Raw genomic sequence first — 88926 nt, 5'->3', positions numbered from 1 at the left:
GGGGAAAGTCCCGCATCATGATCTGTAGAAATACGGGTCACGATGCGGGGCTTTTTCGCGTTGTGAATCGGATCGCTGTGCCTACAGCACGGGCTGAGGGTGCAGCTCGGCTTCGGCTGCCCGGACGAAGCGGACCTCGGCGTCGTCGAAACCGGTCACGGCGTCGAAGTACCGCTCGCTGAGCGCCGACGGGCGGAACGAGCGTGCTTGCAGCAGGGTTTCGAACTCGGCTTCACCCAAAGCGTCGGAAGGCAGCTCCCGCCGGGCGGTGCGGCATGCGCTCTGGGCGGCCATGAGCGCATCGGTGGGCTCGTCCCACTCGGCCAACTGCGAAGGGCGGACGGAGTGCGGGGCCGCGAGGCCCTCGTACAGCCGCCAGGCAGCGGCGCCGACGTCCGACGACGGATCGTCCAACAGTCCCCCGAGCTGGGCCTGTGCCCTCTCATACGTTGCCTGCTTCACCATGCAGGAGCTGATGGTCAGCAGGGCAGTGGTCATCCCCGCCGCCGGCGCGATGCCGGCCTTTCCCGCCCGGAGCCGGGCCTCCGGGAGCGGTTCCGCGTTGGCCTCCACGAACCGCTCGCCCAACTCCCGTACATGCTGTGCGGCCAGCAGGAAGGAGGCGTAGGCCTCTCGTCGGTGGGCTCGCCGCTGTTGTACATGTGTGGCGTTCGCCTGCGCGCGCACCGCGTCCAACGCCGCGCGGTAGGCCGCCTGGGCCTGAGGCTGCCCCGCCCGGGTGGTGGCGTCCGCCGTGCGCAGTGCGGCCTTCATCTGCCAGCGGCCGACCAGCACGGCCGCGGGAATACCGATGCCGGCAACGCTGGCCGCGGCCACGGCGCCTATCCCCTCAAGGTCCATGCGGATCATGGTGCCGCATCGGTGTTCGAGCAAAACAAAAGACCCCGACCTCAGCAACTTCGCTGACGGCGGGGTCTTTTCGGCACCTCGTACAAGGTGCCCCCGGCAGGATTCGAACCTGCGCACACGGCTCCGGAGGCCGTTGCTCTATCCCCTGAGCTACGGGGGCGTACGCCGTGTTTGGCGGCGACGGGTAGAACCCTACCAGCTCTCTCGGGGTGGCTGTGAACAGGTATTTCGGTCCCTGCGGCGGGCCGCGTCGCCCGGGCGGGGTGGAAGTGGGGAAAACCCGGACGCGGTGCCCTCCTCGGACCTAACCTCAAGGTGTGTCAGGCGTGTCGGGCCGGGTCCTTGTGGTGGACGACAACAAGGTCATCCGGCAGTTGATCAGGGTCAACCTCGAGCTGGAGGGCTTCGAGGTCGTGACCGCGGCCGATGGTGCCGAATGCCTGGAGGTCGTGCACCGGGTGAGCCCGGACGTGGTCACCCTCGACGTGATGATGCCCAGGCTCGACGGGCTGCGTACGGCCGCTCGGCTGCGTTCCGACCCGCGGACCAGCGCCCTGCCCCTCGCGATCATCAGCGCCTGCACCCAGTACGAGGTGGAGACCGGGCTGGCCGCCGGGGTCGACGCCTTTCTCGCGAAGCCGTTCGAGCCCGCCGAGCTGGTCAGGGTCGTGCGGCAGTTGCTGCACCGGGAGGCTCCGCCGTCTGCCGACGGCAGCAGGGAGCCCGGGCGGGCCGGCAGCAGCCGGGGCTGACCACCCCGTAGAAGCGCTCCCCGTCCGCCGTTCTGCCCGTATGGCGAAACCGGTTCGCGGAGAGACCCCCCCTCTCCCATACGCTTGTCCCGTGACCCCCGCAGAGCTCTCCCGTACCGTCGCGCACGTCGTGCGCGGCGCGGTCGACGAGGGTGCCCTGGGTCCGGTGGGCGACGTGGTGCCCGAGGCCGTCAAGGTCGAGCGGCCCCGGCCCGGCGGCGGTGGCGACTACGCCAGCGGGATCGCCCTCAAGCTGGCCGCCGCGGCCGGTCTGCCGCCCCGTGAGGTCGCCGAGGTGCTGCGCGGCCGGATCGCCGGCCGGCCCGGCATCGCCCTCGTCGAGATCAGCGGCCCCGGTTTCCTCAACATCACCCTTGAACGCGGTGCGCAGTTCGATGTCGTACGGCACGTGCTCGCGGCGCCCGCCACGTACGGGTACGGCGAGGCTCTCCTCGGACAGGTTCACGACTTCGTGCCCGTAGGCGACGAGCGTGGGCGGATCGTCACCGAGGTCGTCGTGCGGCTGCTCCGGAGCCAGGGGGCCGACGCACGGATCGTCGGGCAGGGTGAGCCGGGGCAGGTGCCGGCCGTCGTTCCCTGTCCCGCGCCGGGGCTCGCCGAGCTCGTCGGGGCCGATGCCGCCCGCTGGGCCATGCTCCGGGCCGCCCGCCACGACCGGCCCCGCACCGATGCCGGGGAGCTGCTCGCCCAGCGCGAGAGCAACTCCCTCTTCCGGGTGCGGTACGCGTACTCCCGCAGCCGTGCCCTCAGCCGCAATGCCCGTGAGCTCGGGTTCGCGGCCGTGCCCGGGGCCGTGCCCGAGGGGGAGCGGCTGCTCGGGCTGCTCCGCGACCACCCCGGTGTGCTCGAAGGCGCCGCCCGGCACCAAGCGCCCGACCGGCTCGCCCGGCACCTCGAAGCCGTGGCCGACGAACTGCTCCGCTTCCAGCACGTGGTGCTGCCGCTCGGTGACGAGAAACCCTCGGCCGCCCACCGCTCCCGGCTCGCCCTCGCCGAGGCCGCCGGGACGGTGCTGGCCGGCGGCCTGTCCCTGCTCGGCGTCGACGCCCCCGAGTTCCTGTGACATGCGCGGACGGACATCACCGTCGCCCGCCGTCGTGACCGCAGACGTGTAAGAGAAGAGACGTACAGAACATGAGCCGATCCGCGCACCCCGCCGGCCCCCGCCACGCCGACGTGCTTCCCGAGGGGCACTACTCCGCACCGCCCGCCGACCTCAACTCCCTTGACCCGAAGGTCTGGTCGAGCACGGTGCGGCGCAACGGGGACGGTGAGGTCACCGTCGCCGGGCTCGAAGTGACGCGCCTGGCCGAGGAGTTCGGGACGCCCGCCTACTTCCTCGACGAGGCCGACTTCCGGGAGCGGTGCCGGGCCTGGGCGGACGCCTTCGGACGGAACGCCGACGTGTTCTACGCCGGGAAGGCCTTCCTGTCGCGGGCCGTTGTGCGCTGGCTGCACGAGGAGGGCCTGAACCTCGACGTCTGCTCCGGCACCGAGCTCGTCACCGCGCTGGACGCGGGGATGCCCGCCGAGCGCATCGCCTTCCACGGCAACAACAAGAGCGAGGCCGAGATCCGGCGGGCCGTCGAGGCGGGGGTCGGGCGGATCGTGCTCGACTCCTTCCAGGAGATCGTGCGCGTCGCGCACATCGCCCAGGAGCTGGGCACGGTGCAGAAGGCCTTCATCCGGGTCACCGTCGGAGTCGAGGCCCACACCCACGAGTTCATCGCCACCGCGCACGAGGACCAGAAGTTCGGCATCGGTCTCGCCGACGGCCAGGCCGCCGAGGCCGTGCGCCGCGCCCTGAAGCTCGACGGGCTCGAACTGGTCGGCATCCACTCGCACATCGGGTCGCAGATCTTCGACATGGCGGGCTTCGAGGTGTCCGCGCGCCGCGTCGTCCAGCTGCTCGCCGAGGTGCGCGACGAGCACGGCGTCGAGCTGCCCGAGATCGACCTCGGCGGCGGCCTCGGCATCGCGTACACCTCCGACGACGACCCCCGCGAGCCGCACGAGATCGCGAAGGCGCTCAGCGAGATCGTCACGCGCGAGTGCGACGCCGCCGGGCTCCGCGTGCCCCGGATCTCCGTCGAGCCGGGCCGCGCGATCGTCGGTCCCACGGCGTTCACGCTGTACGAGGTCGGCACCATCAAGCCGCTCGAAGGACTGCGGACGTATGTGAGCGTGGACGGCGGCATGTCCGACAACATCCGCACCGCGCTGTACGACGCCGAGTACTCGGTCGCGCTCGTCTCGCGGACCTCCACCGCCGAGCCGATGCTGGTCAGGGTGGTGGGCAAGCACTGCGAGAGCGGTGACATCGTGGTGCGTGACGCATTCCTGCCCGCGGATCTGGCGCCGGGTGATCTGATTGCGGTGCCGGCCACCGGTGCGTACTGCCGCTCCATGGCCAGCAATTACAACCATGCTCTGCGCCCGCCCGTCGTCGCCGTGAGCGACGGTTCGGCGCGGGTGATCGTCCGGCGGGAGACGGAGGAAGATCTCCTGCGTCTCGACGTCGGGTAGATGAAATACTTGTCTCAGGATCCGGACCGGGGGCAGAAACCCCGGTCCGTTGAGTGAGACTGGTTCGGATTCCAGGTTTGAAGAGGAAACGAGGTCGGATGATGCGTACGCGTCCGCTGAAGGTGGCGCTGCTGGGCTGCGGAGTGGTCGGCTCAGAGGTGGCGCGCATCATGACGACGCACGCCGACGACCTCACGGCGCGCATCGGCGCGCCCGTGGAGCTCGCCGGAGTCGCCGTCCGCCGGCCCTCCAAGGTGCGTGAGGGCATCGACCCCGCCCTGGTCACCACCGATGCCACCGCCCTGGTCAAACGCGGGGACATCGACGTGGTCGTCGAGGTCATCGGCGGCATCGAGCCGGCCCGCGCCCTCATCACCACCGCGTTCGAGCACGGCGCGTCGGTGGTCTCCGCGAACAAGGCGCTGCTCGCCCAGGACGGCGCCGCGCTGCACGCGGCCGCCGTCGAGCACGGCCGGGACCTGTACTACGAGGCCGCCGTCGCCGGCGCGATCCCGCTGATCCGCCCGCTGCGCGAGTCCCTGGCCGGCGACAAGGTGAACCGGGTCCTCGGCATCGTCAACGGCACGACCAACTTCATCCTCGACAAGATGGACTCGACGGGCGCCGGCTATCAGGAGGCCCTCGACGAGGCCACCGCGCTCGGCTACGCCGAAGCCGACCCGACCGCGGACGTCGAGGGCTTCGACGCCGCCGCGAAGGCCGCGATCCTCGCCGGGATCGCCTTCCACACCCGGGTCCGCCTCGACGACGTGTACCGCGAGGGCATGACCGAGGTGACCTCCGCCGACTTCGCCTCCGCGCGTCAGATGGGCTGCACCATCAAGCTGCTCGCCATCTGCGAGCGGGCCGTCGACGGCGGCTCCGTGACCGCCCGGGTCCACCCGGCGATGATCCCGCTCGACCACCCGCTGGCCTCCGTGCGGGGCGCCTACAACGCGGTGTTCGTCGAGGCCGAGGCCGCCGGACAGCTGATGTTCTACGGGCCCGGCGCGGGCGGCGCCCCGACCGCGTCCGCCGTGCTCGGCGACCTGGTCGCGGTCTGCCGCAACAAGCTCGCCGGGTCGACCGGGCCCGGGGAGTCGGCGTACACGCAGCTGCCCGTGAGCCCCATGGGCGATGTCGTGACGCGGTACCACATCAGCCTCGACGTGGCCGACAAGCCGGGCGTGCTCGCCCAGGTGGCGACGGTCTTCGCCGAGCACGGGGTGTCCATCGACACCGTGCGGCAGTCAGGCAAGGACGGCGAGGCCTCCCTCGTCGTCGTCACCCACCGCGCGGCCGACGCGGCCCTCACCGGGACCGTGGACGCCCTGCGCAAGCTCGACACCGTGCGTGGTGTCGCCAGCATCATGCGTGTTGAAGGGGAGTAACCAGCAATGACCCACCAATGGCGCGGAATCATCGAGGAGTACCGGGACCGGCTCCCCGTCTCCGCCACGACCCCGGTCGTCACCCTCCGCGAGGGCGGCACGCCTCTCGTGCCCGCGCAGGTGCTCTCCGAGCGCACGGGCTGCGAGGTCCACCTCAAGGTCGAGGGCGCCAACCCGACCGGGTCCTTCAAGGACCGCGGCATGACGATGGCGATCACCCGCGCGAAGGAGGAGGGCGCCAAGGCGGTCATCTGCGCCTCCACCGGCAACACCTCGGCCTCGGCCGCCGCCTACGCGGTGCGGGCCGGGATGGTGTGCGCGGTCCTCGTGCCGCAGGGCAAGATCGCGCTGGGCAAGATGGGCCAGGCGCTCATCCACGGCGCCAAGATCCTCCAGGTCGACGGCAACTTCGACGACTGCCTCACGCTCGCGCGCTCGCTGTCCGACAACTACCCGGTGGCGCTGGTCAATTCGGTCAACCCGGTGCGCATCGAGGGCCAGAAGACCGCCGCGTTCGAGATCGTGGACGCGCTCGGCGACGCCCCCGACATCCACGTCCTGCCCGTGGGCAACGCCGGCAACATCACGGCGTACTGGAAGGGCTACAAGGAGTACGCCGGGGACAAGGTCTCGACGCGCACTCCGCGCATGTGGGGCTTCCAGGCATCCGGGTCGGCGCCCATCGTGCGCGGCGAGGTCGTCAAGGACCCCTCGACGATCGCCACCGCGATCCGCATCGGCAACCCGGCCTCCTGGCAGTTCGCGCTGGCCGCGCGGGACGAGTCCGGCGGCTTCATCGACGAGGTGACGGACCGTGAGATCCTGCGCGCCTACCGCCTGTTGGCCTCGCAGGAGGGCGTCTTCGTCGAGCCCGCCTCCGCGGCGTCGGTCGCCGGTCTGCTCAAGGCCGCCGAGCGCGGCCTCGTCGACCCGGGCCAGAAGATCGTGTGCACGGTGACCGGAAACGGCCTCAAGGACCCCGACTGGGCCGTCGCCGGAGCGCCTCAGCCGGTCACCGTCCCGGTGGACGCGGCGGCCGCGGCCGAGCGCCTCGGCCTCGCGTAGTTCCCCGACGCGTCGCCTCGCGTACGCGTCCTGCACCGCCAGGGCGCGTACGTAAAGCCGGACAAGCCCGTACGTAGGGGCACAGGGGGCTCGCGACACGCATCGTGCGCCTCCTGTGCGCCCTATGTCGCCACAGAACCTTCCTTCGATAGGCTGTACCCAACCCGCCCCGCCGCATATGCCGTGGTGCAGTTGCCCACGTGGCCCTCGGGTGTTCCGTACGTCTTCAAAATCTCGCAGCAGACACCAGCAGCAGCCTCACAAGGAGTCATCAGAGCGATGGCCGGTCCCGCATTCCGCGCCGCCGCCGTACGGGTGCGCGTCCCCGCCACCAGTGCCAACCTCGGCCCGGGCTTCGACTCCCTGGGCCTGTCACTGGGGCTGTACGACGACGTGGTCGTCCGCGTCGCCGACTCCGGCCTCGGCATCGACATCGCGGGCGAGGGCGCCGAGACGCTGCCCCGCGACGAGAGCCACCTCCTCGTACGGTCCCTGCGCACCGCGTTCGACCTGCTCGGCGGACAGCCGCGCGGCCTCGAAGTCGTCTGCGCCAACCGCATCCCGCACGGCCGCGGCCTCGGCTCCTCCTCCGCCGCCATCTGCGCAGGCATCGTCGCCGCGCGGGCCGTGACCATAGGCGGCGACGCACGGCTCGACGACGCGGCCCTGCTGGAGCTCGCGACCGAGATCGAGGGACACCCCGACAACGTGGCGGCCTGTCTGCTCGGCGGGTTCACGCTGTCCTGGATGGACGGCGGAGCTGCCCGCGCCATCAGGATGGACCCGGCCGATTCCATCGTTCCGGTGGTCTTCGTGCCGGGCAAGGCGGTCCTGACGGAGACGGCCCGCGGGCTGCTCCCGCGCACGGTCCCGCACGTTGACGCCGCGGCCAACGCCGGCCGGGCGGCCCTGCTCGTGGAGGCCCTGACCAGGCGTCCCGAGCTCCTGCTCGCCGCGACCGAGGACCGACTCCACCAGGAGTACCGCGCACCGGCCATGCCGGACAGCGTGGCACTGGTCAACCGACTGCGTGCGGACGGCGTCCCCGCGGTCATCTCCGGCGCGGGGCCCACGGTGCTCGCGCTGGTCGAGGACGGTGCGGCCGACAAGGTCGCACGCCTTGCGGGGGAGGGGTGGGCCGCCAACCGGCTCAATCTCGACGCCGCGGGTGCGAGCGTCCTGCCGCTCGGAGCGTAGGTACGGGCGCGGGAAGCACGGCTTGCCGGTGAACGAGAGGGGGAATGTTTGTTGGATCCGGTAGTGTTAACCTCAAGTCTGCATCGGTCGTCTTCGTGGCGCGGTGCTTCGTGTCCCCTTCAGGGACCGCCATTCTTCCGAGAGCCTCCCCAACTGCCTGCGCAGCCTGCCTGAGCAGTTTCGAGCACGCTCCGGAACCGGCACGACACCCCACGCTTTGACCCGGCAGGGGCCGAGTAGGGGGATCTCGGGCCGGAACCCACGCACTTTTGTCTCTCCGCCGTACGCGGCGGACCACCGCCCCGGCACGATCAGTGGTCGAGAAGATCACAGGCCGCAGCCGGACAGCACAACCGGTCGCCGAGCCAGACAGGCCGACGTCCGCTCCAGGGAAGGACCCTTCGTGAGCGACACCACCGATCTGATGGGCGTGACTGCCGACAGCTCTGTCGACACCTCCGCGCCCGCCGCAGGTGCTGCCTCTGGCACCACCTCACGGCGCCGCCGCTCCGGCACCGGCCTCGACGGCATGGTCCTGGCCGAGCTGCAGCAGGTCGCGTCCGGCCTCGGCATCAGGGGCACCGCGCGCATGCGCAAGAGCCAGCTGATCGAGGTCATCAAGGAGGCGCAGGCCGGAGGCGGTTCCTCGGCCCCGGCCAAGAGCGCCGACGCCGAGACCAAGCCGAAGCGCCGCGCCACCTCCAAGGCCCGTACGGGCGACGAGGCCGCAGCGCCCGCCGCCGAGAAGGCCGCGCAGCAGCAGATCGACATCCCCGGTCAGCCGGCCAGCGACGACCAGCCCGCGGGCGAGCGCCGTCGCCGCCGTGCCACCGCGCCTTCCGGCAGCCCCGAGTCCACCTCCGCCGTGGCCGAGACGGTCACCAAGACGGAGGCCAAGGCCGAGGTGCGGACCGAGGCGCAGCCCGAGGCGAAGGCCGCCGAGGCCGTCGACACCGCCGAGGGCCGCCGCGAGCGCCGTGACCGTGGCGAGCGGGGCGACCGCGGTGACCGCCGGGACCGCCAGCGCGGTGACCGTGGCGAGCGCGGAGAGCGTGGCGACCGCGGGGACCGTGGCGACCGTCGGGGCAAGGGCGAGGACCAGCAGGGCGGCCAGCGCAAGGAGCGCCAGGGCGGCCAGGGTGGCCAGCAGCAGGGCGGTCAGGGCCAGCAGCAGAACAACAACGGCCCGCAGGACGACTTCGACGACGACGGCAGCCGCCGTGGCAGGCGCGGACGCTACCGCGACCGCCGTGGCCGCCGTGGTGGCCGTGACGAGTTCGGCGCCGAGCCGCAGGTCGCCGACGACGACGTCCTGATCCCCGTCGCAGGCATCCTCGACATCCTCGACAACTACGCGTTCATCCGGACCTCCGGCTACCTGCCGGGCCCGAACGACGTGTACGTCTCGCTCGCCCAGGTCCGCAAGAACGGGCTGCGCAAGGGTGACCACGTCACCGGCGCGGTCCGCCAGCCCAAGGACGGCGAGCGGCGCGAGAAGTTCAACGCGCTGGTGCGCCTGGACTCCTCCAACGGCATGGCGGCCGACTCGGGCCGCGGCCGCCCGGAGTTCAACAAGCTGACCCCGCTGTACCCCCAGGACCGGCTCCGTCTGGAGACCGACCCGGGCGTGCTGACGACGCGGATCATCGACCTCGTGTCGCCGATCGGCAAGGGCCAGCGAGGCCTGATCGTGGCCCCGCCGAAGACCGGCAAGACCATGATCATGCAGGCGATCGCCAACGCGATCACCCACAACAACCCCGAGTGCCACCTGATGGTCGTCCTGGTCGACGAGCGTCCGGAAGAGGTCACCGACATGCAGCGGTCGGTGAAGGGCGAGGTCATCTCCTCGACCTTCGACCGTCCCGCCGAGGACCACACCACGGTCGCCGAGCTGGCCATCGAGCGCGCCAAGCGTCTCGTCGAGCTCGGTCACGACGTGGTCGTGCTGCTCGACTCGATCACCCGTCTGGGCCGTGCGTACAACCTGGCGGCCCCGGCCTCCGGCCGCATCCTGTCCGGTGGTGTCGACTCGACCGCGCTCTACCCGCCGAAGCGCTTCTTCGGTGCCGCGCGCAACATCGAGGACGGCGGCTCGCTGACCATCCTCGCCACCGCGCTCGTGGAGACCGGCTCGCGCATGGACGAGGTGATCTTCGAGGAGTTCAAGGGCACCGGCAACATGGAGCTCAAGCTCGACCGCAAGCTCGCCGACAAGCGCATCTTCCCGGCGGTGGACGTGGACGCGTCCGGCACCCGTAAGGAAGAGATCCTGCTCGGCAGCGACGAGCTCGCGGTCGTCTGGAAGCTGCGCCGGGTGCTGCACGCGCTCGACCAGCAGCAGGCCATCGAGCTGCTCCTGGACAAGATGAAGCAGACGAAGTCGAACGCCGAGTTCCTGCTCCAGATCCAGAAGACGACGCCGGGCCCGGGCAACGGCAACGACTAGCAACTCCGGTTCCAGCAGGGCCAGTTGAGAGCGCCTCCGACACTTCGGTGCCGGGGGCGCTCTCGCGTGCGGACACCCGCCGAGGGGCCCTGGCACGTGTCCGCCGAGTGCCCTGCGGGGGCTCGCGCCGACCGGGTACGCCACTGCCGTACCGGCTGAGGCGTTCGACACACGCCCCGAGGCCGCAACCGCCCGGGACGGGGTCGTGAGCCCTCGCGAAATCGCAGGTGGGAGGGGTGGGGCCGGATTCGGGTTGCGCGGCGGCCGGGATGCGTTCTTATGGCCTTCTTAGAACCCTGTGCAACCCTGCTTGGTGCTTCGACGTCTGACGAGTGTCGACAATCCGTGCCTGAAGGCCTGGGCAGGGGGTAATCGGAGGAGCACCGAGAACTGAGGAGACCATGACCGAGCAGGGCACACGCAGCAGCCGAATACGCGGGGCCGGCAAGCGCCGCAAGCGCCCCAGCACGCGCCGTCGCGCCGTGCGGATAGCCGCCTGGAGCGCGGCCGGCGTGGTGCTCGTCGGCGGGGGCGGACTCGGTTACGTGTACTTCAAGCTCAACGGCAACCTCAAGGGCGTGGACATCAACGCCCAGCTCGGCACCGAGCGCCCGCAGAACGTCGACAACGGCTCCGAGGACATCCTGGTCCTCGGCTCGGACTCGCGGGCCGGCGCCAACAAGGAGTACGGCGACGACGGGGGCGGCGCCCGGTCCGACACCGCGATGATCATCCACGTGTACCAGGGCCACAAGACCGCGAGCGTGGTCTCGATCCCGCGCGACGCCCTGGTCACCCGCCCCGCCTGCACCACGCAGGACGGCAAGAGCGACCCCGGCGCCAAGCGCCAGATGTTCAACACGGCGTACGAGGTCGGCGGTCCGGCCTGTGCCGTCAAGACCGTCGAGCAGATGTCCGGCATCCGCATGGACCACTACGTCGAGGTCGATTTCACCGGCTTCAAGAAGCTCATCGACCAGCTCGGCGGGGTGCCCGTCACCACGAACAAGCCGATCAAGGACGACAAGAGCCACCTCGACCTGCCGGCCGGCAAGCACACCCTCAACGGCGAGCAGGCGCTCGGCCTCGTACGGACCCGGCACGGCGTGGTCGGCGACGGCAGCGACCTCGGCCGCATCCAGCTCCAGCAGGCCTTCATCAAGGCCCTGATCGGCCAGATCAAGAGCGTCGGGGTGTTCAGCAACCCCGCCAAGCTCTACGGTCTCGCCGACGCGGCCACCAAGGCGATCACCACCGACTCGGACATCAGCTCGGTCAACTCGCTGATCGGCTTCGCCAACGGCCTCAAGGGCCTGGACGCCGCGAACGTCAAGATGATCACGCTGCCGGTGCAGTACGACAAGCTCGACCCCAACCGTGTCAGCCCGCTCCCCGAGCAGTCCAAGCAGGTCTGGGACGCCCTCGCCAAGGACCAGCCGATCCCGGCGTCCGCGACCGCCGACTCGGCGGGCGACAAGGGCACCGCGGGCGGTTACGTCGCCGGGCAGTAGCGGCCCGTACCGGTCACCGGGGGCCGCAGGCGGCATCGGGGCGGCCCGGGAATAGATGGGCGCCCACCCCGGTTTTGGGAGATGCGGCCAGTCCTGGCAGACTGGTACGTCGGCCCCGGTTCACGTATGCGCAATCCGCGCCTACGACCCGGCGCCCTCCCGAACCTAGGAGACACCTTGAAGCGCGACATCCACCCCGAGTACGTCGAGACCCAGGTCAGCTGCACCTGTGGCGCGGCTTTCACCACCCGTAGCACGATCGGCGGCGGCTCCATCCGCGCCGAAATCTGCTCCGAGTGCCACCCGTTCTACACGGGCAAGCAGAAGATCATGGACACCGGCGGCCGCGTGGCCCGCTTCGAGGCCCGCTTCGGCAAGGCCGCTGCCGGCTCCGCCCAGAAGTAGCGAGCCAACTGCGCCGGTCCGCGGCGCCTCCGTTCCGGGGGCGCCGCGACCGGCGCTTTGCCGTCAAGACCTACTTCTCCGTTTGAACCCCAGGAGCAACCGATGTTCGAAGCGGTCGAGGACCTGATCGGCGAGCACGCCGACCTTGAGACGAAGCTCGCCGACCCTTCGGTCCACGCCGATCAGGCCAACGCGCGCAAGCTCAACAAGCGCTACGCCGAGCTGACGCCGATCGTCGGGACCTACCGTGCCTGGAAGCAGACGGGTGAGGACATCGAGACGGCCCGCGAGCTCGCGGCCGACGACCCGGACTTCGCCGCCGAGGTCAAGGACCTGACCGCACAGCGCGAGCAGCTCACCGAGAAGCTCCGCCTGCTCCTGGTCCCGCGCGACCCCAGCGACGACAAGGACGTCCTCCTGGAGATCAAGGCGGGTGCGGGCGGCGACGAGTCGGCCCTGTTCGCCGGCGACCTCCTGCGCATGTACCTGCGCTACGCCGAGCGGGTCGGCTGGAAGACCGAGATCATCGACTCCACCGAGTCCGACCAGGGCGGCTACAAGGACGTCCAGGTGGCCGTGAAGACCAAGGGCGGCCAGGGCGCGACCGAGCCCGGCCAGGGCGTCTGGGCGCGGATGAAGTACGAGGGCGGCGTGCACCGCGTGCAGCGCGTGCCCGCGACCGAGTCGCAGGGCCGCATCCACACCTCCGCCGCCGGCGTGCTCGTCACGCCCGAGGCCGAGGAGGTCGACGTCGAGATCAACATGAACGACCTGCGCATCGACGTGTACCGCTCCTCGGGCCCCGGCGGCCAGTCCGTCAACACGACCGACTCCGCCGTCCGCATCACGCACGTCCCCACCGGCGTCGTCGCCTCCTGCCAGAACGAGAAGAGCCAGCTCCAGAACAAGGAGCAGGCCATGCGCATCCTGCGCTCCCGGCTGCTCGCCGCGGCGCAGGAGGCCGCCGAGCAGGAGGCCGCCGACGCCCGCCGCAGCCAGGTGCGCACGGTCGACCGCTCCGAGAAGATCCGGACGTACAACTTCCCGGAAAACCGCATCTCGGACCACCGGGTCGGCTTCAAGGCGTACAACTTGGACCAGGTGCTCGACGGCGACCTGGACGCGATGATCCAGGCCTGCGTCGACGCGGACTCCGCCGCCAAGCTCGCGGCCGCCCAGTAATCACACCCCCGTACGACTGCCGGAGGACCAGCGTGCAGCAAAACTCTGGGGGGCGACCCCCAGGCCCCCGAAGCGTGCTGCTTGCCGAGGTGGCCCAGGCCACCCAGCGGCTGGCCGACGCCGGCGTGCCCTCCCCGCGCTTCGACGCGGAGGAGCTCGCCGCGCACATCCACGGCGTCAAGCGGGGAGAGCTGCACAACGTCAAGGACGTCGACTTCGACGCCCGCTACTGGGAGGCGATCGCACGCCGCGAGGCCCGCGAACCGCTCCAGCACATCACCGGCCGCGCCTTCTTCCGTTACCTCGAACTCCAAGTCGGGCCAGGGGTGTTCGTGCCGCGACCGGAGACCGAGTCCGTGGTCGGCTGGGCCATAGACGCCGTCCGCGCGATGGACGTCGTCGAGCCGCTCATCGTCGACCTGTGCACCGGCTCGGGCGCCATCGCGCTCGCCATGGCGCAGGAGGTGCCGCGCTCGCGCGTGCACGCCGTCGAGCTGTCCGAGGACGCCCTCGAATGGACGCGGAAGAACGTCGAGGGGTCCCGCGTCGTTCTCCACCAGGGCGACGCGCTCACCGCGCTGCCCGAGCTCGACGGCCAGGTCGACCTGGTCATCTCCAACCCGCCGTACATCCCGCTCACGGAGTGGGAGTACGTCGCCCCCGAGGCGCGCGACCACGACCCCGAGCTCGCGCTGTTCTCCGGTGAGGACGGGCTCGACACCATCCGGGGCATCGAGCGGACCGCGCACCGCCTCCTGCGCCCCGGCGGGCTCGTCGTCATCGAGCACGCCGACACCCAGGGCGGCCAAGTGCCGTGGATCTTCAACGAGGAGGCCGGCTGGGCGGACGCGGCCGACCACCCCGACCTGAACAACCGCCCGCGCTTCGCCACGGCCCGCAAGGCCACCCCGTGATCCGCTCCCACCCCCAGACCGTGTATGTGTACGAGGAGGCCCGCTGATGGCTCGGCGATACGACTGCAACGACGCGACCGACCGCACGACCGGTCTGCGCGAAGCCGCGTCCGCCGTCCGCCGCGGTGAGCTCGTGGTGCTGCCGACGGACACCGTGTACGGGATCGGCGCCGACGCGTTCAGCGCGCAGGCCTGCGCTGACCTGCTCGACGCCAAGGGCCGCGGGCGCAACATGCCCACCCCTGTCCTCATCGGCTCGCCGAACACCCTGCACGGCCTGGTCACCGACTTCACCGAGCAGGCCTGGGAGCTCGTCGACGCGTTCTGGCCCGGCGCCCTGACCCTGGTCGCCCGCCACCAGCCGTCGCTGCAGTGGGACCTCGGCGACACCCGGGGCACCGTCGCCATCCGGATGCCGCTGCACCCGGTCGCCATCGAGCTGCTCACCGAGGTCGGCCCGATGGCCGTGTCCTCCGCCAACCTCACCGGTCACCCGGCGCCCGAGGACTGCGACGCCGCCCAGGGCATGCTCGGCGACTCCGTCTCCGTGTACCTGGACGGCGGCCCGACGCCGGGCATCGTCCCGTCCTCGATCGTCGACGTCACGGGCAAGGTCCCGGTACTGCTGCGCGCCGGCGCGCTCGACGCGGACGAGCTGCGCAAGGTGGTACCCGACCTCGAGGTGGCCAATTGACCGCCCCTGAGGGGCGTGGCATAGGCACGGTTCACCCCGCGGTGAACTCGTTCCGCATCCTCCACGTCAGCACCGGCAACGTCTGCCGCTCGCCCATCACCGAGCGGCTGACCCGCCATGCCCTGAGCGACCGGCTCGGCGACCCGTTCACGGGCGGCCTCATCGTGGAGAGCGCCGGCACCTGGGGGCACGAGGGCGCCCCGATGGAGGCCAACGCCGCCGCCGTCCTCGCCGACTTCGGTGCGGACGCGACCGGCTTCACCGGGCGCGAGCTCCTCGACGAGCACGTCATCACCGCGGACCTGGTCCTCACGGCCACCCGCGACCACCGGGCCCAAGTCATCTCGATGGGCCACTCCGCGGGTCTGCGCACCTTCACCCTGAAGGAGTTCACCCGGCTCGTGCGGGCCATAGACCCGGCCACGCTGCCCGACCCCCTCCAGGAGGGCATGGTGGAGCGGGCGAGGGCACTGGTGCGGGCCGCGGCGGCGCTGCGCGGCTGGCTGCTCGCGCCGAACGCCGAGGCCGACGAGGTCAACGACCCCTACGGCGCCCCCATCACCTTCTTCCGCTCCATCGGCGACGAGATCAACCAGGCCCTGGACCCGGTCGTCACCGCCCTCACGGGCGTCCCGACCCACCACTGACACCGCCCGGAGTACCGGCTCCCCGCACGCCGGGCGTCCCCGGCGGTTGCGGCCTACGCTGGGGTCATGCCGGTCATCTCCGTAGACAGCCGCACTGAACGCGCGGGGTTCGAGGCCGTACGGCGCCAGGACCCCGAACTGGCCGATGTGCTGCTCGGCGAGGCCGAGCGGCAGGCCACCTCGCTGCAGTTGATCGCCGCCGAGAACTTCACCTCGCCGGCCGTCCGCGCGGCCCTCGGCTCGGAACTCGGCAACAAGTACGCCGAGGGATACCCCGGCGCCCGCCACCACGGCGGCTGCGAAGTCGTCGACGTCGCCGAGCGCATCGCCGTCGACCGGGCGAAGGCCCTGTTCGGGGCCGCCCACGCCAACGTCCAGACGCATTCGGGGACTTCGGCGGTACTGGCGGCCTACGCGGCGCTCCTGAAGCCGGGAGACACCGTTCTGGCGATGGGCCTGCCCTACGGCGGACACCTCACGCACGGCTCGCCCGCCAACTTCTCGGGCCGCTGGTTCGACTTCGTCGGGTACGGCGTCGAACCGGACACCGGGCTCATCGACTACGGCGAGGTGTGGGACCTGGCGGTCGAGCACCGGCCCAAGGCGATCGTGTGCGGCTCGATCGCCTACCCACGGCACCCCGACTACCAGGCCTTCCGCGAGATCGCCGACGATGTGGGCGCCTACCTCATCGCGGACGCCGCGCACCCCATCGGCCTGGTCGCCGGGGGAGCGGCGCCCAGCCCGGTCCCGTACGCCGATGTCGTGTGTGCCACCACCCACAAGGTGCTGCGCGGCCCGCGCGGCGGTCTGATCCTGTGCGGCGCCGACCTCGCAGCCCGCATCGACCGCGCGGTCTTCCCCTTCACCCAGGGCGGCGCCCAGATGCACACGATCGCCGCCAAGGCCGTCGCCTTCGGCGAGGCGTCCACCCCCGCGTTCACGGGGTACGCCCATCAGGTGGTCGCCAACGCGCGCACCCTGGCCGAGGGACTGCTGGCCGAGGGGTTCGGGCTCGTGACCGGCGGCACCGACACCCACCTTGTGCTCGCCGACCCGGCGCCCTTCGGCGTCGACGGCCGCACCGCGCGCGGTCGGCTCGCGGGCGCGGGGCTCGTCCTCGACTCCTGCGCGCTGCCGCACGCGGAAGCCCGCGGCATCCGGCTCGGCACCGCGGCCGTCACCACCCAGGGAATGCGCGAGACGGAAATGGCCAGAATCGCGGTGCTGTTCGCGATGGCGATGCGGGAGGATCCGGGGACGCGGGCGGAAGTACGGGAACTGGCCCGGCGATTCCCGCCTCCTTGAGACCGGTCTCCCGCGACTCTCCGAGACCGATCCGGGCGTCCGTAAGAGGGGCCGGTTTTCGGCGTTCGGGGCTTTTCACAGGATTCACATAGGGGCAGAAATGCGGGCTTATCCCCGCTTCTGCGGGGTACCTGCAACCATCTGCCGGATACGCATGTCCTCAACCACATGCGCGCGAAGCTAGGGTGTGGGGCTGAGATGGCCAGCGATACCTCTGGGGCAGCCCGTGCGTGAATACCTGCTGACGCTGTGCGTCACGGCCGCGGTGACCTACCTGCTCACCGGGCCGGTGCGGAAGTTCGCCATCGCCGTCGGTGCGATGCCGGAAATCCGCGCGCGCGATGTGCACCGGGAACCGACGCCGAGACTCGGCGGCATCGCCATGTTCGGCGGTCTGTGCGCGGGACTTCTCGTCGCAGACCACCTCGACGGCCTCAACGCCGTCTTCCAGTCGAACGAACCCAGAGCCCTGCTCTCCGGTGCCGCGCTGATCTGGCTGATCGGCGTCCTGGACGACAAGTTCGAGATCGACGCCCTGATCAAGCTCGGTGGCCAGATGATCGCCGCGGGCGTCATGGTCATGCAGGGTCTGACGATTCTCTGGCTGCCCATCCCCGGCATCGGCTCGGTCTCGCTGACCTCCTGGCAGGGCACCCTGCTCACGGTCGCGCTCGTCGTGATCACCATCAACGCGGTGAACTTCGTCGACGGCCTCGACGGCCTCGCCGCCGGCATGGTGTGCATCGCCTCGGCGGCGTTCTTCATGTACGCCTACCGGCTCTGGTACGGGTACGGCATCGAGGCGGCCGCCCCCGCCACCCTGTTCGCCGCCGTCCTCATGGGCATGTGCCTGGGCTTCCTGCCGCACAACATGCACCCCGCCAGGATCTTCATGGGCGACTCCGGCTCGATGCTGATCGGCCTGGTGCTGGCGGCCGGCGCGATCTCGATCACGGGCCAGGTCGACCCGGACGCGATGAAGCTCAACTTCGGCGGCACCCGCGATGCCACGCACGCGATGCTGCCCGTCTTCATCCCGCTGCTCATGCCGCTGACGATCATCGCGATCCCGATGGCCGACCTGGTGCTCGCGATCGTCCGCAGGACCTGGAACGGCCAGTCGCCGTTCGCCGCGGACCGCGGACACCTGCACCACCGGCTTCTGGAGATCGGGCATTCGCACAGCCGGGCGGTCCTGATCATGTACTTCTGGTCGGCGCTCATCGCCTTCGGCGCGGTCGCCTACTCGGTGCACTCGGCGTCGATGTGGATCGTGCTGCTCATCGTCGCGCTGAGCGCGGTCGGGCTCGTCCTGTTGCTGCTGCCCCGGTTCGCCCCGCGGACCCCGCAGTGGGCCGAGCGGTTCGTGCCGCCGCGCTACCGGCACGGGCAGGGGGAGCCCGAGGCGGTGCACTCGATGGCCGACGAGGAGGACGACGAGGTGCGCGGCGAGCGCACTCCCGTCGTCACCGGAGTCTCCGGCGTCAACGGAGCGACAGCGATCGGCCCCCGTTCGCGTTTCCCCGACCGACGTAAGACCGGTGCATCACGCTGACGATTTGCCGCGTCGATGCCCAATACCAGACATCTCGCAGCCCGTTGTGCACAAACGCGCAGCATCACTCTCAAGTGTGCTGCCCATCACACTTCCATGGTAAAGACCTCATCAAATAGTTTGTGATACGGTTCACGAGACCCGGCGCCAGAGCCGAAGGACCGTAGTGCGACGGTCCGTTGGCCCGAGGGACCAACTCGGCCCGGGCTTACGCTCGTCCATGACGACACCACTTTGCCCCCACCAGCAAGCGGAGCTGCCGCCATGCCGTCCAACGACGCACGCACTCTTCTCCCGACCGCCCTACCCACCGCTGCCGCGGGCGCTGTTGCCGCCGTGATCAGCGGTGTGGTCGCGGGCGGCAAGGGGGCGGTGGGTGCCATCGTCGCGACGCTGGTCGTGATCCTCTTCATGGGCATCGGACTCGTCGTCCTGGAACGCACTGCCAAATCGCTTCCGCATCTGTTCCAGGCGATGGGACTGATGCTGTACACCGCGCAGTTGCTCCTGCTCTTCATCTTTGTCGCGGTCTTCAAGAACACGACGCTGTTCAACCCGAAATGCTTCGCCGCCACCCTCGTCGCGCTGACCCTCGTCTGGATCGGCGCGCAGGCGCGTGCGCACATGAAGGCGAAGATCCTTTACGTCGAACCGGATACCGCTGAGGGCAGCAAGCCCGAAAAGACGGGGCCGTCGTCGTGAACGGTAGGGCCGGAATAAATGCGAGTTCAGGACCCTGCTATCGTCCGGTGCCAACTGCGGCACTGCGGGCGCGGGCATCTGAGCTGACGCCTGCTCAATCGCGAGGCTTGATGCCCGACCGCCGCCCCATCATCCGTAACACCAGTCCAGTGCCGAACCGCGGCTGCGCGCCGCGCCGACACAACGAGGTTGCCGTACCTATGCGCCACGCTGAAGGAGCCCGCGGTGAGTGCTGACCCGACGCAGGTGCTCGCCTTCGATCCGAGCTGCCACATCTTCCAGTCGAACGGCTGTGGCTTCGAGGGTCCCGGCCTGCACTCGTTCCTCTTCGAGCCGCTCTGGGGCGACACCAACGGCCTGTACTTCAACAAGCCGATGCTGCTGGCCCTGCTGGGCTCGATCATCATCGTCGGCTTCTTCTGGGCGGCCTTCCGCAAGCCGAAGCTCGTCCCCGGCAAGTTCCAGATGGTCGCCGAGGCCGGCTACGACTTCGTACGCCGCGGCATCGTCTACGAGACGATCGGCAAGAAGGAGGGCGAGAAGTGGGTCCCCCTCATGGTCTCGATCTTCTTCTTCGTCTGGATGATGAACCTCTGGTCGATCGTCCCGGTCGCCCAGTTCCCGGTGACGTCGATCATCGCGTACCCGGCGGTGCTCGCCCTGGTCGTCTACGTGATCTGGATGAGCCTCACCTTCAAGCGGCACGGCTTCGTCGGTGGTTTCAAGAACCTCACCGGCTATGACAAGTCGCTGGGCGGCGTGCTGCCGCTGGTCATGACCATCGAGTTCTTCTCGAACGTGCTGGTCCGCCCCTTCACGCACGCGGTGCGACTCTTCGCGAACATGTTCGCCGGTCACACCCTGCTGCTGCTGTTCACGATCGCCAGCTGGTACATGCTCAACGGCATCGGCATCGCGTACTCCGGCGTCTCGTTCGTGATGGTCATCGTGATGACCGGCTTCGAGCTCTTCATCCAGGCCGTTCAGGCGTACGTGTTCGTGCTGCTGGCCTGCGTCTTCATCCAGGGCGCCGTCGCCGAGCACCACTGACCGCCCGCTCCCTCCATACCCCCAGTCGTCCGGTGGCCAACCCCCACCGGTCCGTGAAAGAGAAGGAAGAACTGGCATGTCCCAGATCCTCGCTGCCTCCGATGGCGTCACCGGCTCGCTCAGCTCCATCGGTTACGGCCTCGCCGCGATCGGCCCCGGCGTCGGCGTCGGCATCATCTTCGGTAACGGCACGCAGGCTCTCGCCCGTCAGCCCGAAGCGGCCGGCCTGATCCGCGCCAACCAGATCCTCGGTTTCGCGTTCTGTGAGGCGCTGGCCCTGATCGGCCTCGTCATGCCGTTCGTCTACTAAGACGAACGACGACTAGACCGATCCGACGAAAGGCACTGATGTGAACCTCACCATGGTTCAGCTGGCGGCCGAGGGCAAGGAAAACCCCCTCGTTCCGCCGTGGCCTGAGCTCGTCATCGGCCTCCTCGCCTTCGTCATCGTCTTCGGCTTCCTCGCCAAGAAGCTCCTCCCGAACATCAACAAGGTTCTGGACGAGCGCCGCGAGGCCATCGAAGGCGGTATCGAGAAGGCCGAGGCCGCTCAGACCGAGGCCCAGAGCGTCCTTGAGCAGTACAAGGCGCAGCTCGCCGAGGCCCGCCACGAGGCTGCCCGCCTGCGCCAGGAGGCGACCGAGCAGGGCACCGCGCTCATCCAGGAGATGAGGGCGGAAGGCCAGCGGCAGCGTGAGGAGATCATCGCTGCCGGCCACGCCCAGATCGAGGCCGACCGCAAGGCCGCCGCGCACTCGCTCCGTCAGGACGTGGGCAAGCTGGCGACCGACCTGGCCGGCAAGCTGGTCGGCGAGTCCCTTGAGGACCACGCCCGCCAGAGCCGCACCATCGACCGTTTCCTCGGCGAGCTCGAGGAGAAGGCCGAGGCCGTCCGATGAACGGCGCGAGCCGCGAGGCACTGGCCACCGCACGCGAGCGACTCGACGCGCTGATGGACAACACGTCCGTCGACGCGGCGAAGCTCGGCGACGAGCTGGCCGCCGTCACCACGCTGCTCGACCGCGAGGTCTCGCTGCGTCGGGTCCTGACCGACCCGGCGCAGGCCGGCGAGGCCAAGGCCGAGCTCGCCGGGCGTCTGCTCGGCGGCCAGGTGGGCGGCGAGACCGCCGACCTGGTGAGCGGCATGGTCCGCTCCCGCTGGTCGCAGTCCCGTGACCTGGTGGACTCGCTCGAGGAGCTGGCGAGCACCGCCGACCTCACCGCCGCGCAGCAGTCGGGCGCGCTGGACGACGTCGAGGACGAGCTGTTCCGGTTCGGCCGCATCGTCACCTCCAGCACCGAACTGCGCTCCGCGCTCACCAGCCGCACCGCCACGGTCGCGGCCAAGGGCGAGCTGCTGCGCAGCCTGCTCGGCGGCAGGGCGAACCCGGTCACCGAGCGCCTGGTCGCCCGTCTTGTGACCCGGCCGCGTGGACGTAGCCTGGAATCGGGACTTGAGTCCCTCTCCAAGCTCGCCGCGGGTCGCCGGGACCGGATGGTCGCCGTGGTCACCTCGGCGATCCCGCTGACCGACATCCAGAAGGCGCGTCTCGGCGCGGCTCTGGCGAAGATCTACGGCCGCCAGATGCACCTGAACCTCGACGTGGACCCCGAGGTCCTCGGCGGGATCTCGGTGCGCGTCGGCGACGAGGTCATCGAAGGCACCATCGCGGAGCGCCTCGAAGAGGCGAACCGGCGGCTGGCTCGCTGACCCCAGGGTCGGCACAGCAACTGAATTAGCAACACCTGCGGCCCGGTTGGGCCGTGCAGAAATTGCAGAAGATTCCTGGGGGTCGGCCCCCAGACCCCCTTAGAAACTTCGGGCCCAACAAGGAGAGCAGGGAACCCAGATGGCGGAGCTCACGATCCGGCCGGAGGAGATCCGGGACGCGCTGGAGACCTTTGTCCAGTCGTACCAGCCGGACGCGGCCTCGCGCGAGGAGGTCGGTACGGTCAGCGTTGCCGGCGACGGCATCGCGAAGGTCGAGGGTCTTCCCTCGGCCATGGCGAACGAGCTGCTGCGGTTCGAGGACGGAACCCTTGGTCTCGCCCTCAACCTCGAGGAGCGCGAGATCGGTGCGATCGTCCTCGGCGAGTTCAGCGGAATCGAAGAGGGCCAGCCGGTGCAGCGCACCGGTGAAGTGCTCTCGGTCGGCGTAGGCGAGGGTTACCTCGGCCGCGTCGTCGACCCGCTCGGCAACCCGATCGACGGCCTCGGCGAGATCGAGACCGACGGCCGCCGCGCCCTGGAGCTGCAGGCTCCGGGCGTCATGGTCCGTAAGTCGGTGCACGAGCCGATGGCGACCGGTTACAAGGCCGTCGACGCGATGGTGCCGATCGGCCGTGGCCAGCGTCAGCTGATCATTGGTGACCGTCAGACCGGCAAGACCGCTCTGGCCGTCGACACGATCATCAACCAGCGCGACAACTGGCGCTCGGGCGACCCGAAGAAGCAGGTCCGCTGCATCTACGTCGCCATCGGCCAGAAGGGCTCGACCATCGCCTCCGTGCGTGGCGCCCTGGAAGAGGCCGGCGCGCTCGAGTACACGACGATCGTCGCCGCGCCCGCGTCCGACCCGGCCGGCTTCAAGTACCTTGCGCCGTACACCGGTTCGGCCATCGGCCAGCACTGGATGTACGACGGCAAGCACGTCCTCATCATCTTCGACGACCTGTCGAAGCAGGCCGACGCCTACCGCGCCGTGTCCCTGCTGCTGCGCCGTCCGCCGGGCCGCGAGGCCTACCCGGGCGACGTCTTCTACCTGCACTCGCGTCTGCTCGAGCGCTGCGCGAAGCTGTCGGACGAGATGGGCGCCGGTTCGATGACGGGTCTGCCGATCGTCGAGACCAAGGCGAACGACGTGTCGGCGTTCATCCCGACCAACGTCATCTCCATCACCGACGGCCAGTGCTTCCTGGAGTCGGACCTGTTCAACGCCGGTCAGCGCCCCGCGCTGAACGTCGGTATCTCCGTCTCCCGAGTCGGTGGTTCCGCGCAGCACAAGGCCATGCGCCAGGTGTCCGGCCGACTGCGTGTCGACCTCGCCCAGTACCGCGAGCTGGAGGCGTTCGCCGCCTTCGGTTCCGACCTGGACGCCGCTTCCAAGGCCTCCCTGGAGCGCGGCAAGCGCATGGTCGAGCTGCTGAAGCAGCCGCAGTACTCGCCGTTCCCGGTCGAGGAGCAGGTCGTCTCCATCTGGGCCGGCACCACCGGCAAGATGGACGACGTCCCGGTCGAGGACATCCGCCGCTTCGAGGCCGAGCTGCTGGAGTACCTGCGCCGCGAGCGCAAGGAGCTCCTCACCTCGATCGCCGAGGGCGCCAAGATGTCGGACGACACGCTGCAGTCCGTGGCCGACGCCATCGCCGGCTTCAAGCGGCAGTTCGAGACCTCGGACGGCAAGCTCCTGGGCGACGACGCGCCGGTCAGCACCAGCAAGTGACGACGACGGAAGGGACCTGACTCATGGGAGCGCAGCTCCGGGTCTACAAGCGTCGCATCCGATCCGTCACCGCGACCAAGAAGATCACCAAGGCGATGGAGATGATCGCCGCCTCGCGCATCGTCAAGGCGCAGCGCCAGGTGGCGGCCTCCACGCCGTACGCGACCGAGCTCACCCGTGCGGTGACCGCGGTTGCGACCGGCTCCACCACCAAGCACCCGCTCACCACCGAGGCCGAGGCCCCGGTCCGCGCCGCGGTCCTGCTCATCACGAGCGACCGCGGTCTGGCCGGCGGCTACTCCTCCAACGCCATCAAGGCCGCGGAGAGGCTCTCGGAGCGGCTGCGCGGCGAGGGCAAGGAGGTCGACACGTACATCGTCGGCCGCAAGGGTGTCGCCTACTACGGCTTCCGTGAGCGCAAGGTCTCACAGTCGTGGACCGGCTTCACCGACAGCCCGACCTACGCGGACGCCAAGCAGGTGGCCGCACCGCTGATCGAGGCCATCCAGACGGAGACGGCCGAGGGCGGCGCGGACGAACTGCACATCGTCTTCACGGAGTTCGTGTCGATGATGACGCAGACGCCGGTCGACAACCGGATGCTGCCTTTGTCGCTGGAGAAGGCTCAGGAAGAGACGGGCACGAAGGACCAGATCCTTCCGCTCTTCGACTTCGAGCCGTCGGCGGAGGACGTCCTCGACGCCCTGCTGCCGCGCTACGTCGAAAGCCGCATCTACAACGCGCTGCTGCAGTCGGCTGCTTCCGAGCACGCCGCCCGCCGCCGCGCGATGAAGTCGGCCACCGACAACGCCGGAGAGCTCATCAAGAGCCTCTCCCGGCTTGCCAACGCGGCCCGCCAGGCCGAAATCACCCAGGAAATCAGCGAGATCGTCGGTGGCTCCAGTGCGCTGGCCGACGCGACCGCGGGGAGTGACAAGTAATGACGACCACTGTTGAGACGGCCGTTGCCACGGGCCGCGTCGCCCGGGTCATCGGCCCGGTCGTCGACGTGGAGTTCCCCGTCGACGCGATGCCGGAGATCTACAACGCGCTGCACGTCCAGGTGGCCGACCCGGCCGAGGACGGCAAGCTCAAGACGCTGACGCTCGAAGTCGCCCAGCACCTGGGTGACGGCATCGTCCGCGCGATCTCGATGCAGCCCACCGACGGTCTGGTCCGCCAGGCCCCGGTGACCGACACGGGCGACGGCATCACGGTGCCGGTCGGCGACTTCACCAAGGGCAAGGTGTTCAACACCCTCGGCGAGGTGCTGAACAAGCCCGAGGAGAACGCCAACATCGGCGAGCGCTGGCCTATCCACCGCAAGGCGCCCAACTTCGACCAGCTCGAGTCCAAGACCGAGATGTTCGAGACCGGCGTCAAGGTCATCGACCTTCTCACCCCGTACGTCAAGGGTGGAAAGATCGGCCTGTTCGGTGGTGCCGGTGTCGGCAAGACCGTCCTCATCCAGGAAATGATCTACCGCGTGGCCAACAACCACGACGGTGTGTCGGTGTTCGCCGGTGTCGGTGAGCGCACCCGTGAGGGCAACGACCTCATCGAGGAGATGCAGGACTCGGGCGTCATCGACAAGACCGCCCTGGTCTTCGGTCAGATGGACGAGCCGCCGGGCACGCGTCTGCGCGTCGCCCTGGCCGGTCTGACGATGGCGGAGTACTTCCGTGACGTCCAGAAGCAGGACGTCCTCTTCTTCATCGACAACATCTTCCGGTACACCCAGGCGGGTTCCGAGGTGTCGACCCTGCTCGGCCGTATGCCCTCCGCGGTGGGTTACCAGCCGAACCTGGCCGACGAGATGGGTCTCCTCCAGGAGCGCATCACCTCGACCCGTGGTCACTCGATCACCTCGATGCAGGCGATCTACGTCCCCGCGGACGACCTGACCGACCCGGCCCCGGCCACCACGTTCGCCCACCTCGACGCGACGACGGTTCTCTCCCGTCCGATCTCCGAGAAGGGCATCTACCCGGCCGTGGACCCGCTGGACTCCACGTCCCGCATCCTGGACCCGCGCTACATCGCGCAGGAGCACTACGACGCCGCCATGCGCGTCAAGACGATCCTGCAGAAGTACAAGGACCTCCAGGACATCATCGCCATCCTCGGCATCGACGAGCTCGGCGAAGAGGACAAGCTGGTCGTGCACCGCGCCCGCCGCGTGGAGCGCTTCCTGTCGCAGAACACGCACGTCGCCAAGCAGTTCACCGGCGTCGACGGTTCGGACGTCCCGCTGGAAGAGTCGATCGTCGCGTTCAACCAGATCTGCGACGGCGAGTACGACCACTTCCCCGAGCAGGCGTTCTTCATGTGCGGTGGCCTGGAAGACCTCAAGGCCAACGCCAAGGAGCTGGGCGTCTCCTGACGCGCCCGACCGCGCGAAGGGGCGGGTGCGTCCCGCCCCTTCGTGTACGCCTACTAGAATTCGACCCAACACCCGGCCGAACCGCCGGGTGGTGACCCGAGGAGCCAACCATGGCTACTGAGCTGCACGTCGAGCTCGTCGCCGCGGACCGCAGCGTGTGGTCCGGCGAGGCCACCCTGGTCGTCGCGCGCACCACGTCCGGCGACATCGGCGTCATGCCCGGTCACCAGCCGCTCCTTGGTGTGCTGGAGTCGGGCCCGGTGATGATCCGTACGAGCGAGGGCAGCACGGTCGTCGCGGCGGTGCACGGTGGATTCATCTCCTTCGCCGACAACAAGCTTTCGCTGCTCGCGGAGATCGCCGAGCTGGCGGACGAGATCGATGTCCAGCGTGCCGAGCGTGCGCTGGAGAGCGCGAAGTCGGAGTCGGACGCCGCCGCTGAGCGACGCGCCGACGTACGACTGCGCGCGGTGGCGGTGCGATAGCACCCCCGCCGGAGATTTCCCTCAGCCGCGGCTCGGTCCGGAATTTTCCGGAGCCGGTCGCGGCTGAGGCGATGCAGGCAGATTTTTCCGTTGCTGGATTACTGGTTGAGCGAGGAGGTCGGTGTAGATGACCCTCGCTCTGCTTGTGTGTGGTCTGGTTGTCGCGCTGGTACTGGTGGGACTCTTCGTCTTCGGTCTGCGCCGGCGGCTGATCCAGCGCTCGGGGGGCACGTTCGACTGCAGTCTGCGGTGGAACCTCCCGGAGGTGCCGGACACCAGCGGCAAGGGCTGGGTGTACGGGGTGGCCCGCTACAACGGTGACCGGATCGAGTGGTTCCGCGTCTTCTCGTACGCGCCCCGGCCACGCCGGGTTCTTGAGCGCTCCGCCATCGACGTGGTGTCCCGCCGGGTGCCCGAGGGCGAGGAGGAGCTGGCGTTGCTGTCCGACGCGATCATCCTCGGCTGTACGCATCGGGGTACGCGGCTCGAACTCGCGATGAGCGAGGACGCGCTGACCGGCTTCCTCGCCTGGCTGGAAGCGGCCCCGCCCGGCCAGCGGGTCAACGTGGCGTAGGCCCCGTGCCCCCTGGGGCTCCGCCCCAGACCTCGGGATCGCCACCACCCCGCCCCTTCCCTAGACCCTCCGGGGGTTGAAGTGACCCTGGGGGCTCCGCCCCCAGACCCCGTTCGCGCCTTTAAGGGCGCTCGTCCTCAATCTCCCCCAAGGCCTTAAGGGCCAGGGGGGACCCCCATGACGGGCTGAAATGCACCGCACCCGGTGCTTTCAGGGGCGCGGGGAACTGCGCGAACGGCCCCCACGGCCCGCAGACGAAAGCCTGACCCGGGGCGGGGGACGGGCCCGCTTTCCGGGTCAGGCAGGGTCGGGCAGATCGGCCGGGTTACTTGAGGCCGCTGTCGATCGCCGAGATCAACTCGCCGTTCGACGTGTCGCCGCTGAACTCCCAGAAGAACGCTCCCCTGAGACCCAGGTTCTTCACGTACGTCATCTTCCCGCCGATCGTCGCCGGCGTGTCATAGCTCCACCAGTTGGAACCGCAGTGCGCGTACGCCGTGCCCGCGATCGTGCCGGTCACGGGGCAGGCGGTCTTGAGGATCTTGTAGTCCTCGATGCCCTGCTCGTACGTGCCGGGCGCGGGTCCCGTCGCCGTGCCGCCGGGGGCGTCCTGAGTGACGCCGGTCCAGCCGCGGCCGTAGAAGCCGATGCCCAGGTTCAACTTGCTCGCGGGGACGCCCTTGCCGATGAACTTGCTGATCGCCGCGTCCGTGTTGAAGCCCGCGATCGGGATGCCGTTGTACGACGTGAGCGGGGAGTGCGGGGCGGTCGGCCCCTTGGCGTCCCACGCGCCGAAGAAGTCGTACGTCATCACGTTGTACCAGTCGACGTAGGCCGCCGCGCCCCCGTAGTCGGCCGCGTCCATCTTGCCGCCCGTGGAGCCGTCGGCGGTGACCGCCGCCGTGACGAGCGCCGAGCTGCCGAACTTGGTGCGCAGCGCCGAGAGCACGTTCTTCAGGGCCGCGGGACCACTGGTGTCGCAGGACAGGCCGCAGGCGTTGGGGTACTCCCAGTCGATGTCGATGCCGTCGAAGACATCGGCCCAGCGCGGGTCCTTGACCAGCGAGTAGCAGGAGTTCGCGAAGGCCGTCGGGTTGGCCGCAGCCGCGCCGAAGCCGCCGGACCAGGTCCAGCCGCCGAAGGACCAAAGGATCTTGATGTTCGGGTACTTCTTCTTCAGCTCGCGCAGCTGGTTGATGTTGCCCGCGACCGGCTGGTCCCAGGTGTCGGCGGTGCCGTCCACGCTGGAGGACGCGTCGTACGTCTTCTGGTAGTCGGCGTACGCGTCACCGATGGCGCACTGCCCGTTGGTGACGTTGCCGAAGGCGTAGTTGATGTGGGTCAGCTTGCTTGCCGAGCCCGAGGTGACGATGTTCTTCACCTGGTAGTTGCGCTGGTAGATGCCCCAGTCGGTGAAGTAGCCGAGCCGCACCTTGTCACCGCCGGGCTGGGGGTTGCCGCCCCCGCCGGTGGTCGTCACGGTGGCCGAGCCCGAGGAGGGGCCCGTCTGGTCGGCCGTGTCGCGCGCGGTCACGCTGTAGGTGTACGTCGTGCCCTTGGTCAGGCCCGAGTCGGCGTACGTCGTGCCGGTGACGGTCGCGATCTTCGCGGAGCCGCGGTAGACGTCGTAGTTCTTGATGCCCTTGTCGTCGGTCGCCGCCGACCAGGACAGCGTGACGCCGGTGTCGGTGATGTTGCTCGCGGTCGGGGTGCCGGGGGCCGAGGGCGGGGCGTCGCCGGGCGGCGTCGAACTCCCGTCACAGGAACCGCCGTTGAGCTTGCAGCCCGAGGGCGAGCCGGAGCCCGCGCCGTTGAAGCCGAAGGTCACGCTGGCGCCGGGGGCGATGGCACCGTTGTACGACTTGTTCTTGGCGGTCCAGTGGGTGCCGGAACTGGTGACGTCCGCGTCCCAGGCCGAGGTCACGGACGTACCCGAGGGGTAGTCCCACTCGACGGTCCAGGAGCTGAGTGCGGTGGTGCCGGTGTTCTTGATGGTCCAGCCGGCGCCGAACCCCGTGCCCCAGTCCGAGGACTTGGCGTAGGTGGCGGTCGCCGAGGTGGCGGCCTCGGCGGGGGAGGCCAGGCCGATGAGTGCGGCCAGGGGGAGGGCGAGTGCGGTCAGGGCCGCTGCGGCTCTTGATCTGAAGCGCTTGCGTGCGGATCTCAAGGCTGCTCCCGTGTGGTGCGACGGTGGTGGGGGTGGGACCCTGCTCCGTCCGGTGGGCGTGCCTCAGAGCGCCAGGGACGGCCTGCCCACCACAGCAGTGTGCGGTGAGCGTAGAAAGGTCTGGACCAACCGTCAAGAGGTCCAGACCTTCGGCGAGGTCCGACGGCTCAGATCCCCAACTCCTGTGCCAGCACGGCCGCTTGGAGCCTGCTGCGCAGCTCCAGCTTGCCGAGCAGCCTGCTGACGTGCGTCTTCACGGTGGCCTCCGCCATGTCGAGACAGGCCGCGATCTCCGCGTTGGACAGGCCCCGGCCCAGACAGGAAAGCACCTCGCCCTCGCGTCGGGTGAGGGAGTCGAGGGCGGCCGGGCGCCGCGGGGCCGCCGGGCGTGCGGAGGAGGCGAACTCGGCGATCAGACGCCGGGTGACGGCCGGGGCGATGAGCCCTTCGCCGCGCGCGACCGTCCGTACCGCCTCGATGAGGTCCTTGGCCTCCGTGTTCTTCAGCAGGAAGCCCGAGGCGCCTGCCCGCAGCGCACCGAAGACGTACTCGTCGAGGTCGAAGGTGGTCAGGACCAGGACGTCGGCGAGGCCCTCGCCGGTCACGGCCGCGGTCGCCGAGACGCCGTCCAGCTTCGGCATCTGCACATCCATCAGGACCAGGTCGGGGCGCAGTTCGCGGGCCAGCTCGACGGCCCGTTCGCCGTCCGCCGCCTCGCCGACGACCTCGATGTCCGGGGCGCTGGAGAGGATCAGGACGAGCCCCGCGCGTACCGCCGACTGGTCCTCGGCGACCAGTACCCGGATGGTCATGTGCTCAACACCCTTTCCTCTGCGGGCAGTCGGGCCCGCACCTGCCACACTTCGGTGCCGTCCGGCGTCTTCTCGGGGCCCGCGGCGAAGGTGCCGCCGAGCAGCTCGGTCCGCTCGCGCATCCCGATGAGCCCGGCCCCCGAGCCGGGCGCGCGCGGCCCGGCCCGGTCACCGTACGGGCTGGTGACGCACACCGTGAGCAGTCCGTCCGCGTGGGTGAGTACGACCCCGACGGCGCCGGGCGCCGCGTGCTTGAGCGCGTTGGTGAGGGACTCCTGCACGATCCGGTACGCGGCGAGCTCCACCGGCGCGGGCAGCGGGACCTCCTCGGCGCGCAGGTCGTCGAGGGCGAAGCCGAGCCCGCTGCCGGCTCCGTTGACACGGGCCTGGGCGACCAGCGCGTCAAGCCCGGCCAGGGTGGGCGCCGCGGCCGGCCCGTCGTGCCCGCCGGTGTCACGGAGCAGCCCGATGAGCCGGCGCATCTCGGCGAGCCCGTCCACGCTGTTCTCGCGGATCACGGTGAGGGCCTGCCGGGTGGTCGCCGGGTCGTCCAGGGAGAGCGCGGCCGTGGAGTGGATGGCGATCGCCGAGAGGTGGTTGGCGACCATGTCGTGCAGCTCACGGGCCATCCGGGCGCGCTCGGCGGCCACGGCCTGGCTGCGGTCCATCTCGGCGAGCAGCGCGGTCTGTTCGGCTCGGAGGCGGGCGCTCTCCGCGGCCTCGCGGTGGTTGCGCACCAGCACGCCGGTGGTGGCCGGCACGAACGAGACCAGGCCCGTCACCACGCCGATGAGCAGCGCCTCCGGCTTGTGGAACCAGGTGAGGAAGCCGATCGTCACGCCGACGGTGATGAGCCCGGTGGTGACCGGGATGCGGCGCGCGGCGGCCGGGGTGCCGTACACGACGGCCGCGTACACGAGGTCGGTGAACATCACGACCGTGGCCAGGCTGCCGAGCGTGAACTGGTCGAGCACCAGCAGGCAGGTGCCCAGCACCAGGCCGGCCTGCGGCCCGGTGCGGCGCAGCAGTTCGAGGACCGCCGTCCCCACGAGCGGCAGCAGCACCCACGCGCCGCCCAGCGGACGGCCGCCCTGGGTGTGCAGTCCGACGGCCCACAGCGCGAGCCCGCCGACGAGGCCGGCCACGGCAATGAGGACGTCGTCGCGGTGCGGTCGGAGAAACGGGGTCACGGTCCCATCCAACACGGCCGCGGCGGGGCGGGCCTCCCCTCACCAGGTGAAGTGCCGCTACATCGAAGGATGCAGTCGCCTTTCGTCACTGCCGACGACGATCGGCGGCCGCGCGCGGGCCAGCCTTGAAGGGTGCCCCGAGCCGTACGGGGTGCGGGGTGCGGGGTGCCCCGGGTGGGCACTACGAGAGGAGACCGCCGTGATCGTGACGCTGATCATCGCCTGTGAAGTCGGGTTCTGGGTCCTGCTGGCCACGGGCCTGGCGCTGCGCTACCTCGCCCACCTGCCCCGGGCGAGCGTGGCGGTGCTGCTGTGCGAGCCGCTCCTCGAAGTGGTGCTGCTCCTGGTGACCGCCGTCGACCTGAAGCACGGCGCACAGCCGGACTGGAAGCACGGCCTCGCCGCCGTCTACATCGGCTTCTCGGCCGGGATGGGCCACTATCTGGTGACCCGCGCCGACGCCTGGGTCGCCTACCGCTTCGCGGGCGGCCCGCGGCCGTCCAGGACGCCCGGGGGAGGCGTCGCGAGGATGGTGTACGAGTGGCGGACGGCGGGCCGCTTCACCGTGTCCGCGCTGCTCGCGATCGCGTTGCTCCAGGCCGCGATCTGGTACGTCGGCGGGGACGGCAGCACCGAGTCGCTGCGGATGTGGCAGGGCAGGATGCTGATCGTGATCGCCATCAACGTGGTCATCGCGTTGAGCTACACCCTGTTCCCGGGCAAGGACAAGGAGCCCAGGCCCTCGCTGCTCGACCGCCTCCTGAAGCCGCCGGCCGACCGTCCCCCGGAGCACACAGCCGAGGGCCACACAGCCGAGGGCCGTACGCTGACCCGTCGATAGCGGGACGAGCGGATGGAGTGGGGGAGCGCGGATGAGCGGACCCGACCGTGCCGGGGACGTCCTGGTGGTCGACGACGACGACGCGGTGCGCCGCTCGCTGGACCGCGGGCTCCGGCTCGACGGCTTCCGGGTGCGCACCGCCGACAGCGGCCGCGCCGCGCTCGCCGCGATCGGGCAGGGGCCGCCCGACGTGCTGGTCCTGGACGTGTCCATGCCCGGCATGAGCGGCATCGAGGTGTGCCGGACGCTGCGGGCCGCCGGGCACGACCTGCCCGTCCTGATGCTCTCCGCGCTCGACGAGACCGCCGACCGCATCGCCGGGCTCCAGGCCGGCGGCGACGACTACCTGGTCAAGCCCTTCGCGCTCCAGGAACTGGTGCTGCGCCTGCACGCCCTGCTCCGCCGCCGCCCGCCGGCCCCGCACGACGTGGTCAGCGCCTTCGGCCTGGTCATCGACCCGGCGGCCCGCACCGCCCACCGCGACGGACGGCCCCTCGACCTGACCCGGCGCGAGTACGCGCTCCTGGAGGTGCTCGCGCGCAACGCCGGGCTCGTCCTGAGCCGGGACCAACTGCTCGAACGGGTCTGGGGTTACGACTTCGACGTACGCACCGACGCCGTCGACACCTTCGTCAGCTATCTGCGCCGCAAGCTGGAGGCCGACGGCGCGCCCCGGCTCGTGCACACCGTGCGCGGCGTCGGCTTCGTCCTTCGCGAGCGTCCGTGACGCCCGCCGCCCTCGTACCGCGGGAGCGGCCGTGAAGCTCTCCACCCGGATCGCGCTCGTCGTCGGCGTCACCGTCCCGCTCCTCGTCCTGGCCTGCGGCTGGCTGCTGCTCACCCTCGTCGCGCGCGATCTGCACCGCGCGGAGGACAGCCATCTCAAGACCCGGGCCACCGCGATCGCGCAGGACGCCCGCACGCTCCTGCGGGCCGCCGCCGACGGACAGCCGACCGCCGAGGAGAACCGCCAACGCAGGCTGTTCAACGCCGCGTTGGACGTCGGCGTACGGCTCACCGGGCCGGACGGCACCTTCAGCGGCGGCCCCCAGCCCGGCCCCTCGGTGGCGCTGCCCGCACCGGGGCGGGGTCCGGTCACCGTGCGGGGCGGTGGCCGCAGCTGGCGGGCGTACGCACTGCCCGTCGGGGGAGCACAGGTCTCGGGCACCCTGTGGGTGTTCGCGCCGGACACCGCGAGCCGTACCGAGGTGGCCCTCGTCCGCAGGCGCGTGGTGACCACCGCGCTGCTCGCCGCCCCGCTGTCCGCGCTGCTCGCCTGGGCGGTCGCGAGCGCCGCGACCCGGCCGCTCGGGCGGCTGCGCAACGCGGCGGCGGGGCTCGATCCCCGGGCCACGTCGGTACGCCTGGAACACCGCCCGACGCGGATCGTCGAGGTCGACGACCTGGCCGCCACCCTGGCGACGGTCCTGGCCCGCTACGACGAGCAGGCCGCTCGCACGGCGCAGGCCCTCGACACCGCGCGCTCCTTCTCGGCGGCCGCCTCGCACGAACTGCGCAACCCGCTGATGAGCATGGGCACCAACCTCGACGTCCTCGCCCACCCGGGCCTGCCCGATGCCGAGCGGGCCGACGTCGTCGAGGATCTCCGACGCGAGCACGGGAGGCTGCTCGGGATGCTGGTGGCGCTGCGCGAGCTGGGACGCGGCGACCTCGTCGAGGCCGAGGCGTTCCGGGTGCTCGACGTGGCGGAGGTCGCGGACGCCGCCGTCGCCGAGGCGCGTCGGCGTGCCCCGGACGCCGTGCTCGCGCTGAACGCGGAGCCGGCGCCGCTGCGCGGCTGGGAGCCGGGGGTGCGCATCCTGCTCGACAACCTCATCGGCAACGCGCTTGCGCACGGCCGGGACGCGCGGGGGCGGGCCGAGATCGCGGTGGCCGTGGCCCTCGCGGACGGCCAGGTACTGATCACCGTCGACGACCGCGGCCCCGGCATCGCACCCGCCGACCGCGAGCAGGTGTTCCGCCGCTTCCACCGGGGGCCGGTCAGTACCGGCTCCGGCCTCGGCCTGACCCTCGTCGCCCAGCAGGCGGCGCTGCACGGGGGCAGGGCCGAACTCGGAGCGGGGCCCGGCGGCACGGGCACCCGGTGCACGGTCCGGCTGCCCGGCGCGGAGCCCGGAAGGGAAGGTGAACTCCCGCTCCGACGGGACTGGTTGACGGTCACCGCGGAGCGATCACAGAGTTCCCACAAAGAGCCTTCCTAGCCTCCGGGGCGTACCCGAAATCCGTACATCTTGGAGGCAGCAGTCATGCGCAACGCCAACTTTCGAGTCCGCCGGATCGCGGCGGCGGCGCTCGCCGCGACGGCGGTACTGACCGTCACGGCGCCCAGTGCCTTCGCGGACTCCGCTCCCGCCGCGGCCACCACGGCGAAGCCGCCCACGGGCGACGGCGCGAAGGGCATCTGCAAGCGCGAGTCCAAGGCCGAGAAGCACGTCGAGCGGGCCCTGGACCGGCTCGACGGGGGCGCCACGACCGTGGGCTCGGTGGCCCGTATGCAGCAGCGGGCGGACAACGCGAAGAAGGAGGGTCACACCGCGATCGCCACTCTCCTCGACCACAAGCTCACCTATCGCAAGGGTCTTGTGACGACCCTTCAGCAGCGTCAGAAGGACCTCAAGGACGTGGCGGCGTGGTGCTCGTCCAACAACGGCGGCAAGTGATGCGGGGCCGGGGGACGCGGCTCGCGGTGGTCGCCGCGGCGCTGCTGGTCGCGTGTGCCACGGGGTGTGGGCACGGGCAGGGGTCGGCGGGGTCGTCCTCGTCCGGGACGGAGCGGCAGATGGACGCGAAGGTCAGCGACGCGGAGTCGGCCGCCGCGGCAGCCGACGCGGACGCCTCCGCCAACCCCTGAGCCTGGCGCTGCCCCCCTCGGCCCCCCGCAGGGGGCTCCGCCCCCTGCCCCCCCCGTTCGCGGGCTGAAATGCCCGAACCGGGCCAGCACCGAGGCTTTTGGGGGCGCGGGGAACTGCGCGAGCAACCACGCACGGTGTGAGGGTGGCGGGGGTTTGGGGGCGCGGGGAGCTGCGCGATCGGCCACGCACGGTGTGAGGGTGACGGGGGGCGCGGGGAACTGCGCAGAGGGCCGGGGAATCACCCCCCGAACTGATACGACCCCCCGAGCCTCCCCCCCCCCGAGCCTCACCGCTCCCCACCCGGCACCCACAGCACATCCCCCACCGACTTGTTCGCCGTGCGGGCCAGGATGAACAGGAGGTCGGAAAGGCGGTTGAGGTACGTCGCCGTCAGGGGGTTCATGACGTCCGCGTGCACCTCAAGGGCCGCCCACGTCGAGCGCTCCGCCCGCCGCACCACCGTGCATGCCTGGTGCAGCAGCGCCGCGCCGGGCGTGCCGCCGGGCAGGATGAAGCTGCGGAGCTTCTCCAGGTCCTCCAGGAAGCGGTCGCAGTCCGCCTCCAGCTTGTCGACGTAGGACTGCTCCACCCGCAGCGGCGGGTACTCCGGGTTCTCGACGACCGGCGTGGCGAGGTCCGCGCCCACGTCGAACAGGTCGTTCTGGACCCGGACCAATACCTTCGCGACCTCCTCGGACAGCTGCCCGAGCGCAATCGCCGTGCCGATGACGGCGTTGGCCTCATTGGTGTCGGCGTACGCCGAGATCCGCAGATCGGTCTTGGCGGTCCGGCTCATGTCGCCCAGGGCGGTCGTGCCCTGGTCGCCGGTGCGGGTGTAGATGCGCGTCAGATTGACCATGCCGCCAGAGTAGTTACGCTCCGGCGGTCCGGAAGACGCGTGTGCCCACCGTCACGGCGAACACCGCGAAACCGGCCGCCACCAGGCCCCCGTACAGCATCGTCGTGGTGGCGTACGAGCCCAGGTACGCGGAGCGCACCGCGTCCACCAGATAGCGGAACGGCATGAAGTGGGACAGCACGTTCAGCCAGCCGGGCGCGAGCGTCATGGGCAGCATCAGGCCGGAGAGCAGCATCGACGGCATCGCCATGGCGTTGATCGCCGGGCCGAACCCCTGCGGGGTGCGCACCTTCATGGCGAGCGCGTACGACAGCGAGGCCAGGGACAGCGTCAGGAGCGCCACGAAGGCGAAGCCGATGAGGATGCCCGCGAGGGGGGCGCGCAGGCCCATCACCAGGGCGGCGAGCACGAGCAGCACCGCCTGGAAGACGAAGAGCGCGGAGTCCCGCAGGACCCGGCCGAGCAGCAGGGCGAGGCGCGAGACCGGCGTGACGCGCATTCGCTCCACGACGCCCCAGTTGCTCTCGATGATGACCGCGAAACCCGCGAACGAGGCGCCGAACAGGGCGAGTTGGAGCAGCAGTCCGGGAACGAGCACCTGCCAGGAACTGCCGCGTGAACCCAGCGGCATCCCGGTCAGGAGCGGTCCGAAGAAGAGCAGGTAGAGCAGGGGCATCAGCACGCCGAACAGGATCTGGAACTTGGAGCGCAGCGTCTGGCGGGCGTACCTGCCGAAGATCAGCGCGGTGTCGGAGAGCAGCGGGGCGATGGTCATGGGGGAGTCCTAGACGGCTACGGGGGCGGAGTCCTGCGGTGCGGCACTGCGCCCGGTGATGGCGAGGAAGGCGTCCTGGAGCGGGGCGTCCGGACCGCCCGCGTACCGGGACTTGAGGTCGGCCGGGGTGCCGTCGGCCACGATCACGCCCTTGTCGACGATCACCAGGCGGTCGGCGAGTGCGTCGGCCTCGTCCAGGTAGTGGGTGGTGAGGAAGACCGTGGTGCCGTGGTCGGCGCGGATTCGCCGGACCAGGTCCCACAGATCGGCACGGCTGCCCGGATCGAGCCCGGTGGTCGGCTCGTCGAGGAAGAGCACCTCGGGCCGGTGCATCAGGCCCATCGCGATGTCGAGGCGGCGGCGCTGGCCGCCCGAGAGCGTCGAGGTCTTGCGGTCCAGAAGCCCGTGGAGGCCGAGATCGTTCGTCAACTCCCTTGCTCTCAGGGCGGCTTGGGGCTTGGTGAGGCGGTAGAGGCGGCCCTGGGTGACCAGCTCCTCGCGTACCGAGATGTTCGGGTCGACACCGCCGGACTGGGCCACGTAACCGCAGGCCCGGCGCACCCCGGCCGGATCGCGCAGCAGGTCGTGGCCCGCCACGGTCGCGGCGCCGCCGGTCGGCGGGAGCAGCGTGGTGAGCATGCGCAGGGTGGTGGTCTTGCCCGCGCCGTTGGGGCCGAGGAAGCCGAGGATCTCGCCGGCCCGGACCGTGAGGTCGATGCCGCGGACCGCCTCGACCGGGCCCGCTTTGCTCCGGAAGGTCCGGGCGAGCCCGGCCGTGCTGATGATTGCCATGGCCCCAGAAAAACAGAGTGACTTAAATTTTGCAATCCCCCCAAAATTAAAGAGGGTGCAGGACATCGCCTACGCTGGAGTCATGGCAGAAGGGCTCAGGGAGCGGAAGAAGCGCGAGACCAGACAGCGGATCTCGGACCTGGCCACCGGACTCTTCCTGGAGCGCGGCTTCGAAGCGGTCACGATCGCGGAGATCGCCGAGGTGGCCGACGTCTCGGTGAACACCGTCTACAACTACTTCCCCGCCAAGGAGGACCTGTTCCTCGACCGCAGCCGGGGCATCGTCGACCGGCTCTCGCGTTGGGTGCGCGGCCGTGACGACGGGGAGTCGGCCGCCGAGGCGGTCCTGCGCGAGCTGCGCGCCGAGGTCGAGTCGGTCTCGCCGAGGGTCGGACTGATGGAGGGCTACAGCCGGTTCATGGCCGTCATCGACGGCTCGCCCGCGCTCAAGGCCCGACTGTGGGCGGTCGGCCAGGACGTGCTGGCGAACCTGGAGGCGACCCTGCGCGAGGAGACCGGCGCGGACCCGGCCGAGACGCTGCCCGCCCTGATCGCGGGTCAGATCAACTGGGTCCACCAGACGGCCATGTCCGCCATCGGCCGCGAGATGATGGCCGGCCGCGACCCCAAGGCGGTCTCCCGCGAGGTGCTCGTGCTGATCGACGAGATGGAGGGGCTCCTGGGGGACAAGGTGCTCAACTACGCCGCACGGGGCGCCCGCTGAGACCCACCTCACGCCGCCCGGTGTGATGTCCGTCATCTGAGACGTGACGCGCATCTCTAAGCACTCCCAGAAGCCCGCCCGGCCGATAGCCTCCGCCAAGAAGGCTCAAGAAGGCTTGGTTGGAAACCTGTTGGAGGGAAGCGTCGTGGCCAGGAAGCTCGCCGTCATCGGAGCCGGACTCATGGGGTCCGGTATCGCGCAGGTCTCGGCCCAGGCGGGCTGGGACGTCGTTCTGCGCGACGTCACCGACGAGGCCCTCACCCGGGGCACCGACGGCATCAAGGCCTCGTACGACAGGTTCGTGAGCAAGGGCAGGCTGGCCGCCGAGGACGCCGAGGCGGCGCTCGCGCGCATCACCACGACCACCGATCTGGACGCGGCCGCCGACGCCGACATCGTCGTCGAGGCCGTCTTCGAGAAGCTGGAGGTCAAGCACGAGATCTTCCGCACGCTCGACAAGATCGTGCGCCCGGAGACCGTGCTCGCCTCCAACACCTCCGCCATCCCGATCACCAAGATCGCGGCGGCCACCGGGCGCCCCGAGCGGGTCGTCGGCGTCCACTTCTTCTCGCCGGTCCCGATGATGCAGCTGTGCGAGCTGGTGCGCGGCTACAAGACCAGCGACGAAACCCTCGCCGCCGCACGGGAGTTCGCCGAGTCGGTCGGCAAGACCTGCATCGTGGTCAACCGCGACGTGGCCGGCTTCGTCACCACCCGCCTCATCTCGGCGCTCGTCGTCGAGGCGGCCAAGCTGTACGAGTCGGGCGTGGCCAGCGCCGAGGACATCGACCTCGCCTGCAAGCTGGGCTTCGGCCACGCGATGGGCCCGCTGGCCACCGCGGACCTCACCGGCGTGGACATCCTGCTGCACGCCACCAGCAACATCTACACGGAGTCGCAGGACGAGAAGTTCGCCCCGCCGGAGCTGATGCGCCGGATGGTGGACGCGGGTGACATCGGTCGCAAGAGCGGGCAGGGCTTCTACAAGCACTGAACCGCCGACCGCCCCGGACCTCACTCCATGGGGTGAATTAGGTATCGGTTCGCTCACGGGCGGCAACTTCTGTGGCCGTGGGGCAGTCAGTTGTTGAGTCGGTTGTCGAAAAGCCAAGCACTCTCGGGAGCGCATATGCACATCAGGGGCGACCACGTCGAGCTGGTCGTCGGGGGCCGCCTCGACGTCCGCAGCGCGGCGGACGCCCGTACGGCCCTGCACTCGGCGGTCGACGACGGGGCCGGTGACCTCGTGCTCGACCTCACCGAACTGGACTCGTGGGACGCCACCGGACTCGGCGTGATCATGGGAGCCCACCGCCGGGCCGGGCGGTGCGGCAGGCGCCTCGTGCTGCGGGGCGTGCCACCCCAGATGCAGCGCCTCCTGGTCGCCACCCGGCTGCACCGCATCCTGGCGATCGAGGGCGGCATCGCCGCCGAGGCCCTGCCCCGCGTATAGCGGCCCCGCCCCGCGTCCAGCAGTCCTGGCCCCGCACCCGGCGGACCGTCCCGCAGCGGGAGTTGTCGTGACAGGTACACGGGAAACGGACTCCGCGCGCAATCCTCACGAGACTGTGACGTCTTGGGCGGGGCGGCACCCCGCCTGTTCGTAGATACTGTGCGGAGTCTAGGGTTCGGCTTCCCGCCGATCGACGAACCCACACGGCGGGCACCGGACCAGAAGCGACAGCGAAGAGCGAAGTGTGTAAGGGCCGGGAGGGGCAATCCTTACGCACCACGCATCTGGGGGGCTTTCACCATGGACCCGATGAACCGGGGACCGGAAGAGTTCAACCATGCCGACGACCCGGTCGGCGTTGCGGGCGCACACGCGGAACCGGGCGCCGGACCGCAGCGCTCCGCACGCGACAGGGAGCCCGTCACACCCGACTTCGGACCGCGCGCCGCCGGACTCGCGCGCACCGTCCAGCTCGTCGCCGGCGACTTCCTGCTGACGGTCAACCCGGTCGACGGCAGCGAGATCGAGAACTGCCCGCCGGGCGAGATACCCGGACCTCCGGTGCGGCGCGGCGCGGCCGAGCGGGCCGAGAGCGAGCGGGCCGCCCGGCCGCCGCTGCCGGCCGGCCCGATGGCATCCACCCCCGCCCTGCTCGAACGCGAGGAAGAACGCGCCCGGCTCGTACGGCTCCTCGGCCGCGGCCGCTCGGTGCGGCTCACCGGGCCCGCGGGCTCCGGGCGAAGCGTCCTGCTCGACGCGGTGGCCGGCGACTGCGCCGAGCTCGCACCCGACGGCGTTGTACGCCTCTCGGGCCACCGCCGCAGCTGCACCGAACTGCTCCACGAGCTGTACGCCACGGTGTTCCACACCTCGCTGCACCGGCCCGACCGGGCCACGCTCCTCGACCGCGTCCACGACATCGGCGCCGTCGTCGTCCTCGACGACCTCGAATTCGGCGGGGCCACCCTCGAAGAACTCCTGCTGGCCACCCCCGAGTGCGCCTATGTGTTCGCCGCGACCCCCGAGACCCCGGCCCCGCACCCCGACTCGGGCATCGAAGAGGTCTTCCTCGGCGGCCTCGGCCGCAACGCCTCGCTCGAACTCCTGGAACAGGCCGTCGACCGGGCGCTGACCGACGAGGAGGCCAACTGGGCGGGCGACCTCTGGTTCGAGTCCGAGGGCCTGCCGCTGCGCTTCGTCCAGGCCGGCGCCCTGCTGCGTCAGCGCGACCAGCTGCGCGGCGAGCCCAACTCCCTTGACGCGTACGGCTTTCCGTTGGACGAGCCCGCCGAGGCGTCGGTGTTCTCGGGCGAGGGCCGCGAGATCCCGCTGCCCACGCTCGGCGAGGGCGCGGCCCCCGCGGCCCTGCTCGCCTCCCGGCTGAGCGAGGCCGCCCGGGACACCCTGCGCTTCGCGGTCGCACTCGGCGGCGAGGTGCCGCACCAGGCCCATCTGCCCGCACTCATCGGCGACACCCACGCGGACGCCGCCCTCGGCGAACTCCTCGACAGCGGCCTCCTGTCCCCGGCCGGCTCCCGCTACCGCCTCGCCGCCGGCGTCCTCACCCAACTGGAGAGCACCGGGTACGACACCGGCGCGGGGGAGCGCGCCCACGCCGCCGCCCAGCACTACACCTGGTGGACCGGGCACCCCTCGGTGGCCCCCGAGCGGGCCGCCGGCGAGGCGGACGCGGTGCTCGCCGCCCTGAGCGCGCTCGTACCCGGCGACCAGGACGACCACCCCGCGACCGCCGTCAAGCTGGCCCGCACCGCGGCGCCCGCGCTCGCCGCGGGACTGCGCTGGGACGCCTGGGAGCGCAGCCTGCGGGTCGGCTCGGAAGCGGCCCGGCTGACCGGCGAGGTGGGCGAAGAGGCGTACTTCCACCACGAGTTGGGCGTCCTCGCGCTCTGCAACGGGGGCCTGGACCGGGCCCGTGCCGAGCTGGAGGCCTCCATCGCGCTGCGCGGCGCGCTGTCCGACAAGCGGGGCACCGTCGCCGGACGCCGGGCGCTCGCGCTCGTCGAGGACCGCTCCGGCGGCCTGCCCGTGGTCCCCCGTACCCCCGTCGGGGAAGAGGTGCCCGCGGCCCGGCACGAAGAGTCCCAGTCGCCGCCCGGGGGCGTGCCCTCGGCTGCGGTGACGGCCCAACTCCCGCAATCACAAGCGACGTTGGTGACCCGCCGGGTCGCCCCGGTCGGTTCCGCGATGCCCAAGGCGCGGCGCCGGACGCTCTTCGGGGGTGCCCGGCGCAACCTCGTCGCGGCCGGCGCCGGAGCGCTGCTCGCCGCCGTGCTCGGCACCGTGGTCACGCTCGGCGCGACCTCCAACAACAGCGGCGACGGCCGGGACGGCGACGTGACGCAGCAGCAGTCGGCCAACGAGGACGGCTCGACCGGCGGTCTGGACGCCGACCCCAACAGCCCCGGCAGCAGCGCCAAGCCGGGCGACAACAAGGGCGGCGGTCCCGCGCGCCCGAGCAAGCCGGGCACCAGCGCCACGCCCGGCACCTCCGGGCAGCCGGTCCCCGGCACCAGCGGCAGCCCGAGCACCTCGGGCCGCCCCTCCTCCGGCTCGTCCAGCCCGGGCACCACCAAGCCGTCCGACTCGGGCAAGCCGTCGTCACCGTCGGGCAAGCCTTCGCACTCGTCGACGCCCTCGGGAACGCCCAGCCACTCCTCCTCGCCGTCGCCCTCGACGTCGACCACCCCGTCGACCCCGGCGAGCAGCGGGGGCAGCAGTCCGCCGGCCTCCACCAAACCGCCGCCGCCCTCGACCGAGGCCTCCCACTCCCCGACGTCCAGCGTGCCGGCCGTACCCCCGCCGCCGACGGCGTCGACCACCCCGTAGGACCCCCGCGGTACCTGTGACGACCCGGTACCTGTGACAGCACGTACGGCGAAGGGGCCCGCAGCACTCTGCGGGCCCCTTCGCCGTACGTACGGCTTCTGCGGTCTTGCGGTCTCGCGGTCGCGCGGTCAGAACAGGCGGAGCTTGTCGTCCTCGATGCCGCGCAGGGCGTTGTAGTCGAGGACCACGCAGCCGATCCCGCGGTCGGTGGCGAGCACCCGGGCCTGGGGCTTGATCTCCTGGGCCGCGAAGACGCCCTGGACCGGGGCGAGGTGCGGGTCGCGGTTGAGCAGCTCCAGATAGCGGGTCAGCTGCTCGACGCCGTCGATCTCGCCGCGGCGCTTGATCTCGATCGCGACGGTCTTGCCGTCACCGTCGCGACACAGGATGTCCACCGGGCCGATGGCGGTGGGGTATTCGCGGCGGATCAGGGTGTAGCCCTCGCCGAGGGTGTCGATCCGATCGGCGAGCAGCTCCTGAAGGTGCGCTTCCACGCCGTCCTTGATCAGGCCGGGGTCCACGCCGAGTTCGTGCGAGGAGTCGTGGATGACCTCCTCCATCGTGATGATGAGCTTCTCGCCCGCCTTGTTGATGACGGTCCAGACGCCCTCGTCGTCCCCCGACCCCTCTTTCAGGGTGCACGGCGGAGACATCCAGTTGAGGGGCTTGTAGGCCCGGTCGTCAGCGTGGATGGAGACGCTGCCGTCCGCCTTCACGAGGATGAGGCGAGGGGCGGACGGAAGATGGGCGGTGAGGCGGCCCGCGTAGTCGACGGAGCAGCGGGCGATGACGAGACGCATGGTGGGCAACGCTACTCGACTCTCCCCGCGGAACGCGATTCGCCCTGGAGTGCACTGTTCGTTATTGGCCGGTTATGTGCCAAGTACCTGCCATGGGCCCGACATCGCGCCTACCGTGGAAGCGGGAGGTTGTCGGCCGCGCACGCTGCGTTGTCGGGAGAGACGGCCGTCATGCTCCCTTTCCCTGCCCGTAAGGCCCCGCTCCCCGGGGTCGCGAGAGGAGAAACCATGTCGCTCGACGTCTCACCGGCCCTACTCGAACAGGCCGAGCGAGGCGAGGTCGACGAAGCTGCCTTCGTCGACTGCGTCCGGACCTCCCTGCCCTACGCGTGGGAGATGATCAGCTCTCTGGTGGCCCAGCTGAAGGTCGACGGCGGAGCGTTCGCCGACAACCAGACGCCACCGCCGGACGAGCAGGCTCGCGGCCAGTTGCTGCGTGCCCTTGCGAGTGACGCCATTCGCGGTGCGCTCCAGCGGCACTTCGGTGTCCGTCTGGCGTTCCAGAACTGCCACCGTGTCGCGGTGTTCCCTCTGGACCCCTCCTCCGATGAGCGGCTCGCCCGCTTCACCTCGATCAGGGGTCAGCTGCTCAACCAGTCTCCGGAGCTTCGGGACTGCTGACGTCTTCGCTGCCGCTCCGCGCCGCGGGAGGTGCAACTGGCGCGGGGCGGTGGCCACTTGGGGCCGACGGCCCCGGCCCGTGGCCGTCCGCCCGGGCTACGTCAGAAGGGGCAGTACCTCCGTACCCAGCCTGCGTACGTTCTCCTCCGTCGCCGACAGGTCGCCCGAACCCTCCACCAGGAGGGCGAAGCGGGTGATGCCGGTGCGCTCCGAGGTGGCGGCGAGGCGGTCCGCCGCGAGCCGCGGGGTGCCCACCGGGTGCAGGCCGCAGAGCAGTTCGGTGTACGCCACCGGGTCGCGCATCGCGCGATGGCGGCCGTCGACCGTCACATGGGCGTCGAGCCCCTGCTTCAGCCAGCCCGGCATCGACTTCACCAGCGTCTCCGCGGCCTCGGCCCGCCGGTCGGCGATCTGTGCCACCCCGGCCGACACATGGCCCGCGGCCGCGACCTTCTCCGGCGCGTGCCCGGCCGCGAGCGCCTGCTTGCGCCACAGCGCGACCATCTCGGCCTTGTCCTCGTCGCCGCAGTGCATCCCGAGCAGCATCGGAAGCCCGCGTTCCGCAGCCAGTTTGACGCTCCTGGGCGAGGTGCACGCCACGATCACCTCGGGGCAGGCGTCCTCCGGCCCGCCGTCCAGGATCTCGTCCGGCCGCGGCACGACCGGGACCTCCCGAAAGCTGAATCGTTCCCCCGCGCCGGACACGCGGGGCTCGCGCAGCCAGCGCAGGAGCAGGTCGAGCGACTCCGGGAAGCCCTGCTCGTACGCCTTGAGGCCCGGGCCGAACACCTCGAGGTCCACCCAGGGCCCGCCGCGCCCCACGCCGAGCGAGAACCGCCCGCCGGAGGTGAGGTGCAGCAGTGCCGCCTGTTCGCCGAGCGCCACCGGATGCGCCGTCGGCAGCACGGACACCGCCGTGCCGACCCTGATCCGCTGTGTACGCCCGAGCAATAACGCCGCCAGCGTCACGGCGGACGGGCACACGCCGTACGGTACGAAGTGATGTTCGGCCAGCCACACCGAGTCGAGCCCGGACTCCTCGGCCACCTCGGCGGACCTGACCGCACGATGGAGCGTTTCTCCCTGCCCCTGACCCGGAAACTGGGCCGCCAGTACAAAAGTTCCGACACGCATCGCCTTCTGCCTCCTTGCGGCCGACGCGGCTCTCCCCCTCTTACTGGCAAGAACGTCTGACAAGTGCCAAAGGCACGGCCAGTCGCCAACTTCTTGCGATTGTCCGCTAAGAGTCCCTCGAACGAGTGACTCCGGCGGTCGCCCATGCTCCCCACCCCGGCGGGTACCCGGACCCGGTGGGCCTAGGCTGGGGAGAAACGTCCGATCCGCCCCGTGAGGTGTCTACGTGTCCCCGCGCCGCAACCGCCCCAAGGGCGGCGAGAACCCGACCGAGTCCGAGAGCCGGACGGGCGGCGACCGTTTCGGCGTCCAGGGCACCGAGTCCTGGCAGGGCGAGGAGTGGTCGGTACGGCACGTGGCGGGGGCCAGCGCGGCCGGCAAGCGCTACCGCTGCCCCGGCTGCGACCAGGAGATCCCCTCCGGCGCCCCGCACCTGGTGGCCTGGCCCGAGTACGGGGGCGTCGACGAGCGCCGGCACTGGCACAAGGCCTGCTGGAACGCGAAGGACCGCCGCACCACGCGGGTGCAGCGGTCCAGGAACGCGCCCAGGTATTGACGTTTCGGGCCGAACTTCCTCAGACGTCACGGGAGTTGAGCGAGAGGAACGCGCCGCCCAGGGCGACCGCGGTGATGCCGGTCATGATCCACAATGGATCCCAGCCGCTCGGCCCGGAGTCCGAGACCGTGGCGCCGTAGAAGGCGCCGAGCTGGCTCGGGATCGAGTAGTTCAGAAGGAACTCCCGCACCCCGCTCAGCGAGTCGGTGAACATGAACAGGGCGAGCACCAGCGGAAGCAGGACCACGCCGATCATGACCGTGATCGAGCCCGCGGAGTGCCGGATCAGCGCGCCCACCGCGAGCGAGAGCAGCCCGACCATCGCGACGTAGAGGCTGATGCCCAGCGTCGCGCGCAGCCACTCGCCGCCGCTCGGCGTCGGCGCGTTGCGCACCAGCGAGGCCTGCACGACCGCCACCAGGGTGGTCGCGATCGCCACGATGACGAACGTGAGCAGGAAGAAGACGACCGACTTGGCGGCCAGGATCCGTCCCCGGCTCGGGCACGCGGTCAGGGTCGTACGGATCATGCCGGTGCCGTACTCGGACGAGATGGTCAGCACGCCGAGGGTGATCACGCAGAGCAGGCCGAGCAGTACCCCGTAGAAGCCGAGCGACAGGACCGGGGTGTCGCCGATGTGCCCGTCCTGGGACCGCACGACGAAGCCGATGAGCAGGCCGAGGCCGACCAGGAGCAGGATCAGCACCCCGAGCGTCCACATGGTGGAACGCACCGACCGGATCTTGGTCCACTCGGAGGCGAGCGCGTCACCGAAGGTGGCTCGCCGCACGGCGATCGGCGAGGTGTAGGTCCCGAGCTGCCGGCCCGGCGCCTGCGGGACGTGCGGCTGCTGCTGGTAGGGGGTGGTCATCGGGTGTCCTCGGGCTTGGTCGGGGCGGCAGGCGTGGCCGGGGCCTGCGGGGCCGGGGGAGCGGCGGGCGGCTGCGGGGCCTGCGGGACCGGTGGCTGCTGGGCCGCGGGCGGGGCCACCGGCTGCTGGGCCGGTGCCTGCGGGACGGGGGCGGGGCCGCCGGGGTGCGGGGCCGGGGCCTGGGGCGCGGCCGCGTACGGGTTCTGGCCGGGCGGCGGCGGGGCGTACCAGCCCTGCTGCGGGACGTCGGGGATGACCGGCGGCGGCGCGTACCCAGGCGGCATGGCGGGCTGGAGGCCGGCCTTCTGGTCGTTCGTCGAGCGGTAGTCGACCGCGCCCTGGGTCAGCCGCATGTACGCCTCTTCCAGCGAAGCCTGGTGCGGCGAGAGCTCCCACAGGCGTACGTCCGCCCCGTGGGCCACGTCGCTGATGCGGGGCAGGGGCAGGCCCGTGACGCGCAGCGCGCCGTCCGGCTCGGGCAGGACCTGGCCGCCGGCCTCGGTCAGCGCGGCCGTCAGCTTCTCGCGCTGGGCGGGCTCGGTGCCGGGCGTGCGGACCCGTGCGAAGTCGGCGGAGTTGTGCGAGATGAAGTCCGTGACGCTCATGTCCGCGAGCAGCTGCCCGCGGCCGATGACGATCAGGTGCTCCGCGGTCAGCGCCATCTCGCTCATCAGGTGCGAGGAGACGAACACCGTGCGGCCCTCGGCGGCGAGCTGCTTCATCAGGTTGCGCACCCACAGGATGCCCTCGGGGTCGAGCCCGTTGACCGGCTCGTCGAAGAGCAGCACCTGGGGATCGCCGAGCAGCGCCGCCGCGATGCCGAGCCGCTGGCCCATGCCGAGCGAGAACCCCTTGGAGCGCTGCTTGGCGACCTGCTGCAGGCCGACCACGCCGAGCACCTCGTCGACCCGGCGGGCCGGGATGCCGGCGAGCTGGGCGAGCGAGAGCAGGTGGTTGCGGGCACTGCGGCCGCCGTGCACGGCCTTGGCGTCGAGCAGCGCGCCGACCTGGCGGGGTGCGTTGGGCAGCTCGCGGAAGGGGTGGCCGCCGATCGTCACGTGTCCCGCGGTCGGCTGGTCGAGGCCGAGGATCATGCGCATGGTCGTGGACTTGCCGGAGCCGTTCGGCCCCAGGAACCCGGTGACCGTGCCGGGCCGCACTTGAAAGGAAAGGTTGTGCACGGCCGTCTTGGCGCCGTAGCGCTTCGTCAGGCCGACTGCCTCGATCATTCTCCAGCCCCATCGACGGTTCGGGTCGTCGGGGCGGTGTCCGGCGTGCGGCCGGCATGCCCCCGTATGAGTGAGGAGCTTATCCAGGGCTTGACGGTTCCGGCCAAGCCGTGATCTTCGCGCGACGGTGACGGCGAGGGGCAGCGAGGGGGACGGCGAAGGTGCGGTGGCGGTGACGACGAAGGCGGTGGCGGCCGTCCGGCTCAGGCGTCCCGGTGCCGGAGGACGAGGTAGCCGCCCGCGAGCGCCGCGACGACCCACAGCGCCATGATGCCGAGCCCGCCCCACGGCCCGTACGGCGCCGGGTCGCTGTTCATGGCGTCCGGCACCACCTGCATGATCTGCGAGCCCGCCCGGTCGGGGAAGTAACGGGCCACGTTCTTGGCGCCCGGTACCGCCGAGAGGATCTGCGAGATCAGGAAGAAGAACGGCATCAGGATGCCGAGCGAGAGCATCGAGCTGCGCAGCATCGCGGCGACGCCCATCGAGAACAGTGCGATCAGCGCCATGTACAGCCCGGCCCCGACGACCGCCCGCAGCACGTTGGGCGAGCCGATGGTCGTCCGGTGCGGGCCGAGCAGCGCCTGGCCGAGGAAGAAGGTCAGGAAGCTGGTCACCATGCCCACGACCAGGGCGAGCAGGGTGGCCACGGCGAGCTTGGAGAACAGGAAGGTGCCACGCCTGGGCACGGCTGCCAGCGAGGAGCGGATCATGCCCGAGCTGTACTCGGTTCCGACCACCAGGACGCCGAAGACGACCATCGCCAGCTGACCCAGGATCATTCCGGAGAAGCTGATCAGCGTCGGGTCGAAGGTCAGCCGCTCGGCCGGCTTGAGGTCGTCGAACTGCGACCTCATCAGCGCGCAGAGCGCGGCGCCGATCGCGACCGTGACGATCAGGGCGCAGGCCAGTGTCCAGGTCGTCGAGGAGACCGTACGGATCTTCGTCCACTCGGACTTCAGGACCGCGGGTACCGATGCCATCGCTCAGACCCCCTTGTCCTGGCCGAAGGCGCCCCACCGCGGCGCCTCCTTGGCGCCGCCCCAGTCGGGCGGCGCGGCCGGCGGCCCGCCCGGGGTGGTCGCGCCGTGCGCGTGGTACTCCACCGAGCCCGCCGTCATCTGCATGAACGCCTCTTCGAGGGAGGCCTGCTGGCCGGACAGCTCGTGCAGGACGAGCTGGTGCTGGGCGGCCAGTTCGCCGAGCGCCTCGATCCTGCCGTTGTCGACCTCGATGGCGCCGTCCCCGGTCTGGAGGAAGGGCACGCCGGCCTGGTGCAGCACGTCCAGGAGCCGCTCCCACTGCGGGGAGCGAAGGCGTACGAAACTCCGGGAGTTCTGCCGGATGAAATCCGCCATCGATGTATCGGCGAGCAGTCGGCCCTGCCCGATAACGATCAAGTGGTCGGCCGTGAGCGCCATTTCGCTCATCAGGTGAGACGAAACGAAGATCGTTCGCCCTTCGCCCGCGAGCTGCTTCATCAGATTGCGGATCCAGTGAATTCCCTCGGGGTCCAGACCATTGACGGGTTCGTCGAACATCAGGATCTCGGGGTCGCCGAGCAGTGCGGAGGCGATTCCCAGGCGCTGCCCCATACCGAGGGAGAAGCCCTTCGCCTTCTTCTTCGCCACCGCCGTCAGACCCACCGTGTCCAGGACCTCGGAGACCCGCGCGGCCGGGATGCGGTTGGACTGGGCCAGGCACAGCAGGTTGTTGTACGCGGTGCGGCCGCCGTGCATCGCCTTGGCGTCGAGCAGTGCCCCGATGTACTTCAGCGGCTCGGCCAGTTCGCGGTAGTGCTTGCCGTCGATGCGTACGGAACCGCTGGTCGGGTTGTCCAGATCGAGCAGCATGCGCATGGTCGTCGACTTGCCGGCCCCGTTCGGCCCCAGGAAGCCGGTCACCACACCGGGTCTGACCTGGAAGGACAGCTGGTCGACGGCGACCTTGCTGCCGTAGCGCTTGGTGAGGCCCTCAAGCTCGATCATGCGGCAACGCTAAATGCGGACAAAGCCCCCCGCCACCGGAGTGGCAGGGGGCTTCGCGGCCTGCGGCCGCAGCCCACGGGGGAAGGGCTGCGGAGCTGCTAGCGGGACTGCTGCGCCGGAACGCCGCGCGAGACGGGCTCGTCGTCGACCGGGGAACCGGCGGCGGCCACGGCCGCACCGGTCAGCGTCGCCAGCATCTCGCGGACGTTGGTGAGCTGCGCGTTGATCGAGTCGCGGCGGTTGGTGAGAGCCGCGAGCTCGCGCTCGGATTCCGAACGGATGCGGTCGGCCTTGGCGTTGGCGTCGGCCACGATGTCCTCCGCCTGGCGCTGCGCCGTCTCCACCGTCTGGCGCGCCCGGCGCTCCGCGTCCGTACGCAGCTTCTCGGCCTCCAGGCGGAGCTGCTCCGCGCGGTGCTCGATCTCCGCGAGGCGCTTCTCGGCCTTGGCCTGACGCGACGCCAGGTCACGCTCGGACTGCTCGCGGCGCTTGGCGAGGTTCGTCTCGAAGTCCGCGGCGGCCTGGGCGGCCTTGGCGCGGGTCTCCTCGAAGAGGGCGTCCGCCTCCTCGCGCTTGGACTGCGCGTCCTTCTGCGCCTCGGAACGGAGCTGAGAGGCGTCACCCTTCGCCTTCTCGACGATCCGAACGCCCTCGTCCTCCGCCTTCGCCTTGCGCTCGGAGGCGAACGACTCGGCGTCGTTGCGCACCTGCTGGGCGGCCGACTCGGCGAGTTCCCGGTGCTGCTCGGCGGCCCGACGGGCCTCCTCGCGCAGGTCCTTCGCCTCTTCCTCGGCGAGCCGCAGGATCTTTTCGACCCGCGCGCCGAGACCGGCGTACGACGGCTCCGCGTCGCTCACCTGGGCCTGGGCGTTCTGCGTTTCGAGGTGGAGCTCCTCGATGCGCTTTTCCAGAGAAGTGATCCGTGCCAGAGCACTGTCACGGTCGGCGACGAGCTTGGTAATGCGGTCATCCACCTGACCGCGGTCGTAACCACGCCGCACGAGCTCGAAGCCGAAGGGGGAGGAAGTGTCGCTCATGGGGTTCCTGTCGAATGAGACCGGTGAGGTGATAGGGGGAATCCTAGGGGCCCAAGCGGCGTGTCATCGAGCGGATGCCCGTTTGATCTGGAGAATGTCCAGCCTTTTGAGTGGCTAGCCCTCCGAAGACTTGCCACTCGAACGTGTCGCCCCGGCCGCCGCACCTGCCTTGACACCTGGTGAAGAGCCGCTGCCGGAACCGGATTTGCCGCCCGCGGTCGGCGCCTCGAATGATTCCAACGCCTCAAGTACGTCCTGGACACGGGAGATCTCGGCATTGATGTCGGCCCTCCGTCGGACCAGGACGTCGAGTTCACGCTTGCCCTCCTCGACCGTGCGGCGCGCCTCGGCCGCCGCCTCGTCGCGCAGTGCGGTGGCCTCGCGGATCAGCTCGGCCTTCTTGGTCTCGGCCTCCTTGAGCAGCGCCTCCGCCTTCTTCACGGCGGCGATCCGCACCTTGCCCGCCTCGGAGTTGGCGTCGGACACCAGCTCCTTGGCCTTGGCCTGGGCCTGGGCGGACTGCTCGGTCGCGGCCTTCACCAGCTTGTCGACGCGCTCGCCCGCCGTCTTCATCTGCTCGGCGCTCTCGCGGCGGGCCCGGTCGTGCAGCTCCTCGATCTCCGCCTCGGTGCGCGAGCGCACCTCCTCGGTGCGTTCCCTTATGGCGGTGGCGTCCGCGCGGGCCCCGGCGAGCAGCTCGTCGGCGTCCGTACGGGCCTTCTCCACCAGGGAGTTGCCCTCGACCGTCGACTCCGCGACGATCCTCTCGGCCTCCTTGCGGGCCGCGCCGACCATCGTGTCGGCCTGCTCCTCGGCCTCGGTGGCGGCGCGCAGCGCCTCCTCCTGGGCCTTGTTGATGAGCTGGTCGGCCTGCTCGGCCGCATCGCCGCGCCGCTTGGCTGCGGCCGTGCGCGCCTCGTCGAGCAGCCGGTCGGCCTCCTCACGGGCCTCGCTGCGGGTCTTCTCGGCCGCCTCGTCGGCACGGGCCCGGTTCTTCTCGGCCTCCGTGCGGATCCGCTCGGCGGCCTGCTGCGCGGAGCCCACCGTCTCGGCGGCCTCGGCGCGCAGCCGCTCGGCCTCGCCGCTCGCCTCCGCGATCAACTGGTCGGCCTGCTCGTCCGCGTCGCCACGCCGCTTGTCGGCGGCCCGGCGCGCCTCGTCGAGCACCCGGTCGGCCTCGGCGCGCGCCTCGTTCAAGGTCTGCTCGGCCTCGGCGTTGGCCGCGCCGAGCGTGGAGCCGGCGTCGGAGCGCGCCTCGGTGGTGACCAACTCGGCATACGCGTTCGCCTCGTTGGTGGTGCGCTCGGCCTCCGCCTGCGCCTGACCGGTGACCCGCTCGGCCTGCTCGCGCGCGGCCGTCGTGACCTGCTCGGCCTCGGCGAGCGCGGCGGTGGTGACCTGCTCGGCCTCCGCGAGGGCCGCGGACGTGACCCGGTCCGCCTCCTCGCGCGCCTCGGCGCGCAGCGCGTCGGCCTCCGCCCGGCCCTCGACCCGTACCCGCTGGGCCTCGGTGGTGAGGCGCTCCGCCTCGGCGGTCGACTCGGCGGCGAGCCGCTCGGCCTCCGCGGTCGCCTCGCCGACCAGGCGGTCGGCCTGGCTCGCGGCGTCGGACCTGATCCGGTTGGCGTCCTCGCGCGCCTCGGCCCGGGTGCGGGCCGCGTCCTGTTCGGAGGAGGCCAGCGCGTCCGATGCCTCGGTACGCATGCGCTGCGCGTACTCGGAGGCGTCCGAACGGGCCTTCTCCGCCTCGGCCATGGCGTCCGCCACGGTCCGGTCGGCCAGCTCCTTCGCGGCCGCGGACTCCTCCGCCGCCCGCGCACGGACGCGGCTCGCGTCCTCGCCGGCCCGCTCCCGCTCGGCGTGCGCGTCGGCGCGGACCCGGTCCGCCTCCGCCTGCGCCTCGCTCGTGGTGCGCTCCGCCGCGTGCTCGGCGGCACTGCGCAGACCCGCGATCTCCTGCTCGGCCTCCTCGCGGAGCCCGGACACCGAATCCCGTACGTCCTTGGCGGTCTGCTCGGCCGTGGACACCAGCTCGGTGGCGCGCCGGTCGGCCTCCTCGCCGAGCCGCTGCGCCTCGGCCTGTGCTTCCTCGACCCGCTTGCGGGCCGAGGCGAGCAGCTCCTCGCTCTGCTCGCGGGCCTGGGAGCGTTCCGAATCGGCTTCCGCGCGCGCCGAGTTGAGGGTCTCCTCGGCCTCGCGGCGGCGCCGGGTGGCCTCCTCCTGGGCGGCGGCGAGCGCCTCGGAGGCCTCGGCGCCGACCCGCTCGGCGGCGGCCGCGGCCTCCGCACGCATCCGGTCGGCGGTCTCCTGCGCCTCGGTCTTGAGCCGCTCGGCCTCGGCAGCCGCCTCGGCGCGCAGCCGCACGGCCGCGCCCTCCGCCTCGGAACGGGCGGTCGAGGCGTCGGCAGCCGCCTCGGTGCGCAGCCGCTCGGCCTCCTGCTCGGCCTGCGCCTGGAGCGTACGGATGCGCTCGGCGGCCTCGGTGCGGATCCGTTCGGTCTCCTCGGCGGCCTCGCGCCGGATCCGCTCGCCCTCGGCGCGGGCGTCGGTGAGGGCCTGCTCGGCGGCGGCGTGGCGCTGCTCGGCCTCGGTGTGCAGGCGGGTCAGTTCCTCGGCGGCCTCGGCCTGGCGGGCCGCTATCGCCCGCTCGGTCTCCTCGCGCAGGCCAACGGCCGCCCGCTCGGCGTCCGTTGTGGTCTGCTCGGCCTGCTCCTCGGCCTCCGCGCGCATCCGCTCGGCCTCGGCGCGGGTGCGGTCAAGGGTCTCCTCGGCCTGCTTGCGCAGGGTGTTGGCCCGCTCGACGGCCTCATTGCGTACGCGCTCGGCCTCGTTGCCCGCGGTGGTGCGCAGCTCGTCCGCGTCCGCCTTCGCCTTGGCGAGCAGCTCCTCGGCGGTCCTGGCCGCCTCCTCGATCTGCTGGACGGCCTCGCGTCGCGCCTCGCCCCGGATGCGCTCGCCCTCGGCGACCGCCTCGGCGCGCAGCTGCTCGGCCTCGCCGCGCAGCCTGCGGGCCTCCTCCTGGAGCTCGACCGTCTTGGCCCGGTACTCCTTGGTGTCGTCCTTGGCCGCGCCCTTGAGCTCGTCGGCCTGCTCGGCCGCCTCGCCGCGCAGCCGCTCGGCCTCGGCGTCGGCCTCGCGCCGGATCCGCTCGGCCTCCTCGGACGCCTTGCGGGTGGTCTCGCGGGCGTCCTCGGATGCCTTGGTCAGGACCTCCTCGGCCGTACGCGCGGCCTTGGCGAGCTGGGCCGCGGTGTCCTCGGCGGCGCTGGTGCGCGCCTTCTCGGCGGCCTCGGTGCGCAGCCGTTCGGCGGCCGCCTTCGCGTCCTCAAGGGCCTGCTCTGCCTCGGCCTTGAGGGTCTCGGCCTCCTTGGTGGCCTCCGCGACCAACCGCGCGATCTCGGTCTTCGCGGTACGGGTGCGCTGCTCGTTGGCGGACTCGGCGCTCGCGACCTGCTTGGCCGCCGACTCCCTGGCCTCGGTGACGGCCCGCTCGGCCTCGGCGCGCGCCTCGCGCAGCGCGGCCTCCGCCTCCTGCATCCGCAGCTCGGCGGCACGGCTCAACTCGGCGGCCTGCTGGCGCGCCTGGTCCGACTCGGCGGTGGTGGTCGTACGGAGCTGCTCGGCGTGGGAGGTGGCCTCCTGGGCCTGCTCGGAGGCCGCGTTCAGGAGCCGCTCGGCGTCCTTGCGGGCGCGCAGCAGGGTCGCCTCGGCCTCGGAGCGGGCCGACTCAGCCTCGGAGCCCAGGCGTTGGCGGGCCTCCTCGGCGATCCGGGTGGCCTCCGCGCGGGCCGCGGCGAGGGACTGCTCGGCCTCGGCGCGGGACTCCTCCATCAGCCGGCGGGCCTGCGCCTCGGTGCGGGCCCGCAGTTGCTCGGCCCAGGCCACGTTCTCGTTGACGTGGGACTCGACGGTGGCCCGGCGCTCGGCCAGCTCCTGGTCGAGGCGCTGGCGGCGGTTGACGGCCTCGGCGTGCAGCTCGGCCTGGAGCCGGGCCTGGTGCTCGGCGTGCTCCTGGAGGATGCGCTGGGTCTGGGCGCGGGCGTCGCGCAGCTCGCGCTCGGCGTCCGTGCGCAGCTGCTCGGCCTGCATCTGGGCGTTGCGGAGCAGCTGTTCGGCCTGGTAGCCGACGTTCGCCGTGTCGTAGGCGGGACGGGTCGCGAGATTGCGGCGCGCCTCGTGGAGCTTGGCGCGCAGCACTTCGACCTGGTAGCCGAGATCCTCGGCGTGCTGAACGGCCTTCTCCCGCTCGGTCTTCAGCCGCTCCATCTCGGCCTCGAACCGCGAGAGGTGGTCGTCAGGCCGGTGGCTCTGGCTCTCCTGGCGTTCGTAGCCCCGCACTGCGCGGTCCCATCCGTCCCCTGGTCGCGAACACTGCCCGTACGAGCGCCGTCCGACCGCGATGAACAGCGGACGGGCCCCCGGTGAATGGTGTCAGATCAAAACAGGGGCGTGGGTCCCAGGCCCCGACCCGACCCCGGCCCGGAACCGCCCACTGTACCGGGCCGAGTATCCGGAGGTCCGGCCTCCATTGTGTGGGCTCAGTGGGCGACGGTGCCCCGGGGGGCCGAAGTGACGAGTTCGGTGAGCACGCCGTGGCAGTCCTTCGGGTGCAGGAAGGTGATCTGCGAGCCCATCGAACCGGTGCGGGGCTGGTCGTAGAGGACGCGTACGCCCTTGTCGCGGATGGCCTCGGAGTCGGCGGTGACGTCCTCGGTGCCGAAGGCGATGTGGTGGACGCCCTCGCCGTTCTTGGCCAGCCACTTGCCGACCGCCGAGTCCTCGCGGGTGGGTTCCAGGAGCTGGAGGTAGGAGGCGCCGCCGTCGGAGGTCTCGTTGATCTTGAGCATGGCCTCGCGCACGCCCTGCTCTTCGTTGATCTCGGTGTGGAACACCTCGAATCCGTACGTCGCACGGTAGAACTCGACGGTCTTGTCGAGGTCGAAACAGGCGATCCCGATGTGGTCGATTCGCGTCAGCATGCCCTTAGTGCAGCGCTCACAGGGGTGGTTACGCAACGTGCGCGCGATCACACCTACTGCCCGGTGACGTGGGCAGTACTGCTCAGTACATTCGAAGTAAACCCTCGTTCACACCCTCACCTCCCAAGGGGCCGTGCCTCATGTCTGGAACGACCGGTACCACCTCAGTGATCGTCGCGGGCGCCCGTACGCCCATGGGCCGACTGCTCGGCTCCCTCAAGTCCTTCTCCGGCGCCGATCTCGGCGGCTTCGCCATCAAGGCGGCCCTGGACCGGGCCGGCATCGGGGGCGACCAGGTCCAGTACGTGATCATGGGCCAGGTGCTCCAGGCCGGGGCCGGGCAGATCCCCGCGCGCCAGGCGGCCGTCAAGGCCGGCATCCCGATGAACGTCCCCGCGCTCACCATCAACAAGGTGTGCCTTTCGGGCCTGGACGCGATCGCCCTCGCCGACCAGCTGATCCGCGCCGGCGAGTTCGACATCGTGGTCGCCGGCGGCCAGGAGTCCATGACCAACGCCCCGCACCTGCTGCCCAAGTCCCGCGAGGGCTACAAGTACGGCGCGATCGAGATGCTCGACGCGATGGCGTACGACGGTCTCACCGACTCCTTCGAGAACATCCCGATGGGGGAGTCCACGGAGAAGCACAACACCCGCCTCGGCATCGCCCGCCCCGAGCAGGACGCGATCGCCGCGGCCTCGCACCAGCGTGCCGCGGCCGCCCAGAAGAACGGCGTCTTCGAGGCCGAGATCACCCCGGTCGAGATCCCGCAGCGCAAGGGCGACCCGGTCCTGTTCGCCAAGGACGAAGGGGTGCGCGCCGACACCACCGTCGAATCCCTCGGCAAGCTGCGCCCGGCCTTCGCGAAGGACGGCACCATCACGGCCGGCACCTCCTCGCAGATCTCGGACGGCGCGGCCGCGGTCGTCGTCATGTCCAAGGCCAGGGCCGAGGAGCTGGGCCTGGAGTGGATCGCCGAGATCGGCGCCCACGGCAACGTCGCGGGCCCCGACAACTCGCTCCAGTCGCAGCCTTCGAACGCGATCCGGCACGCGGTCGGCAAGGAGGGCATCTCGGTCGAGGACCTCGATCTGATCGAGATCAACGAGGCCTTCGCGGCGGTCGCCGTCCAGTCAATGAAGGACCTCGGGGTGTCCCCGGAAAAGGTGAATGTCAACGGCGGCGCCATCGCGCTCGGCCACCCCATCGGCATGTCCGGCGCCCGCGTCGTGCTGCACCTCGCCCTCGAACTGAAGCGCCGCGGCGGTGGCGTGGGCGCGGCGGCCCTGTGTGGCGGCGGCGGCCAGGGCGATGCACTGATCCTTCGCGTCCCGGGCAAGTAGCAAGCGGTTCGGGCAGCAACTCCGAGCGGAGAGTGGCCCGGACAACAACTCTCTGATCCTGCGGTGCGTACGCGACTGAACGGAGCGGCAATGGTGGACGTCCCCGAACTGGTGGCCCAGGCCCGGGAAGGCCGGCCCAGGGCCGTCGCCCGGCTGATCTCGCTGGTCGAGGGGGCGTCCCCGCAGCTGCGGGAGGTCATGGCGGCGCTGGCCCCGCTCGCGGGCAACGCGTACGTGGTCGGCCTGACGGGCTCGCCCGGAGTCGGCAAGTCGACCTCCACCTCCGCGCTGGTCACCGCCTACCGGCGGGCCGGGAAGCGGGTCGGCGTCCTCGCCGTCGACCCGTCCTCGCCCTTCTCGGGCGGGGCCCTGCTCGGCGACCGGGTCCGGATGTCCGACCACGCGTCCGACCCCGGCGTCTACATCCGCTCGATGGCCACCCGGGGCCACCTGGGCGGCCTGGCCTGGGCCGCACCCCAGGCGATCCGGGTCCTGGACGCGGCGGGCTGCGAGGTGATCCTGGTCGAGACGGTGGGCGTGGGTCAGTCCGAGGTCGAGATCGCCTCGCAGGCCGACACCTCGGTGGTGCTGCTCGCACCCGGCATGGGCGACGGCATCCAGGCCGCCAAGGCCGGCATCCTCGAAATCGGGGACCTCTACGTCGTCAACAAGGCGGACCGGGACGGCGCGGACGCCACGGCCCGCGAGCTCAACCACATGCTGGGCCTGGGCGAATCACGCGGCCCCGGGGACTGGCGCCCGCCCATCGTCAAGACGGTGGCGGCCCGCGGCGAGGGCATCGACGAGGTCCTGGAGGCCCTGGAGAAGCACCACGCCTGGATGGCCGAGCACGGTGTCCTCACGGAGCGCCGCCGGGCCCGTGCGGCCCGCGAGGTCGAGACCATCGCGGTCACCGCGCTGCGCGAGCGCATCGGCTCGCTGCACGGCGACCAGCGCCTGGACGCGCTCGCCCAGCGGATCGTCGACGGCGAGCTCGACCCGTACGCGGCCGCCGACGAGCTCGTCACGAGCCTGACCGAGACCGCCTGAGGACCCTGCCGACAGCCCCGGTGCCGGACCTGGCCGGGGCGTGGGTCAACACCGCGGTGAACGCCGGGAGTTCGGGGTGTGCGCGGCGGTCGGCCCGCTCATCGGGCCGCTGCCGCTGCTCTTGTGGTTCGTGCTCGCGTCAGATCTTCCCGCGGTGCCCGCGCAGGTGCTCGGCGACGGGGCCGAGGGACTCGCGCAGATCGGCCAGCGCCTCGCTCGACAGCAGGTCGATGAAGTGACGCCGTACGGAGGCCACGTGGTGCGGGGCGACCTTCTCCATGGTCGCCGTGCCCTGCTCGGTGAGCACGGCGAAGAGCCCGCGCCGGTCCGACTCGCAGTTCTCGCGCCGGACCAGGCCCGCGTTCTCCATCCGGGTGATCTGGTGCGAGAGGCGGCTCTTGGACTGGAGGGTGGCGGCCGCGAGGTCGCTCATCCGCATCCGCTTGTCCGCCGACTCCGAGAGGTTCACCAGGATCTCGTAGTCGTTGTTGGTCAGGCCGAACGGCTGCAGGTCCTTCTCCATCTGGTACGTCAGCATCCTGTTGACGTCCAGATAGGTGCGCCAGGCGCACTGCTCGTCGTCGCTCAGCCAGTTCGTGGCCGTCTCGGTCTCCATATGTGGATTCTACCTAAGAAGTTGAATTCTGAACCAAGTGAGAGTGTGTGACGCCGGGCACGTGAACCGGCCCGCGGCCCCCCGTACGTGCCTGCGCCCGGCCCCGAAGGGCTCAGACGTTCGACGTCACACTCCGCAGACTACCGCTCACAGGCCGAAGCGACGCTGGAGGTCCCCCAGCTGGCCGGGAAGACGCGGTGCCGCACCGGCCTGGCCGGGGCCGCCCTGGCCGCCGCCCGGCACCCCGGGCTCGTTGGCGACCTGGCCGGTCGCCTGCTCCGCCATCAGGACCTCGGTGGACTGGAGCAGGACCGTACCCGCCCCCACGAACTCGAACTGGTGCTCCTCGCCGGACGTTCCGCCGAGCCCGGTGAGTGACCGGATTCCGCCCAGGACGCCCGTCATGTAACCGTGGTCGTAATGGTGGCAGGGGGAGGGGCAGTCCGCCCAGCCGACCAGGGCCTGCGGGTCCACCCGGATCGGCGGCTCCATGAAGACCACCGGGCCGTTGGACGCCGCCACGAACTTGCCGGTGCCGATCAGGGTGAGGAAACCCGGCACGATGGACTGCTTCAGGGCGAGCGAGGGCTGGTAGGCGAGCAGGTTGCCCGAGCGGATCGTCAGGTTGCCGTCGTCCAGGTCGTAGCTGTTCACGTCGAAGGCGCGGTCCGCGAGCAGCATCTTGCCGCTGCCGTCCGCGACCACCCAGTCGCCGGCGTGCAGCGGGGAGTGGAAGCTCGTGCGCAGGAGCCGGTCGAGCCGGCCGTGCCCGACGCCGTTGAACTCGATCTGCCCGTAGTAGGCGATCATCTTGCCCTTCTGCAGGAACCACTGGCTCGACTTGAGCTCCACGCAGAAGGTGTACTTGTTGACGTTGTCGTCGGTCGGCAGCGAGTAGGGATCGAAGATCACCGGGGCGGTCACAGCTTCTCCTCCGAGGCCTGCACGTACACGGCGCCCTGGCCGGACAGTTCGAGCTGGAAGGCCTCGCCGGAGCCCCGGCCCACCATGTCGCGCCAGCCGAGCGCGGTCGAGAGCTTGTTGCGCACGTCGCCGTGGTGGGCGACATAGGCCTGGGGGTCGACGTGGACCGGCCGCTGCGGGGTGATCGGCAGCTCGATCACGCCACCGTGCGCCATCACGGCCACGGCCCCGTGGCCCTTGAGCGTGGTGGTGAACAGGCCCTGCCCGGTCACCTGGCCGCGCACCATGCCCATGACCCCGCCCTGCGAGCCCATGAACATCGTGCCCTGCTGCAGGCTGCCGTCGAAGGCGAGCAGCCGGTCGGCCTCCACGTACAGGGTGTCGCCCTGCAGGTTGATGACCTGGATGTGATGGCCGCCGTGGCCGAACATCACGGTGCCGCTGCCTTCGACCGTCATCAGGGGCGTTGCCTCGTTGGCCACCCGGCGGCCGATCATCGACATCAGGCCGCCCTGGCCGCCCTGGATGTTGGGCGTGAAGGACACCTCGCCCTTGTACGCGAGCATCGCGCCGCGCTGGCTGAACATCTTCTGGCCGGGGCCGACCGTCGCCTCGACCATCTTGGAGTTGACCTCGCGGAAGGGCATCAGACGTCCCCGCCGATCGTGTTGCGCTCGCTGGGCTGCACGTACACCAGGCCCTCGCCCTCGAACCGGATCTGGAAGGCCTCGCCCGAGCCCTCGCCGAGGAAGGTCCGGAAGGTCACCCCGGACTGGAAGCTCTGCCGGAGGTTGCCCTGGTGGGCGATGTACGCGCCGGGGTCGACGGACAGCGGGTACTGGGCGCCGACCCGCAGCACCACGGCGGGGCCGTCCGACATGATCGCGGCCTGGCCCTGGCCCTCGACGGTCGTGGTGAACAGGCCGTTGCCCTGGCTGGCGCCCCGCAGGCCGGTGAAGGTGGTGCCGGTGCGCAGCCCGGCGTCGGTGGCGAGCAGGTTGCTCGACTCGACGTAGAGCTTGTCGCCGTTGAGGCTCACGAGGTTGATCTCGCTCGCGCGGTCGGCGAAGTAGCACGTGCCGTGCCCCTTCACCTCCATCACGGTCATCTGTTCGCCGGTGAGGCGGCGGGTCACCATGCCGCGCAGACCCTCACCTCCGCCGGTCATCTTCTTGAACGCCATCTGGCCGTCGTAGGCGACCATCGAGCCGTTCTTCGCTTTGACGGCGTCGCCGGTCATGTCGACGGCGAGCACCTTGCTGCCCTGGAGTCGGAACATTGCCACGGCCCGACGTTAGCGGGCGGGGACCCGCCCCGACAGGGGCAAGAGCGCGATGTCAGAATGGGGAACGTTTGTGCATGCGTTCACAAAGATCGCTGCCGACGGATCGCCGCCAGACGACCGCCGCCGCCCGCCCCTCCCAGCGAAGGTGCCCCCGCCCGTGGACATCAAGACAGCCTCCGCCCTGCATCGACTCCGACTGGTCTCGCTCCCCGAGGCCATCTCGTTCCCGATCCTGCTGGTCTGCTCCGTGCTCAAGCGCACCACCTCGTTCGACGGGGTCATGGTGATGGGCATGGTCCACGGCATCCTGTTCACGCTGTACGTGCTGTTCTGGCTGGACGCCTGGAACCGCACCAAGTGGTCGGCGAAGACCGGCGCGCTCTACTTCGTGCTCGCGGTGCTGCCCTTCGGCGGCTTCTTCGCCGAGCGCAAGATCCGGCGCGAGCTGGACGACGCCGTGATCGCGACCCGTGCTCGCAAGGAAGGCGTGGTCAACGCATGATCGTCGCCTTCTCGGTCAGCCCGCTCGGCGTCGGCGAGGACGTGGGGGAGTACGTCGCGGAAGCGGTCCGCGTGGTGCGCGAGTCCGGCCTGCCCAACCGTACGGACGCCATGTTCACCTCCATCGAGGGCGAGTGGGACGAGGTGATGGACGTCGTGAAGCGGGCCGTCGCCGCCGTCGAGGCCCGCTCGAACCGGGTCTCCCTCGTGCTCAAGGCGGACATCCGCCCCGGTGTCACGGACGGTCTGACGTCCAAGGTGGAGACGGTGGAGCGGCATCTGGCCGCCGAGTAGCACCCACCCCGGGACCACCCCTTCGGGAACCCCGTCACGAGAGCCCCCGGCCGCCCAGGCCGGGGGCTCTCGTGCGTCCGCCGGGCGGGGCCGGGCGGGCGGCCCCGGGCGCGTCCCGGGGGAGGCCCGTTCCGGCGGTTCGTCATGCCCGCACGCGAAAAAGGCGCCCCATCGAGAACCGCTCACTCGGAGTACTCCAGTCGACACGCCGGGCTTTCTCCACTTTTGTGGGGTTATCAACCCAGTTCAAACCCTGCTCGACGATCCGCTGGAGGGCACCGTGCGCCCGGAGGGCTACGACTACGACACCCACAGCCGGCTAGCCGGACCGCTCACCGATCCGGGCCCCTCGCCCTACCGGGTGCAGTACCGGAGCCTCCTCTCCCAGGAGCCGCACCGCATACGCGCCGTCCTCCTGATGACCCTGGCGCCGATACTCACCGGCCTGCTGCTCGTCTATCTCGTCTGGCCCAGCCACTGGGTCGAGCGCGAGGGCGGCGACCGCTGGCTGGTCGGCCTCGACATCGCGATGCTGGTCTCGATCGGCCTCATCGAGCTCTTCATGGTCGCCAACGTCGCCTCCGTCGCCCACGCCACGCTGGTCGCCCGCGACCCCGTTCCGGTCACCCCCGAAGAGGGCACCCGGGTCGCCTTCCTCACCACGTACGTGCCGGGCAAGGAACCCATATCCATGGTGCGGAACACCCTGGAGGCGGCCGTCCGGCTCACCCACCCCGGGAAGCTCGACATCTGGCTCCTGGACGAGGGCGACGACGAGCAGGCCCGGGCGCTCTGCGCCGAGCTGGGCGTACGCCACTTCACCCGCAAGGGCGTCCCCGAGTGGAACCGCAAGAAGGGCGTCCACAAGGCGCGCACCAAGCACGGCAACTACAACGCCTGGATCGCGATGCACGGCGGCGGCTACGACTTCTTCGCCTCCGTCGACACCGACCACGCCCCGCTCCCCAACTTCCTCGAACGGATGATGGGTTACTTCCGTGACCCGGACGTCGCCTTCGTCGTCGGGCCGCAGGTGTACGGCAACTACGACTCGCCCGTCACCAAGGCGGCCGAATCCCAGCAGTTCCTCTTCCACGCGCTGATCCAGCGGGCCGGCAACCGCTACCGGGCGCCCATGTTCGTCGGCACCAACAACGTGGTGCGGATCTCGGCGCTGCGGCAGATCGGCGGCCTGTACGACTCGATCACCGAGGACATGGCCACCGGCTTCGAACTGCATCGGCACAAGAACCCGAAGACCGGCCGCCACTGGCGCTCCGTGTACACCCCGGACGTGCTGGCCGTCGGCGAGGGCCCGGCTTCCTGGACCGACTTCTTCACCCAGCAGATGCGCTGGTCGCGCGGCACCTACGAGACGCTGTTCAAGCAGTACTGGAAGGCGCCGTTCACCATGCCGCCCGGCCGGCTGCTCTCGTACACCCTGATGCTCGTGTACTACCCCATGACGGCCGTCAACTGGCTTCTGGGAATCGTCAGTTGTGTCCTGTTCCTGTGGTTCGGCGCCTCCGGCACCGAGGTCAGCGCATCGGTCTGGCTGATGCTCTACAGCGACGCGGCCGCACTCCAGATCGGCCTGTACCTGTGGAACCGGCGGCACAACGTCTCGCCGCACGAACCCGAGGGCTCGGGCGGTCTCGCCGGGATGGGCATGTCGGCGCTCTCGGCGCCCATCTACCTCAAGTCGCTCGGCTCGGCCGTGCTGCGCACCCGCGGCCGGTTCGTGGTCACCCCCAAGGGCGGCCAGACCAGCCCCGACCGGCTGTGGACGTTCCGCATCCACCTGTTCTGGGCGGCCGTGCTCGCCGGCTCGCTGGTCGCCTCCGTGCACTACCGGCACACCCACGCCGCGATGCGCACCTGGGCCGTGCTCGCGCTGTGCATCGCGCTGGCCCCGGCCGCGATCTGGGCCTGGACCACGCTGCGCGAACGCGCCACGGCCCGCGGTGCGGCCAAGCTCGCCGACCGCAAGCCCACGACCACGGGCGAGGCGGAACCCGCCATCGCCACGACGACAGGAGGGAACTGAGTCATGGCATACCGGCCCTCGAAGCGGACGAAGAAGACCCTGTTCGGCGGCGGCGCCGTCGTGGTCCTCGCGGGGCTCAACGCACCCGCCGCGCTCTCCTTCGCCACCGAGCAGTACCACGCGTACGAGATCGCGCAGCCCGAGTACATGGCGAAGTTCGGCGCCTGGCAGGACGTCGACATCCCCAAGGAGTACCGCACCAACGCCATCCACACGGCCCTGCTGCACACCGGCAAGGTGCTGATCATCGCGGGCTCCGGCAACAAGCAGGACCACTTCGACGCGGGCACCTTCGACACCGTCCTGTGGAACCCGAAGGACAACTCCTTCAAGAAGATCCCCACCCCCGAGGACTTCTTCTGCGGCGGCCACGCCCAACTCCCCAACGGCAACCTGCTGGTGGCCGGCGGCACGGCCCGCTACGAGGTCCTGGACGGCGAGGTGAAGCGGGCCGGCGGCGGCATGCGGGTCAAGAACGAGGACCCGAACAAGGACGTCACCGTCAAGAAGGGGACCAAGTTCCGCTCCCCGTCGGGCGTGGAGTACGTCTCCAGGTTCGACGTCACGGTGCCGCGCGCCAAGCGCGAGTTCGAGATCTCGTACTACGCCACCGGGCAGATGAAGCCCTGGAAGACCAAGACCACCGCCGCCGAGGCGCGCGTCTTCGTCGAAGCCGTCGCGCCGGGCCCCCAGTCGGTCGCCACCGACCAGGCCCAGTACGAGGTCGAGGGCCTGACCGGCAAGGACGCCGACAACGTGTACGGGCTCGCCGAGAAGATAACCCTGGACAAGCAGGACTACCAGGGGATCAGGGCGGCGTACGAGTTCGACCCCAAGGCCGAGAAGTACGTCCCGGTGGCCCCCATGAAGGAGGCCCGCTGGTACCCGACGCTCACCACGCTCCAGGACGGCAAGGTGCTCGCCGTCTCCGGGCTCGACGACGTGGGCGCCATCCTCCAGGGCGACAACGAGATCTACGACCCGAAGACCAAGAAGTGGTCCAAGGGCCCCACCCGCTACTTCCCGACCTATCCCTCCCTGTTCCTGACCAAGGGCGGCAAGCTCTTCTACTCCGGCGCCAACTCCGGTTACGGGCCCGCCAACAAGGGCCGCGAGCCGGGCGTGTGGGACGTCGAGAAGAACACCTTCACCAGGATCGGCGGCCTGAACGCCACCGACCAGCTGGAGACGGCCAGTTCACTCCTGCTGCCGCCCGCCCAGGACCAGCGCTTCATGCTGCTCGGCGGCGGCGGGGTCGGCGAGTCCGAGAAGGCCACCCCGCGCACCGCCGTGGTGGACCTGAAGCAGAACAGCCCCGCCTTCCAGGCCGGCCCCGAACTCCCGCAGGGCACGCGGTACTTGAACAGTGTGCTGATGCCGGACGACTCCGTCTTCACCAGCGGCGGTTCGTCCGACTACCGCGGCCGGGGCGGCTCCAACATCCTCAAGGCCCAGTTCTACGACCCCAAGGCGAACGCCTTCCGCGAGGCGGCCGACCCCACGATCGGCCGCAACTACCACTCCGAGGCGCTGCTGCTGCCCGACGGCCGGGTCGCCACCTTCGGCTCCGACTCGCTCTTCGGCGACAAGAACAACACCAAGCTCGGCAAGTTCGAGCAGCGCATGGAGGTCTACACCCCGCCCTACCTCTACCGGGACAAGGACAAGCGTCCCGTGCTCGGCGACGGCCCCGAAGCCGCGGCCGCCGACGGGAAGGCCACGTTCAAGACCGACCACCCCGAGCGCGTCGTCAAGGCCCGGCTGATGCGGCCGAGCGCGGTCACGCACACCACGGACGTGGAGCAGCGCTCGATCGAGCTGGGTCTGACCAAGGACAAGAACTCGGTCACGATCGCCGTCCCGAAGGACCACGCACTCGTCCCGCCCGGCTGGTACATGGTCTTCGCGTCCGACCAGGAGGGCACACCGTCCGAGGCGAAGTGGCTCCGGGTGGACTGACCCCGGCCGGGCCGACCAGGGCCGGACCGGCTCCGGTCAGTACCGCGCGCGCTTGGCGAGCCCGAGCGCGTAGTCCGGCCACCAGGTGCCGGCGGACGGGCCCCCGCGGCAGGGCCCGTCCGAGTCGCCGGGCCGCTTGATCCACAGGAACGCGTCGACGAGCGGGTCCCCCGTGCTGACCGAGGGCGGCGCCCCGAGCGAGCGGCCCGGGGGATTGCACCAGGCCTGGTCCCGGTCGTCGCGCAGGGGCCCGTCGCCGTTGCGGCTGGTGTCCATGACGAAGTGCTTGCCGTCCAGGCCCTGGGACACCTTCGCGCCGTACGCCCGGACGCTCTCGTCGGTCTGGAAGTTGGACACGTTCAGCGCGAACCCGTCCGCCTTGTCGACCCCGGCCCGCCGCAGCGGCTCGACGAGACTGCCGGGATCGGGAATCCACGACGGGTTGCCCGCATCCAGGTAGACCTTGGTGCGGGGAAGCTTCTTGAGGTGCTCGACGGCCTCGTTCAGCAGCTGATAGCGCTCGGCGTGATGGTCGACAGTCGTGCACCCGTCGACCATGTGGGCGACCGCGTCGGGCTCCAGGACCACGACGGCCGGGGCGTCCCCGATGGCGTCCGCGAACGTCCCGTACCAGGCGCGGTAGCCGTCGACGTCGCTCGCGCCGCCCGCCGAGTACTTGCCGCAGTCGCGGTGGGGGATGTTGTACGCCACGAACAGCGCGGTCCGCCGGTTCTTGGCGGCGCCCTCGACCGCCTTGCGGATGCGGGGCCGCGGGTCGGCACCGGACGGCCACACGGCCACCGGCCGGTCGGCGATCCGCCGCAGCACCTGGGCGTCCGCGGTACGGCCCTGCCCCTGCCAGAGCCTGATCTGCCGGACGGCGTCGCTCTCCGGGTCGACCCAGAACGGGGAGCCGGGCGCGGGCGCGGGGGCGGCCTCGGCCTGAGCACGGCCCTGGGCCACGGAGGCCTCGTCCGGGCCGGCACCGGACGAACAGCCGGTGGCGGCGAGCAGAGCGGCGGCGACGAGGATTCGGTACCGGGACATCCGGCCCCCTTAGAGGGGTCGCGAGGGCGTGCACGGGACCGGGCAATAGTGACATAACGGTCACCCTGCGTGGGGGAGCGCCATGCCGGGCGGTACGGGCCACGGGCGCGGGCCGACTCCGCGCGCACCGGGTGGGGTACCGAACTGCGAGACGGGGCTGACCGGCATGTGACCTGTGGGTAAGGTCAACGGGTGCCCAAGCCGCTCAGCCTTCCCTTCGATCCCATCGCCCGAGCCGACGAACTCTGGCAGCAGCGCTGGGGCCCCGTGCCCGCGATGGGGGCGATCACCTCGATCATGCGGGCGCACCAGATCCTGCTGGCCGAGGTCGACGCGGTGGTCAAGCCGTACGGCCTGACGTTCGCGCGGTACGAGGCGCTGGTGCTGCTCACCTTCTCCAAGGCGGGCGAGCTGCCGATGTCCAAGATCGGCGAGCGTCTGATGGTCCACCCGACCTCGGTCACGAACACGGTCGACCGCCTCGTGAAGTCGGGCCTCGTGGACAAGCGCCCCAACCCGAACGACGGCCGCGGCACGCTGGCGTCCATCACGGACAAGGGCCGCGAGGTCGTGGAGCAGGCCACGCGCGATCTGATGGCGATGGAGTTCGGTCTCGGCGCGTACGACGCTGAGGAGTGCGGGGAGATCTTCGCGATCCTGCGCCCTCTGCGGGTGGCGGCCCGAGACTTCGAGGAGTAGCCCCTCAGGGGCCCGCCCCACCCACGGGGCTCCGCGCCCCGCACCCTGTTCGCGGGGCTTCGCCCTCAAAACCCGTTCTCGTCTGCGGACCGTGCGTGGCCGGTCGCGCAGTTCCCCGCGCCCCTAACTCCTCGATGCCGGACCGAATTGAGGCATTTCAGCCCGTCCGGCGATTGAAGACGAGCGCCCTTGAGGCGCGGACCGGGTCTGGGGCGGGGCCCCAGGGGTTGGTGCCGGGCGCGCGGGTGGCACCCGGGGGAAGATCGCCCCGCATGTCCCGTTACGCTCGACCGCATGAAAAAGAGCGTACTGACCCGCTACCGGGTGATGGCGTACGTCACCGGCGTACTGCTGGTCCTGCTGACCCTGGGCGTGATCGCCAAGTACATCCTGGACATGAACGGCGCCGCGGACTTCACGAAGGTCGTCGGCATCGCCCACGGCTGGCTGTACGTGATCTACCTCGTCTTCGCCTTCGACCTGGGCTCCAAGGCCAAGTGGCCGGTCGGCAAGCAGCTCTGGGTGCTGATCGCCGGCACGATCCCCACCGCCGCCTTCTTCGTCGAGCGCAAGGTCTCCAAGGAGCTGGAGTCCAAGGTCGCGGACGGCGCCCCGGCCCCCGCCCGGGCCTGATCCGGCCGCACCGGGACCGCACCCCCACCGCCGCGCGAGCAATCCGCGGCGGTCTCCCATCGACATTTACTAGGACGTCCAAGTAAATTCGAACCATGGACGCTGACGCGATCGAAGAAGGCCGCCGCCGCTGGCAGGCCCGTTACGACAAGGCCCGCAAGCGCGACGCGGACTTCACCACGCTCTCCGGAGACCCCGTCGACCCGGCATACGGGCCCCGGCCCGGCGACACCTACGACGGGTTCGAGCGCATCGGCTGGCCGGGGGAGTACCCCTTCACGCGCGGGCTGTACCCGACTGGCTACCGCGGTCGCACCTGGACGATCCGGCAGTTCGCCGGGTTCGGGAACGCCGAGCAGACCAACGAGCGCTACAAGATGATCCTGGCGGCCGGCGGCGGCGGCCTGAGCGTCGCCTTCGACATGCCGACGCTCATGGGCCGCGACTCGGACGACCCCCGCTCGCTCGGCGAGGTCGGCCACTGCGGCGTCGCCATCGACTCGGCCGCCGACATGGAGGTCCTGTTCCAGGACATCCCGCTCGGCGACGTCACCACGTCCATGACCATCAGCGGCCCGGCCGTCCCCGTGTTCTGCATGTACCTGGTCGCCGCCGAGCGGCAGGGCGTCGACCCGGGCGTGCTCAACGGCACGCTCCAGACCGACATCTTCAAGGAGTACATCGCGCAGAAGGAGTGGCTCTTCCAGCCCGAGCCCCATCTGCGTCTCATCGGCGACCTCATGGAGCACTGCGCGCAGGGCATCCCCGCGTACAAGCCGCTCTCCGTCTCCGGCTATCACATCCGCGAGGCCGGGGCGACGGCCGCGCAGGAGCTGGCGTACACCCTCGCCGACGGATTCGGCTACGTGGAGCTGGGCCTCAGCCGGGGCCTTGACGTGGACGTCTTCGCGCCCGGCCTGTCCTTCTTCTTCGACGCGCACGTCGACTTCTTCGAGGAGATCGCCAAGTTCCGTGCCGCGCGCCGGATCTGGGCCCGCTGGATGAAGGAGGAGTACGGGGCGCGGTCGGACAAGGCGCAGTGGCTGCGCTTCCACACCCAGACCGCCGGGGTGTCGCTGACCGCGCAGCAGCCGTACAACAACGTCGTGCGCACCGCGGTCGAGGCGCTCGCCGCCGTCCTCGGCGGCACGAACTCGCTGCACACCAACGCGCTCGACGAGACGCTCGCGCTGCCGAGCGAGCAGGCGGCGGAGATCGCGCTGCGCACCCAGCAGGTGCTGATGGAGGAGACCGGCGTCGCCAACGTCGCCGACCCGCTCGGCGGGTCCTGGTACATCGAGCAGCTCACCGACCGCATCGAGGCGGACGCGGAGAAGATCTTCGACCAGATCCGGGAGCGCGGCACCCGGGCGCACCCCGACGGTCAGCACCCGATCGGCCCGATCACCTCGGGCATCCTGCGCGGCATCGAGGACGGCTGGTTCACCGGGGAGATCGCCGAGTCGGCGTTCCGCTACCAGCAGTCCCTGGAGAAGGGCGACAAGCGGGTGGTGGGCGTCAACTGCCACCACGGCTCGGTGACGGGCGACCTGGAGATCCTGCGGGTCAGCCACGAGGTGGAGCGCGAGCAGGTGCGGGCCCTGGCCGACCGCAAGTCCCACCGCGACGACCCGGCCGTCCGGGCGGCCCTGGACGCGATGCTGGCCGCGGCGCGGGACGGCTCGAACATGATCGCGCCCATGCTGGACGCGGTACGGGCCGAGGCGACGCTGGGCGAGATCTGCGGGGTGCTCCGCGAGGAGTGGGGCACGTACACGGAGCCGCCCGGCTTCTGACCTCCTCCTCGAACCCCGAACCGTTCGCACGGTTGCCTTTGCCCCCCGGGGCTTCCCCCCCACCCCTTCCCGCTGTGACACTCTGCGGCTCCGCCGCGTGGCCTCCGGGGGTGGGGGGATTCGGCTGCGGACCGTGCGCGGTTGGTCGCGCAGTTCCCCGCGCCCCTGGCGGGACCGGTTCTGGGGCACCTACAGCCCGTCCGGCGTTTGAGGACGAGCGCCGTTCAGGCGCGAAGGGGGGTGCAGGGGGCGGAGCCCCCGCAGGGGTCTGGGGCGCAGCCCCAGGGAGCCGGAACCGACCAACCCCGAGTCACGGGCGGGCGGGTGGGCAAACCCCCCGGGGTCTGGGGCGCAGCCCCAGGGGGACCGGAACCAACCAACCCCGAGTCACGGGCGGGCGGGTGGGCAAACCCCCCGGGGTCTGGGGCGGAGCCCCAGGGGGACCGGAACCAACCAACCCCGGCTCACGGGCGGGCTGGTGGGCGAACCCCCCGGGGTTGGCCGGACGCACCCGGCAGGCCAAGCCGGAACTCCGCCCCGCCGCCGAAAGCCTGATGGGCCGTCAGCTCCGCCCCGTGCGCACGGGCGATCTGCCGGGCCATCGCGAGGCCGAGGCCCGAGCCGGGCAGGGCTCGCGCCTGTTCCGCGCGGTAGAAGCGGTCGAAGACGTGCGGGAGATCGGCCTCCGCGATGCCGGGGCCGTGGTCCCGTACCGTCAACTCGCCCGAGGAGAGGGTGACTTCGACGGGCGCCCCGGGCGGGCTGAACTTCGCCGCGTTGTCCAGGAGGTTGGAGATCAGCCGGGCGAGCCGGGCCGGTACGCCCGGCAGGGTCACCGAGGCGTCGGCGAGGTCCAGGCGGAACGGCGTCGCCGGCCAGTGCGCCCGAGCCGTGTCCACGGTGTGCGCGAGCAGCGGAGCGAGCCGGACCTCCTCAAGGAGCGGCGTCGGCTCCTCGTCCCGCGCCAGGTCGATGAGGTCGTTGACCAGCACCGACACCTCCCGGATCTGGCGGCCGAGCGCCGCCGAGGCGCGATCGCGCTGGGCGTCCGTCAACCGGTCGGCCCGTGCGAGCAGTTCCGCGTTCGTCCGCAGAGCCGTCAGCGGCGTACGCAGCTCGTGGGACGCGTCCGCGACGAGGCGCCGCTGGGCCGTGACCGACTGCTCCAGCTCACCCAGCATCGTGTTGAAGGACGCCGCGAGCCGCGTCACCTCGTCCTCCTTGTCCGGCGGCCCCGGCGGCAGCTCGATGCGGTGGCTCGGGTCGCGGGTGGTCGCGATGCGCTCGGCCGTCGCGGTGAGCCGGGCCACGGGGGCGAGCCCGGTGCGCGAGACCCAGTACCCGAGCGCGGCGGCGAGCAGCACCCCCGCCGTCCCGACCCCGCTGAGCAGCCCCGCCGCCTGGCCCACGCCCTTGCGCACGCCGTCCGAACGCAGCGCCACCTGAAGGGACTTGGCCCCACCGAAGCGCTGTGTGAGCATCCGGGCGGGCTCTCCGCCGGGCAGCGTGATGTTGGTGTAGTACGCGTTGCGTGCGTCCGAAGCGACCTGGCGCACGGGCGGGCTCACCGGCAGCAGGTACGGCTTCGAGGGATCCTTCGCCGGGTCGGCGGGGACCACCTGGGCGCAGGCGGGGGCGGACAGGAAGCGGCACTCACCGGCCAGCACCCCGGGCGCCGCGCCCCGGTTCTGCTGGATGGCCAGCGTCGCCGACTGCGTCAGGTTCAGGTCGAGCTGGTGGTAGAGCTCGTAGCGGATCACGAAGAACGCGGCCGTGCACACGCCGACCGCCACCAGCGCCACCGCCGCGGACGCGGCCAGGGCGAGCCGGGTGCGCAGCGGGCGGTGCCGGCGCCAGCGGGCCCCGAGGCGGCGCCGGGCGCTCACGAGGCGTCCAGTCGGTAGCCCACGCCGTGCACGGTGTGGACCAGGCGCGACTCGCCCGCCGCCTCCAGCTTGCGCCGTAGGTAACCCACGTACACCGCGAGGGAGTTGGAGTCTGGCCCGAAGTCACGGCCCCATACCAGCTCGTGGATCAGCTCCCTCGGCAGCACCTGTCCGGGGTTGCGCATCAGCAGTTCGAGCAGCGCGAACTCGGTGCGGGTGAAGTCGATCGGGCGCTCGCCCCGCCGGGCGGTGTGCGCGACCGGGTCGAGCACGAGATCCGCGTAGCGCAGTTCCTGCGGCTCGGCCGGATCGGGGGCGGCGCGGCGCAGCAACGCCCTCACCCTGGCGATGAGTTCGTCCAGAGCGAAGGGCTTGACCAGATAGTCGTCCGCGCCCGCCTCCAGGCCGTCCACGCGCTCGCTCACCGAGTCGAGGGCGGTCAGGACCAGCACCGGTGTGCGGTCGCCCATGGCCCGCAGCTGGCGGCACACCCCGAGCCCGTCGAGCACCGGCATCATCACGTCCAGGACGATCGCGTCCGGCCGCCAGGCGGCCACCTCGGACAGCGCCGCGAGCCCGTCCGGGGCGCCGTGGACCTCGTACCCCTCCACCGCGAGACCGTCCTCGACGGCCGCCCGTACCTCCGGCTCGTCGTCGACGACGAGAATTCTGACCGCGCGCGTGGTGCTCATGGGCAAAGCCTGCCAAACAGCGCTCTTAGAACCCTCTTAAGCCGCCCCGTGAACCTCGGTGCCATGCGCACACCATTGTCAGTAGTGATCGGGGCGGGCGGCACCGGCGGGCACATCTACCCCGGGCTCGCGCTCGCCGAGGCGCTGCGGCGGGCCGTCCCCGACGCGGTGATCTCCTTCGTCGGCACGACCCGGGGCCTGGAGGGCGAGCTGATACCCCGCGCCGGGTACCGGCTGCACACCGTCGACATGATCCCCTTCGACCCCTCGCTCGGCGCCAAGCGGTATCTGCTGCCCGCCGCACTGCTGAGGTCGGGCGCGCAGTGCCGGGCCATCCTCAAGGCGCAGGGCGCCCAGGTCGCCGTCGGCATGGGCGGCTATCCGAGCGCGCCCGTCATCGTCGGCGCCAAGATGGCCGGGCTGCCCAGCCTCATCCACGAGTCCAACGCGGTGCCGGGCCGCGCCAACCAGTTCGCGGCCCGGCTCACCCCCAACATCGCGGTCGCCTTCGACCGCAGCCGCGCCCACCTCTCGGGCGGCCAGGACGCCCTCACCACCGGTATGCCCATCGCCGCCTCGCTCGCCGCGCTGGACCGCCCGGCGCTGCGCGCCGAGGCCCGGCGGGCGCTCGGTGTGCCGCCCGGGGCGCGGCTCGTCCTCGTCAACGGGGGCAGCCTGGGTGCGGCCCGGCTCACCGCGGCGGCCGTCGGCCTGGCCGAGCGGTGGCGCGACCGGCGCGACGTCCATCTCCTCATCAAGACCGGACCGGCCCAACTGGCCGACACCGAACGTCAGTTGTCGGGACTTCCGGGTGCGCGGGCCGTGCCCTACCTAGACCGGATGGACCTCGCGTACGCCGCCGCCGACCTCGTCGTGTGCCGCGCGGGGTCCGCGACCGTCGCCGAACTCGCCGCGACCGGCGTGCCCGCCGTCCTCGTGCCCTATCCGCACGCGCCCGGCGACCACCAGACCCACAACGCGCGGGTCCTGTCCGACGCGGGCGCGGGCCTGCTCGTGCCGGACGCCGAGACCACCGCGTTCCGCCTGGCCGGACTCGTCGAGCCGCTCCTGGCCGACCCGGCCCGGCTCGCCGCGATGAGCGGCGCCGCCGACCCCGGCAACCACGCCCGCGCCGCCGATCTGCTGGCCGCCCGGGTCCTCGAACTCGCCTCCTGCCCCACCTCGTACACCAGGGAGTACGCAGCATGAGCACCGTCGGCATGAACACCGCCACCGCATGGCAGAACCGGACCGTCCTCGTCACCGGCGCCGAGGGCTTCATCGGCTCGACCCTCGTCGACCTCCTGGTCGAACTCGGCGCGAACGTGCGGGCGTTCGTCCACTACAAGCCGTACGCCGAGAAGGGCTTCCTGGCCCATCTGATGAACCACCCCTCGGTGGAGATGATCGCCGGGGACGTCCGCGACGCGGGCCGGGTCTCGGACGCGGTCGCCGGCTGCGACACCGTCTTCCACCTCGCCGCCCTCATCGGCATCCCGTACAGCTACGACTCCCCGGGTGCCTACGTCCAGACGAACGTGGTCGGCACCGAGAACGTCGCCGAGGCCTGCCGCCGCCACGCGGTCCGCCGTCTCGTCCACACCTCCACCAGCGAGGTGTACGGCACCGCCCTGACCGCGCCGATCAGCGAGGAGCACCCGCTCCAGCCGCAGTCGCCGTACTCCGCCTCGAAGATCGGCGCCGACATGATGGCGCTCTCGCACTGGCACGCCTTCGAGCTCCCGGTCACCGTCGTGCGCCCCTTCAACACCTATGGCCCGCGCCAGTCGGCCCGTGCCGTGATTCCCACGATCCTGGCCCAACTGCACGCCGGCGTACGGGAGATCAAGCTGGGCTCGCTGACCCCCACGCGCGACTTCACGTACGTCACCGACACCGCGCGGGGCTTCCTCGCGGTCGCCGAGTGCGACCGGGCGCTCGGGCAGGCGGTGAACCTCGGCACGGGCCGCGAGATCGCGATCGGCGACCTGGCCGAGGCTCTGGTCGCCGCCTCCGGCCGCGAGGCCTCCGTCGTGGTCGACCCGGCCCGCCTGCGCCCGTCGGGCAGCGAGGTGGAGCGGCTTCTCTCGGACAACACCCGGGCCCGCGAGTGGGCGGGCTGGACCCCGGAAGTCACCCTGGAGGAAGGCCTGAAGCGGACCTCGGCGTGGGTGGAGGAGAACCTGTCGCTGTTCGCGCCGAACCGCTACCAGGTCTGAGCCCGCGGCACGAGAACCGGCGGTCCGCGCGAGCGCCACGGTCCGGCCGCACCGGGCCACGCTCCGGTACTCCGATACGGGGTCAGGCCGTCGCGGCCAGACCCGTGCAGATCAGCAGGGTGAAGTCGCGGGCCCACGCCTCGTCCACCGGTTCCGCGCTGACCAGCGCCCGGTGGACGACCGCGCCGGCCACCACGTCGAAGATCAGGTCGGTGTGGCGGGCGGAGGCCGTCGGGTCGGGCTCGTAGGGGAGTTCGCCCCGGGCCTGCGCGCGTTCGCGGCCGACCAGAACCAGTCGCTTCTGGCGGTCGACGATGGCCGAACGGATGCGCCCGCGCAGCGCGTCGTCCCGGGTGGATTCGGCCACCACCGCCATCAGCGCGGTCTTCGTCTCGGGGCGTTCGAGCAGCGCCGCGAACTGGAGGACGACGCCCTCCACGTCGGCCATCAGGCTTCCCAGGTCCGGGAGTTCGAGCTCGTCGAAGAGGACCGCGACCGCGTCCACGACGAGCTCGTTCTTGCCGGCCCAGCGTCGGTAGAGCGTCGTCTTGGCGACACCCGCCCGCGTTGCCACGTCCCCCATCGTCAGCTTCGACCAGCCCAGGTCCACCAGCGCCTCCCGGGTCGCCAGCAGGATCGCGGCATCGGCCTCGGGGCTGCGGGGCCGGCCCGTACGACCCGTACAGGACGAGCTCGCGGCGCGGGATGAGGAAGGCATGACGGCGACCATACCGGCCGGTAGCAATCGCGCCAGAGGGTGTGCGGTGTGCGCGAGATCACCCTGCGCGCGGGGCCGCGCACCAGTTACGCTACGGCTCGTAGCGAAAGCCTTGAGCGGCCTTCCGCGACAACCACATGTGAGGGCGCCGGGGTGGGGACCCAGGTGCCACAAGAAGAGTAGGCGCGGCCCGATCCGGGCCCCTCGGTGTCTCGCAATCCGGCGGGAGACGGCGGGTGGACCCGGATCCTGCCACCGGATCACCACGCACCGTCGCGGAAGGGGGAGGATGTACGCATGCAGCCTAGGAACATGTCCATGAGCGGCGTCGTCGACCTCGCCGCGGTGAAGGCGGCCGGTGAGGCCAAGAGCAAGGCGGAGCAGGCGCGAGCCGAGGCCGCCCGACAGGGCGGGGTCCCGGCGGTCGCGCCGTCCGCCCTCGTCATCGATGTCGACGAGGCCTCTTTCGAGCGCGACGTACTGACCCGCTCCGCCGAGGTGCCGGTCGTCATCGACTTCTGGGCCGAGTGGTGCGAGCCCTGCAAGCAGCTGGGCCCGCTGCTCGAACGCCTCGCCGTCGAGTACAACGGCCGTTTCCTCCTTGCCAAGATCGACGTCGACGCGAACCAGATGCTGATGCAGCAGTTCGGAATCCAGGGGATTCCGGCTGTCTTCGCGGTCGTCGCCGGCCAGGCGCTGCCCCTGTTCCAGGGTGCGGCCCCGGAGGCGCAGATCCGCGAGACCCTGGACCAGTTGGTGCAGGTCGCCGAGGAGCGCTTCGGCCTGACCGGCATCGCGGTGGACCAGGACGCGGCCGCCGTCCCCGCCGCCGAGGCGCCGGCCCCGGTGGGCCCCTACGACGCGCTGCTCGAAGCGGCCGTCGTCGCCCTCGACTCGGGCGATCTGGCCGGTGCGGTCCAGGCGTACCGGAACGTACTGAGCGACGACCCGGGCAACCCGGAGGCCAAGCTCGGCCTGGCGCAGGCCGAACTGCTCCAGCGCGTCCAGTCGCTCGACCCCGTCCAGGTCCGCAAGGACGCGGCCGACAAGCCGGCCGACGTGGCGGCCCAGATCGCGGCGGCCGACCTCGATCTGGTCGGCGGTCATGTCGAGGACGCCTTCGGGCGGCTGGTCGAGACGGTCCGGCGCACGTTCGGTGACGACCGCGATGCCGCCCGGGTCCGTCTCCTGGAGCTCTTCGACGTGATCGGCGGGGACGACCCGCGCGTCTCGGCGGCCCGAACCGCGCTGGCGAGGGTGCTCTTCTGACCCACCTCCGAACGTCTTCGGATGTTCATGAACCTGTCACCGAGTGAGTCCCGAAACGCGTTCCGCGGCGGACGATTTGGCGACAGAGAGACAAGAGGCGGCCGCGTTTTACCAAAACTTGGTAAACGCGGCCGCTGTTACTTCCAGTAAGTTGAGCTGGATCTTACGTCCGCTTTTCTGCGGCGATTTCATGTTCTGTCCGGCCACTCGACGGCACCCTGCGTGCCCGGTCGATACCCGCCGGTCGCGCCTCGGTTATCAGGCCGTTACTGGCTAGTAACGAACCCCCTTGTGCGGCGGCTCCGAATGGACCACGATCGGCCACGCTCGGTCCAATAACGCACCAGCCCGACAGCCACTCGGCGCGGCCGCTGACTTGGGTCCCCACCGGGCCGGCCGGTGGCAGTGACACCGGCCGTGGACAGGGGGGTCTCTGCTCTCCGGCAGGGCCTGTCCAGAGGTTGCGCGAATGCGTGGCCAGTGGTTGTCGCTCGGGGGTGATCGCCGGTGTCGGACGAGGTGCGCGAGTCGTACGCGGTCGACCTCCCGTGCGCTCCCCTTCCCGAGGACGTAGCACTTCTCCCATCCCGTGACAGCCCTTGAGGGTCCGTCCCGGAGATGTACGTCCGAGAAGGAGGAAAGTCATGGAGTCCCAAGTACGTGGCGGGACCAGATGGAAGCGGTTCGCGCTGGTCATGGTGCCGAGCGTGGCCGCGACGGCCGCGATCGGCGTCGGCCTGGCACAGGGCGCGCTCGCGGCGTCGTTCAGTGTGTCCGGTGTCGACTTCAAGGTGACGGCTCAGCAGCTCGACGGTCGCAACCTCCTGCAGTACGGGAGCGTCGCGACCGGCAAGGACCTGAACGGCAAGGACGCGGTGCACCCCGTCGTTGTCTCCGGGTTCAGTGACGCCACCATCACCAAGATGTGCCAGTCGGTCGTCCAGCCGCTGCCGTTCGGCCTCGGCGACGTGACGATGACGCTGAAGGCTGGTCAGGGCGACCAGAAGATCGAGGCGACCAACATCTACCTCGATGTGTCGGAGCTCTCCACCGACGCCCAGTTCACCAACATCGACATCGGTGTGGCGGCGGGCGAAGGCAAGCGGGACGCGAACGGCAACGTCGTCACCAAGATCCAGCCCGGTGCGGACGGGAAGACGCCGGGCGGCAGCCCGTACGGCTTCGCGCAGCGTGCCGACCGCGCGGTGCTCTCCAACGTGCAGCAGCGTGCGTGGGCGACCACCGCGGGCTCGTTCAAGCTGCCGGGGCTCAGCCTGAGCCTGACCGGTGGCAAGCACGAGTGCGAGCCGGCGCCCAAGATCTAGGGCCCGACCGGTGGCCGGCGAGTGTCCCCCAGAGCCCGTCGGTCACCGGGACCTTCTTCTACATCTCACAGCAATTGCGGTACCAGGGAGCTGTTTTCCATGAGCGCCGAGACCACGGGTTCCCGCGACTTCCAGCACTGGCGGCTTCGGTTCCGGGCGTGGAGGGGCCGTCGGCCGTTCTGGGCCGGGCTGTTCACCATCGCCGGCGGCGTGCCCATCATGTACTTCCCGTACGCCAACATGCACCTCGGCAACGTCACGCTGGCGATGTCGACGACGGCCGGCGCGGGCTCGCTCATCATCGGCGTTCTGCTGGTCACGCTCGGCCTGACCATGTGGTTCCACAGCGTGGTGCGGACGTTCGCGGGCGTAGCGGCGATCCTGCTGGCGCTGATCTCGATCCCCATCGCCAACATCGGCGGCTTCGTCGTCGGCTTCCTGCTCTCCCTGTTCGGCGGCGCGCTCGCCTGTGCCTGGGTGCCGGCCAAGCCGCGTCGAGGGGACAAGCAGACGGAGTCGACGGACGTCACGCCCGCCGGTCCCGCGCCCGAGGGCGCGCCGGAGCCGACAACCGCCGCTACCGAAACGACAGTTGACGCCAACGGCGGGAGGAACAGTGCGGGGTGACGAGACGCAGCTGGACTCGACCGGAGGCGGCGACCCGCGGGAAAGAAAGGGGCCGCGGCACGCGGCCCCGAGGAAGTCACTGCTGACCAAGTGGCACATGCCCGCGGGCAAGGCGATGGCACTCGCCGCCATGCCCACGGCCGTGCTGGTCGGAATGAGCCTCACGCCCAAGCTCGCGATGGCCGACGACAAGACGGACATCCCCTTCGCGCCCGGCCCCTGTGTGACCCGCTCGGACAGCCCGTCGGCCTCGCCGAGCCCGTCGAGCAGCGCCTCCGGCAAGGCGTCGCCGAGCCCCTCGGCGTCGGCGGACAAGAAGGCGGACGACAAGGCGGACGACAAGGCCGCCGACTCCAAGACGCCCACGCCCACGGCCTCCGGTTCCGCCGGTGACGCGGTCGACAAGCTCCTGAAGCCCGCGACCCAGCCCTCGGGCAAGTCCTCGGACAAGCCGTCCACGGCCCAGCCGCCGGCGGGCAAGTCGGCGCCCGCGACGCCGCCGGCCGCCAAGAAGAACCCGCTGGACCCGCTGGGTCTGGGCGACGCGCTCAAGGACCTGCTCGGCATTCACGACACGCCGTCTCCCACGGCGTCGCCGAGCGCGTCGACGCCGCCCGCGTCGCCGAAGCCGTCGGCGAGCACGGCCGCACCCAAGTCCTCGGCGAAGCCGTCGACGAAGGCTGCGAAGCCGAGTACTCCCGCCGCGAAGACGGGCGACAGCGCGCTCGACAAGACGACGGAGGCCATCAAGAAGGCGGCGGACGAGGCGGGCCAGAAGGTCGGTGAACTCCCGGACGCGGCAAAGGGGTTGGACCCGAAGAAGGACGCGGCCATCCCTGATGGCGCCAAGCCCCCCTTCCCGTGCCCGACCGCCGACCCGAAGGCGCTCGCCGCGGCCAAGCAGGACAGCGGCGTACCGACGCTGCCGACCCAGCCGTGGATCCTCAAGAGCTCGCTGCTCACCCTGAGCGGCCTGAACTACGAGGGCATCGTCGAGGTCAAGGCCGGCGACACGACGAAGAAGGTCCTCAAGTTCACGGCCTCCTCCGTGGACATCAAGGACCTGGACCAGCAGGTGTACGGGCCCGACGTCAACGGCAAGCCCACCACGGCCCACGTCGTGGCGCGCTCCGGCTCGACGTCGACGATCCGCAACGGCACGGTGACGATGTACACGGAGGAGCTGAAGGGCAACCTCTTCGGCCTGATCCCGATCACCTTCAGCCCGGCCACCCCGCCCCCGCTGAACGTCCCGTTCGCCTTCTTCACCAACGCGACGGTCCGCCAGGCCGGCCAGTTCGGCGGCACCCTGACCGTCCCGGGCCTGCACAACTACGTCACGGACGGCAACCCGACGACGTAACCCCCAAGTACCCATCCGGGAGCCGCAGTTGAACCGTGGCCCGCATTCCCCTCCGGGGGGTGCGGGCCACGGTCGTGTCGTCGCTCGTGCGGCGGATGTATTGCACCCGCATAGGGATCGCTTGGACTTTTCTTTACCTCCTGCTCCTAGGGTCGTGGAGGTTCTAGTGGGCAGCGGGGAACAGCGGGGAGTGCTGAATGGGCGACGACGGCAGGGTTCTGGACATCAAGGTCGCGGATGTGAAACTCACCGCACCGGTCTTCCATGAGCAGGCCGCGAACCTGAGTACTGCCCTGACCAACCTCGTCCACGCCCTCGACGGGTTCGGCGCGCCCTGGGGTGACGATGAGCAGGGAAAAGCATTCCATGACGCCTACGCGCCCCAGCAGAAGGTCATCGAGCGGGCTGCGGGCACGCTCGTGCTCGGATTGGTCAGCATCCACGAGGCGATGGTGGACATGTCCGACGGGCACGTCGACAACGACCAGTTGATCGCAGGGATGTTCACCAAGGTCAAGAAGTCGACCGATGGCGCGGGTGGCGGCGATTCCCAGTGAGCATCGAGGACGAGGCCAAAGAGATCCTGCTCAAGTTGGGCATGTGGTGGCCGGATGCCAACTCCGGGACCTTGCGGCATGCCGCCGATGCTTGGCGCACCTTCGCCGACGCGGTGGATGACGTAAGGACGCCGGTGAACAATGCGGCCTCCTCCCTCATCCACAACAACAAGGGTGAGGCGATAGACGCGTTCGAGGTGTTCTGGGGCCGGTATGCGAAGGGCGGCAACGCGGGCTGGCTGAGTGACCTTTCCAAGTCGGCCCACAAGATGGCGGAGGCGCTCGACAAGTTCGCCGACGCCGTTGATCACGCCATCCACAAACTCTGGATCCAGATCGGGATCGATGCGGCCGTTATCGCCGGCGGCGTCGCGGTGGCGTTCCTCACCGCAGGCCTGGCATCGGGGGCGGCGGTGGCCGCCGCCGACGCCATCATCGAACTCGGGGGTACCTTGGGCGTCGCGGTCTCCGCCACCGTCGCGGAGCTCGCGGCAGGGACCTTGATCGCGGCCGCCTTCGGAGGAATCGAATCGGTCACCGTCGATCTTGCGGTCGCCCAGCCCCTGAAGATCGCGACCGGCCAGCAAAAGGGGCTGAGCCTCGACGAGATCAACGAGGCGGCCAAAGACGGCATGATCTATGGCGGGGCATTCGGTGCGGGTAGCGGTGTTCTGAAGGCCGGCGCCGAGGGCGCCTTCAGCAGTCAGAGCCCCTTCATGCTGCGTCCCCCCTCTCTCCGCCCCGACCTTGTGGAACTGGGACCGGCTGCCCGGCAGGCCGATCGCACCCCATGCGTCGGAGAGCCGATCGACGTGGCCACCGGTGCCATGCTGATGACCCAGACCGACCTGAGTCTGCCCGGCGCCCTGCCCCTCGTCTTCACCCGCACACACCTGTCCTCTTACCGTGCGGGCACGTGCTTCGGTCCCACGTGGATATCCAGTCTGGACGAGTGCCTTCAGATCGACGGCGAGGGAGTGGTGTTCGGCGCCGCCGACGGTATGCGGTTGGTGTATCCGGTGCCCAAGGCGGGTCAGCCGGTACTGCCGGCGACGGGCGCCCGCTGGCCCCTGGAATGGGACGGCAAGCCCGACGGCTCCATGACCGTGACCGACCCGGACACCGGGGTCGTACGCAGCTTCGGCACTCCGATGCCCACCGACACCTTCGGAGTCTTCCGGCTACCGGTCGACAGTTGGCGAGACCGTAACGGCGCTCGTATCGACGTCGAGCGCTCCGAGCAGGGCATACCTGTCGGCTTGCGCCACAGCGGCGGTTACTACCTTGCTGTGGACACGCTCGGCCGCCGCATCACCGCCCTGCGCCTCTTGGACGAAGCGCCTTCCCGCTACGGGCCGGACTCGTCGGCGGATGCCGGGACGGTGGTCATGAGCTACGGCTATGACGAAGAGGGCAACCTCACCGAGGTGATCAATTCCTCGGGTAGGCCGCTGACGTTCGAGTACGACGGCCAGGGCAGGATGACCAAGTGGACGGATCGCAACGGGACATGGTTCTCGTACGTCTATGACATGCTCGGGCGCGTTGTACGCACCGACGGAGTCGGGGGCATCCTGTCAGGCTCGCTGGCATACGACGAGAGCGCCCGTACCACGACCTACACGGACTCCTTGGGCCGACGCTCGGCCCACCGCTACAACGCCGAAGGCCTGGTCGTCGAGGAGACCGACCCCTCCGGCCACAGCACACGCACCGCTTGGGACGAACGCGGCGGCAAACCGTTGGCGGTCACGGACGCGTTGGGGCGGACCACGCGATACGCCTACGACGAGGCCGGCCGCCTTGTCGAACTCGCTCTGCCTGACGGATCCGTGGCGAGGGCCACCTACAATGCGTTCGGGCAGCCGATCGAGGTCGTCGACCCGGGCGGTGCCACTTGGCGCCATACCTATGACGCCACAGGGAACCTGCTCACCACGATGGACCCGCTCGGCGCCGAAACCCGCCGCGCCTATGACGACTCCGGCCACCTGGTGGCCGTTACAGACGCCCTCGGCCACACGCGGACGGTTGTGCCGAGCGCGGCGGGGCTCCCTTTGGCCGTAACGGACGAACTTGGCCACACCACGACCGTGTGCCGTGACGCCTTCGGCCGCATCGTGCAGTCAGTCGACGTGCTGGGCCACGCGATCCGCATGCACTGGACGGTAGAAGGGAAGCCTGAATGGCGCGAATACGCTGACGGCAGCCGAGAGTCCTGGACATGGGACGGCGAGGGGAATCTCCTTACTCACACCGACGCGGCAGGCAACCTGACCCGTCACACGCCGGGTCCCTTCGACCTGCCGGTCAAGCGTACCGACCCCGACGGCACGACCCACGCATTCGGTTACGACACTGAACTTCGCCTGACCGAAGTGACCAATCCGCAGGGCCTGACCTGGTCGTACACCTATGACGAGGCGGGTCGGCTGGTTACGGAGACAGATTTCAACGGCCGCTCACTGACTTACACCCACGACGCGACGGGCGACCTCGTCTCGCGCTCGAACGGTGCGGGAGAGACGCTGCGGCTCACCCGCGACGTGATGGGGCGGGTCACCGAGCAGCAGTCGGACGCGGGTGAGGTAACGACGTATGCCTACAACGCAACCGGTGAAATCGTCCGAGCGACCAACCTCGATACGGACGTTGTTACACGGCGTGACGAGCTCGGCCGAGCACTGGCCGAATCCGTAAACGGTCGGACGACCACCTTTGTCTACGATCCGTTGGGCCGACGCGTCCGAAGGGTCACCCCTTCGGGCACGACATCAGATTTGGCGTACGACGCCACTGGGCGCCCAGAGCAACTCACTTCGGATTCCGGAACATTGAGCTTTACCTACGATGCTTCAGGCCGCGAGACCGAGCGTCGCATCGGTGGCGGCGCGGTTCTCCGCCAGACCTGGGACTCGGCCCACCGGCTCACTCTCCAGACCCTTGGCTCGGTGAGCGACGGGGCCCAGCGGCTCCTCCAGTACCGTGCGTACGCGTACCGCCCGGATGGCTACCTGACCGAGATCCGCGAGCTCACCACGGGCACTCGCAAGTTCGACCTGGACGCGATGGGGCGGGTCGCGGGCGTCCAGGCCTATGGCTGGACAGAGACCTACGTATATGACACGGCCGGCAACCTTACCCATGCGTCCGCCCCTGCTCATCCGAGTTCAGGCGACCGTGAGTTCGATCGCAACTTGATGCGCCGGGCCGGGCGTACGACGTATACCCATGACGCCCAGGGGCGTATTAACCGCAGGACCCGCAAGCTCCTCAACGGGCAGCGGAGGACCTGGACCTACACGTGGAACGTCGAGGACCGTCTCACCGGAGTGATCACCCCTGAGGGCGATCGCTGGCGGTATGTCTATGACCCGCAGGGTCGTCGCACTGCCAAATTCCGGCTGCTCGAAGACGGGTCATCGACCGACCGCACGGTCTTCGCGTGGGACGGTACCCGCCTCGCCGAACAGGTCGCCCCGGATGGCCGGGTCACTACCTGGGACTACGCACCGGGCACCCACACTGCCGTAGCCCAGACCGACCATCGTCCCTTGGTCCGCAGGGCGGGTACTTCCTTCCTGTCGACGCTGGCCGAGGACACCACGGCCGACCACACCACCCGCTTCCATGCCGTCATCACCGACACCGCCGGGACACCCACCGAACTCGTCACCGCTGATGGCGAATTGGCCTGGCAACACCGCACCACATTGTGGGGCACCCGGTTGCCCACACCCCTCGAAGCAACGGCCGCCGACTGCCCTCTCCGGTTTCCCGGCCAGTTCTTCGACCCCGAATCCGGCCTGCACTACAACCATCACCGCTACTACGATCCGGAATCAGCCCGCTACCTCAGTCAGGATCCCCTGGGTCTGGAACCCGCACCCAATCCCGCTGCCTACATCCAGAACCCCCATGTCATGGCCGATCCGTTGGGGCTGGCTCCGTGTAACCAGACCCTCTCGAACAGGACAGAGGCATTCAATGCGGCGAGAGATCGCGCGGGGATTCCAAGGAGTCAACAACCGACACGTCAATGGACGGTCGGCGACGACCCGAAGCAGCAGTACAGGGTCAGTAATTACGTGTACGACCAGAACCCGGGGGCTCACGGGATCTACTATCAATACGAAACCCCGCAGGGTACGCGTGTGATCGTCAACCATACGAGCGATCCCAACGCCCCGAACCCTCACTTCCATGCTGGACAGCCCAAGGTTGGCAGCTTCGATGTCGACATGATGGGCCAGCGGTATCAGCAGGTTGGTGAAAAACACCACTTCTACTATCCGGAGGGATAGCGTGCCGAGCGAGGAGCTTCGCCAGAAGATTCTCCTGAACAAGGAGAAGAAGGAGATGGCCCTGCTGCCGGGGCGGCTGGCCGGTCTTGAGGTGATGGGGTATGTGAGCGACGACGATGTTCCGTCTTGGGTGTCGGACTCCTTGCGCGAGTTCCGAAGTGTGGTCGTCGAGCCGCATGTTCGCATTGATGGGGATTCGGGCGGCCCGCGCCTGGACGAATGGCATCTCGGCCTGCTTCGATCGGCGCAGATCACTGAGAGATTCTTCTGTTCCACCGGTATGAGGAACTTCCCATGGGTCGATTGTCGCGTGTCGGGCGAAAATTGGATCCGTTCCATTCGGGAAGGTCTCGGTGGGGACCTTTATTTTCTCTCGCACGAAAAGAACAGCTTGGTCGTCATCTTCGAGGAGGAGTACGAGTACATCGGGTTCTCTCGCCATGCTCCGGCTTCGGGTGGTGCGCAAGTAGTGGGGCCGGGGCCAGGGTCGCGCTGAACTGGGCTCAAATCGAAAAACAGGGGGAGTGCTCTCCGGGGGCGCGGAGTGGCGTTGGGTCCTCTCGTCGAGGGTCCTAAGGCACTCCAAGTCGGGACCCTTGGTCGGCGTCCGTCGCGGGCCGGATGGCGAAGACTCGGGATGAGCGAACTTACGGTTCCGTAGGTTCACTCCCTTCGGAGCGACCTACGACGAACGGATACGCCATGACCGCGTCCCGAGCCCACCCCCAGATCATCCAGGGCGGCATGGGCGTCGCCGTGTCCGGGTGGCGGCTTGCCCGGGCCGTGGCGGGGCGGGGGCAGCTCGGGGTGGTGTCGGGGACCGCGCTCGACGCGGTGCTCGCTCGGCGGCTCCAGCTCGGCGACCCCGGCGGGCACATGCGGCGGGCGCTCGCCGCCTTCCCCGTGCCGGAGGCGGCCGCGTACGTGCTCGACCGGTACTTCGTCGAGGGCGGGGTCGCGCCCGGTGCGCGGATGCGGGCCATGGCCCGGCTGCGGACGGACCGGGGCGAGAGCGCCGAACTCCTCACCGTCCTGGGCAACTTCGTCGAGGTGTGGCTCGCCAAGGAGGGCCACGACGGGCCCGTCGGGGTCAACTACCTCGCCAAGATCCAACTCGCCACCGCGCCCGCCCTGTTCGGCGCGATCCTCGCACAAGTGGATCACGTCCTGGTCGGCGCCGGGATTCCCGGGCAGATCCCCGCCCTCGCCTCGGCGCTCGCCCGCGCCGAACCCGTCACCACCCTGGTCGACGTGGAGGGGGACGACGAGCCGCTTCCGTATACGTTCGACCCCGAACGGGCCCTCATGGGTCAACTCCCTTCCAGAGGAACGCCGTTGAGGCGGCCCGACGTGCTCGCCATCGTCTCGCTGCCCGTGCTCGCCTCGTACCTCGTACGCGATCCCGCCACCCGTCCGGACGGGTTCGTCATCGAGACGCACCGGGCCGGCGGGCACAGCGCGCCGCCGCGCGGGAAGCTCGTCCTCGATGGCGCGGGGGAGCCCGTGTACGGGCCGCGGGACCACCCCGACCTCGCCAAGGTCGCGGCCCTCGGCATTCCGTTCTGGCTCGCGGGCGGCGCGGCCCACCCCGAACGGCTCGCCGCGGCACGGGCGTTGGGGGCCGTCGGGGTACAGCTCGGCAGCGTGTTCGCGCTCTGCGAGGAGTCGGGGCTGCGGGACGATCTGCGCACGGAACTGCGGACGCGGGCCCGCGCGGGGACCCTGCGGGTGCGCAACGATCCCCGGGCCTCGCCGACCGCCTTCCCGTTCAAGGTCGCCGAACTCCCCGGCACCCTGTCCGAGGAGGCCGTGCGGGCGGCCCGCCGGCCCGTGTGCGACCTCGGATACCTGCGCACCCCCGCCCGCTCCGCGAGCGGCGCCCTCGTCTACCGCTGCGCCGCCGAACCGATCGCCGCGTACGTGCGGAAGGGCGGCGACGCCGTGGACACCGCCGGGCGGGTGTGCCTGTGCAACGGACTGCTCGCGACGGTGGGGCTCGGCCAGCGCAGGCCCGGCGGCGCGGTCGAGCCGCCCGTCGTGACCATCGGGCAGGACCTCGGCTTCCTCGACGACATCAGCCCGGACGGCCGCCCCTACACGGCCGCTCAGGTCATCGACTGGATGTCCGGGGCCCCGGCTCAGCCCACCGCGTCGGTCTGAGGCCTGTTCCGCTTGCGGCGGGTCAGGACCAGGACGCCCGCGCCGCCCGCCACGACCACGGCCGCGGCGATCCCGGTCCAGCCCAGCGCGCCGATCCCGGCGGAGTCCGCCGAGCCGGCCGCCGTGCCGGAGGTGGAGGCCTGCAGCCCGGTGGCCGGCTTCGGCGGGTCGAGGGTGCCGACCGGCTCGGCCCGGCCGGCCGCCGCGAAGCCCCAGTCCAGGAGCTGGCGCATCTCGACGTACACCTTGTCGCGCTTGTTCTCCTGCGGGTTCATCACCGTCACCACGAGGGTGTGGCCGTCGCGCTGGGCCGCCTCGGCCAGGGTGTTCCCGGCGTTCGTGGTGTAGCCGTTCTTGCCGCCGATCAGGCCGGGGTACTTGGCCACCCCGTCGATGCCGGACAGCATGCGGTTGGTGTTGGAGATCCCGAACGGCTTGCCCTTGGTGTTGGGGCCGCCGGGGAAGTCGGCCGACGCCGTGCCGCAGTACGTCTTGAAGTCCTGGTTCTTCAGGCCGGAGCGCAGGAACAGCGCCAGGTCGTACGCGGACGACACCTGACCCGGCGCGTCATAGCCGTCCGGGCTCAGCACGTGGGTGTCCTTGGCGCCGAGCGCCTCGGCCTTCTTCTGCATGTCGGCGACCGTCTTGGGTACGCCGCCGTTCATCGCCGCCAGCACGTGCACCGCGTCGTTGCCCGAGCGCAGGAACACCCCGCGCCACAGATCGGGCGTCTGGTACGTCTGGCCGGGCACGATGCCCACCGCGCTGCTGCCGTCGCCCATGCCCTTGAGATCCTCGTCGCTGACCTTGCGGCTCGCGTCGTGCGGCACCCCGGGCAGCACGGTGTCCGCGAAGAGCATCTTCAGGGTGCTGGCCGGGGGCAGCGGCCAGTGCGCGTTCCTCGCCCCGAGCACCTGGCCGGTGTCGGCGTCCGCCACCACCCAGGACAGTGCGGTCAGGCCCGGCGGCAACGCCGGTGCGCCCGCGCCGACTTGATCGCCCGCCTTGCCGAGCTGGGCGCCGCCCTGCTGCGACATGTGCGCCGGTGGCTCCTTCTTGGCCTCGCCGCCGGGCGCCCCCGGGGTGGCCGACTTCACCGCCTTGACCGGCTTCGCGGGGTGACCGCTCGCCACCGCCGGACCGACGGCGGTGATCGCGGTGACCGCGGTGGCGGTGAGCGCCACGAGTGCGCGTCGGACCTGCGGCGATATGGAAGGACGCATGCACGCGAACGTACCTCAGGAGGTGTCACGGATTTGAGCCGTCCGGCCGTGGAATTTGCCACGTCTTGTTCATGGAACGGCCAAGCGCCGCAGCCCGTCCGCCGTTTCGCGCCTCCCGCCGACGGGCACCGCCGCCGCTCCCCGCCCGACTCCCGCCACCGGCGGCCCCGGACACGCACGGTGGCCCGCACCCCCGAAGGACGTACGGGCCACGCGTCAGCACATCGCAGGCGGCGTGCCGGCGTCCGGAGGCCACGCGTCAGCACATCACGAGGGCCACGTGCCGGCGTACCGGAGGCAGTGCCCCGGCACACCCCCGGCACGCCGGAGGGCGGCACCCGTCCACGACGAGGTGCCGCCCTCCAACACGGTGGGGCCGAGGGCTACTGCTTCTCGGAGCCGCCGAGTTGGTGCACCCGGACCATGTTGGTGGTGCCGGGGATGCCGGGAGGCGAACCGGCCGTGATGACCATGGTGTCGCCCTCGTTGTAGCGGTTGAGCTTGAGCAGCTCGGCGTCGACCAGGTCGACCATCGCGTCCGTGGAGTCCACGTGCGGGACGACGTACGTCTCGACGCCCCAGCTCAGCGCGAGCTGGTTGCGGGTGCTCGGGTCCGTGGTGAACGCGAGGATCGGCTGGCACGTGCGGTAGCGCGAGAGTCGCCGCGCCGTGTCGCCGGACTGCGTGAAGGCGACGAGCGCCTTGCCGTTGAGGAAG

General features: G+C 70.5%; 81 protein-coding genes and 1 tRNA gene (1 of these 82 cut by a window edge). 55 read left to right on the top strand and 27 right to left on the bottom strand.

All coding sequences use genetic code 11. The annotated features are described in order from the left end of the window. Nucleotides 1-81 precede the first annotated feature (81 nt). Nucleotides 82-861, bottom strand: coding sequence for a hypothetical protein (locus IE267_RS20935; RefSeq protein WP_189764221.1), 780 nt, complete (start codon nucleotides 859-861; stop codon nucleotides 82-84). Nucleotides 862-958: 97 nt separating this feature from the next. Then, nucleotides 959-1030, bottom strand: a tRNA-Arg gene (locus tag IE267_RS20930). A gap of 166 nt (nucleotides 1031-1196) precedes the next feature. Here IE267_RS20930 and IE267_RS20925 point away from each other — a divergent pair. The 25 genes from IE267_RS20925 (at nucleotide 1197) to IE267_RS20805 (ending at nucleotide 27124) form a co-directional block, all read left to right on the top strand. Beyond that, a complete protein-coding gene (locus IE267_RS20925) occupies nucleotides 1197-1622 on the top strand; it encodes a response regulator (RefSeq protein WP_161247587.1) in 426 nt (141 codons plus the stop codon). Between the two features lie 91 nt (nucleotides 1623-1713). Further along, nucleotides 1714-2706 carry an ArgS-related anticodon-binding protein NrtL gene (gene nrtL / locus IE267_RS20920; protein WP_189764219.1) on the top strand — a complete coding sequence of 331 codons (993 nt, stop codon included), beginning with the start codon at nucleotides 1714-1716 and terminating at the stop codon, nucleotides 2704-2706. Nucleotides 2707-2777: 71 nt separating this feature from the next. After that, entirely contained in the window at nucleotides 2778-4169 is a 1392-nt protein-coding gene (gene lysA / locus IE267_RS20915; protein WP_167156916.1) for a diaminopimelate decarboxylase, read from the top strand. A gap of 98 nt (nucleotides 4170-4267) precedes the next feature. Beyond that, nucleotides 4268-5560, top strand: a complete 1293-nt coding sequence (locus tag IE267_RS20910) for a homoserine dehydrogenase (RefSeq protein WP_161247579.1) — start codon at nucleotides 4268-4270, stop codon at nucleotides 5558-5560. 6 nt (nucleotides 5561-5566) lie between these two features. Continuing rightward, nucleotides 5567-6625, top strand: a complete 1059-nt coding sequence (thrC, locus tag IE267_RS20905; RefSeq protein ID WP_161247577.1) for a threonine synthase — start codon at nucleotides 5567-5569, stop codon at nucleotides 6623-6625. A gap of 279 nt (nucleotides 6626-6904) precedes the next feature. After that, the gene (gene thrB, locus IE267_RS20900; protein WP_161247575.1) at nucleotides 6905-7822 is read left to right on the top strand and encodes a homoserine kinase; all 918 of its coding nucleotides are present in this window, start codon (nucleotides 6905-6907) and stop codon (nucleotides 7820-7822) included. 403 nt (nucleotides 7823-8225) lie between these two features. Further along, nucleotides 8226-10271: a transcription termination factor Rho gene (gene rho / locus IE267_RS20895; protein WP_189764218.1), complete on the top strand. Its 2046-nt coding sequence runs from the start codon at nucleotides 8226-8228 to the stop codon at nucleotides 10269-10271. 401 nt (nucleotides 10272-10672) lie between these two features. Next, nucleotides 10673-11782, top strand: coding sequence for an LCP family protein (locus IE267_RS20890; RefSeq protein WP_189764217.1), 1110 nt, complete (start codon nucleotides 10673-10675; stop codon nucleotides 11780-11782). Between the two features lie 177 nt (nucleotides 11783-11959). Beyond that, on the top strand, nucleotides 11960-12187 hold the full coding sequence (rpmE, locus tag IE267_RS20885) for a 50S ribosomal protein L31 (RefSeq protein WP_053726981.1): 228 nt from the start codon (nucleotides 11960-11962) through the stop codon (nucleotides 12185-12187). A gap of 102 nt (nucleotides 12188-12289) precedes the next feature. Continuing rightward, the gene (gene prfA / locus IE267_RS20880; protein WP_100577433.1) at nucleotides 12290-13369 is read left to right on the top strand and encodes a peptide chain release factor 1; all 1080 of its coding nucleotides are present in this window, start codon (nucleotides 12290-12292) and stop codon (nucleotides 13367-13369) included. Nucleotides 13370-13401: 32 nt separating this feature from the next. Continuing rightward, nucleotides 13402-14283, top strand: coding sequence for a peptide chain release factor N(5)-glutamine methyltransferase (gene prmC, locus IE267_RS20875; protein WP_161247569.1), 882 nt, complete (start codon nucleotides 13402-13404; stop codon nucleotides 14281-14283). 46 nt (nucleotides 14284-14329) lie between these two features. Further along, nucleotides 14330-14977, top strand: coding sequence for an L-threonylcarbamoyladenylate synthase (locus tag IE267_RS20870; RefSeq protein WP_161247567.1), 648 nt, complete (start codon nucleotides 14330-14332; stop codon nucleotides 14975-14977). Beyond that, nucleotides 14974-15624, top strand: coding sequence for an arsenate reductase/protein-tyrosine-phosphatase family protein (locus IE267_RS20865; protein WP_167156911.1), 651 nt, complete (start codon nucleotides 14974-14976; stop codon nucleotides 15622-15624). The genes IE267_RS20870 and IE267_RS20865 overlap by 4 nt, the downstream gene beginning before the upstream one ends. A 66-nt stretch (nucleotides 15625-15690) precedes the next feature. After that, entirely contained in the window at nucleotides 15691-16932 is a 1242-nt protein-coding gene (glyA, locus tag IE267_RS20860; protein ID WP_161247563.1) for a serine hydroxymethyltransferase, read from the top strand. Nucleotides 16933-17158: 226 nt separating this feature from the next. Then, the gene (locus tag IE267_RS20855; protein WP_229861345.1) at nucleotides 17159-18487 is read left to right on the top strand and encodes an MraY family glycosyltransferase; all 1329 of its coding nucleotides are present in this window, start codon (nucleotides 17159-17161) and stop codon (nucleotides 18485-18487) included. A gap of 264 nt (nucleotides 18488-18751) precedes the next feature. Next, nucleotides 18752-19189, top strand: a complete 438-nt coding sequence (locus IE267_RS20850; RefSeq protein ID WP_161247559.1) for a Cg1360 family ATP-synthase-associated protein — start codon at nucleotides 18752-18754, stop codon at nucleotides 19187-19189. 225 nt (nucleotides 19190-19414) lie between these two features. Continuing rightward, complete coding sequence (gene atpB / locus IE267_RS20845; protein ID WP_167156907.1) at nucleotides 19415-20239, top strand: F0F1 ATP synthase subunit A; 825 nt, start codon at nucleotides 19415-19417, stop codon at nucleotides 20237-20239. 76 nt (nucleotides 20240-20315) lie between these two features. Next, nucleotides 20316-20549, top strand: coding sequence for an ATP synthase F0 subunit C (gene atpE / locus IE267_RS20840; RefSeq protein WP_053726990.1), 234 nt, complete (start codon nucleotides 20316-20318; stop codon nucleotides 20547-20549). A 52-nt stretch (nucleotides 20550-20601) separates the two neighbouring features. Beyond that, nucleotides 20602-21138, top strand: a complete 537-nt coding sequence (locus tag IE267_RS20835; RefSeq protein ID WP_100577624.1) for a F0F1 ATP synthase subunit B — start codon at nucleotides 20602-20604, stop codon at nucleotides 21136-21138. Continuing rightward, on the top strand, nucleotides 21135-21950 hold the full coding sequence (locus IE267_RS20830) for a F0F1 ATP synthase subunit delta (RefSeq protein ID WP_161247557.1): 816 nt from the start codon (nucleotides 21135-21137) through the stop codon (nucleotides 21948-21950). Before IE267_RS20835 ends, IE267_RS20830 begins: the two co-directional genes overlap by 4 nt. A gap of 139 nt (nucleotides 21951-22089) precedes the next feature. Further along, nucleotides 22090-23682 (top strand): F0F1 ATP synthase subunit alpha, encoded by a 1593-nt coding sequence (gene atpA / locus IE267_RS20825; RefSeq protein WP_161247555.1) that lies wholly within the window; start codon nucleotides 22090-22092, stop codon nucleotides 23680-23682. 23 nt (nucleotides 23683-23705) lie between these two features. Beyond that, entirely contained in the window at nucleotides 23706-24623 is a 918-nt protein-coding gene (locus IE267_RS20820; protein ID WP_161247553.1) for a F0F1 ATP synthase subunit gamma, read from the top strand. Then, nucleotides 24623-26065 (top strand): F0F1 ATP synthase subunit beta, encoded by a 1443-nt coding sequence (gene atpD, locus IE267_RS20815; protein WP_167156903.1) that lies wholly within the window; start codon nucleotides 24623-24625, stop codon nucleotides 26063-26065. The genes IE267_RS20820 and atpD overlap by 1 nt, the downstream gene beginning before the upstream one ends. 110 nt (nucleotides 26066-26175) lie before the next feature. Further along, nucleotides 26176-26550, top strand: a complete 375-nt coding sequence (locus IE267_RS20810) for a F0F1 ATP synthase subunit epsilon (RefSeq protein WP_100577446.1) — start codon at nucleotides 26176-26178, stop codon at nucleotides 26548-26550. 127 nt (nucleotides 26551-26677) lie between these two features. Further along, nucleotides 26678-27124, top strand: coding sequence for a DUF2550 domain-containing protein (locus IE267_RS20805; protein WP_100577447.1), 447 nt, complete (start codon nucleotides 26678-26680; stop codon nucleotides 27122-27124). Between the two features lie 325 nt (nucleotides 27125-27449). Here the strand turns inward: IE267_RS20805 and IE267_RS20800 are convergent, their stop codons facing one another. The 3 genes from IE267_RS20800 to IE267_RS20790 all read right to left on the bottom strand — a co-directional run bounded on the left by IE267_RS20800 (nucleotide 27450) and on the right by IE267_RS20790 (nucleotide 31293). Continuing rightward, nucleotides 27450-29291, bottom strand: a complete 1842-nt coding sequence (locus IE267_RS20800) for a glycoside hydrolase family 18 chitinase (RefSeq protein WP_189764216.1) — start codon at nucleotides 29289-29291, stop codon at nucleotides 27450-27452. Between the two features lie 167 nt (nucleotides 29292-29458). Then, the gene (locus IE267_RS20795; protein ID WP_167156898.1) at nucleotides 29459-30103 is read right to left on the bottom strand and encodes a response regulator; all 645 of its coding nucleotides are present in this window, start codon (nucleotides 30101-30103) and stop codon (nucleotides 29459-29461) included. Next, a complete protein-coding gene (locus IE267_RS20790) occupies nucleotides 30100-31293 on the bottom strand; it encodes a sensor histidine kinase (protein WP_189764215.1) in 1194 nt (397 codons plus the stop codon). The genes IE267_RS20795 and IE267_RS20790 overlap by 4 nt, the downstream gene beginning before the upstream one ends. Nucleotides 31294-31492: 199 nt before the next feature. Here IE267_RS20790 and IE267_RS20785 point away from each other — a divergent pair, with 199 nt between their 5' ends. The 5 genes from IE267_RS20785 to IE267_RS20765 are packed head-to-tail and all read left to right on the top strand — an operon-like array spanning nucleotide 31493 to nucleotide 35006. Further along, the gene (locus tag IE267_RS20785) at nucleotides 31493-32134 is read left to right on the top strand and encodes a hypothetical protein (protein WP_189764214.1); all 642 of its coding nucleotides are present in this window, start codon (nucleotides 31493-31495) and stop codon (nucleotides 32132-32134) included. A gap of 31 nt (nucleotides 32135-32165) precedes the next feature. Then, on the top strand, nucleotides 32166-32861 hold the full coding sequence (locus tag IE267_RS20780; RefSeq protein ID WP_167156894.1) for a response regulator transcription factor: 696 nt from the start codon (nucleotides 32166-32168) through the stop codon (nucleotides 32859-32861). Nucleotides 32862-32892: 31 nt separating this feature from the next. Next, the gene (locus tag IE267_RS20775) at nucleotides 32893-34356 is read left to right on the top strand and encodes a sensor histidine kinase (protein ID WP_189764213.1); all 1464 of its coding nucleotides are present in this window, start codon (nucleotides 32893-32895) and stop codon (nucleotides 34354-34356) included. A 45-nt stretch (nucleotides 34357-34401) separates the two neighbouring features. Beyond that, nucleotides 34402-34815, top strand: coding sequence for a hypothetical protein (locus IE267_RS20770; protein WP_167156890.1), 414 nt, complete (start codon nucleotides 34402-34404; stop codon nucleotides 34813-34815). Next, nucleotides 34785-35006, top strand: coding sequence for a hypothetical protein (locus tag IE267_RS20765; RefSeq protein ID WP_167156888.1), 222 nt, complete (start codon nucleotides 34785-34787; stop codon nucleotides 35004-35006). Before IE267_RS20770 ends, IE267_RS20765 begins: the two co-directional genes overlap by 31 nt. 287 nt (nucleotides 35007-35293) lie before the next feature. Here the strand turns inward: IE267_RS20765 and IE267_RS20760 are convergent, their stop codons facing one another. From IE267_RS20760 to IE267_RS20750, 3 genes are read right to left on the bottom strand one after another with little or no spacing between them, the layout of a single operon-like run. Then, nucleotides 35294-35866 carry a cob(I)yrinic acid a,c-diamide adenosyltransferase gene (locus tag IE267_RS20760; protein ID WP_167156886.1) on the bottom strand — a complete coding sequence of 191 codons (573 nt, stop codon included), beginning with the start codon at nucleotides 35864-35866 and terminating at the stop codon, nucleotides 35294-35296. Nucleotides 35867-35879: 13 nt separating this feature from the next. Then, nucleotides 35880-36641: an ABC transporter permease gene (locus tag IE267_RS20755; RefSeq protein WP_167156884.1), complete on the bottom strand. Its 762-nt coding sequence runs from the start codon at nucleotides 36639-36641 to the stop codon at nucleotides 35880-35882. Between the two features lie 9 nt (nucleotides 36642-36650). Further along, nucleotides 36651-37433 (bottom strand): ABC transporter ATP-binding protein, encoded by a 783-nt coding sequence (locus IE267_RS20750; RefSeq protein ID WP_167156881.1) that lies wholly within the window; start codon nucleotides 37431-37433, stop codon nucleotides 36651-36653. Nucleotides 37434-37515: 82 nt separating this feature from the next. Between IE267_RS20750 and IE267_RS20745 the strand changes: the two genes are divergently transcribed. From IE267_RS20745 to IE267_RS20730, 4 genes are all read left to right on the top strand, one after another. Further along, the gene (locus IE267_RS20745; RefSeq protein ID WP_189764212.1) at nucleotides 37516-38157 is read left to right on the top strand and encodes a TetR/AcrR family transcriptional regulator; all 642 of its coding nucleotides are present in this window, start codon (nucleotides 37516-37518) and stop codon (nucleotides 38155-38157) included. A gap of 145 nt (nucleotides 38158-38302) precedes the next feature. Beyond that, nucleotides 38303-39151, top strand: coding sequence for a 3-hydroxyacyl-CoA dehydrogenase family protein (locus tag IE267_RS20740; RefSeq protein WP_161247703.1), 849 nt, complete (start codon nucleotides 38303-38305; stop codon nucleotides 39149-39151). 135 nt (nucleotides 39152-39286) lie between these two features. Next, nucleotides 39287-39610: an STAS domain-containing protein gene (locus tag IE267_RS20735; RefSeq protein ID WP_114038189.1), complete on the top strand. Its 324-nt coding sequence runs from the start codon at nucleotides 39287-39289 to the stop codon at nucleotides 39608-39610. 300 nt (nucleotides 39611-39910) lie between these two features. After that, nucleotides 39911-42457 carry an ATP-binding protein gene (locus tag IE267_RS20730; RefSeq protein ID WP_189764211.1) on the top strand — a complete coding sequence of 849 codons (2547 nt, stop codon included), beginning with the start codon at nucleotides 39911-39913 and terminating at the stop codon, nucleotides 42455-42457. 128 nt (nucleotides 42458-42585) lie between these two features. Here IE267_RS20730 and nucS read toward each other — a convergent pair whose 3' ends face one another. Then, nucleotides 42586-43257 carry an endonuclease NucS gene (gene nucS / locus IE267_RS20725; protein ID WP_161247698.1) on the bottom strand — a complete coding sequence of 224 codons (672 nt, stop codon included), beginning with the start codon at nucleotides 43255-43257 and terminating at the stop codon, nucleotides 42586-42588. 228 nt (nucleotides 43258-43485) lie between these two features. Here nucS and IE267_RS20720 point away from each other — a divergent pair, with 228 nt between their 5' ends. Next, nucleotides 43486-43878: an SCO5389 family protein gene (locus IE267_RS20720; RefSeq protein ID WP_100577461.1), complete on the top strand. Its 393-nt coding sequence runs from the start codon at nucleotides 43486-43488 to the stop codon at nucleotides 43876-43878. Between the two features lie 96 nt (nucleotides 43879-43974). On the opposite strand, the gene IE267_RS20715 is transcribed toward IE267_RS20720, so the two are convergent. Further along, complete coding sequence (locus tag IE267_RS20715; RefSeq protein WP_189764210.1) at nucleotides 43975-45012, bottom strand: LLM class flavin-dependent oxidoreductase; 1038 nt, start codon at nucleotides 45010-45012, stop codon at nucleotides 43975-43977. 226 nt (nucleotides 45013-45238) lie between these two features. Here IE267_RS20715 and IE267_RS20710 point away from each other — a divergent pair, with 226 nt between their 5' ends. Beyond that, nucleotides 45239-45568: an Rv1322 family protein gene (locus tag IE267_RS20710; protein ID WP_161247694.1), complete on the top strand. Its 330-nt coding sequence runs from the start codon at nucleotides 45239-45241 to the stop codon at nucleotides 45566-45568. A 19-nt stretch (nucleotides 45569-45587) separates the two neighbouring features. Here the strand turns inward: IE267_RS20710 and IE267_RS20705 are convergent, their stop codons facing one another. From IE267_RS20705 to mce, 7 genes are all read right to left on the bottom strand, one after another. Next, on the bottom strand, nucleotides 45588-46439 hold the full coding sequence (locus tag IE267_RS20705) for an ABC transporter permease (protein WP_189764209.1): 852 nt from the start codon (nucleotides 46437-46439) through the stop codon (nucleotides 45588-45590). Beyond that, nucleotides 46436-47668 (bottom strand): ABC transporter ATP-binding protein, encoded by a 1233-nt coding sequence (locus IE267_RS20700; protein WP_189764208.1) that lies wholly within the window; start codon nucleotides 47666-47668, stop codon nucleotides 46436-46438. Before IE267_RS20700 ends, IE267_RS20705 begins: the two co-directional genes overlap by 4 nt. Before the next feature lie 203 nt (nucleotides 47669-47871). Continuing rightward, the gene (locus tag IE267_RS20695) at nucleotides 47872-48651 is read right to left on the bottom strand and encodes an ABC transporter permease (RefSeq protein ID WP_167156870.1); all 780 of its coding nucleotides are present in this window, start codon (nucleotides 48649-48651) and stop codon (nucleotides 47872-47874) included. A gap of 3 nt (nucleotides 48652-48654) precedes the next feature. Then, on the bottom strand, nucleotides 48655-49656 hold the full coding sequence (locus IE267_RS20690; RefSeq protein WP_189764207.1) for an ABC transporter ATP-binding protein: 1002 nt from the start codon (nucleotides 49654-49656) through the stop codon (nucleotides 48655-48657). 98 nt (nucleotides 49657-49754) lie between these two features. Next, nucleotides 49755-50693 carry a coiled-coil domain-containing protein gene (locus IE267_RS20685; RefSeq protein WP_100577468.1) on the bottom strand — a complete coding sequence of 313 codons (939 nt, stop codon included), beginning with the start codon at nucleotides 50691-50693 and terminating at the stop codon, nucleotides 49755-49757. A gap of 114 nt (nucleotides 50694-50807) precedes the next feature. Continuing rightward, entirely contained in the window at nucleotides 50808-55031 is a 4224-nt protein-coding gene (scy, locus tag IE267_RS20680) for a polarized growth protein Scy (RefSeq protein ID WP_189764206.1), read from the bottom strand. A gap of 200 nt (nucleotides 55032-55231) precedes the next feature. Further along, nucleotides 55232-55672 carry a methylmalonyl-CoA epimerase gene (gene mce, locus IE267_RS20675; protein WP_161245377.1) on the bottom strand — a complete coding sequence of 147 codons (441 nt, stop codon included), beginning with the start codon at nucleotides 55670-55672 and terminating at the stop codon, nucleotides 55232-55234. A gap of 140 nt (nucleotides 55673-55812) precedes the next feature. Between mce and IE267_RS20670 the strand changes: the two genes are divergently transcribed. Then, nucleotides 55813-57015, top strand: a complete 1203-nt coding sequence (locus IE267_RS20670; RefSeq protein WP_189764205.1) for an acetyl-CoA C-acetyltransferase — start codon at nucleotides 55813-55815, stop codon at nucleotides 57013-57015. A 90-nt stretch (nucleotides 57016-57105) separates the two neighbouring features. Continuing rightward, entirely contained in the window at nucleotides 57106-58065 is a 960-nt protein-coding gene (meaB, locus tag IE267_RS20665; RefSeq protein WP_161245375.1) for a methylmalonyl Co-A mutase-associated GTPase MeaB, read from the top strand. A 139-nt stretch (nucleotides 58066-58204) separates the two neighbouring features. On the opposite strand, the gene IE267_RS20660 is transcribed toward meaB, so the two are convergent. The 4 genes from IE267_RS20660 to IE267_RS20645 all read right to left on the bottom strand — a co-directional run bounded on the left by IE267_RS20660 (nucleotide 58205) and on the right by IE267_RS20645 (nucleotide 60884). Next, nucleotides 58205-58681, bottom strand: coding sequence for a MarR family winged helix-turn-helix transcriptional regulator (locus IE267_RS20660; protein WP_161245374.1), 477 nt, complete (start codon nucleotides 58679-58681; stop codon nucleotides 58205-58207). 147 nt (nucleotides 58682-58828) lie between these two features. Next, nucleotides 58829-59605 carry an AIM24 family protein gene (locus tag IE267_RS20655; RefSeq protein ID WP_161245373.1) on the bottom strand — a complete coding sequence of 259 codons (777 nt, stop codon included), beginning with the start codon at nucleotides 59603-59605 and terminating at the stop codon, nucleotides 58829-58831. Continuing rightward, nucleotides 59602-60252, bottom strand: a complete 651-nt coding sequence (locus tag IE267_RS20650) for an AIM24 family protein (RefSeq protein ID WP_189764204.1) — start codon at nucleotides 60250-60252, stop codon at nucleotides 59602-59604. The genes IE267_RS20655 and IE267_RS20650 overlap by 4 nt, the downstream gene beginning before the upstream one ends. After that, nucleotides 60252-60884 carry an AIM24 family protein gene (locus IE267_RS20645; protein ID WP_161245378.1) on the bottom strand — a complete coding sequence of 211 codons (633 nt, stop codon included), beginning with the start codon at nucleotides 60882-60884 and terminating at the stop codon, nucleotides 60252-60254. Before IE267_RS20645 ends, IE267_RS20650 begins: the two co-directional genes overlap by 1 nt. 163 nt (nucleotides 60885-61047) lie before the next feature. Between IE267_RS20645 and IE267_RS20640 the strand changes: the two genes are divergently transcribed. The 4 genes from IE267_RS20640 to glxA all read left to right on the top strand — a co-directional run bounded on the left by IE267_RS20640 (nucleotide 61048) and on the right by glxA (nucleotide 65691). Next, complete coding sequence (locus IE267_RS20640; RefSeq protein WP_161245371.1) at nucleotides 61048-61392, top strand: DUF3817 domain-containing protein; 345 nt, start codon at nucleotides 61048-61050, stop codon at nucleotides 61390-61392. Then, nucleotides 61389-61685 carry an MTH1187 family thiamine-binding protein gene (locus IE267_RS20635; protein ID WP_100577478.1) on the top strand — a complete coding sequence of 99 codons (297 nt, stop codon included), beginning with the start codon at nucleotides 61389-61391 and terminating at the stop codon, nucleotides 61683-61685. The genes IE267_RS20640 and IE267_RS20635 overlap by 4 nt, the downstream gene beginning before the upstream one ends. Before the next feature lie 280 nt (nucleotides 61686-61965). After that, nucleotides 61966-63732, top strand: coding sequence for a glycosyltransferase family 2 protein (locus IE267_RS20630; RefSeq protein ID WP_167156862.1), 1767 nt, complete (start codon nucleotides 61966-61968; stop codon nucleotides 63730-63732). 3 nt (nucleotides 63733-63735) lie between these two features. Next, nucleotides 63736-65691, top strand: coding sequence for a radical copper oxidase GlxA (gene glxA / locus IE267_RS20625; RefSeq protein WP_189764203.1), 1956 nt, complete (start codon nucleotides 63736-63738; stop codon nucleotides 65689-65691). Nucleotides 65692-65727: 36 nt separating this feature from the next. On the opposite strand, the gene IE267_RS20620 is transcribed toward glxA, so the two are convergent. Further along, nucleotides 65728-66738, bottom strand: coding sequence for a glycoside hydrolase family 6 protein (locus IE267_RS20620; RefSeq protein WP_167156858.1), 1011 nt, complete (start codon nucleotides 66736-66738; stop codon nucleotides 65728-65730). 192 nt (nucleotides 66739-66930) lie between these two features. Here IE267_RS20620 and IE267_RS20615 point away from each other — a divergent pair, with 192 nt between their 5' ends. The 3 genes from IE267_RS20615 (at nucleotide 66931) to icmA (ending at nucleotide 69866) form a co-directional block, all read left to right on the top strand. Next, the gene (locus tag IE267_RS20615) at nucleotides 66931-67437 is read left to right on the top strand and encodes a MarR family winged helix-turn-helix transcriptional regulator (protein WP_167156856.1); all 507 of its coding nucleotides are present in this window, start codon (nucleotides 66931-66933) and stop codon (nucleotides 67435-67437) included. A 294-nt stretch (nucleotides 67438-67731) separates the two neighbouring features. Beyond that, entirely contained in the window at nucleotides 67732-68070 is a 339-nt protein-coding gene (locus IE267_RS20610) for a DUF3817 domain-containing protein (RefSeq protein WP_161247343.1), read from the top strand. A 95-nt stretch (nucleotides 68071-68165) separates the two neighbouring features. Next, complete coding sequence (gene icmA, locus IE267_RS20605) at nucleotides 68166-69866, top strand: coenzyme B12-dependent isobutyryl-CoA mutase large subunit (protein ID WP_167156854.1); 1701 nt, start codon at nucleotides 68166-68168, stop codon at nucleotides 69864-69866. 464 nt (nucleotides 69867-70330) lie between these two features. Here icmA and IE267_RS20600 read toward each other — a convergent pair whose 3' ends face one another. Further along, the gene (locus IE267_RS20600; RefSeq protein ID WP_189764202.1) at nucleotides 70331-71752 is read right to left on the bottom strand and encodes a sensor histidine kinase; all 1422 of its coding nucleotides are present in this window, start codon (nucleotides 71750-71752) and stop codon (nucleotides 70331-70333) included. Beyond that, complete coding sequence (locus IE267_RS20595) at nucleotides 71749-72444, bottom strand: response regulator transcription factor (RefSeq protein ID WP_161253074.1); 696 nt, start codon at nucleotides 72442-72444, stop codon at nucleotides 71749-71751. The genes IE267_RS20600 and IE267_RS20595 overlap by 4 nt, the downstream gene beginning before the upstream one ends. 63 nt (nucleotides 72445-72507) lie before the next feature. Here IE267_RS20595 and IE267_RS20590 point away from each other — a divergent pair, with 63 nt between their 5' ends. Next, nucleotides 72508-73653, top strand: a complete 1146-nt coding sequence (locus IE267_RS20590; RefSeq protein WP_189764201.1) for a UDP-N-acetylglucosamine--N-acetylmuramyl-(pentapeptide) pyrophosphoryl-undecaprenol N-acetylglucosamine transferase — start codon at nucleotides 72508-72510, stop codon at nucleotides 73651-73653. Between the two features lie 11 nt (nucleotides 73654-73664). Then, complete coding sequence (locus IE267_RS20585; protein ID WP_189764239.1) at nucleotides 73665-74663, top strand: SDR family NAD(P)-dependent oxidoreductase; 999 nt, start codon at nucleotides 73665-73667, stop codon at nucleotides 74661-74663. Between the two features lie 82 nt (nucleotides 74664-74745). Here the strand turns inward: IE267_RS20585 and IE267_RS20580 are convergent, their stop codons facing one another. Then, on the bottom strand, nucleotides 74746-75381 hold the full coding sequence (locus tag IE267_RS20580) for a TetR/AcrR family transcriptional regulator (RefSeq protein ID WP_161253068.1): 636 nt from the start codon (nucleotides 75379-75381) through the stop codon (nucleotides 74746-74748). Nucleotides 75382-75678: 297 nt separating this feature from the next. Here IE267_RS20580 and IE267_RS20575 point away from each other — a divergent pair, with 297 nt between their 5' ends. The 8 genes from IE267_RS20575 to IE267_RS20540 all read left to right on the top strand — a co-directional run bounded on the left by IE267_RS20575 (nucleotide 75679) and on the right by IE267_RS20540 (nucleotide 86986). Further along, nucleotides 75679-76650, top strand: a complete 972-nt coding sequence (locus IE267_RS20575) for a tetratricopeptide repeat protein (RefSeq protein WP_161253065.1) — start codon at nucleotides 75679-75681, stop codon at nucleotides 76648-76650. Between the two features lie 644 nt (nucleotides 76651-77294). Then, nucleotides 77295-77975: a DUF6230 family protein gene (locus IE267_RS20570; protein ID WP_189764200.1), complete on the top strand. Its 681-nt coding sequence runs from the start codon at nucleotides 77295-77297 to the stop codon at nucleotides 77973-77975. Nucleotides 77976-78074: 99 nt separating this feature from the next. Next, complete coding sequence (locus IE267_RS20565) at nucleotides 78075-78602, top strand: DUF6114 domain-containing protein (protein WP_161253058.1); 528 nt, start codon at nucleotides 78075-78077, stop codon at nucleotides 78600-78602. Further along, nucleotides 78592-79965, top strand: a complete 1374-nt coding sequence (locus tag IE267_RS20560; RefSeq protein ID WP_189764199.1) for a hypothetical protein — start codon at nucleotides 78592-78594, stop codon at nucleotides 79963-79965. Before IE267_RS20565 ends, IE267_RS20560 begins: the two co-directional genes overlap by 11 nt. A 197-nt stretch (nucleotides 79966-80162) precedes the next feature. Beyond that, nucleotides 80163-80522, top strand: coding sequence for a hypothetical protein (locus tag IE267_RS20555; RefSeq protein WP_189764198.1), 360 nt, complete (start codon nucleotides 80163-80165; stop codon nucleotides 80520-80522). After that, nucleotides 80519-84826 carry a DUF6531 domain-containing protein gene (locus IE267_RS20550; RefSeq protein WP_189764197.1) on the top strand — a complete coding sequence of 1436 codons (4308 nt, stop codon included), beginning with the start codon at nucleotides 80519-80521 and terminating at the stop codon, nucleotides 84824-84826. Before IE267_RS20555 ends, IE267_RS20550 begins: the two co-directional genes overlap by 4 nt. A 1-nt stretch (nucleotide 84827) precedes the next feature. Next, complete coding sequence (locus tag IE267_RS20545) at nucleotides 84828-85322, top strand: hypothetical protein (protein ID WP_189764196.1); 495 nt, start codon at nucleotides 84828-84830, stop codon at nucleotides 85320-85322. Nucleotides 85323-85528: 206 nt separating this feature from the next. Further along, nucleotides 85529-86986, top strand: coding sequence for a nitronate monooxygenase (locus IE267_RS20540; RefSeq protein WP_189764195.1), 1458 nt, complete (start codon nucleotides 85529-85531; stop codon nucleotides 86984-86986). On the opposite strand, the gene IE267_RS40175 is transcribed toward IE267_RS20540, so the two are convergent. Together IE267_RS40175 and pyk are read right to left on the bottom strand one after the other, a co-directional pair. After that, on the bottom strand, nucleotides 86965-88209 hold the full coding sequence (locus IE267_RS40175) for a D-alanyl-D-alanine carboxypeptidase family protein (RefSeq protein ID WP_189764194.1): 1245 nt from the start codon (nucleotides 88207-88209) through the stop codon (nucleotides 86965-86967). The genes IE267_RS20540 and IE267_RS40175 overlap by 22 nt on opposite strands. Before the next feature lie 383 nt (nucleotides 88210-88592). Then, nucleotides 88593-88926: the 3' portion of a pyruvate kinase gene (gene pyk, locus IE267_RS20530; RefSeq protein WP_161253046.1), read on the bottom strand. Its footprint extends 1097 nt past the window's final position; 334 of the gene's 1431 nt are visible here — the last part of the coding sequence; its start codon lies off the right edge, out of view — the gene reads right to left on this strand; its stop codon occupies nucleotides 88593-88595.

This window comes from Streptomyces xanthochromogenes (assembly GCF_014650455.1).
In the GTDB taxonomy this organism is placed as follows: Bacteria; Actinomycetota; Actinomycetes; order Streptomycetales; family Streptomycetaceae; genus Streptomyces; species Streptomyces xanthochromogenes.
This window is presented reverse-complemented; position numbering and strand designations above follow the sequence as displayed.

What these genes read in the sequence shown, in the direction of transcription:
- IE267_RS20755 (WP_167156884.1), bottom strand. Translation starts at nt 36,641, where the DNA reads ATGACCATCGCCCCGCTGCTCTCCGACACCGCGCTGATCTTCGGCAGG.
- IE267_RS20570 (WP_189764200.1), top strand. Translation starts at nt 77,295, where the DNA reads ATGGAGTCCCAAGTACGTGGCGGGACCAGATGGAAGCGGTTCGCGCTG.
- meaB (WP_161245375.1), top strand. Translation starts at nt 57,106, where the DNA reads ATGGTGGACGTCCCCGAACTGGTGGCCCAGGCCCGGGAAGGCCGGCCC.
- IE267_RS20760 (WP_167156886.1), bottom strand. Translation starts at nt 35,866, where the DNA reads ATGGTCAATCTGACGCGCATCTACACCCGCACCGGCGACCAGGGCACG.
- IE267_RS20750 (WP_167156881.1), bottom strand. Translation starts at nt 37,433, where the DNA reads ATGGCAATCATCAGCACGGCCGGGCTCGCCCGGACCTTCCGGAGCAAA.
- IE267_RS40175 (WP_189764194.1), bottom strand. Translation starts at nt 88,209, where the DNA reads ATGCGTCCTTCCATATCGCCGCAGGTCCGACGCGCACTCGTGGCGCTC.
- glxA (WP_189764203.1), top strand. Translation starts at nt 63,736, where the DNA reads ATGGCATACCGGCCCTCGAAGCGGACGAAGAAGACCCTGTTCGGCGGC.
- IE267_RS20705 (WP_189764209.1), bottom strand. Translation starts at nt 46,439, where the DNA reads ATGACCACCCCCTACCAGCAGCAGCCGCACGTCCCGCAGGCGCCGGGC.
- IE267_RS20850 (WP_161247559.1), top strand. Translation starts at nt 18,752, where the DNA reads ATGCCGTCCAACGACGCACGCACTCTTCTCCCGACCGCCCTACCCACC.
- IE267_RS20670 (WP_189764205.1), top strand. Translation starts at nt 55,813, where the DNA reads ATGTCTGGAACGACCGGTACCACCTCAGTGATCGTCGCGGGCGCCCGT.
- icmA (WP_167156854.1), top strand. Translation starts at nt 68,166, where the DNA reads ATGGACGCTGACGCGATCGAAGAAGGCCGCCGCCGCTGGCAGGCCCGT.
- IE267_RS20575 (WP_161253065.1), top strand. Translation starts at nt 75,679, where the DNA reads ATGCAGCCTAGGAACATGTCCATGAGCGGCGTCGTCGACCTCGCCGCG.
- glyA (WP_161247563.1), top strand. Translation starts at nt 15,691, where the DNA reads ATGCCGGTCATCTCCGTAGACAGCCGCACTGAACGCGCGGGGTTCGAG.
- IE267_RS20735 (WP_114038189.1), top strand. Translation starts at nt 39,287, where the DNA reads ATGCACATCAGGGGCGACCACGTCGAGCTGGTCGTCGGGGGCCGCCTC.
- IE267_RS20700 (WP_189764208.1), bottom strand. Translation starts at nt 47,668, where the DNA reads ATGATCGAGGCAGTCGGCCTGACGAAGCGCTACGGCGCCAAGACGGCC.
- IE267_RS20585 (WP_189764239.1), top strand. Translation starts at nt 73,665, where the DNA reads ATGAACACCGCCACCGCATGGCAGAACCGGACCGTCCTCGTCACCGGC.
- IE267_RS20720 (WP_100577461.1), top strand. Translation starts at nt 43,486, where the DNA reads ATGTCGCTCGACGTCTCACCGGCCCTACTCGAACAGGCCGAGCGAGGC.
- IE267_RS20645 (WP_161245378.1), bottom strand. Translation starts at nt 60,884, where the DNA reads ATGTTCCGACTCCAGGGCAGCAAGGTGCTCGCCGTCGACATGACCGGC.
- lysA (WP_167156916.1), top strand. Translation starts at nt 2,778, where the DNA reads ATGAGCCGATCCGCGCACCCCGCCGGCCCCCGCCACGCCGACGTGCTT.
- IE267_RS20820 (WP_161247553.1), top strand. Translation starts at nt 23,706, where the DNA reads ATGGGAGCGCAGCTCCGGGTCTACAAGCGTCGCATCCGATCCGTCACC.
- atpA (WP_161247555.1), top strand. Translation starts at nt 22,090, where the DNA reads ATGGCGGAGCTCACGATCCGGCCGGAGGAGATCCGGGACGCGCTGGAG.
- IE267_RS20580 (WP_161253068.1), bottom strand. Translation starts at nt 75,381, where the DNA reads ATGCCTTCCTCATCCCGCGCCGCGAGCTCGTCCTGTACGGGTCGTACG.
- IE267_RS20830 (WP_161247557.1), top strand. Translation starts at nt 21,135, where the DNA reads ATGAACGGCGCGAGCCGCGAGGCACTGGCCACCGCACGCGAGCGACTC.
- IE267_RS20910 (WP_161247579.1), top strand. Translation starts at nt 4,268, where the DNA reads ATGATGCGTACGCGTCCGCTGAAGGTGGCGCTGCTGGGCTGCGGAGTG.
- IE267_RS20685 (WP_100577468.1), bottom strand. Translation starts at nt 50,693, where the DNA reads ATGAGCGACACTTCCTCCCCCTTCGGCTTCGAGCTCGTGCGGCGTGGT.
- IE267_RS20935 (WP_189764221.1), bottom strand. Translation starts at nt 861, where the DNA reads ATGGACCTTGAGGGGATAGGCGCCGTGGCCGCGGCCAGCGTTGCCGGC.
- thrC (WP_161247577.1), top strand. Translation starts at nt 5,567, where the DNA reads ATGACCCACCAATGGCGCGGAATCATCGAGGAGTACCGGGACCGGCTC.
- IE267_RS20540 (WP_189764195.1), top strand. Translation starts at nt 85,529, where the DNA reads ATGACCGCGTCCCGAGCCCACCCCCAGATCATCCAGGGCGGCATGGGC.
- atpD (WP_167156903.1), top strand. Translation starts at nt 24,623, where the DNA reads ATGACGACCACTGTTGAGACGGCCGTTGCCACGGGCCGCGTCGCCCGG.
- IE267_RS20730 (WP_189764211.1), top strand. Translation starts at nt 39,911, where the DNA reads ATGGACCCGATGAACCGGGGACCGGAAGAGTTCAACCATGCCGACGAC.
- IE267_RS20690 (WP_189764207.1), bottom strand. Translation starts at nt 49,656, where the DNA reads ATGATCGAGCTTGAGGGCCTCACCAAGCGCTACGGCAGCAAGGTCGCC.
- nucS (WP_161247698.1), bottom strand. Translation starts at nt 43,257, where the DNA reads ATGCGTCTCGTCATCGCCCGCTGCTCCGTCGACTACGCGGGCCGCCTC.
- IE267_RS20780 (WP_167156894.1), top strand. Translation starts at nt 32,166, where the DNA reads ATGAGCGGACCCGACCGTGCCGGGGACGTCCTGGTGGTCGACGACGAC.
- IE267_RS20650 (WP_189764204.1), bottom strand. Translation starts at nt 60,252, where the DNA reads ATGCCCTTCCGCGAGGTCAACTCCAAGATGGTCGAGGCGACGGTCGGC.
- IE267_RS20795 (WP_167156898.1), bottom strand. Translation starts at nt 30,103, where the DNA reads ATGACCATCCGGGTACTGGTCGCCGAGGACCAGTCGGCGGTACGCGCG.
- thrB (WP_161247575.1), top strand. Translation starts at nt 6,905, where the DNA reads ATGGCCGGTCCCGCATTCCGCGCCGCCGCCGTACGGGTGCGCGTCCCC.
- mce (WP_161245377.1), bottom strand. Translation starts at nt 55,672, where the DNA reads ATGCTGACGCGAATCGACCACATCGGGATCGCCTGTTTCGACCTCGAC.
- atpE (WP_053726990.1), top strand. Translation starts at nt 20,316, where the DNA reads ATGTCCCAGATCCTCGCTGCCTCCGATGGCGTCACCGGCTCGCTCAGC.
- IE267_RS20770 (WP_167156890.1), top strand. Translation starts at nt 34,402, where the DNA reads ATGCGCAACGCCAACTTTCGAGTCCGCCGGATCGCGGCGGCGGCGCTC.
- IE267_RS20745 (WP_189764212.1), top strand. Translation starts at nt 37,516, where the DNA reads ATGGCAGAAGGGCTCAGGGAGCGGAAGAAGCGCGAGACCAGACAGCGG.
- IE267_RS20610 (WP_161247343.1), top strand. Translation starts at nt 67,732, where the DNA reads ATGAAAAAGAGCGTACTGACCCGCTACCGGGTGATGGCGTACGTCACC.
- IE267_RS20660 (WP_161245374.1), bottom strand. Translation starts at nt 58,681, where the DNA reads ATGGAGACCGAGACGGCCACGAACTGGCTGAGCGACGACGAGCAGTGC.
- IE267_RS20805 (WP_100577447.1), top strand. Translation starts at nt 26,678, where the DNA reads ATGACCCTCGCTCTGCTTGTGTGTGGTCTGGTTGTCGCGCTGGTACTG.
- IE267_RS20890 (WP_189764217.1), top strand. Translation starts at nt 10,673, where the DNA reads ATGACCGAGCAGGGCACACGCAGCAGCCGAATACGCGGGGCCGGCAAG.
- IE267_RS20590 (WP_189764201.1), top strand. Translation starts at nt 72,508, where the DNA reads ATGCGCACACCATTGTCAGTAGTGATCGGGGCGGGCGGCACCGGCGGG.
- IE267_RS20635 (WP_100577478.1), top strand. Translation starts at nt 61,389, where the DNA reads ATGATCGTCGCCTTCTCGGTCAGCCCGCTCGGCGTCGGCGAGGACGTG.
- IE267_RS20870 (WP_161247567.1), top strand. Translation starts at nt 14,330, where the DNA reads ATGGCTCGGCGATACGACTGCAACGACGCGACCGACCGCACGACCGGT.
- IE267_RS20620 (WP_167156858.1), bottom strand. Translation starts at nt 66,738, where the DNA reads ATGTCCCGGTACCGAATCCTCGTCGCCGCCGCTCTGCTCGCCGCCACC.
- IE267_RS20835 (WP_100577624.1), top strand. Translation starts at nt 20,602, where the DNA reads ATGGTTCAGCTGGCGGCCGAGGGCAAGGAAAACCCCCTCGTTCCGCCG.
- IE267_RS20715 (WP_189764210.1), bottom strand. Translation starts at nt 45,012, where the DNA reads ATGCGTGTCGGAACTTTTGTACTGGCGGCCCAGTTTCCGGGTCAGGGG.
- IE267_RS20595 (WP_161253074.1), bottom strand. Translation starts at nt 72,444, where the DNA reads ATGAGCACCACGCGCGCGGTCAGAATTCTCGTCGTCGACGACGAGCCG.
- IE267_RS20810 (WP_100577446.1), top strand. Translation starts at nt 26,176, where the DNA reads ATGGCTACTGAGCTGCACGTCGAGCTCGTCGCCGCGGACCGCAGCGTG.
- IE267_RS20555 (WP_189764198.1), top strand. Translation starts at nt 80,163, where the DNA reads ATGGGCGACGACGGCAGGGTTCTGGACATCAAGGTCGCGGATGTGAAA.
- IE267_RS20565 (WP_161253058.1), top strand. Translation starts at nt 78,075, where the DNA reads ATGAGCGCCGAGACCACGGGTTCCCGCGACTTCCAGCACTGGCGGCTT.
- IE267_RS20695 (WP_167156870.1), bottom strand. Translation starts at nt 48,651, where the DNA reads ATGGCATCGGTACCCGCGGTCCTGAAGTCCGAGTGGACGAAGATCCGT.
- prfA (WP_100577433.1), top strand. Translation starts at nt 12,290, where the DNA reads ATGTTCGAAGCGGTCGAGGACCTGATCGGCGAGCACGCCGACCTTGAG.